General features: G+C 34.8%; 76 protein-coding genes and 3 tRNA genes. 44 read left to right on the top strand and 35 right to left on the bottom strand.

The genetic code is table 11. The features are described from left to right. Positions 1-4 precede the first annotated feature (4 nt). The gene (locus ACR1PN_RS05255; RefSeq protein WP_433979164.1) at positions 5-109 is read left to right on the top strand and encodes an IS3 family transposase; all 105 of its coding nucleotides are present in this window, start codon (positions 5-7) and stop codon (positions 107-109) included. 48 nt (positions 110-157) lie between these two features. Here the strand turns inward: ACR1PN_RS05255 and ACR1PN_RS05250 are convergent, their stop codons facing one another. Continuing rightward, a complete protein-coding gene (locus tag ACR1PN_RS05250; RefSeq protein ID WP_433979157.1) occupies positions 158-655 on the bottom strand; it encodes a DinB family protein in 498 nt (165 codons plus the stop codon). A gap of 127 nt (positions 656-782) precedes the next feature. On the opposite strand from ACR1PN_RS05250, the gene ACR1PN_RS05245 reads away from it, so the two are divergent. The 9 genes from ACR1PN_RS05245 to ACR1PN_RS05205 all read left to right on the top strand — a co-directional run bounded on the left by ACR1PN_RS05245 (position 783) and on the right by ACR1PN_RS05205 (position 9,827). Continuing rightward, on the top strand, positions 783-1,673 hold the full coding sequence (locus tag ACR1PN_RS05245; RefSeq protein WP_433979156.1) for a GLPGLI family protein: 891 nt from the start codon (positions 783-785) through the stop codon (positions 1,671-1,673). A 172-nt stretch (positions 1,674-1,845) separates the two neighbouring features. Beyond that, positions 1,846-2,112: a FeoA family protein gene (locus ACR1PN_RS05240; RefSeq protein WP_433979155.1), complete on the top strand. Its 267-nt coding sequence runs from the start codon at positions 1,846-1,848 to the stop codon at positions 2,110-2,112. Beyond that, a complete protein-coding gene (feoB, locus tag ACR1PN_RS05235) occupies positions 2,099-4,084 on the top strand; it encodes a ferrous iron transport protein B (RefSeq protein ID WP_433979154.1) in 1,986 nt (661 codons plus the stop codon). The genes ACR1PN_RS05240 and feoB overlap by 14 nt, the downstream gene beginning before the upstream one ends. Before the next feature lie 224 nt (positions 4,085-4,308). Continuing rightward, positions 4,309-5,145: a DNA damage-inducible protein D gene (gene dinD / locus ACR1PN_RS05230; protein WP_433979153.1), complete on the top strand. Its 837-nt coding sequence runs from the start codon at positions 4,309-4,311 to the stop codon at positions 5,143-5,145. A gap of 74 nt (positions 5,146-5,219) precedes the next feature. Further along, positions 5,220-6,245, top strand: coding sequence for a DUF4421 family protein (locus ACR1PN_RS05225; RefSeq protein WP_433979152.1), 1,026 nt, complete (start codon positions 5,220-5,222; stop codon positions 6,243-6,245). 130 nt (positions 6,246-6,375) lie between these two features. Continuing rightward, positions 6,376-7,758: a phosphoglucosamine mutase gene (glmM, locus tag ACR1PN_RS05220; RefSeq protein WP_433979151.1), complete on the top strand. Its 1,383-nt coding sequence runs from the start codon at positions 6,376-6,378 to the stop codon at positions 7,756-7,758. 35 nt (positions 7,759-7,793) lie between these two features. Further along, positions 7,794-8,024 carry a hypothetical protein gene (locus ACR1PN_RS05215; RefSeq protein ID WP_378182822.1) on the top strand — a complete coding sequence of 77 codons (231 nt, stop codon included), beginning with the start codon at positions 7,794-7,796 and terminating at the stop codon, positions 8,022-8,024. Then, entirely contained in the window at positions 8,021-8,308 is a 288-nt protein-coding gene (locus ACR1PN_RS05210; protein WP_433979150.1) for a type II toxin-antitoxin system RelE/ParE family toxin, read from the top strand. The genes ACR1PN_RS05215 and ACR1PN_RS05210 overlap by 4 nt, the downstream gene beginning before the upstream one ends. Positions 8,309-8,444: 136 nt before the next feature. Then, complete coding sequence (locus ACR1PN_RS05205) at positions 8,445-9,827, top strand: tetratricopeptide repeat protein (protein ID WP_433979149.1); 1,383 nt, start codon at positions 8,445-8,447, stop codon at positions 9,825-9,827. Positions 9,828-10,033: 206 nt separating this feature from the next. Here ACR1PN_RS05205 and ACR1PN_RS05200 read toward each other — a convergent pair whose 3' ends face one another. The 3 genes from ACR1PN_RS05200 to ACR1PN_RS05190 are packed head-to-tail and all read right to left on the bottom strand — an operon-like array spanning position 10,034 to position 11,995. Further along, a complete protein-coding gene (locus tag ACR1PN_RS05200) occupies positions 10,034-10,918 on the bottom strand; it encodes a DMT family transporter (RefSeq protein ID WP_378179781.1) in 885 nt (294 codons plus the stop codon). Next, complete coding sequence (gene aat, locus ACR1PN_RS05195; RefSeq protein WP_433979148.1) at positions 10,905-11,558, bottom strand: leucyl/phenylalanyl-tRNA--protein transferase; 654 nt, start codon at positions 11,556-11,558, stop codon at positions 10,905-10,907. The genes ACR1PN_RS05200 and aat overlap by 14 nt, the downstream gene beginning before the upstream one ends. Before the next feature lie 59 nt (positions 11,559-11,617). Beyond that, positions 11,618-11,995 carry a DUF3127 domain-containing protein gene (locus tag ACR1PN_RS05190; RefSeq protein WP_378179778.1) on the bottom strand — a complete coding sequence of 126 codons (378 nt, stop codon included), beginning with the start codon at positions 11,993-11,995 and terminating at the stop codon, positions 11,618-11,620. Between the two features lie 173 nt (positions 11,996-12,168). Here ACR1PN_RS05190 and ACR1PN_RS05185 point away from each other — a divergent pair. From ACR1PN_RS05185 to ACR1PN_RS05125, 13 genes are all read left to right on the top strand, one after another. Then, positions 12,169-12,250, top strand: a tRNA-Leu gene (locus tag ACR1PN_RS05185). Between the two features lie 6 nt (positions 12,251-12,256). Further along, positions 12,257-12,332 (top strand) — tRNA-Gly (locus tag ACR1PN_RS05180). A 5-nt stretch (positions 12,333-12,337) separates the two neighbouring features. Then, positions 12,338-12,421: transfer RNA gene (locus tag ACR1PN_RS05175), tRNA-Leu, on the top strand. Between the two features lie 740 nt (positions 12,422-13,161). Continuing rightward, positions 13,162-14,676, top strand: coding sequence for a retron St85 family RNA-directed DNA polymerase (locus ACR1PN_RS05170; RefSeq protein WP_433979147.1), 1,515 nt, complete (start codon positions 13,162-13,164; stop codon positions 14,674-14,676). A 44-nt stretch (positions 14,677-14,720) separates the two neighbouring features. After that, on the top strand, positions 14,721-18,065 hold the full coding sequence (locus ACR1PN_RS05165; RefSeq protein ID WP_433979146.1) for a WGR domain-containing protein: 3,345 nt from the start codon (positions 14,721-14,723) through the stop codon (positions 18,063-18,065). Between the two features lie 3 nt (positions 18,066-18,068). After that, positions 18,069-19,706: an SWIM zinc finger family protein gene (locus tag ACR1PN_RS05160; protein ID WP_433979145.1), complete on the top strand. Its 1,638-nt coding sequence runs from the start codon at positions 18,069-18,071 to the stop codon at positions 19,704-19,706. 152 nt (positions 19,707-19,858) lie between these two features. Next, positions 19,859-20,224 (top strand): hypothetical protein, encoded by a 366-nt coding sequence (locus ACR1PN_RS05155; RefSeq protein ID WP_433979144.1) that lies wholly within the window; start codon positions 19,859-19,861, stop codon positions 20,222-20,224. 43 nt (positions 20,225-20,267) lie between these two features. Then, complete coding sequence (locus tag ACR1PN_RS05150) at positions 20,268-21,683, top strand: PLP-dependent aminotransferase family protein (RefSeq protein WP_433979143.1); 1,416 nt, start codon at positions 20,268-20,270, stop codon at positions 21,681-21,683. Between the two features lie 16 nt (positions 21,684-21,699). Next, positions 21,700-22,185, top strand: coding sequence for a GNAT family N-acetyltransferase (locus tag ACR1PN_RS05145; RefSeq protein WP_433979142.1), 486 nt, complete (start codon positions 21,700-21,702; stop codon positions 22,183-22,185). A gap of 285 nt (positions 22,186-22,470) precedes the next feature. After that, positions 22,471-23,040: a hypothetical protein gene (locus tag ACR1PN_RS05140; RefSeq protein WP_433979141.1), complete on the top strand. Its 570-nt coding sequence runs from the start codon at positions 22,471-22,473 to the stop codon at positions 23,038-23,040. 12 nt (positions 23,041-23,052) lie between these two features. Further along, complete coding sequence (locus ACR1PN_RS05135) at positions 23,053-23,691, top strand: hypothetical protein (protein ID WP_433979140.1); 639 nt, start codon at positions 23,053-23,055, stop codon at positions 23,689-23,691. 18 nt (positions 23,692-23,709) lie between these two features. Beyond that, positions 23,710-24,480 carry a sensor histidine kinase gene (locus tag ACR1PN_RS05130; protein ID WP_433979139.1) on the top strand — a complete coding sequence of 257 codons (771 nt, stop codon included), beginning with the start codon at positions 23,710-23,712 and terminating at the stop codon, positions 24,478-24,480. Then, the gene (locus ACR1PN_RS05125) at positions 24,477-25,121 is read left to right on the top strand and encodes a response regulator transcription factor (RefSeq protein ID WP_433979138.1); all 645 of its coding nucleotides are present in this window, start codon (positions 24,477-24,479) and stop codon (positions 25,119-25,121) included. Before ACR1PN_RS05130 ends, ACR1PN_RS05125 begins: the two co-directional genes overlap by 4 nt. 39 nt (positions 25,122-25,160) lie before the next feature. On the opposite strand, the gene ACR1PN_RS05120 is transcribed toward ACR1PN_RS05125, so the two are convergent. Genes ACR1PN_RS05120 through ACR1PN_RS05110 form a run of 3 tightly spaced genes read right to left on the bottom strand, consistent with a single transcriptional unit; the run spans position 25,161 to position 27,046 of the window. Beyond that, the gene (locus ACR1PN_RS05120) at positions 25,161-25,610 is read right to left on the bottom strand and encodes a GNAT family N-acetyltransferase (protein ID WP_433979137.1); all 450 of its coding nucleotides are present in this window, start codon (positions 25,608-25,610) and stop codon (positions 25,161-25,163) included. Next, entirely contained in the window at positions 25,603-26,226 is a 624-nt protein-coding gene (yihA, locus tag ACR1PN_RS05115) for a ribosome biogenesis GTP-binding protein YihA/YsxC (protein ID WP_433979136.1), read from the bottom strand. Before yihA ends, ACR1PN_RS05120 begins: the two co-directional genes overlap by 8 nt. Positions 26,227-26,284: 58 nt before the next feature. Continuing rightward, positions 26,285-27,046: an alpha/beta fold hydrolase gene (locus ACR1PN_RS05110; protein WP_378179739.1), complete on the bottom strand. Its 762-nt coding sequence runs from the start codon at positions 27,044-27,046 to the stop codon at positions 26,285-26,287. 271 nt (positions 27,047-27,317) lie between these two features. On the opposite strand from ACR1PN_RS05110, the gene mraZ reads away from it, so the two are divergent. The 17 genes from mraZ (at position 27,318) to ACR1PN_RS05025 (ending at position 47,631) form a co-directional block, all read left to right on the top strand. Then, positions 27,318-27,776 carry a division/cell wall cluster transcriptional repressor MraZ gene (mraZ, locus tag ACR1PN_RS05105; protein WP_378179711.1) on the top strand — a complete coding sequence of 153 codons (459 nt, stop codon included), beginning with the start codon at positions 27,318-27,320 and terminating at the stop codon, positions 27,774-27,776. A gap of 20 nt (positions 27,777-27,796) precedes the next feature. After that, on the top strand, positions 27,797-28,690 hold the full coding sequence (rsmH, locus tag ACR1PN_RS05100; RefSeq protein WP_378179708.1) for a 16S rRNA (cytosine(1402)-N(4))-methyltransferase RsmH: 894 nt from the start codon (positions 27,797-27,799) through the stop codon (positions 28,688-28,690). Positions 28,691-28,778: 88 nt separating this feature from the next. After that, entirely contained in the window at positions 28,779-29,144 is a 366-nt protein-coding gene (locus ACR1PN_RS05095) for an FtsL-like putative cell division protein (RefSeq protein ID WP_034677529.1), read from the top strand. Further along, on the top strand, positions 29,128-31,119 hold the full coding sequence (locus ACR1PN_RS05090) for a penicillin-binding transpeptidase domain-containing protein (protein ID WP_433979135.1): 1,992 nt from the start codon (positions 29,128-29,130) through the stop codon (positions 31,117-31,119). The genes ACR1PN_RS05095 and ACR1PN_RS05090 overlap by 17 nt, the downstream gene beginning before the upstream one ends. 88 nt (positions 31,120-31,207) lie before the next feature. Next, on the top strand, positions 31,208-32,668 hold the full coding sequence (locus tag ACR1PN_RS05085; RefSeq protein WP_433979134.1) for a UDP-N-acetylmuramoyl-L-alanyl-D-glutamate--2,6-diaminopimelate ligase: 1,461 nt from the start codon (positions 31,208-31,210) through the stop codon (positions 32,666-32,668). 39 nt (positions 32,669-32,707) lie between these two features. Further along, positions 32,708-33,949 (top strand): phospho-N-acetylmuramoyl-pentapeptide-transferase, encoded by a 1,242-nt coding sequence (mraY, locus tag ACR1PN_RS05080; RefSeq protein WP_378179698.1) that lies wholly within the window; start codon positions 32,708-32,710, stop codon positions 33,947-33,949. 90 nt (positions 33,950-34,039) lie between these two features. Next, positions 34,040-35,377, top strand: coding sequence for a UDP-N-acetylmuramoyl-L-alanine--D-glutamate ligase (gene murD / locus ACR1PN_RS05075; RefSeq protein ID WP_433979133.1), 1,338 nt, complete (start codon positions 34,040-34,042; stop codon positions 35,375-35,377). A gap of 22 nt (positions 35,378-35,399) precedes the next feature. Further along, on the top strand, positions 35,400-36,641 hold the full coding sequence (locus tag ACR1PN_RS05070) for an FtsW/RodA/SpoVE family cell cycle protein (protein WP_378179804.1): 1,242 nt from the start codon (positions 35,400-35,402) through the stop codon (positions 36,639-36,641). Between the two features lie 75 nt (positions 36,642-36,716). Continuing rightward, positions 36,717-37,823: an undecaprenyldiphospho-muramoylpentapeptide beta-N-acetylglucosaminyltransferase gene (murG, locus tag ACR1PN_RS05065; RefSeq protein ID WP_433979132.1), complete on the top strand. Its 1,107-nt coding sequence runs from the start codon at positions 36,717-36,719 to the stop codon at positions 37,821-37,823. 156 nt (positions 37,824-37,979) lie between these two features. Continuing rightward, positions 37,980-39,335, top strand: coding sequence for a UDP-N-acetylmuramate--L-alanine ligase (murC, locus tag ACR1PN_RS05060; RefSeq protein WP_433979131.1), 1,356 nt, complete (start codon positions 37,980-37,982; stop codon positions 39,333-39,335). A 200-nt stretch (positions 39,336-39,535) separates the two neighbouring features. Beyond that, positions 39,536-39,919: a GxxExxY protein gene (locus tag ACR1PN_RS05055; RefSeq protein WP_433979130.1), complete on the top strand. Its 384-nt coding sequence runs from the start codon at positions 39,536-39,538 to the stop codon at positions 39,917-39,919. Between the two features lie 93 nt (positions 39,920-40,012). After that, on the top strand, positions 40,013-40,969 hold the full coding sequence (locus ACR1PN_RS05050; protein WP_433979129.1) for a cell division protein FtsQ/DivIB: 957 nt from the start codon (positions 40,013-40,015) through the stop codon (positions 40,967-40,969). A 99-nt stretch (positions 40,970-41,068) separates the two neighbouring features. After that, positions 41,069-42,460, top strand: coding sequence for a cell division protein FtsA (gene ftsA / locus ACR1PN_RS05045; RefSeq protein WP_378179679.1), 1,392 nt, complete (start codon positions 41,069-41,071; stop codon positions 42,458-42,460). Positions 42,461-42,543: 83 nt separating this feature from the next. Then, positions 42,544-44,448 carry a cell division protein FtsZ gene (ftsZ, locus tag ACR1PN_RS05040; protein WP_433979128.1) on the top strand — a complete coding sequence of 635 codons (1,905 nt, stop codon included), beginning with the start codon at positions 42,544-42,546 and terminating at the stop codon, positions 44,446-44,448. Positions 44,449-44,619: 171 nt separating this feature from the next. Then, on the top strand, positions 44,620-45,066 hold the full coding sequence (locus ACR1PN_RS05035; RefSeq protein WP_433979127.1) for a GatB/YqeY domain-containing protein: 447 nt from the start codon (positions 44,620-44,622) through the stop codon (positions 45,064-45,066). A gap of 535 nt (positions 45,067-45,601) precedes the next feature. Beyond that, positions 45,602-46,012, top strand: a complete 411-nt coding sequence (locus ACR1PN_RS05030; protein WP_378179670.1) for a BrxA/BrxB family bacilliredoxin — start codon at positions 45,602-45,604, stop codon at positions 46,010-46,012. A gap of 101 nt (positions 46,013-46,113) precedes the next feature. Further along, on the top strand, positions 46,114-47,631 hold the full coding sequence (locus tag ACR1PN_RS05025; RefSeq protein WP_433979126.1) for a GH3 auxin-responsive promoter family protein: 1,518 nt from the start codon (positions 46,114-46,116) through the stop codon (positions 47,629-47,631). A gap of 32 nt (positions 47,632-47,663) precedes the next feature. On the opposite strand, the gene ACR1PN_RS05020 is transcribed toward ACR1PN_RS05025, so the two are convergent. From ACR1PN_RS05020 to ACR1PN_RS04935, 18 genes are all read right to left on the bottom strand, one after another. Next, complete coding sequence (locus ACR1PN_RS05020) at positions 47,664-48,074, bottom strand: hypothetical protein (RefSeq protein ID WP_433979125.1); 411 nt, start codon at positions 48,072-48,074, stop codon at positions 47,664-47,666. Between the two features lie 27 nt (positions 48,075-48,101). Then, positions 48,102-48,440 (bottom strand): hypothetical protein, encoded by a 339-nt coding sequence (locus ACR1PN_RS05015; RefSeq protein ID WP_433979124.1) that lies wholly within the window; start codon positions 48,438-48,440, stop codon positions 48,102-48,104. Between the two features lie 4 nt (positions 48,441-48,444). Continuing rightward, positions 48,445-49,431: an endonuclease/exonuclease/phosphatase family protein gene (locus ACR1PN_RS05010; RefSeq protein WP_433979123.1), complete on the bottom strand. Its 987-nt coding sequence runs from the start codon at positions 49,429-49,431 to the stop codon at positions 48,445-48,447. 69 nt (positions 49,432-49,500) lie between these two features. Next, a complete protein-coding gene (locus tag ACR1PN_RS05005) occupies positions 49,501-50,439 on the bottom strand; it encodes an endonuclease/exonuclease/phosphatase family protein (protein ID WP_433979122.1) in 939 nt (312 codons plus the stop codon). A gap of 57 nt (positions 50,440-50,496) precedes the next feature. Continuing rightward, entirely contained in the window at positions 50,497-51,228 is a 732-nt protein-coding gene (locus tag ACR1PN_RS05000; protein ID WP_433979121.1) for a rhomboid family intramembrane serine protease, read from the bottom strand. A 4-nt stretch (positions 51,229-51,232) separates the two neighbouring features. Beyond that, positions 51,233-53,011 carry a DNA mismatch repair endonuclease MutL gene (mutL, locus tag ACR1PN_RS04995; RefSeq protein ID WP_433979120.1) on the bottom strand — a complete coding sequence of 593 codons (1,779 nt, stop codon included), beginning with the start codon at positions 53,009-53,011 and terminating at the stop codon, positions 51,233-51,235. Positions 53,012-53,201: 190 nt separating this feature from the next. After that, positions 53,202-54,056: a YoaK family protein gene (locus ACR1PN_RS04990; RefSeq protein ID WP_433979119.1), complete on the bottom strand. Its 855-nt coding sequence runs from the start codon at positions 54,054-54,056 to the stop codon at positions 53,202-53,204. 36 nt (positions 54,057-54,092) lie between these two features. Continuing rightward, the gene (locus ACR1PN_RS04985; protein ID WP_433979118.1) at positions 54,093-54,590 is read right to left on the bottom strand and encodes a hypothetical protein; all 498 of its coding nucleotides are present in this window, start codon (positions 54,588-54,590) and stop codon (positions 54,093-54,095) included. A 144-nt stretch (positions 54,591-54,734) separates the two neighbouring features. After that, complete coding sequence (locus ACR1PN_RS04980) at positions 54,735-56,144, bottom strand: sensor histidine kinase (protein ID WP_378179639.1); 1,410 nt, start codon at positions 56,142-56,144, stop codon at positions 54,735-54,737. A gap of 3 nt (positions 56,145-56,147) precedes the next feature. Beyond that, on the bottom strand, positions 56,148-56,855 hold the full coding sequence (locus ACR1PN_RS04975) for a response regulator transcription factor (protein WP_433979117.1): 708 nt from the start codon (positions 56,853-56,855) through the stop codon (positions 56,148-56,150). Positions 56,856-56,990: 135 nt separating this feature from the next. After that, positions 56,991-57,206, bottom strand: coding sequence for a TM2 domain-containing protein (locus tag ACR1PN_RS04970; protein WP_378179633.1), 216 nt, complete (start codon positions 57,204-57,206; stop codon positions 56,991-56,993). A gap of 5 nt (positions 57,207-57,211) precedes the next feature. Continuing rightward, positions 57,212-57,835 (bottom strand): PH domain-containing protein, encoded by a 624-nt coding sequence (locus ACR1PN_RS04965; protein WP_433979116.1) that lies wholly within the window; start codon positions 57,833-57,835, stop codon positions 57,212-57,214. Positions 57,836-57,848: 13 nt separating this feature from the next. Next, positions 57,849-58,322, bottom strand: coding sequence for an SH3 domain-containing protein (locus ACR1PN_RS04960; protein WP_433979115.1), 474 nt, complete (start codon positions 58,320-58,322; stop codon positions 57,849-57,851). Then, positions 58,323-59,393: a type I restriction endonuclease gene (locus ACR1PN_RS04955; protein WP_378179624.1), complete on the bottom strand. Its 1,071-nt coding sequence runs from the start codon at positions 59,391-59,393 to the stop codon at positions 58,323-58,325. Positions 59,394-59,405: 12 nt separating this feature from the next. Continuing rightward, positions 59,406-59,738, bottom strand: coding sequence for a YegP family protein (locus ACR1PN_RS04950; RefSeq protein WP_378179621.1), 333 nt, complete (start codon positions 59,736-59,738; stop codon positions 59,406-59,408). Between the two features lie 119 nt (positions 59,739-59,857). Beyond that, a complete protein-coding gene (locus tag ACR1PN_RS04945) occupies positions 59,858-60,523 on the bottom strand; it encodes a response regulator (protein WP_433979114.1) in 666 nt (221 codons plus the stop codon). Positions 60,524-60,534: 11 nt separating this feature from the next. Further along, a complete protein-coding gene (locus tag ACR1PN_RS04940) occupies positions 60,535-62,166 on the bottom strand; it encodes a tetratricopeptide repeat-containing sensor histidine kinase (protein WP_433979113.1) in 1,632 nt (543 codons plus the stop codon). Positions 62,167-62,235: 69 nt separating this feature from the next. After that, positions 62,236-62,448, bottom strand: coding sequence for a hypothetical protein (locus ACR1PN_RS04935; protein ID WP_433979112.1), 213 nt, complete (start codon positions 62,446-62,448; stop codon positions 62,236-62,238). A gap of 374 nt (positions 62,449-62,822) precedes the next feature. On the opposite strand from ACR1PN_RS04935, the gene ACR1PN_RS04930 reads away from it, so the two are divergent. Beyond that, positions 62,823-63,614: a hypothetical protein gene (locus ACR1PN_RS04930; protein ID WP_433979111.1), complete on the top strand. Its 792-nt coding sequence runs from the start codon at positions 62,823-62,825 to the stop codon at positions 63,612-63,614. 30 nt (positions 63,615-63,644) lie between these two features. On the opposite strand, the gene msrA is transcribed toward ACR1PN_RS04930, so the two are convergent. From msrA to ACR1PN_RS04885, 9 genes are all read right to left on the bottom strand, one after another. Then, entirely contained in the window at positions 63,645-64,205 is a 561-nt protein-coding gene (msrA, locus tag ACR1PN_RS04925; RefSeq protein ID WP_433979110.1) for a peptide-methionine (S)-S-oxide reductase MsrA, read from the bottom strand. Positions 64,206-64,382: 177 nt separating this feature from the next. Next, positions 64,383-65,360, bottom strand: a complete 978-nt coding sequence (locus ACR1PN_RS04920; protein WP_433979109.1) for an ROK family protein — start codon at positions 65,358-65,360, stop codon at positions 64,383-64,385. An 80-nt stretch (positions 65,361-65,440) separates the two neighbouring features. Then, a complete protein-coding gene (locus ACR1PN_RS04915; RefSeq protein WP_433979108.1) occupies positions 65,441-66,649 on the bottom strand; it encodes a PepSY-associated TM helix domain-containing protein in 1,209 nt (402 codons plus the stop codon). A 229-nt stretch (positions 66,650-66,878) separates the two neighbouring features. Continuing rightward, on the bottom strand, positions 66,879-68,996 hold the full coding sequence (locus ACR1PN_RS04910) for a TonB-dependent receptor (protein ID WP_433979107.1): 2,118 nt from the start codon (positions 68,994-68,996) through the stop codon (positions 66,879-66,881). After that, on the bottom strand, positions 68,996-70,198 hold the full coding sequence (locus ACR1PN_RS04905) for a PepSY-associated TM helix domain-containing protein (RefSeq protein WP_433979106.1): 1,203 nt from the start codon (positions 70,196-70,198) through the stop codon (positions 68,996-68,998). The genes ACR1PN_RS04910 and ACR1PN_RS04905 overlap by 1 nt, the downstream gene beginning before the upstream one ends. Positions 70,199-70,242: 44 nt before the next feature. Further along, complete coding sequence (locus ACR1PN_RS04900; protein ID WP_433979105.1) at positions 70,243-72,396, bottom strand: TonB-dependent siderophore receptor; 2,154 nt, start codon at positions 72,394-72,396, stop codon at positions 70,243-70,245. A gap of 147 nt (positions 72,397-72,543) precedes the next feature. Further along, on the bottom strand, positions 72,544-75,618 hold the full coding sequence (gene secA / locus ACR1PN_RS04895; protein ID WP_433979104.1) for a preprotein translocase subunit SecA: 3,075 nt from the start codon (positions 75,616-75,618) through the stop codon (positions 72,544-72,546). A gap of 111 nt (positions 75,619-75,729) precedes the next feature. After that, positions 75,730-75,951 carry a DUF2795 domain-containing protein gene (locus ACR1PN_RS04890; protein WP_027382805.1) on the bottom strand — a complete coding sequence of 74 codons (222 nt, stop codon included), beginning with the start codon at positions 75,949-75,951 and terminating at the stop codon, positions 75,730-75,732. 139 nt (positions 75,952-76,090) lie between these two features. Beyond that, positions 76,091-77,113: a GDP-mannose 4,6-dehydratase gene (locus ACR1PN_RS04885; RefSeq protein ID WP_433979103.1), complete on the bottom strand. Its 1,023-nt coding sequence runs from the start codon at positions 77,111-77,113 to the stop codon at positions 76,091-76,093. Positions 77,114-77,277: 164 nt separating this feature from the next. Here ACR1PN_RS04885 and ACR1PN_RS04880 point away from each other — a divergent pair, with 164 nt between their 5' ends. Both ACR1PN_RS04880 and ACR1PN_RS04875 read left to right on the top strand, forming a co-directional pair. After that, a complete protein-coding gene (locus ACR1PN_RS04880; protein ID WP_433979102.1) occupies positions 77,278-78,075 on the top strand; it encodes a DUF2797 domain-containing protein in 798 nt (265 codons plus the stop codon). A gap of 105 nt (positions 78,076-78,180) precedes the next feature. Next, entirely contained in the window at positions 78,181-80,883 is a 2,703-nt protein-coding gene (locus ACR1PN_RS04875; RefSeq protein WP_433979101.1) for a hypothetical protein, read from the top strand. 28 nt (positions 80,884-80,911) lie between these two features. Here ACR1PN_RS04875 and ACR1PN_RS04870 read toward each other — a convergent pair whose 3' ends face one another. Then, entirely contained in the window at positions 80,912-81,256 is a 345-nt protein-coding gene (locus tag ACR1PN_RS04870; RefSeq protein ID WP_433979100.1) for a hypothetical protein, read from the bottom strand. 163 nt (positions 81,257-81,419) lie between these two features. Here ACR1PN_RS04870 and ACR1PN_RS04865 point away from each other — a divergent pair, with 163 nt between their 5' ends. Then, a complete protein-coding gene (locus ACR1PN_RS04865; protein ID WP_378179574.1) occupies positions 81,420-81,611 on the top strand; it encodes a hypothetical protein in 192 nt (63 codons plus the stop codon). Positions 81,612-81,630: the final 19 nt, after the last annotated feature.

Below are 81,630 nucleotides of genomic sequence, written 5' to 3'. Positions count from 1 at the left end.
AGAAATAAAACAATACATCACTTATTACAACAACGACAGAATACGATTAAATCTAAATGGAAAGAGCCCGGTACAGTACCGAACTCTTTTCTTTAATAATTTTGTCTAAACTTTTGGGTGCAGTCTAAATTGCTTCGGGGTTTTTTAGTGTTTACATTTAAAAATTCGGGTTATCCGCAGTCGGACCATAACTTCCCGGAAGTTCAATATCATTCAGCCTGTAATAAACACCCAGTTGTGCTCTATGGTGGCTGATCTGGCTTAAGCTATGACGGATTGCCGCATATTTTGTCCATGAAGCCAACTCATGACCGTCATTTTTTAATGCCCAATTTGGTTCTAAATCTTGTTCGGATGCTTTTTCCAGTGCTTCTGTACTGTTCTTATAATTTTCATCTAAAACCTGAAGCAATTCCGTTTTTGTAGTTAAAAACTTGGGCTGCATTCCGCTTTTGGCAAAATCAAGTTCAGAGGAGTTCAGCATAAACCCTGCCCAGCCAAAAACTTCCGCAATATGGTTTGCAAGGTGCATCATTTTCATACTTTTGGGATGCGGAGTGTAGTCATTTTTATCATCAGGATAAATTTCCAGAAACCGTTTCGTCGTCTGATACTCAGCTTCGAGCTCTTCTCTTAATTGTTTTAAAGTGTCCATAAATATTTGTTTAGGTAAGCTTAAATTTAAAAATTTTAAAAAAGCCAAAAACTTTTTATTTAAAAAATTGAAAAAAACTGTAACAAAAAACAACTAATGCAAACTAATAGAATAAACCTTTTATACAATGAAAAATATATTCTCAATATTATTTATCGTCGTTTTTGCTATTGCAAATGCACAGGAAACTGCAAACCGTTTTTTTTATGAGTTAACATATGCACCCAACAAAGATTCTTTAGAAAAAAAGAATAAAGAGATGATGATTCTTGATATTACAAAAGATAAATCTATTTACAGAGATTATCTTGCTGTATCTCAGGATTCAATTTTAAAAGTTGAAGTTGAGGCAATGCAAAAAGCAGGAGCTTTTAAAGATATTTCAAAATCAATAAAGCAGCCTAAATTTTCACATATCATTACAAAAACATATCCGGCAATGGATGTTTCTTATACCGATTATATTCTTCAGGACAAAGTAAGCTATAAAGATGAAAAACCTTTTGAATGGAAGATTTTAGGCGATAAAGCTAAAATTGGTGAATACAATGCACAAAAGGCAACAGCGACATTTGGCGGAAGAAACTGGATTGCTTGGTTTACTACAGATGTTCCGTTTCAGGATGGACCTTATAAATTCAGAGGATTACCGGGGTTAATCGTAAAGGTGGAAGATGATGCCAAAAATTATTCCTGGGAATTGAAAGGAAACAAGAAAATTGCAGACTATAATCCTGAAAGCTATTCAGAAAAACTAATGAAACAGTTCGGACAGGGAAAAAATAATCTTGAAGTAAGCAGAGATAAATTTGAGACAATGTATGCTGCGTACAAAAAAGATCCTTTTGGAAGTATCAGATCTCAGCTGGCCATGATTCCTGCTGATGCAAAAATGCCGGATGGAACTTCAATGTCACAAATGATGAGAGATGCAGAAGATAAGCTTAAAAAGCACCTTAAAGAAAACAGTAATGCAATTGAGATTAATGCTGTTACAGATACTAAAAAGAAAAAATAACATTCATTTCAACTAAACTATATTTAATGTAAACCCAAATGCAGTAATGTGTTTGGGTTTATTTTATCAAATAATTGAAGATTTTGTAAATCTAACTTCCTTTAAATATGAAAACTAACGTTATTTAGATTAAATTTAAATAACTATATTTGCAGTCACAAAAATCAAGGCCTTGAAGGATATTCAATCAAATACATTAAGCAGCTTCCCGAAAAATAAAGCCGGAAAAATTGTGGGCTACGAAAATGACGGTTTGAAAATGCCTGCCAAAATTATAGAAATGGGGCTTCTTCCGGATACTTTTTTTAAAATTTTGTATCAGGCGCCGTTTGGCGGACCACTTTATGTGGAATTTGGCGAAGAAAAAAGCCGTATTGCTTTGCGTAAAGAAGAAGGAGATTTTATCATTGTAGAAGATTTGATTAATGCAGGAAAATAATAACAAACAGATACTTTTAGTCGGAAATCCGAATGTAGGAAAATCAACCGTTTTTAATGCTCTTTCAAATAAAAAGCAGAAAACGGGAAATTATGCAGGAGTTACAGTATCAAGTCATTCAGGGAATTATTCTTATAAAAATGAGGAGGTAGAAATCGTAGATCTTCCTGGTTCCTACAGCATATATCCGAGTTCTGAAGATGAAGCGATTTTTTCTAAATTTTTAATTGACGGACAAAAAAAATATGCCGGAGTGGTTTACATTCTGGAAGCATTAAGTCTGAAAAGAGGCCTTTTGCTGTTTCAGCAGATTCAGGATTTGGGAATTCCAATGATTTTGGTTTTAAATCAAATCGACCAGTCAGAAAGAAGAGGAATTCATATTGATGTTGAAAAACTTTCGCAGTCATTGAATATCAAGGTTATTCAGACGAATGCAAAAGAACAGATAGGAATAGAGGCTATTAAAGAAGCCGTTTTCAATAATGATTTTGTGACTTCGGAAAAAGCAAGCTTTGAAATTCCTGCCGAACATAAAAATCTTCTTAAAGCCGGTTCAGAAAAAGACTATCATGCATGGGTAAATCTTACACTGGGTAAAAATTCAGGTTCAGAATCAAAAAATATAGTTCCGAAAAGACTTCAGGTGCAGGAAACAGTAAGACGTTATCAATATGCAGACAAAATTTTGGCGAATGTTATTACTAAAAAAGCACAGTTTAAAGAACTTTTAACGGAGAAATTAGATAAGATTCTTGTTCACAAATTCTGGGGGTATATTGTTTTTCTTTTTGTGTTACTGATGATTTTCCAGTGCGTTTATTTTTTAGCAGAATATCCGATGAACTGGATTGACGAATCCTTTGCATGGCTTTCCGAGTTTTCATCAACGCATCTTCCTGAAGGACCAATAAATTCATTGATTTCACAAGGAATTATTCCGGGCTTAGGTGGAATTATCATTTTCGCACCTCAAATCGGAATCCTTCTCTATTTCCTTTACTTACTGGAAGATTCAGGGTATATGGCAAGAGTTGTTTTCCTGATGGACCGAATTTTAAGACCATTCGGATTAAACGGAAAAAGTATTGTTCCTTTAGTTTCAGGTACAGCTTGTGCGATTCCTGCGGTCATTTCAACAAGAAATATTGAAAATTTAAAGGAAAGATTACTCACAATTCTTGTAACACCATTCATGACTTGTGCAGCAAGACTACCTGTTTACAGTATTATTATTGGTTTAATTATTTCTGATAAAACAATTTTTGGAATTCAGTATAAAGCTTTGGTGCTTTTGGGAATGTATCTTTTAGGATTTTTCGTAGCTTTATTATCTGCGTCAATTCTTAAAAATTTCATTAAAGAAGATGGTAAAACGTATCTTGTTATGGATTTACCAACATATAAAAAACCTCTTTTTGGATATGATTTTAAGCTGGTTTTAGGAAAAGTATGGGATTTCATCACAGGGGCCGGAAAGATTATTTTTATTGTAAGTATCATTATTTGGGTACTGAGTTATTTCGGTCCTAAACGAAATCAGGATGAGGTTGTCGCAACTGATGTTGAATTAGACCACTCTTATTTGGCAAGAATGGGCAAATTTATAGAGCCGGCTATCGAACCTCTTGGTTACGACTGGAAAATGGGAGTCGGAATTCTGACGAGTTTCGTGGCGAGAGAAGTTTTCGTAGGAACAATGTCTACTTTGTACAGTTTGGATGACGATGCCCCGGAAGGAAAAGTAATCGATAAAATGAGACATGATGTAAAACCGAACGGCGAAAAAGTCTTCAGTTTTGCAACAGGAGTTTCTGTACTGCTATTCTACGCTTTTGCTATGCAGTGTATTTCTACATTGGCGGTAGTTTACAGAGAAACAAAAAGTTGGAAATGGACTGGTTTTCAGGTTGCCATGATGACCGGGTTGGCATATTTTGTGTCGATGTTTATTTATCAAATTTTAAAATAGTAATGAGTACTTCATTAATTTTTCAATACGTAATTATCGCAGTTGTGGTGGCTTTTGCCTGCTATTCACTGTTTAAGATTCTCAGAAAAAATTTTGCGCCCAAGAAATTCAGTTCTAAAAGATCTGCCTGCGATAAAGATTGTGGATGTTCATAATTTTTAATTTTTTCACATATTAAGCTGGTTAAGATTTATTTATTTTTGTAAATAAAAATGCAGTTATATATGAAAAAAGAATTAATTGAACATTTATTTCAAAAATTCGAAAATGCATCACATTTATATAAAAATATTGAATGTTGGAGTGCAAGAGATTTACAAGAAATTCTAAATTATACAAAGTGGGATAACTTTTTAAAAGTTATTGAGAAAGCTAAAAAATCTTGTGAGAATGCAGGAGAAGAAGTTAAAAACCATTTTGCCGACATCGGGAAAATGGTAGCCTTAGGTAGTGGTTCTGAAAGAGAAATTCCAGATTTAGCTTTAACTCGTTACGGATGCTATCTTATTGCACAAAATGGAGATAGCTCTAAAAGTGAAATAGCATTTGCCCAGACTTATTTTGCAGTTCAAACTCGAAAGCAGGAAATCATTGAAAAAAGACTTATTGATGTTGAAAGAGTAACAGCAAGAGAAAAATTATCAAAAACAGAAAAGAAACTGTCTGGAATTATTTACGAAAGAGGTGTCGACGAAAAAAGGTTTTCAATAATTAGATCTAAAGGAGATCAGGCATTATTTGGTGGATTTACGACCAACGATATGAAAAAGAAGCTTGATATTCCGCAAACGAGACCTCTTGCAGATTTTCTTCCTACCCTAACAATCAAAGCAAAAGACTTTGCAACCGAGTTAAAGAGTCATAATGTAGTTGAAAAAGATTTAAATGGCGATATGCAAATAACCAACGAACACATTGAAAATAATTTAGCTGTCAGAAAAATGTTAGGAGAAAGAGGTATAAAACCCGAAAACCTTCCTGCATTAGAAGACGTTAAAAAAGTTCAGCGAAAATTAGAAAGCGATGAAAAGAGAATATTAAAACAAACAAAGAAAAAATAATTACATCATCAATTGGTTATTTTAGAATTAAATAATTTGTAGTAATTTCAACCTTGAAATTAAACAAATTTTGCTTGATTAAACGCTTCGTCCTTTTTTGCACAAGTCTTTCTTTTCTGAGTGTCAAAGCACAGAATACATCAGATTCTGCAAGAATAAAATCTTATGCTGATCAGGTAATGATTCGTGCAAACTTTGACACGAACATAGAAAATTATACTTTTTCAGAGGGCGATGAAGAAAATTTAAACGAAACAGTACTTTCTATTAATAATAAAACAAAAGCTTCTTTATCGATTGATTACAGGATTATAAGTGCAACATTGTCTTTTACCCCTCGGTTTTTTCCGGGAAACAACGACAATGAAAGAAAAGGGAACAGTTCTTATACCAATTTTACTTTTAGACTTTTTCCTGGCCGATTCATTCAGACTGCTTATTATAAGAATGTAAAAGGTTTTTATATTGAAAATATGCAGGATCTTATTCCTGGCTGGCAAAAAGACAGAGACCCCTATATTAGATTTCCTGACTTAAGAGTTCAGACTTTTGGAGGTTCGACAGCTTATGTTTTAAAGAAAGATTTTTCATTGAAAAGCCTTTATACACAGGGAGAATGGCAAAAAAACAGCAAGGGAAGCTGGGTTCCGTTTTTAGACTATGATGTTACCATTTTCAGGAATACGATTGACGGTTTGAAAAACAAAGAATATCAATACAATTTCGGTGCAAACATCGGATATTTTTACAATTGGGTAATCGCCGAAAAATTTAATATTGCACCATACTTAACGGTGGGTTTGGGTGGAAAATTTACAAGCTTCAAAGAAACATTAGAAAACGGAACAAAAGGACCAAAACAAAATGAGCAGTATCTGACAGTAAAAGGATCCGGAGGTTTACATATAGGATATAACTCTGACCGCTTTTTGTTTGGAGGAAAACTTAATTTTAATGCTACAGCTTATGACGAGAAAGAAAACTCTACGGTCGAAAATAACAACACTTATGGACTTTTGTACGTAGGGTATCGTTTTCCGCCTCCAAAAGTTGTTGAAAGAAATTACAATAAAATTCAGAAAAAGATTCCGATTTTATAAGTTAGTCTTCTTTTGAGTATCTTTGCAAAGGGAAAATTTAAACTAAAAATAATCTACACTTTTTGAATTATTAAAAATAAAGATGCACTTTGCTTCCTATTAATAATCAGAAAAATAAAACTTAAACTAAATGTCATTAATAAAAAGTATTTCGGGAATCCGCGGGACAATTGGTGGGAAAGTAGGCGATAATTTAACTCCGCTTGATGTGGTGAAATTTGCTTCCGCTTTCGGCACTTGGCTTCAGAATAATAAAAATAAAAAAGATTTAACTTTAATTATCGGTCGTGATGCAAGAATCTCAGGTTCGATGGTTAATTCATTGGTTACTGCAACGTTACAGGGATTGGGGATCAATGTGATTGATTTGGGACTTTCTACTACTCCGACGGTAGAAGTGATGGTTCCTGAATTAAATGCCGATGGTGGAATTATCTTAACCGCTTCTCACAATCCAAAACAATGGAATGCTTTAAAATTATTAAATGAAAAGGGAGAATTCATCAGTGGAGAAAATGGTGCTGAAGTTTTAGCTTTGGCTGAAAGCGAAGATTTCAACTATGCTGATGTGGATGATTTAGGTAAATACGAAACAAGAGATGATGCTTTTGATATTCATATTCAACAGATTCTTGATTTACCAATGGTGGATGTTGAAGCCATTAAAGCTAAAAAATACAAAATCGTTCTGGACGCTGTAAATTCTACAGGCGGAATTGCAATTCCGCTGCTTTTAGATAAACTTGGTTGTGAAACTGTAAAATTATACTGCGAACCAAACGGACAATTTCCACACAATCCTGAACCATTGAAGGAACATTTGGGAGATATTTGTGAATTGGTAAAAAAAGAAAATGCAGATTTTGGCGTTGTAGTAGATCCGGATGTTGACAGATTGGCTTTAATTGATGAAAAAGGTGAAATGTTTGGTGAAGAATACACTTTGGTTGCCGTTGCTGATTATTTATTGAAAAATAAAAATGGTGTGGTGATTTCAAATCTTTCTTCGAGCCGTGCTTTGAGAGATGTCGCAAAAACTCACAATTCAGAATATTTTGCAAGTGCTGTAGGAGAAGTGAATGTGGTGAATTTAATGAAAGAAAAAGATGCTGTAATCGGAGGAGAAGGAAATGGTGGAATCATCTATCCTGATCTTCATTACGGAAGAGATTCTTTGGTAGGAGTTGCTTTGTTTTTAACGCATTTGGCAAAAGAAAACAAAACAGTTTCTGAACTGAGAGCTGGCTATCCAAGCTATTTTATGGGTAAAAAGAAAATTGAGCTGACTCCGGAAATCGATGTAGACTCTCTTTTAACTAAAATGGAAAAAGAGTATCAAAATGAAGAAGTTTCTACCGTAGACGGCGTAAAAATAGATTTTGAAAATAATTGGGTTCACTTGAGAAAATCGAATACAGAACCGATTATCAGAATTTATACAGAGGCTAAATCTCAGGAAGAGGCCGACAAATTGGGTGATGATATGATTACAAAAATCAGAAGTTTGATTTAAAATAAATTATATAACTTTAAATAAAAGATTGCAAGATGGACATTAATTTAGAACTTCAAACTAAAAAGTTAGAACTCATACATTGGCTTTCTTCCATCGATGATTTAAGGATAATTGATAAGATTTCGAAAATCAGAAAAGAAGAAAAATCGTGGTGGAACGATATCGCCGATGCCGAAAAAAAAATGATTGAAGAAGGTTTAAAAGATGTAAAAGAAGGAAATGTAGTTTCTCATGAAGATTTTTTGAAATCTTATGGTAAATGATTAAGATAGAATGGACGAAAAAAGCATTACGAGAATTTGATTTAGTTTATAATTTTTGGATAGATCACAATAAGTCAAACCGCTATTCTGAAAAAATATTGGATGAAACATTGAGGAAAATTAATGTTCTTCGAGATAATCCAAAAGCTGCAAAAGAATATACCGTTTTAGGATTAAGAAGAATAATGGTTTTAGAAAACTTCTCTATTACTTATAAATCAGGCAAAAATAAAATTCAAATAATTTCTTTTTTTGATAATAGAAGAAATCAAAATGAAATTTAATTTCATTAACTTTAATAAAAATTAATGACACTTTAATTAAACAAATTAAAGAGAATTGTTTTTTAGTAATTAATAAAAATTGTTTTACGATGTTGATAAGGAATTTTTAACATCGTAAATACAGAGGAAAAGTATATTGGAAGAATATTTTGGAAATGAACTTGTAAAAAAGTTCGAGGAAATGATGGAAAATAATGATGAATTCTACTTTGATACAGAAGAGTTGGAAGACATTATTGTTTATTATCTGGAGCTTGGAGATTTTAATTACGCCGATATGGCAGTCAATTACGGTCTGAAGCTTCATCCCAGCTCTTTAGACATCAAAATAAAAAAATTGGAAGTTCTATTGGAATGGGAAGATTATAATATGGCGAAGGAATTAATCGATGAGTTAAAAGGTTCTTCTATGGAGAATACAGACTTTTTGGTTTGCTACGCCAAATATTATTCGAATCTTGGAAATCCTAAAAAATCTATTGAAATCTGCAAGAAAGCCCTGGAATTGCAGGAAGAAGAAAACTTCCTCAATAATTTTATTGCAGACGAGTATGTAAACTTAGGGGATCCGTTTAACGCTCTTAAACATTATCAGCAAGCGCTAAAACACGATCCAATGGATGAATATTCTTTGGAAAATGCAATGATCTGCTTTAATGATTTAAATAAGGGTGAAGAGGCAATTGCTTTTCTGAACGATTATCTTGATGATTTTCCGTATTCAGAAATTGCATGGAGCGAGTATGGACAATATTATTTCAACAGAAAAAATTACGAAGAAGCCATCAAAGGTTTCGATTATATGTTGGCCATAAATTCCAGCTCAGTTGGAGTTTATGCGAGCAAAGCAGCGTGTTACGAAGCTTTAAACCAGTATCAGAAAGCCATTGAAGTGTATGAGGAAATGCTTGAGCTGGAATACACAAAAGCATTTACTTATTATAAAATCGGGTTGTGCTATAAAGCATTAAAGCAGCCCATTGTAGCTTTAAATTCCTTCCAAAAATCATTGAGAGAAGACCCACAGTTTTATCTTGCGATGATGGAGCAGTCTTATCTTTATGAAGAAATGGGCGGAATGCCGGAAGCTTTACACTTTGCAAGAGAAGCAACTTTGCTGAATGACAGCAATCTTGATTATCAGAAAAGACTGGCATTTTTGTTCATCGATTCTGGTAAGTTTGAGGAAAGTCTTTCTTGCCTTAAAAAATTGGTCGATGCTGAACCATCAAGATTCTACAATTGGTACGCTTATTCTGAAGTGTTGATGTTGGTTGGCGAATATGAAGAAGCAGTTACTGTTCTAAATTTAGCTCTACAGCATCATAAAAGAGCAGAATTATTCTATCAGCTTAGCAACTGCTACTTTAATCTGAGAAACCAGGAAAAAGGAAGTGAATCTTTGGAAAAAGCGTTAGAGCTTGACCCTTCATTAATTACCGATATGCAGAAAAAATATCCGTACATCAAAGATGAGGTGAAGAAAGCCAAGGCGAAGGTTAGAAAGAAAAATTTGTAACTCTTGAAGTCGGATGTATTTTAAATCATCCTAAAAATTAATCAACATTTAATTAAAATAAGAAAATCCTGCAGAGATGCAGGATTTTTTTCTTGGCTGCGTAAAATCGAAGATTCGAAGAAGTCGAAAAAACTCTTGCGAGCAAAAGATATTTTCAAAATGATTAGTATACTTTGCGTTCGTTGCGTTTAAATAATGATTTTTATTTACTTTTTAACTGCTGTTTTAGACCTTAAAAAGATTAAACCTGCAATAATGATACTTGCTCCTACAAATTGTAAAGTAGTCAGTTTTTCACCATCTAAAATGCCCCATATTATTGCAACAATTGGCATTAGCAAAGTAACGGTAGAAGCAAACAGTGGAGTAGAAACTTTTAATAGTCGATAATTCATCATCATCGCCAATCCGGTTCCGAAAATAGAAAGCAGGCTTACAAATCCTAATCCAATCATGTTTTCTTTGTTAAAGCTAAATGTTGAAACAAAACCAGTCGATACTAATGAAATAACTGAAGGCAAAAACAACACAAATGAAAACACAAATGCTGATAAAACGGTCGATGAGACTTCCATTAGCTTTGATTTTACGGTCGTTGTACTCACAGCATAACACAAAGTTGCCAAAAGCAATAAAAGTATAGGGAATAGTTTAAATTTTGCGCCATCATCGCCTCCGAAAGCCAACAAACAAACTCCTGTAAAGCTTATAATAACTCCGGTAATCTGTCTTTGTGTTGTTTCAAATTTCCAGACTAAAGCACCCACAATAATTACAAAAATCGGCATCATCGAATTGATAATTCCTGCGATACTGCTGCTGATTTCGGTTTCCGCAATAGGAAAAAGGAACATTGGAATGAAATTTCCTGTAAATGCTGCTAAAATAAGCCATTTCAAATGCTTCTTAGGGAAAAGTTTATATTTGGAAATAGCAACAGGCATTAATATTAATCCTGCGATTAAAACCCTTAGAGCTCCTACCTGGTAAGGGGTGAAATGTTCTAAAGATTTTTTAATTAAAATAAATGAAGAACCCCAAATTATACTCAGTAAAATAAGAAGAAGCCATTTTTCTTTATCTGCGTTCATTGTTTTCGTGTAAAATTTTCAAAAATTCTCGTTTAGGAATCATTCTCGCTCCTAAACTTTCCAAATGATCAGTATGAGATTGACAGTCAACAAGTTTTAGGTCGTTTTTATGAGTCTCCATAAAATGAATAAATCCTGCTTTGGAAGCATTGCTAACTTTGGAAAACATACTTTCGCCACAGAAAACTTTTCCGATTTGTAATCCGTAAAGCCCGCCGACCAGTTCATCATTCAGCCAGACTTCAACACTTCTTGCCACACCGTAGCTATGAAGGGTAATAAAAGTTTTCATTAATTCATCAGAAAGCCATGTTCCTTCCTGTCCTTTTCGGTTGATTTCGCGGCAGTTTTTAATAACGTCACTGAAATTTTGGTTTTCGGTAATGGTAAAAATGTTTTTATTTAAAATTTTTCGCATCGATTTTGAAACCTTCAGCTCATCGGGGAATAGCACAAATCTCGGATCAGGACACCACCATAAAATTTCATCGCCCGGATCAAACCAAGGGAAAATCCCATTTTGATAAGCAAACCAGATTCTTTCCAAAGACAAATCACCGCCAAAAGCAATGATGCCTTCATGACCGTCATATTGTGCAGGATCGGGAAATGAAATTTCGTTTTCGTCTAATCGAACCATAGAGAGGAAAAAAAATCCCACTTTCAGAAAGCAGGATTGTTATTTGACTTTATTTTTAATTAAAATGGCAAATCGTCATCATCGTCACCTGCAAAAGGATTCTCGTTGGATACCGGAGAAGCAGATTGAGACGGAGCAGCCTGTGTAGGCTCTGATGCATTATCAAAAACTTTTTCTACTCTCCATCCTGTAATAGAGTTAAAATATTTAGTTTCTCCCTGTGGCGAAACCCATTCTCTACCTCTGATGTTGATTCCTACTTTTACATTTTCTCCTTCTTTTAAAGAATCCAGCAAATTTATTTTATCCTGTAAAAATTCGATGTTGATTGGCTGTGGATACTGCTCTTGGGTAAGAATAACCATTTCTCTTTTTTGGAAACCACTCGCAAATGTTTGAACATCAGTGATTTTCTTTACTGTTCCTTGTAATTCCATATCGTAAATATTATCGGTGTAAAAGTAGTAAAATGAAATTAAAAAAGAATGGGTTCAAATAAATTTTGCAAAAATTTAATTTTTTTTTCGAAAAGGTTTGGAAGTAAAGAAAATTGCCCTATATTTGCACTCACAAAAACGAAACAAGTTCTTTAAAATAACTCAATAATAATGCGGATGTGGTGTAATTGGTAGCCACGCCAGACTTAGGATCTGGTGCCGAGAGGCGTGGGGGTTCGAGTCCCTTCATCCGCACAGTATGCGAAAATAGCTCAGCTGGTAGAGCACAACCTTGCCAAGGTTGGGGTCGCGGGTTCGAATCCCGTTTTTCGCTCCACGCCTGCCCTGGTGGTGGAACTGGTAGACACGCAGGACTTAAAATCCTGTGCCTCTTTTGGCGTGCGGGTTCAAGTCCCGCCTGGGGTACAAGACCCTCTGTAATTTATTACGGAGGGTTTTTTGTTTTACATATTTACAAAACGATTCTTCAAATTTCTTTTTTGCATGGAATAAAATCAAAGATTGGGAAAGCTGGAGATTGAATAAAAAGATAAAGATCAATTTATTTTGAACACTAAGTCCACAACTTTTTTTAAGTCTCATCAAGCTATTTTATTTATAAGATGCCACTCAATACAACGGTAGAGATAAATTAAAACATCAAGATCCTTCAAAATTTGGGTATTCGTGGCTATAAAAATTGACATCATCACTGTGAAAATCTTCGCAATCTGGTGGAAATAAAAATGAACTCAATATTTTTTAATACTTCTCCATATGTTAGCCAATTAATCTCTCTTAAAAAATCAACATTGCTTTAAACACCGAATAAATCGAACAAAATCAGATAAATAATTCAATTCATATTTGGTGGAATTATAATTTTTTATATATTTGAAAAAGATAGATCCTTGCTTTTCTTTTTAAAGAAATGATGATGTTTCGTCATCACTGTGAAATTGCTTAGCATACGTCACTACATACTATCTTGATGGGGAAAATGGTACTAGTAGGTACCTTTTCAGTTCATTTTCCGAGAAAATAAAGGTACCCACTAGTACCATTTTCTGGAGTTGATAGATATAGTCCTTAGAAAATACGAAGGTTTATCCCAGACAAAGCCCTATTAAGTGTAGGGCTTTTTATTTATAAAAAAACACATCTAAATGTCACAAAATCTCAGCAGACAACAGATTTACGACCGTATAAAAGCATCTTCCAAGGATAGTTATATTCTGGAAGAAATGAAAAGACTTGGTTTTTGGCAGGAAACTTCTACGCCCTCTCTACCGGAACAACTTATTCAAAAGGAAGTTGTTTTACAGAAGGAGTTGCAAGAGCTATTGGCAAAAGACCGAAAATACGGAAATCAGGAGGCAATGCTTCGTGAGATGCGCAAAAAGCGTATGCAGGAGGCAAAAGCCAAAAGAGAAGTAACCAAACAAAAAAACGAACAGAAACGCAAGGATAAAGCAGATCATTGGAAAAAGCTTCAGCAAGAGCAGATTATTTATGTTGGAGAAGGTGTTTCTAAAGGGCTTCACTGCACCGATTCGGATGTAGAAAAACTGTTGGAGTTTTCACTTCCTGTTTTTAAAAGTGTATCGGATTTCAGTCAGAAATCTGGTTTTGGTCTTCCGCTAATAAAATATCTTGCTTTTCACAGGAAAGTTTCTAAGAAAACGCATTATCATATTTTTGAAATTCCAAAAAAATCGGGAGGAAAAAGAAGGATTTCGGCACCTAAACCGCAATTGAGATATTTTCAGCAATGGATTCTGGAAAATATCCTGAATAAAATTTCGGTGGGAGAAGTTGTACATGGCTTTACAGCAAAAAAATCAATTGTCACCAATGCAGAGCCACATCTTGGGAAAGATATTATTATCAATATCGATTTACAGGATTTTTTCCCCTCGATCAGGTACAGAAGAGTAAAAGGATTGTTTTCAAAATTTGGATATTCGGAACAGCTTTCGACTATTTTTGCATTGGTCTGCACTCAGGCTCATACGGAAGAGATTTTACTGGATGATGTTAAATATTTCGTTCATAAAGGAGAACGGTTTTTACCGCAGGGTTCGCCGACAAGTCCTGCCATCAGTAATATTATCGCTTATAAATTAGATAAAAGATTAAAAGGTTTGGCTCAAAAATTAGGATTTACCTATACCCGTTATGCGGATGATCTTACTTTTTCTGCTAATCAGGATAATGAACAGAATATCAATAAGCTTTTATATTTTGTAAAACAGATTATCAGCGACGAAAATTTCACGATTCATCCCGATAAGCTTCACATCATGAGAGGCAAGCATCAACAAAAAGTGACGGGAATTGTAGTTAATGAAAAACTGAATGTTGAGAGGAAGAAACTCAGAAAATTCAGGGCACTTCTACATAATATCGAAGTGAATGGATGGCAAAACCAAACTTGGGGAAAGGCGTTTCATTTAATTAATGCAGTTGAAGGGTATATCAATTTCGTTAATATGGTAAATCCGGTCAAAGCATTAGCTTTCAGAGAGCAATTGAATGTAATTATCGCAAAGCACGGTAAACCGATCGTAGAATTAAAAGAAGTTGTTCATGAAATTGTAGAAACAGTTGCAGTTCCTGAAATCCAAGAAGAAATACTTGCGCCAAAAGAAGAAAGAACAGACTGGTGGAATATTTTTTAGCCCGAACCAAACACATAATATCAACATCTTAATCCATAAGATAGATGAAAATCATTAAACAAACCAAACTCTTTTTCCACGAAGGAAAATCGGATAAAGTTTACGAAATAGATCTTTGTGAAATAAATCCAGATGCTTTTGCCGTTAATTTCCGTTACGGAAGACGCGGTGCAGCATTGAAAGAAGGCAGTAAGACTCCTGCTTTCGTATCCAAGGATAAAGCCGAGAGTATTTTTGATCAGCTCGAAAAAGAAAAAAGAAATAAAGGATATCAGTCTGAAGTAGAAGTTTTTGTAGAGCTTCCTTCATTGGATTCCGTCAATATGAATTCTATAGAAGGAGTGATCTTAAAACGTCTGGAAGGCGCTACACAGGGAATCAATTCATTCAAAACAGAATGGAAAACTTCCCGTGTGATCTGGAAAGCGGTTCAAATGAAAATTGAAGAAGCCATTCCTTATATTTTGAAATTGGCAACAAAAGGCGACGACATGCAGCTGTATGCTTCTATTTTTGCGATCAGAACATTCAGAATGACTCAGGCGTCCGAGCTTTTACGCGGCATTGCACAAAGTACAAGACATAAGCAGTATATCAGAAATGTTGCTTTTGATGCACTCTTGACAATTAATGAAAATTCAGAACTAGAAAAAACGGTTTCTGATTTATTGGAAAGTCTTCCTTCTGAAATAAAATATGCTATTGATAAAGGAGATTATGATGGCTTAAAGCAACAATACCTTGAAAAATTCGAGAAAAAAGAGAAAGCGGACGAACTCGTTTACCTTTATCTTTTATCGAAAGCATATCCTTCTTTGACTAAATTAATTGAAGAAATTATAGTAAAAATTCCGTTTGCATCGCCTTACTTTAAAAATATTCGTGCGATTTATAAATTGGCTCGTTTTCGGGATGATGCACAGATTTTGGGACTGTTATCCTTTTTATTCGAAAAAAAGGCGCCCATGTTCAAAAGAACGGCGAGCCTGGATAAAGAAGCGTGGAATCAGCATCAGTATTTTTACCAGTTTGGAAATTCCGTCAATGTAAGAAAAGAGCTTTCCAGCCCTGAAAGCAGGCTTGCATTTTCAAATTTTACGAAACTTTATTTTCAAAAGAACAGCTTTCATTATCTGAAAGAATTGGGAGAGCAAAATAAAGCGAAAGAATATCTAAGATTTGCGGTCAATGCATTGGTACAATATTCTGAGGACGATTATGTTCCTGCCAAAAAAGGGCCGTTAAGCCATTATGGAACTTACAATTGGGAAACCCGGAGATATTATTATACGGTGGTCGATTTCCCGGAATGTTACCGATCTCCGCTTCTTAACATTATCCTTTTCGGAAATGATAAAAACCGTAAGATGGATTCAAATCTTGAATTCTACAGTAAAAAGGAACAGTTCTGGAGCTCAGATTATTACTATTCTGCCAATGAAATGAAGAAGGTGGAATCGGAAAATAACAACAATTCAAATGTGTCAGAAGCGTCTTCTCATCAAAATCAACAGCATGGCGCTTTAGACAATATTATAGGAGCATTCAAGAATATTTTTGGCTCGAATAAAGAAAAACCGACTGTTTCTCAACATAAAAAAGAAGAATCTGCAATAATTTCTGAGTCAAATCCTTCAAGGCTTGAACTTTATCCTGAATTTTGGGATGAAACACCACAAGCTTATATCCAGCTTTTGATGCAGGCGAGAATGGATCTGGTGATGAAATTTGCTTATGAAAATCTTTCCAATCATTCTCTATATAAAGATTTATTACAAAAAATTGAGCCTCAAATGATGATTCAGCTGTTGAATAAATCTTCAAAATATCCGCAAAATTTAGGTTTTGAGGCATTAAACGAAAAGAAGGAAGAATTAAAGCAGATTCAAACTTTTGTAGCACAAATTTTAGTTTGCGAAAACGAACAGGCAAGAAGCTGGGCAAAAGAAGCTATTGAAAACAATACTCAATATTTTCTGGAATCTACAGATTTTATCATGCATTTAATCATGCATTCACGGAAAGAATCTAATGAATTTATCAATAACTTACTTCAAAAAGCATCTTTATCTGAGGAAAGGCAACAATCTGTGCTTGGAAAAGTAATCATTGAGTTGCTTTCTCTGGAAAATAACGACAAAAACAATAAAATCGCTGAATCTGCTACTAAGAAGCTCAAAATAACAGCTTTCTCTAATTTTTCTGAGATCAGCTGGGAAATTGTCGCCCAATTACTGACTTCTCCGTTGAATAACAACAGGTTTTTGGCAAGTGAAATTCTGCTTTCCAAATCTCAAAAATATCCGGTAACAGAAATTCCTCTTTCAATTATTGAATTATTATTGAATAACGAAAATGAATCTGTAAGACAAAACGGAGTCAGTCTTTTAAATCAATATCCTAAAGAAGAAATCGGGAGAAACTGGTCACAGATTCTTGCGTTACTTTCTTCAAATTATAAGGAAGTTGCGGAGAATGTATTTACATTAAACGATCATTTGGGAGTTCAGTCTGAAAATCAATTACAGATTGTTGAAAAGTTATTTGAAATGTTGATGAGAGAACAGCAATTTGAAGATTCTCATCAGTTGTTTAGAGATTATCTTGAAAAAACGGCTCCGAAATACATTGACAATATTCCTGTAAAATGGATTCTCAGGATATTGTTTGCAGACAGCGTGAAAAACCAGCTTTTCGGCTTAGAATTGCTTAAAAAAGTAGATGATAACGACAAATTCACGTTAAAACAGGTAATTTCTCTTGCAAATCACGAGTTTTTAGCGGTAAGACAATGGTCGTGGAATTTCTATAAAAATAATATTGAGAGAATTAAATCAGATCGTAATCATGCGTTGGGAATTCTGGATGCAAAATGGGATGACAGCAGGGAGTTTGCGTTTCATTTCTTCCAAAATGAATTCAAAGATGAAGATTGGGATACGGACTGCTTAGTCGGAATTGCAGATTCCGTGCGTTCTGATGTCGAAAATTTTGGTAAAAATCTGATCATGAAGTTCTTCAAAAAAGAACACGGGTTGGAGTATCTTACGAAACTGAGCCAGCATCCGAGCCAGAATATTCAGCTTTTCGTAACCTCATATCTTGAAGAATATGCAAGTAATCAGCCTGAAAAATTGAAAGAACTGGAGTTTTATTTCCGTTCTGTACTTTCGAGGGTGAATAAGGCGAGAACTGCTAAAAACAGAATTTTCATTTTCTTAGAAAAAGAAGGAAGAAAAAATATAGAATCTGCAGAAACAGTCAGCAGGATTTTAGATGATCTTTCGGCAACGACCGCTATTCAGGATAAAGCAAAATGCATTGATATTATTTCTGAACTGAAAATGATCTATCCTCAACTGAATGTTCATCTTCAATTAATTTCTTAAGCTATGTTATTCGATTATAAATTTCATAAAGATACTGCCATTACGAACTCTGCAACGAGTACGCAGATGAGCTTTTCCCCCGATCTGCAAAGAGATCCGACGTTTTTTGTAGGCAAGCTGAATAAAAAAATTCCGTTTCGTGAAGCAATTTCCGCGTTGCATGATGTGGTGGTTTCCGATCTTCGCTTTAAGCCGAAAGATAAAACGGAATACAAGGAATGGGCTGCAGAGCAGGAAAAACTTTGGCTGAGTGATTACATGGCTGAATTTCAAATCGAAGAAGTCAAAAAAAGATTGGCGGAAGTAAGAGGGGAGCTTGATCAGGTGTACAAAGAAAAAAACAGGGTTTTAGGTCCTTTCAATACGGCTAAGAAAGCATATTTTGATTATCTGTATCAAAAAGATAAAGACGCTTGGTTTGTTCTGGATCCGGTAATTACGGTTCATCCCGATGAAGTTTTCTTTGAATGTTTCAGTCAGGACGAATCTACCTATGGAAAGCTAAGCAGCAGTTATAATGTTTTCACAGAAATCAATGAATTTAAATGTGGAACGACGAATATCGATTATTCGGCGGCACTTTATAATGAATTCCAGAAAATAAGGGATTATAAAGACACGGAATTTAAGATCGATCCTTCCGGTTTTGAAGCACTTACTACAAACGAGGAAGTGTATAAAGAAGAAAAAATCGACTTGCCGGATTCCTGGGTGCGTGGATTTTTACAGGTAAGCTCTGCAATGACTTTGCCTGCTACTACTTTTGATCTTCATCCGATGGATATTTTCAGTATTTGTCAGTTTTTAAGAAGATTCAAAGAGAAAAAAGGACCGAGAGCACTACGTTTTATTTTGGAACCCGGAAAACCGATTCAGGCAGTTTTTGAACCTTGGTACGAAACGCTTACTTTTCACCGCTCAATTTATACAGGGTCGGAAAGCAAGACGATCAGAATTTGGGGGAGAAGAAGATTGTTGATCTTAGAAAGATTAATTCCGATTGCTAAAAATTTCAGAGTGGTTTTATTAGGAAACGGTTTGCCTTCATTCTACATTGCAGATTTAGGCGATATGGCTTTCACTTTAGGACTTTCAGGATGGACAACCAATGACTGGAGCAGAGCGGGTAATTTTGACCTGATGGCTCCGAGAGGTCAAGTAGATTTAATGACTCAGGAAAAAGTATTCAGTACTTTGAAAGAAACATGGTTTGGAACTACAGCTGAACTTTCGAAAAAACTGAATCTTGATACGGCTACCATTTCGGCTTCATTAACGTCTTACACGCAGGCTGGAAGAGTAATTTATGATCTCAATATGGGATTGTACAGAGTTCGTGAACTGACTCAGGATCCTTTGGATACGAAACAATTGCGTTTCTCAAGCCCGCAAGAAGAAAAAGCGGATAAGCTGATTTCTGAAGATAAAGTGAAGATCAGATACGACGTAAAAAATGATATTCTCAACATTCAGGGAACCATAAAAGAAAGCAATTTTACCTACAAAACGGAAGCTTCTATTGATAAAGACCAGCGATTGATTGGCGGAAATTGCCAATGTGGTTTTTATCAGTCCAACGGTTTAAGACAAGGACCTTGCGAACATATTCTGGCAACAAGAATGATGATCAACAGGAAATAATACAACTGATTTTCTATACTAATTTACAAGGAAAGGTTTTGCCTTTCCTTTTTCTATTTCTGAATAAAATTCTGTACCCATAAAAATACCAACTTCTGTATCTGTACCTAAATAATAATACGCTGTACATTTGTTGAAGTAAAGCGGGTAATATGGAAACACATCTTCTACAAAACAATCGGCTTCACTATGCTGAGGTCTACGCATCGGATATTTTTGAACTGAAAAATCTTTTTCTTCAAAAATTTAATGTACATAAAATCAATGAAAACTTCGGGATTCCTTTTCTCTTGGCTAAAAATAAAAATACGGTCTTCGCTTTTGCAAGCCTTATTCTGAATCCGAAAAATGAAACCGATTTTTTAATTCACACTGATCAGGCTTTTAATCATGAAGAAAGAAAGCAGTTTATGATGACGGCTAAAGAATATTTCAGCAGGAATAATTCTGAAAATTTTCGAAATCCTTTGCAGCTGAAAAGTAATATTGAACGGATGATTAATTGGCTGAATGATTAAAAAAGGTCTTTTAAAATCGTAAATTTACTTAAAACAGATCCTGATGTCTAAAGATGTTCTTTACCTCAAAATTGCAAAATCTGTCACAGAACAGATTAAAAGCGAAACCTTACAATTCGGAGATAAATTGCCTTCACTGAGAAGTGCTCAAAAATTGTACAATGTAAGTTTAAACACTGTAAAACAGGCTTACATGGAGCTGGAAAGCCATTCTCTGGTAGAATCTCGCCCAAAATACGGATATTTTGTGAGCCAGACTTCACAAAGAAAGCTGGCACTTCCGTCGATTGCAAAAATGAAGGTTTCTGAAACAAAAAATTCTCCCGAAGATCTTATTGATAAAGTTTTCGGAACGATTGCGGGAAAAGATATGACACAGTTTGCATTGGGAATTCCCGGTGAAAGTTTTCTCCCGCTACCAAAGCTGAAGAAATCCATGATTAATGTGATTAAAAGCAAAAATGACAGCGGAACAGATTACGAACCGGTTCAGGGAAATGAGCATCTACGTCGTGAAATCGCAAAATGGGCAATGGTTTTGGAAGGAAAAATCACGGAAAATGATCTGGTGATCACCTCCGGTGCGATGAATGCGGTTTACAACTGTTTGATGGCAGTCACCAAACCCGGAGACTGGGTGGCGGTGGAAAGCCCGGTTTATTTTGGAGTTTTGCAGGCTATTCAGTTATTAGGTTTAAAAGCGGTGGAAATTCCAACGCATCCGATTAACGGAGTAGATTTAGACGAATTAAAAAAAGTTCTTCCCAAGTTATCTGCATGCTGTTTTGTAACGAATTTTAATAACCCGCTCGGTTTTCAGATGCCGGATGAAAGCAAGAAAGAATTGGTAAGATTAATTACGGAATATAATGTTCCATTGATTGAAGATGATATTTACGGAAACGTCTATTTCGGGGCAGAAAGACCAAAGCCGTGCAAGTTTTACGATGAAGCGGGATTGGTGATGTGGATCGGTTCTGTGACGAAAGTTCTGGCACCTGGATATCGTGTCGGTTGGGTGGCTCCCGGGAAATTTAAGGATAAAATTATTCGTCAGAAATTGGTGCAGACCGTTTGCAGTCCGTCGTTGTATTCGGATGTGATTGCGGATTTTCTGGAGCATGAGCGTTACGATCATCACTTGAGGATGTTCAGGAAAAAGCTGTATGCCAATTACCTTCAGATTCAAAAATCGGTGGCGGCATATTTTCCTGATAATACGAAGGTTTCCGAACCGAAAGGAGGGTTTATGTTGTGGTTGGAATTAGATAAGAGGATTTGTACGGAAGATCTTTATGATGAAGCTTTTAGTCAGAAAATCAATTTTGCACCGGGAAGAATGTTTTCTCAGTATAATCAGTATCAGAATTGTTTACGGTTAAATTATGCTTTGGAATGGACGGATCGTGTAGAAAGCGACCTCGAAAAATTAGGAAAAATGATTAAAAACAGATTTTAAATTAAATATAAAAAGGATGAGTGATAATAATAATGAAGTGAAAATTGTTGATTACGAATCTCAATTTCAACAGAATTTCAGGGATTTAAATGAAGAGTGGATCAGTAAATTTTTTAAAATGGAAGCGAGCGACTATAAAATGCTCGACAATCCTGAAGATTATATCATCAACAAAGGAGGACACATTGTTTTTGCACTTCTGAATAATGAAGTAGTAGGAACCTGTGCTCTTATAAAAACTTCCGAAGATCCGTTGGTTTTCGAACTGGCAAAAATGGCGGTAAGCCCTAAAGCACAAGGAAAAAAGATTGGTTATCTCATCGGTCAGAAATTGATTAATAAAGCAAAAGAATTAAAGGCAAAAGAAGTTTTTCTGGAAACAAATTCTGTCTTAGTTCCTGCCATTAAACTTTACGAAAAGTTAGGCTTTCAGCACATTCCCGTAATCGATTCTCCTTACGAGAGAGCAGACACTAAAATGATTTTAGATCTAAGTATTTAGATACTTTTTATTTTGTTAAAGAGGAAGCACACAGATTTTCGGTGTGCTTTTTTTGTTTTTAAAAAGGATTCGTATTGAAAAAATCATAATGATGTTTATTATAAAGATGTCACAAATCAGACCCAAACAATGGTGTTTTTAATGTTGAATTGTGACAGTCTATTATGTACAACAAAATCATTATACCTTCTCACTAAAAACAAACAAACAAAAAATAGTGTTTTTCCTCTTTTTTATAATTGTCTTATAACTAACTTTGTTACAAAACCTTATAAAATTAAAAAAATGAAAACTCCAATTTTGTTTAAGAATTTACTTTCGTATTTCGGTGCGCTTATTTTAGCTGTTTTTTCACTGTGTGTTATTCGTTGCACGCCGCCACCGCCAACTCCGCCGCCTCCTGCAAGTGATACCTATAAAAGCAAACTGATTACAAAAGAAGAAGCACGTGTTCTTTTTGACGAATACTCCAGAACCAACAACATGGTCCTTACCAAAGCCCGAAACGGAAATCCCGATTCGCGTTGGTATTGGTTTTCTCTGGAAGAGATGGAAGGCTACATTCAATATGTAAAAGAAAATGCAGACAAGCAAAACCTGAAAGATGTGGGAATAAGAATTTATTTGGGTAAATATCCTGAAAATCAACCGAAAGAAAGAATGGCAAAGCCTGAGTTTGCGGGTTACCAAACGGTATTTTTAATGCCTACATCAAAAATGACCCAGGATTCTATCAGTAGTCGACAAAGAAGAGGTGTTATTACGGATGAGAATCAGGATGTGGAAAATATTCAGCCTATGAATATGATGAATCTTTCGCCACCACCGAACTCGATGACAAGCACAATGAATTAAAATAAAATAACCATGACTTGGAATGTAGAATTAGAAAAACAAATCTGGATGGTAATTTTGGTTATCATGATGATTTTAGTAGCAATCCGCTCCAGAAAAATAGATAAAGTAAATTACTTTTTTTTTGCAGGATACATTCTTTTATCTGTGACAGATTTCTTTTTCTATTTCTACGCCAAGTTTACCAAATCATTTACAGAAAAGTTTTTCAGTGTTTTTATTATAGCCGTCTTTTTTCTGTATCTGCTGTATTATTTTAAATTATTGTATGTCATTGTTTTAAAAAAAATACAGATTGTCATTCTCACTTGTTTTGTTTTAACGATTGTGGTAATGCTTTATCTTGATAATGGATTATTTGAGCATCTTTCTTTTAATATGTTTTACATTAATATTCTTTTATTAACGTTTTCAATCATATTATTTCTGTATCAAACCTTTAATTCGGATAAAATATTTGAGATTAAAAGTTATCTTCCTTTTTGGATTTCTGTAGGCTTGCTGATTTTTTATATTGGAATTATTCCGATTTTTTATTTCAGGACATCTGTTGAGTCCGACATATACTTTTTTATTTTATTTTTATTAAACCTTATCAGTAGTGCAGTTATTGCTGCTGGACTATTTTGGAGCAAGCAGGATAAAACTTAACAAGTCGAATTTAAAAGTATGGAAAAAAATAATTTGATTATTATTTTCACGATTACACTATTTATAATTGTCTTAACGATGATTTTCGTTTACGTAATTTTCATTCAGAAAAAAACGACTTTGCTCATAAAACAGAAAGAAAAAGATATGCGGTTTGAAAAAGAATTGGCAACTTCTCAAATCGAAATGAAAGAACAAACACTTAATTATATCGGTCAGGAATTACACGATGATTTGGGACAAAAGCTTTCTGTCGTACGATTGCGGCAAAACCAATTGATTGCTAAAATGAAAGATTCAGAAAAGGAAGAATTGGTAGAATTAAACCAATTATTAGGCGAATGCATTCAGGATATTCGAGCTTTGTCTAAAACTTTAATTACAGAACAGATAATTCATTTCGGTTTGATTGAATCTTTAGAAAGAGAAATAAATAAAATCCGTAAGCTGAGATTGCTGAAAATTGAACTGATTACCCAAAAGCATGATGTTGATATTTCGCCAAAACACGGTCTTATTCTTTTCAGGATTATTCAGGAAAGCATCAACAATATTCTGAAGCATTCCAAAGCTAAAAATGTGTCGATAGAAATTGAGGAGAATTATCAGAAACTAAGCATTAAAATTAATGACAACGGGAAAGGTTTTAATACGCAAACCGTAAAAGACGGATCCGGACTGAAAAATATGGAGCTGAGAGCGAAAATCATTCATGCAGAATTTTCAATCATTTCCGAGATCAATAAAGGTACACAGACATCTATTATTTATTACAAAAATCAGCCATGAAAACAATCCCTATCGCAATTGTTGACGACCATACACTAATGTCGAAAGCATTGGAAAATATGATTGCCGAAAACCCACAATACAAGGTCGTGATGAATCATCCCAATGGTGAAGATTTTATCGAAGCATTAGAAAAGACGGCCGATTTGCCTGCTGTCGTTTTAATGGACATCAACATGCCCTTTAAAAACGGAATAGAAACCACAGAATGGCTTTCTGGACATTATCCGGACATCAAAGTAATCGCTCTTACGATGGAAGATGACGAGAAAGTCTTAATTAAAATGCTGAAAGCTGGTGCAAAAGGATATTTACTGAAAGATATGCAACCTTCAATATTGTTTCAGGCAATCGATACGGTTTTTGAAAAAGGAAGTTTTTATACCGATTTTGTTGCCCAGAAATTATTAAAAGTAAAAACTGAGGATTTAAAAAACCAATCTCTTCTTTCGGAACTTAAAGAAAGAGAAATTGAGTTTATAAAATTGGCCTGCAGCGAACTTACCTATAAAGAAATTGCTGACAAAATGTGTCTGAGCCCCAAAACTATTGATGGTTACAGAGATTCTGTTTTTATCAAGCTGGATATCAAAAACAGGGTCGGTCTTGTACTTTTTGCAATGAAACACAATCTATGCTGATTTCAAAAAAGAAAGAGTTTCAATTTCTAAAACTCTTTCTTATTTTCTGAACATTTCCGTATGCGGAATATTGTCTTCCAGGTATTTTTTTCCGGTATCTTCAAAACCGAAATAAGAATAAAATTTCAACAGATAATCCTGAGCAGAAATTCTTACTTCAGAAGTTTTAAATCTGTTTTCTATCGTTTCAACGGCGTATTGGATTAATTGTTTGCCTAAATTTTTTCCTCTTCCTTTTTCTGAGGTTAAAACTCTTCCAATCGATGTTTCGCTGTACTTAATTCCTTTATCAAAAATCCTGCAGTACGCTAAAACCATATTATCCTGTTCTGCCCAAAGATGAATCGCTTTTTCATCATAACCATCCAGATCATGATAGGGGCAATTTTGTTCAACCACAAAAACGTCAATTCTCGCTTTGATGATTTCGTGAAACTCAGGAACAGTTAATTCATCAAAACTTTTTATTTTCCAGATTATATTACTCATCGAAACTTACGCTGTTATTTTCTAAAAACTCATTGGTGGCCTGTATGAAGTTTAAAATTTCTTCACAACCTTCCTTCTTTTCTGCTGATGTTAAATAAGTTTCAGGAAGATCTTCCCAGGTTTTTAAAAGCTCATTTTTATAGGCTTCTACATTTTGAATGGCAACATTCGGCTTCAGTTTGTCGGCTTTTGTAAAGACAATCGAAAATGGAACCCCGCTTTCTCCGCACCATTGGATAAATTCCAGATCAATTTTCTGCGGACTGTGTCTTGAATCTACCAAAACAAAAAGATTCACCAGATTTCTTCGGTTAAGAATATAATTGGTAATCAGCTTTTCGAAATCTTTTCGCTGAACTTTTGAAACTTTTGCGTATCCGTAACCCGGCAAATCGGTAAGATACCAGTTTTCATTAACTAAAAAATGATTGATGAGCTGCGTTTTTCCCGGCGTACCCGATGTTTTTGCTAAATCTTTGTGATTCATCATCGCATTGATCAGCGAAGATTTTCCTACGTTTGATCTTCCGATGAATGCGTATTCCGGCATATTCGGTTCGGGGCATTCCTGCCATTTTCCGCTGCTTTTTACAAACGTTGCTGTTTTAATAATCATTTTCTTGAATTTTATTTAGAAAAATAAACCATTAAGAAAGTCTTAATGGTTTGTCTTTTTATACTTTATCTTTTATCCAGTTGTAAAGAATTTCATTGAATTCATCTGGCTTTTCCATCATTGCAGCATGCCCGCATTTATCGATCCAGAATAAATCTGAATTGGGTATAAATTTGTGCATATCTTCTGCAACTTCAGGCGGTGTTACATTATCCTGTTTTCCCCAGATCAGACACGTAGGTCTTAAAATTTTAGGAAGATCGTTCAGCATATTGTGTTTGATGGCGCTTCTTGCCAACATTACCGTTTTAATTCCTTTCATACGGTCATTTACAACACTGAAAACTTCATCTACCAAATCTTCGGTTGCTACAGCGGGATCATAGAAAACCTCCTCAGCTTTCTTCCTTATATATGAACGGTCGTTTTTTCTGGGAAAACTGTCACCAAAAGCTCTTTCGTATAAGCCGGAACTGCCTGTAAGAACAAGATTCTGAACAAGATCAGGTCTTGCCAGAGTTAATATTAAACCAACATGACCGCCCATAGAGTTTCCTACAATGGTAACCGGTTTGCCAATATTGGTTTCGATAAATTTAATGACATACTTTGCAATTGTGGTGAGATTGGTATTGAGTACGGGCAAATCGTAGATCGGCAATTGAGGTACATAAACCTTAAAACCTTTTTCTGAAAAAAAATTCACCATTTTATCAAAATTACTCAACCCACCCATTAACCCGTGCAAAAGCACAAGCGGGTGACCTTCTCCAGCTTCTATAAAGTTGTATTTCTTTTCTTTTTTTGTACTAAATCTCATAAGTTGCCTGTGTAAGCCTTGCAAAAATACAAATTAAACACCAAAAACATTTTGATATATCTAATTTAAACTAAAAATAATATAATAAAACTATTGTGGTATGAAAATTTAAAAATCTTTTTGCTATGCGATGAATAAATAGATCTTCTTTTATTTTGCCTTAAAGTTTTTATGTTGTTGATTATCAGTTAAAATCAAAACTTATTAACATTAAGTCAAAAAGTGGGAAAAAGTGGGAAGTTTTGGAAAAATATTTCTAATTTTGTCCCAAATGAGAAATTTCATTGGAACATATGAGTGCAAAATAGACGACAAAGGTCGCCTTAAAGTACCTTCATCGCTGATAAAGCAGATGGAGGATTTTGAGGATAAAACCTTTGTGGTAAAGCGTTCTGTGTTTCAACCGTGTCTTGAAGTTTATCCGATGAAAGCATGGGATAAGCTAATGGATAAGATTAATAAATTGAACAGATTCATCAAGAAAAATGCTGATTTTATCAGAATGTTTACAGCCGGGGTGAAAACTGTGGAGCTGGATGGAGCAGGAAGACTTCAGATTTCAAAAGATCTTACCCATTTTGCCAATCTTCATAAAGATATTGTAGTGACAAGTGCGGGAGAACTTTTTGAGATTTGGGATAAAGAAGCATACGAAAAAGTAATTGCGACCAACGAAAACGATTTTGCAGACCTTGCAGAAGATGTGATGGGCGCTTTTGATGAAGAATAATTAAAATAAGCACAAATAGCATGTATCACAACCCCGTTTTATTGAAGCAAAGTGTGGATGATTTGGTGACGAATCCGGACGGTATTTATGTGGACTGCACATTTGGTGGCGGTGGACATTCCCGCGAAATTGTAAGCAGGCTTTCCGAAAAAGGGAAATTATACGCATTTGATCAGGATTTGGATGCGCTCGAAAATAAGCTTGATGACCCTAAATTTACTTTAATCAACCAAAATTTCAGATTTCTTGAAAACTCTTTACTGATGTATGGCGTTTCTCAGGTCGACGGAATTTTAGCTGATCTTGGCGTTTCTTCTCATCAGTTTGACGAAGCAGACAGAGGTTTTTCTACAAGAAGCAATGCGCCGCTTGATATGAGAATGAATGTCATGCAGAGTCTTGATGCCAAAAAAGTCATCAACGAATATGACGAAGAAGCTTTAGCAGATATTTTCTACTACTATGGTGAATTAAGAGAAGCTAGAAAATTGGCCCGGGATATTGTTCATCACAGAAAAACCAAAAAAATAGAGACTACCGAAGATTTGAAAAAGCTCTTCAGTTATCTTCCGCCACATAAAGTGAATAAATTTTATGCGCAGTTGTTTCAGGCAATAAGAATTGAAGTCAATCAGGAGCTTGAAGTTCTGAAAGAAATGCTGGTTCAGTCTTATAATATTTTAAAACCGGGGGGAAGATTGGTGATTATATCTTATCACTCTCTTGAAGACCGTCTGGTAAAAAGATTTTTGAAAAACGGAATGTTTGAAGGCGAGCCTGAAAGAGATATTTACGGAAATTATAAAAAAGCATTTGAGCTGGTAAAAAGTAAAGCGATTATCCCTGATGATAAGGAAATTGAAGAAAACTCAAGAGCAAGAAGCGCTAAAATGAGAACAGGAATAAAAATATAAAAGTGAATGAGTGAATTGTTAATGGTGAATTTTAAAAATTGACAATTGACCACGAAGTGAATTCACTGCAAAGCAAATTGACGTTAAATTGGCAAAAAGAACAACATACAAACCTCAAAAGAAACTCACTTTTATAGACATTATAAAAGGGAATTTCCTTAATAGGGATGAGATCAAGCTGTATTACAAATACTTCCTGTTGTTGTTTGTTTTGATGATGGCGATGATTTATAGTAATCATTTGGTCAACAAAAAAATAAAAATTGTTAATGCTTTAAAAGAAGAAACCGAAGAATACAAATCAAGAAATGCTTACGCACAAAGTAAACTGATCAAAGTAAAAATGGAATCTGAATTAGGGAAAGAAGTTGCCTCAGATTCGCTTATGACTTTGGAGAGTCACCCGCACAAATTGTTAATAAAATTGGACAGTACCGATGCAAAAACAAAATGATTACGATAACAAAAGAAAGAAGACATTGCGATGGGGTTACCTTTTCGCAACTGTTGCTTTATGCGTATTTGTAATGTTTTTAGCGAGAATAGTTATTCTTCAGAATACCAATGTACAGGAAATTAAAGATGATTATATCAACAATAATTATCGTACCGCAACTTTAAAAGCTGCCAGAGGAAATCTATATGCTTCAGACGGATCTATTTTGGCAACAACCGTGATGCGCTATGACATTTATCTTGATTTTAAAACGATAAAGGATACGGTTTACAGCAATAACATCGGTGCACTTACCGATTCTTTGAGCAAAATGTTCGGAAAATCGCGAGCAGATTTCAGAAAAAGATTTGATGAACAGAAAAAGAATAAAAACCAATATTATTCTTTGGTGAAAGGGCTTGATTTTGATCAGTACGACAGAATCCGAAAGTTCCCGATTTTTAAAAGAGGTAAAAATAAAGGAGGATTTATTGTTGACAGAAACTACAAACGTGAACTGGCTACTTCAGAAATTGGTTCAGGAACAATAGGAATTGATAATGGTGTTGCAAAAGCTGGTCTTGAAGGAGCATTTTCAAAATATCTTACAGGAATTGACGGAAGCAGACTAGAACAAAGAGTAAATTCTTCTCAATGGAAACCGATTGATTATTGGAAAGTAAACGAGCCGGTTGATGGACAGGATGTTTACACGACTTTAGATCTTAGAATTCAGGATATTGCACATTCGGCATTGCAGAAACAGCTTATCAATTTCGAAGCAAAACACGGAACGGTTATCGTGATGGAAGTTGAAACCGGGAAAGTTCGTGCCATGGTTAATCTTAGAAGAGATGACGAAGGAAATTATGTTGATGCCTACAATTATGCAATAAAAGATAACATCGAGCCGGGATCAACATTCAAAGTTGTTTCGCTTTTAGCCGCAATGGATGACGGTTTTATTGATGAAAATACAACGGTAGATGTAGGAAACGGAATTTGGGTGTATGCAAAACAGAGAATTACAGACGGTCATGGAGGCGGAACTTATGATATTTCTGATGTTTTAGCAAAATCAAGTAACGTTGGTACGGCTAAGTTGATTACAAAATATTATGCCGACAAACCTGAAATTTTCTTAGATCACTTAAGAAGATGGAAGTTATTCGATAAAATGGATATTGAACTTCCGGGAATTACTAAGCCGAAAGTTTTAACCCCAAAACATAAAAGATGGAATGCCGCAACTTTAGCATCAATCGGTTACGGATATTCTACCAATATCAATCTGCTTCAGCTAGCCACTTTTTATAATGGTGTTGCCAATAAAGGTAAAATGGTGAAGCCTCTTTTCATCGACAAAATCATGCAAAACGGAAAAGTTACTTTTGAAGCCCAGACTCAGGTAATGGTTAAAAAAATGGCTTCCGAAAAAGCATTGAAAATGATGACCGATGCGCTGACAAAAGCTGTTGAGAAAGGAACCGGAAGAAGTATTTTCACTCCCAATTTAAAAATGGCTGGAAAGACAGGAACCGCAAGATTTGAATACTGGCTTCCTGGACCAATGAAATATAGGGCTTCATTTGCAGGTTTTTATCCGGCAGATAGTCCGAAATATACTTGCTATGTAATGATTAGTGAACCTAATACAGCAAAAGGTTTTTATGGAGGAACGGTTTCAGCACCGGTATTTAAAGAAATTGCAGGTAAAACATTCTTAAAAACACCTCAAAATGTTGAAAAAGAAATGTTGGTCGATAAAAAAGTCAATCTGAATAAAATGGTTGAACCAAATGTAAAAGTAGCAGTAAACAATAAGCAAATGCCAAACGTGGTTGGATTAATCGGTAAAAACGTGATTCCGCAATTGGAAAATTTAGGATATCGTGTTGATTATAAAGGAGTAGGGAGAATTACAGAACAATTCCCGCTAGAAGGCACAACCATCAGTAAAAACCAGAGAATTTATTTGTCTCTGCAGAATTAAAAGAGAGTCTTGAAAGGACCACTTAATAAAGTATAGGATGAAATCCTATTAAACAAATAAGGAAGATTTAAAATAAAAGCATCAGAAAATGCAATTAGTTGAATTATTAAACAGAATTCCGGTTTTAGAAAGTCATGGTGAAAACAACCGTGATATTTCTGCATTGGTTTTCGACAGCAGAAAAGTTTCGGAAAATTCACTGTATATCGCAGTGAAAGGAACAGTTGCGGACGGACATTCATTTATTGCATCGTCGATTGAGAAAGGCGCAAAAACAATTGTTTGTGAAGATTTACCGGAGAGTTTGGATGAAAACATTACCTACATCAAAGTAAAAGATTCATCAAAAACTTTGGCCCATTTGGCTTCTAATTTTTTTGGAAATCCTTCTGAAAAATTAAAATTAATTGGTGTTACAGGAACAAATGGTAAGACTTCTGTTTCTACGTTGTTGTTTGATGTTTTTAAAAATTTAGGCTATAATTCGGCGCTGCTTTCTACAGTAGAAATCAGAATCGGAGAAGAAATAATTCCTGCAACACATACTACGCCGGATGTGATTACGATTAATCAGATTTTGGCTAAAGCGGTTGAATCAGGATGCGAATTTGCCTTCATGGAAGTAAGTTCACACGGAATTTCTCAAAACAGAATCGAAGGTTTACACTTCAAAATTGCCGGTTTTACGAATCTTACACATGATCATTTAGATTATCATAAAACGTTTGACGATTATTTAAAAACGAAAAAAAGATTTTTTGATGAACTAAATGACGAAGCTGTGGCTATCACAAATTTGGATGATAAAAACGGAAATGTGATGCTTCAAAATACCAAGGCTACGAAAAGATCTTACGCTTTGAAAACGATGGCAGATTATCACGGAAGACTTTTGGAAGTTGATTTTAATGGAATGCTGCTCAATTTCAACGGAAAAGAATTCTGGACAACTTTGACGGGTAAATTCAATGTTTACAATTTGTTATTGGTTTTTGGAATTGCTGCGGAATTAGGTTTTGAGCAGGAGGAAATTCTTCAGGCAATCAGCAAATTAAAAAGAGTTTCCGGAAGATTTGAAACCTTTAAATCCGATGGCGGAATTTTCTTCATCGTCGATTATGCACACACTCCGGATGCGCTTGAAAATGTTTTAGATAGCATTAACGACATCAGAACGAAAAACGAAAGATTAATCACGGTTTTCGGTTGTGGAGGAGACAGAGATCATGCAAAAAGACCTGAAATGGGGAATATTGCTACAAAGAAATCAACTTTGGCGATCATCACTTCAGACAATCCAAGAACGGAAGATCCTGCTGTGATTATAAAAGAGATTGAAGCTGGTGTTGAACCTCAGAATTTCAGCAAATACACTTCAATTCCCGACAGAAGAGAAGCGATAAAAATGGCGATAAAATTTGCCGAACCGAAAGACATCGTTCTCGTTGCCGGAAAAGGCCACGAAAATTATCAGGAAATCAATGGTGTAAAACATCATTTTGATGACAAGGAAGTGATCAATGAGCTTTGGAAGCTTATGAGCAAATAAATTTAAGCATTAAACCTTAAACCATAAACTTTGAACTAAATGTTATACTATCTATACGAATATCTAACGAGTCAAGGCATCCACATTCCGGGAATGGGAATGTTGAGGTATATTTCGTTCCGTGCGGGAATGGCGGTTTTGCTTTCATTAACGATTGCTTTGGTTTACGGTAAAACCATCATCAATTACCTGAGAGGAAAACAAATGGGTGAATTGGTGCGTGATTTGGGATTAGACGGCCAAAAACAAAAAGAAGGAACTCCTACAATGGGAGGACTTATCATTATTTTGGCAACCATTATTCCGGTTTTGCTGTTTACGAGAATTACCAATATTTACATTGTTCTCCTGATCGTTACGGTGATTTGGATGGGAGCAATTGGTTTTCTGGATGATTATTTAAAGAAGATCAAAAAAAATAAAGACGGACTTAGCGGAAAATTCAAAATTGTAGGTCAGGTCGGTTTAGGGCTAATTATCGGAGTTACAATGTATTTCCATCCTGAAGTGACGGTTAAAAGAAAGTATGCTGATGCAAAAGTAGTCAATAGAAATAATGTTGAACAAAACTTTATGCCAACAGAAAAGATTACGGTTTCTACAGTTCCATTTACCAAAAATAATGAGTTCGATTACAGCGGAATTTTGTTTTGGATGGATGACGCGGAAGCTCACGAATGGGCATGGATTGTTTTCATTCCTATTGTAATTTTTATTGTAACAGCGGTTTCCAACGGAGCCAATATTACAGACGGAATTGATGGGCTCGCCGCAGGAACAAGTACAATTATTCTTCTGGCTCTTGCATTTTTTGCCTACGTTTCCGGAAACATCATTTTTGCGGATTATCTCAACATTATGTTCCTTCCGAATATGGGGGAAACCACCATTTTTGCGGTCGCCATGGTCGGTGCAGTGATTGGTTTCTTCTGGTATAATACATATCCTGCTCAGGTTTTCATGGGTGATACAGGAAGTTTAATGTTGGGTGGTGTCATTGCTGTTTTGGCCATTATTTTAAGAAAAGAACTGATGATTCCTGTGCTTTGCGGAATTTTCTTGATTGAAAATGTTTCGGTAATGCTTCAGGTGGTTGTCTTTAAATACAGAAAAAGAAAATTCGGGTTAGAATATGCCCAAAATAACAGATTGTTTAAAATGTCTCCGCTTCATCATCATTATCAGAAAGAAGGATTTCACGAAAGTAAAATCGTTAACAGGATGATTATCATCGGAGTTATGTTGGCAATTGTGTGTCTAATTACGTTGAAGATGAGATAAAAAGGTTGTATTAAGTAAAAAGTATTAATGTAAAAGAAATTAAGAATACATTATACGTTTTACATTTTACATTTTACAAAAAGCAAGTTTATGAAAATAGTTGTTTTAGGAGGTGGAGAAAGCGGTTGTGGTGCTGCTTATTTGGCTAAAAAGAAAGGTTTGGAAGTATTTCTTTCAGACAAAGGAGCCATTAAGGATCACTATAAACAATTTTTAGCGGAAAATGACATTGAGTTTGAAGAGGAAAACCACGATGAGGAAAGAATACTCAATGCCGACTGGATTGTAAAAAGTCCGGGAATTCCGAAAAAGGCTGAAATGATTAATAAAATTCATGAGAGAGGAATCAGACTTTCTTCTGAAATTGAGTTTGCTTCGGAATTTACTGATGCAAAAATCATTGCCATCACAGGAAGTAACGGTAAAACAACAACAACGTCTTTGATTTATTATATCCTGAAAAATGATGGATTAAATGTAGGTTTGGGCGGAAACATCGGTTACAGTTTTGCAAAGCAGGTTGCTGATGAAAACCATGAATATTATGTTTTGGAGGTAAGTTCTTTCCAGTTGGATGATATTCAGAATTTCAGACCGTATATTTCTTTGTTGCTGAATTTGTCTAAAGATCATTTGGATCAGTACAACTACAACTATGAAGAATACGCATTGGCAAAATTCAGAATTGCTGAAAATCAGGAGAATGATAATTTTTTCATCTACAATAAAGATGATGAAATGAGTAAGCATATTCTTGAAAAACTTGAAATAAAAGCGAAAATGATTCCTTTTTCAACCAACGAAAAATTGTCTGAAGGAGGTTTTGTGGAAGGAGAAAATATCGAAGTAAACTTTAAAGATAAATTCTCAATGAAAATTGATGAGTTGTCTTTATTGGGAAATCATAATGTTGCCAACAGTTTAGCGGCTTCAATTGCGGGTAAAATATTGGAAATCAATAATGAAAGTATCAGAAATTCATTGATGACTTTTCAGGCAGTTGAACACAGACTGGAATTTGTCACTGAAATTGACGGAGTAAAATTCATCAACGACAGCAAAGCAACGAACGTCAACGCAGCATATTACGCTTTAGAAAGCATGAAAAATCCAACAGTTTGGATTGTCGGAGGTGTAGATAAAGGAAATGACTATACCGAAATTGAGGACTTAGTCAAAAGAAAGGTAAAAGCAATTGTTTGCTTAGGAATTGATAACCAAAAAATCATCGATTTCTTTAAAGACAAAAAAGAATTTATTTACAGCACTTCGAGTATGGAAGAAGCCGTAAAAACATCAAAATCTTTAGCCAAAAACGGAGATACGGTTTTATTGTCTCCTTGTTGTGCAAGCTTTGATCTTTTCAAAAGCTATGAAGACAGAGGTCGTCAGTTTAAAGAGCAAGTTTTAAAAGCCAATGGCAATTAGCCAAAAGCCAACAGCGAAAAATATGAACGAACAGAATATAGAAGAAAGCAGATTCGAATTTCTAAAGGGCGATAAAGTACTTTGGATGGTCATTCTTGTGATCTCCATTTTCTCTATTTTCCCGGTTTATTCTGCAAGTTCAAACCTTGAATATATTGTAAATAACGGAACCACAACCGGTCACGTCATGAAGCATATGTTCTTTGTGGTTTTAGGTTTGGCAATTATGAGAGTAGTTGGAACAGTGAAGTATGAATATATGGGAAAGCTCAGCAGTATTATGTTGGGTTTAATGATTATTCTGCTGATTGTCACGATGTTTACCGGACAGACAATCGACGGTGCGAGTGCTTCAAGGTGGCTGAAAATTCCGGGAACACCGATTTCGTTTCAGCCTTCATCTTTTGCTTTTTTAATGCTGATAATTTATCTGTGCAGATATTTAACCAAGAAAATAACGAGAGAAAGGCTTCCGATTGAGAACATCATGTATATTTTCGGACCGATTTTACTGGTTTTCGTATTGGTGGCAAAAGATAACGGTTCGACAGCTTTGATGATCTTAATGGTTTCTGTGATTGTTTTGGTTATCGGGCAGCTTCACTGGAAATACATTGCAGGATTTATTTCTGCTTCATTTATAGCGATTGTTTTGTTTTTATTGATTGCTTTAAATACCAATTTAATCGGCGGAAACCGTGTTCATACATGGATGAGCCGTATTGAAACCTTTACTTCAAGCAAAGCAAAAACTGCCGATGTTGATGATGAAAGTGTAAAAGCAAAAAATTATCAGGTCATGCAGGCAAAAGCTGCCATCGTTCACGGTGGAATTACCGGAATGGGACCAGGAAAGTCTGCTTTAAAGCAAATGCTTCCGCAATCTGCATCCGATTTTATTTTTGCGGTAATTGTTGAAGAATATGGTTTAATAGGAGCCGGATTTCTCATCAGTATGTATCTGATTATGATTGTCAGAATTGTCATGATTGCGAGTAAAATGCCCGCATTTTTCGGCTCGTTGCTCGTTCTCAGTCTCGGTGTGATGATTTTTATTCAGTTGGCTGTAAATATTGCCGTTGCTGTAAATCTGATTCCGGTTACAGGACAGCCGTTGCCGCTGATTAGTTATGGTGGAACGTCCATGTTGGTAACGTACATTCAGCTAGGAATTATTTTAAATATAAGCTCAAGAATCCAGATTTATGATGAAGAAGGAATGGGCAAAAAACAAAGCATTGCAGAAATAAATGACATTGCGTAAATATAAATGATGAATGATAATTTATAATTGATCTTCAAATCGCTTATCAATAATCATTTATCAATAATAAAAATTATGAACAAAAAACTAAAAGTATTGTTATCCGGAGGCGGAACAGGAGGACATATCTTCCCGGCAATCGCTATTGCAGATGAAATCAGAAAAAGATTTCCTGAAGCAGAGTTTTTGTTCATCGGAGCCAACGGAAAAATGGAAATGGAAAAAGTTCCGCAAGCTGGTTATAAAATAGAAGGATTAAATATCGCAGGTTTCGACAGAGGAAACTTGCTTAAAAATATTGGCTTGCCGTTCAAACTTATTTCGAGTTTGCTTAAAGCTAAAAAAATTATAAAAGAATTTAAACCAGATTTTGCTGTTGGAACGGGTGGTTTCGCAAGCGGACCGGCTCTGTTTATGGCTGCAAAAATGGGAATTCCGACTTTTATTCAGGAACAGAATTCTTTGCCTGGGAAAACCAATACGGCAAACGGTAAGAAAGCAACAGCAGTGTTTACGGCTTATCCGGATATGGAAAAATTCTTTCCACATTCAAAAGTTTTTTTCTTAGGAAATCCGATTCGTGAAAATATTGTTTCAGGAATGCAGGAAACTTCTCAGGCAAAAGAAAAGTTAGGTTTGGATAAAAATAAACTGACAATTCTTTCAGTGGGTGGGTCTTTAGGATCAAGAACATTGAATAACGGTTGGAAAGATAATTTAGATCAACTAAAAGAAAAAGGATATCAATTAATCTGGCAAACCGGAAAATTGGATTACAAAGAATTGAACAACGAATCTCAAATCTCGAATCTCGAATCTCAAATCCAATTAAAGGAATTCATCAAAGACATGGAAACCGCATATTCTGCAGCCGATGTTATTGTTTCAAGAGCGGGAGCGATTGCAATTTCAGAATTGGCAGTGGCACAGAAACCTGTTGTTTTGGTGCCTTTCCCTTTTGCAGCGGAAGATCATCAAACTAAAAATGCGATGAATCTGGTTGAAAAAAATGCAGCGAGAATGGTAAAAGACTCACAAATGAAAGAAAAATTCTGGACGACTTTATCAGAAATCTGCGAAAATGAAAATTTAAGAAGAGAAATGTCAGACAATCTGAAATATTTTGCTAAACCAAATGCAGCAAAAGAGATTGTGGATGAGATTTTTAAAATAATTAAGTAGGTGAAGGTTGTCATTCTGAATCTAGCGTAGCGAAATGAAGAATCTAAATCAAGATTCCTCGTTCCTCGGAATGACAAAATGATGTTTTAAATAATAAAATAGAGATAAAGATGATTGAGAGGATATATTCAAACTTCAAATCTCAAATAAAATAAAATGAACAATTTAGAAACATATCAAAATTTTTACTTCGTTGGAATCGGAGGTATCGGGATGAGTGCTTTGGCGCGCTATTTCCATGCTTCGGGCAAGAATGTTTCCGGCTATGATAAAACCAACACCAAACTCACTCAGACTTTGATGAATGAGGGAATTGATATTGTTTTTGAAGATGTTATTAATGAAAAAATAACTTCACTTCAGAAAGAAAAGACATTGGTCATCTATACTCCAGCAATTAAAAAATTGAAGATTTTAGATTATTTTAATGAAAATCAGTTTGAAGTTTTAAAAAGAGCCAAAGTTTTAGGTTTAATTACTGAAAATACAGATTGTATCGCAGTTGCAGGAACTCACGGGAAAACAACGACTTCCACTTTGGTTTCGCATTTATGCAAAGAAGCAGATTTGCCGTTTTCATGTTTTTTGGGTGGAATTTCTGAGAATTTTAAATCAAATTTCCTTTTTAATGGAAATCAATATTCTGTAGTTGAAGCTGACGAATACGACAGAAGTTTTTTAAATCTTTCTCCGGATTGGGCGGTAATTACTTCTACAGATGCCGATCATTTGGATATTTACGGAGATAAGAACACGATTGAGGAAGGTTTCAGACAATTTGCGGCTTTAGTTCCTGAAGACAAACAACTTTTTGTAAGAAAAGGAATCGAAATCGGAAGACCGCACCTTACGTATGCAGTCAACGAAAAAGCTGATTATTACTCAGATAACCTTCGTATGGATTATGATAAAATCTATTTTGATTTTCATACTCCAACTGAAACGATTAACGATTTTGTCTGGGAAATTCCGGGAATTCACAATGTGGAAAATGCAACAGTTGCAATAGCTATTCTTCACAATTTAGGAGTTGATTTTGAAACGTTAAAGAAAGGCATTGCCAATTTTAAAGGAATTAAAAGAAGATATACAAAGCATATTTATCCGAGTGGGAAAATTTATATTGACGATTATGCGCATCATCCAACGGAAATTAATGCAGTGGTTGGTTCGATAAAAACGTTTTACCCGGATAAAAAACTGTTGGTGGTTTTTCAGCCGCATTTATTCAGCAGAACAAGAGATTTCGCAGATGGATTTGCTGAAAGTTTAAGCAAAGGAGAAGAATTGATTTTACTGGATATTTATCCGGCAAGAGAGCTTCAGGAAAATTTTGAGGGCATTACTTCAAATTGGTTATTAGAAAAGGTGACTTTGGATAAAAAAGAAGTTTCAACCTTGAATGAAGCTTTCAATAAAATAAAAGAAAAAGAATTTGACATTTTGCTAACCGTAGGTGCAGGAAATATAGATACACTGTATGATCCTATTTGTGAGTGGTTAAGTACATAATTATTGAACACAGAGTGCCCAAGGATTTTTATAGTGCGAATGAGGTTTCACAAAGCCGCTTCGCTTATATAAGTATTACAGTGAAAGCTTTACAATATACTATTTCTCTTACAAGCGAAGCGGCTTTGTGAGACCAAGAATTAGCAGTATTAAAATAAAAACTTTGTGAACTTCGTGTTCAAAAAAAATAAAAAACGCAAATGAATGAAAACGAAATTTCAGCAATTGTAGTTGATGCAGGATTAAAAGTTCATAGAGCTCTTGGAGCAGGTTTATATGAGACAGTTTATGAGCAGTGTCTTGAATATGAATTGAAAAATAGAGGATTGTTAGTCGAAAGACAGAAGTTTCTTTCAATACAATATAAGGATTTAAAAGTGGAGAATGCTTTTAAAGTTGATTTAATTATTGAAAATAAAGTTGTTGTAGAGATTAAAGCTCAGGAAGCATTAGATAATTTTCACAATGCTCAATTATTAAATTATTTGAAATTAGAAAATTACAGATTAGGTTTATTGTTAAATTTTAATTCTAAACTTTTTAAAACCGGAATTCAAAGAGTAATAAACGGATATATAAAATAAATAAAAAATTGCTTTTATAAGCGAAGCGGCTTTGTGAAACTAAAGTAAGCGGTATTAATTAAAGAACTTGTGAACTTCGTGTTCAAAAAACAAATGAAAAACAAATACAGAATTTTAAAAATTGCCATCACAGTAATCATTCTTGGTTTCCTGTTGAGTTTCTCTTTAAAGAAATTCAGCGGTCAGAAGATTACGGACAATAAAATTTCTGTAAAAATGAATGAAAAAACTCCGGTTTATTTCATTGATGAAAAAGACATCCGTGAGATTGTGAATAAAGAAAACCCGTCGCGAAAAGTGGGAGATCTAAACATTCCTGAACTGGAAAAGAAAATTAATGCACTTCCGGCTGTAGACAGCGCTAATGTTTACCTGAATCTGAATGGTAAATTAAATTTAGATATCAAACAGAGAGTTCCGGTTTTCAGATTGAATAAGGATGGAAAAGATTTTTATGTGGACGAAAAAGGTACAGAATTTCCGATTTCCAGAACCTATTCTCATCCATGTATGTTGGTGACGGGCGATGTAAAGAAAGACGAATATGAAAAATTGGCTGAACTGGTGGAGAAAATCGATAAAGATGATTTCAGCAAAAAATATTTCATCGGAATTTCAAAATATAAAGACAATTACAGTCTTCTGACAAGTGAGGGAAATTACAGAGTTGAGATTGGAGACTTAGACAATATTGATTTTAAGGTAAAAGGTTTTAAAACTTTTGTTGAAAAATATCTGGTGTATCAGGATCCACAGAAATACAAAATGATTTCGGTAAAATATCAGAATCAGATTGTAACAACACTGAATCCGTATTTTAAAGAAAACGACAGTATTTTAAAAGCGAGTCATAAAGATTTAGCAAAAGCTCCGGTTGCAGCAGTTCCTGTTAAAAAAGCAGAAGTGAGTTCAAAACCGGAAGTAAAAAAGGCAAATTCGGCTTCTTTAAAACCTAAAGAAAACACGAAACCAAAAGCGGTTGTCAAACCCAAGGAAACCCAAAAGCCTTCGGCAAAACCGAAAAGCAAGGCAAAGGTTAAAATAGAATAAAGAAATTGTCCCGAAGGGACGACTTATTAAAGGATAGGATAAAATCCTATCAAAATTAAAAGAAATTAAATAGGAATTAAATCAAATCGATATAAAACAATGGAAAATCAAGAGTATTCAGTAGGTCTGGACATTGGGACAACCAAGATTGTCGCCATTGTAGGACGTAGGAATGCACACGGGAAAATAGAAATTCTCGGTGTTGGGAAAGCCAAAAGTCTTGGGGTTCATAAAGGTATTGTGAATAATATTTCCCAGACGATTAACTCAATTAAAGCGGCGGTATCTGAAGCGCAGTCGAGCGCAGGAGTGCCGATCCGTAAAGTGACGGTAGGAATTGCGGGAAAACATATTCGTTCTTTGCAGCATTCAGATTACATTATGCGTGAACATCCGGACAAATTTATTACCGATGACGACATTGAGGCACTGAAAGATCAGGTAAAAAAGTTGGTGATGCTTCCTGGAGAAGAAATTATCCACGTACTTCCGCAGGAATATAAGGTTGATTCTGAAGGAGAAATTCAGGAGCCTGTCGGAATGCACGGAAAACGTCTGGAAGCTAATTTCCACGTTGTCGTTGGACAAATGGGAAGCATCAGAAACATCGCAAGATGTGTAAGAGAAGCGGGTTTGGAGATGGAAGCACTTACTTTAGAGCCTTTGGCATCTTCGGAAGCTGTTCTTACCAAAGAGGAGAAAGAAGCAGGAGTAGCAATCGTAGATATCGGTGGTGGAACTACAGATATTGCTATTTTTAAAGATAATATCATCCGTCATACTTGCGTCATCCCTTACGGAGGCGGAATTATTACGGAAGACATCAAAGAAGGCTGTTCAATTATTGAAAAGCATGCCGAGCAATTAAAGGTTAAGTTCGGTTCTGCAGTTCCTGAATTGGAAAAAGACAGCACATTTGTGACCATTCCCGGACTTCACGGAAGACCAGATAAAGAGATTTCTCTGAAAACTTTAGCGCAGATTATCAATGCGAGAGTAGAGGAGATTCTTGAAATGGTAAATACAGAATTAAAAGCGTATGGAGCTTTTGAACAAAAGAAAAAATTGATTGCAGGAATTGTTCTGACGGGTGGTGGTTCAAATCTGAAACATCTTCGTCAGTTGGCAAATTATACAACAGGTTTCGATAGCAGAATTGGTTTTGCGAATGAATATATTGCGAACGATAAAAATCAGTATCTTAAAGGACCGGAATTTGCTACTTCTATCGGTTTATTGATGGAAAGTTTAAAAATTAGAGACAAAAAAACGACTGCGGTAGAAGAAGAAATTGAAATCGAGGTTCAGGCTAAATCAGAACAAAAAGAACAACAGGCAGTTACAAACGTAGAAACTCAAACTGTTGTATCTCATCAACCGGTTCAGGAAACAGAATTCGTTCCGGAACCTGAAACAAATAAAAAGGTGAGACTAACTTTTGGGCAGTCTTTGATGGAAAAAGTAAAAAAATTCTTTGAAGAAGTAGAGTAAAAATATAAATGATGAATGGTAAGCGATGAACGATTTTCTCATCAACTATCATAGTCGGTTATCAATTGTATAAAAAAATAGATATGGAAAATATAGGTACACAAGGATTTTCATTTGATTTGCCAAAAGGAAATTCATCGATCATTAAAGTAATCGGTGTTGGAGGCGGTGGAAACAACGCACTGAAACACATGTACGAGAAAGGAATTCACGGGGTAGATTTCGTGATTTGTAATACAGATGCGCAGACTTTAGATAATAATCCGGTTTCAAATAAAGTACAGTTGGGAACAACGATTACTGAAGGTCTTGGTGCAGGAGCAGACCCTGAAGTGGGAGAAAAATCTGCTATCGAAAGTATTGAAGACATCAAAGCTGCAATGGGACAAAATACCAAAATGGTATTTATCACTGCCGGAATGGGTGGTGGAACAGGAACCGGAGCGGCTCCCGTGATTGCTAAAGTAGCAAAAGATATGGGCATTCTTACCGTAGGTATTGTAACCGTTCCTTTCAGTTTTGAAGGTAAAAGAAGATTAGAACAGGCTGAAAGCGGTCTTGAAAAACTAAGAAATAATGTTGATTCTTTAATTGTCATCAACAACGATAAATTAAGACAACAGTTCGGAAACCTTGGCTTCAAGCAGGGATTCTCAAAAGCCGATGAAGTTTTAACCAACGCTGCGAAAGGGATGGCAGAAGTTATTACAGGTTATTTCGATGTAAACATTGACTTTAGAGATGCTAAATCGGTACTTCAGAATTCTGGTACAGCATTGATGTCTACAGGAACGGCATCGGGTGAAAATAAAGCTGAAGAAGCGGTTAAAAAAGCATTAGACTCTCCATTATTGAATGATAACAAAATTACTGGCGCAAGAAACGTATTGTTATTAATCAGAAGTGGTGCAGAAGAAGCTACCATGGACGAAATCGGTATCATCATGGATTATATCCAGAAAGAAGCCGGTCATACAGCAGATATCATTTTCGGAGTCGGTGCGGATGAAGAATTGGGTGATGCAGTAAGCGTACTGGTTATTGCTACAGGATTTTCTAATGAAAACAAAAAATTTGCAGGACCTACTGAGAAAATCAGAATCGGTTTAAATGATGCTTTGGATACTCCGAAAGCTTCTCCTTTTAAAACCAAAGAAGAAAGAGAAATTCCTGAACAGGGCTATGATTTCGGAGGTAAAAACCTTTTCAGATTGGATGATGAAGATCAGGATGCGCCACAGTTTAAGATGACGTCGACTGAAAAAAAAATGACTATCGAGGATGAAGAGGTAAAAACTGAAATAAAGTTCTCTGATAGAGAGCAAGATACGTTAGATAACCCTGCTCAGAGCTGGAGAAATGAAGAAGAAGCTCAGGATGAAGCGTACAATTTGTTCTCTTTTGATGAAGATAATGACGCTAATGATTTAGAGATTCAGTCGTTCTCATTTGACTTTGAAAATAAAAAAGAGGAGCCTAAAAGTGATTCTTTCACTTCAAATTATTCAGATGAAAAACCAGTAGAATTTAGCTTTACCGTAAATGAGCCGATCAATGAGCCAAAATCTGATTTTACGCAGCCGAAAAATGAGGTTGAAACTTTTACACAAACAGTAGAAGCAGCAGCTCCAAAGATTGAGAATTTTTATCAGGCTAAAGAAGAAACAAAAGCAGAAGAACAACCGGTTTATCAAAACAAAACTGAAGTTGAAACTCCAAAACAGGCGGAAAGTGAATTCACATTCGTTACAAAACCGGCAGATCAGGAAAGAGTAATGGAAAGAAGAAATAAGTTAAAAGAATTCAATTCCCGTTATCAGAATTTTGATAATGTGAATGAGTTTGAATCTGTTCCTGCCTTCAAAAGAAAAAATATTTCAATTGACGGAAGCAACGCATCAGACCAGAATATCAACAGCTATTTGTCTGATAACAACGGGAATATGCAGATTAGAGAAAACAGATTTTTAAATAAAGATGTAGATTAAACAATTTGAAAATGGAATAATTTGAGAATTTGAAAATTAGCGAGTTTATCAATAGAGAACATAGTTATGCTAAAAATTATAGCAGTGTTGGTAATTAACTTGTAATCAAATGCAAGAGACTGATCAATCATTTTCAAATTAATCCATTTCCAAATTTTCAAATTAATTACTATGAGCTTAGAAAATACAATAAACGAAGCTATAAAAACAGCGATGAGAGCTAAAGACAAAGTCGCTTTAGATTCTCTTCGTGCTGTAAAAGCACAGATACAGTTGCTGAAAACAGAATCATTGGGAGCTGAAGTTTCTCCTGAGCAGGAAATTGCTATTCTTCAGAGAATGGTAAAACAACGTAAAGATTCTTTCGATCAGTTTTCTGCGCAGGGAAGAAATGACTTGGCGGAAGTAGAAGAAGCTCAGATGAAAATAATCGAGCAGTTTTTACCAAAACAGCTTTCTGCAGAAGAATTGGAAGCAGAAATGAAACAAATTATCGCTGAAACTGGCGCTGAATCTGTAAAAGATTTAGGAAAGGTAATGGGAGTAGCATCAAAAAATTTAGCCGGAAAATCTGACGGAAAAAGTATTTCCGAAATGGCGAAGAAGCTCCTTTCGTAAACATGATTGATAGATGATATTCGATGTGATATCATTCATCATTCATAAATCATCAATTATTTTTTTGGATATTCAACCTTTGCATATCGATTTGATTAAAGAAGCCCGAAACTGTATGTTTTGGGCTTCATTTGTACATGAAATGTTTATGTAGTTAAAAAATAAAGTCCGAATAAAAATTTCGGACTTCATTTATTTGTAAACCTTTATCAGCATGCCTTTAAAATTCTAAAAACTCGTGAAAAAATAAACAGCGATAAAAGTGAGGGAATTACAATTGCCACTAGATCTTACTCTAATGTTGAAAAATCAATTTAATAAAGTTTTTCATGGTAAACGTTTTTAAAATTGTTTTCAAAATTAGTAAAAAAAAATTAATATAAATGAATTTAATTTAAACTTATTGTAAATGTTTTGTGACATTCTTATATTCTCAATCTGATTCATTTGGTTTACCAAAACGATTGATAGTTTTTATAAATTGTAAATACCAATAGAAATATTGTAAATTTGTAAACACTTAAAAAAAATTAGAATGTATCCAACAGATTTAGTAATGCCTATGAAGGCTGAACTTACAGATAAAGGTTTCGAAGATTTGGCAACTCCTGCTCAGGTAGAGGAAGCTTTAAAGCAATCAGGAACTACACTTTTAGTAATCAATTCGGTATGCGGTTGTGCAGCAGGAGCAGCAAGACCAGGAGTTGTTTATTCCTTGACAGGAGACAAAAAACCGGATCACCTGGCTACGGTTTTTGCCGGTTATGATAAAGAAGCTGTTGAAACGGCAAGACAACATTTGGCTCCATTTCCGCCAAGCTCACCTTGTGTAGCTCTTTTCAAAGACGGAGAATTGGTTCACATGCTTGAAAGACACCATATCGAAGGAAATCCTGCAGGAGCAATTGCTGCAAACCTACAGGCTGCTTACGACGAGTATTGCTAATTTAAGTATTAAAAAATTGATAAAGAAACCATCGCAAATTTGTGATGGTTTTTTGTTTTAAATCATTCGCTGAAAATTCAAATATTATTATATTTGTCTTAATGGCAACTAAGGCACTTTTCAATACCGTGGTCAATTGGTTTATCAAACAGAGGATAGACCAGATTCAGAATTTTATGTCTCATCCTGTAGAAACGCAAAACGGAATCCTGTTTTCGCAGTTATTTCATGCTGAAGATACGGAATATGGTAAAAAGTTCGGGTTCAATTCGATTTCGAGCTATCAAGATTTTAAAAATAAAGTTCCGGTTGTGACGTATGAAGACTTTGAACCTTATGTTGAAAGAGCAAGACAGGGGCATAAAGACGTAAGTTGGCCTGGTTATATTAAGCATTTTGCCAAATCTTCGGGAACTACAAATGCAAAAAGCAAATTTATTCCCATTTCCGCTGAAAGTCTGGAATATTGTCACATGAAGGCGGGAAAAGATATGGTTTCTATTTATGCCAATAATCATCCCGAAAATCAGCTTTTTACCAATAAAAACCTACGTCTCGGAGGAAGCTCTGAGCTTTATGCAGATTTTAATACCAAATTTGGAGATCTCTCAGCTATTTTAATTGATAATCTTCCTTTTTGGGTTGAAATTACCACTACCCCAAGTAAAAAGGTTTCTTTAATGGGAGAATGGGAAAGCAAGCTTAAAGCGATTGTTTCTGAGGTTAAAAATGAAGATGTAGGAAGTATTTTAGGTGTGCCGAGCTGGATGATGGTGCTTTTGCAGAGGGTTTTAAAAGAAACGGACGTAAAAAGCGTTTCTGAACTCTGGCCGAATCTTGAGGTGTTTTTCCATGGCGGAATCAGTTTTAAGCCTTATCGTGAACAATACAAATCAATTATTGGTAAAAATATCAATTATTACGAAATTTATAATGCTTCGGAAGGGTTTTTCGGAATTCAGGACCGTTCAAACAGTGATGAGATGCTTCTGATGCTCGATTACGGAATTTTCTATGAATTCATTCCGATGGATCAGTTTCATCATTCGAATCCTAAGGTTGTAAGTTTGGAAAATGTAGAATTAGGAAAGAACTACGCAATGGTGATCACTACCAATGGCGGGCTTTGGCGATATTTAATTGGTGATACGGTGGTTTTTACTTCAATTGACCCTTTCAGAATTAAAATTACAGGTCGTACAAAACATTATATCAATGCTTTTGGGGAAGAACTCATGATTACGAATGTAGAGTCGGCTCTGGCAAAAGCTTGTGAAGAAACAAAATCTTCTGTAAAAGATTTCACGGGAGCTCCGATTTTCATGAAAGAAAATGAAAGTGGTGCACATGAGTGGATTTTTGAATTCAGTGAACATCCGGAAAATTTAGAACAGTTTACCGATATTTTTGACCGTCATCTGAAAACCATCAATTCCGACTATGAAGCCAAAAGGTATAATAATATAACCCTGAAAAAACCTGTTGTACATATTGCGAAACCCAATCTTTTCTATTGCTGGCTTGAATCTAAAGGCAAACTAGGGGGGCAAAACAAAGTTCCGAGATTAAGTAACGACAGAGAATACATTGATCCTTTACTGGAACTGAATAAAGCATAAAAAACCGCAATCAAATTGCGGTTTTGTTTTTATTATTTCTTTAAATCTTCTTTCAGCTTTTTTGCAGCATTTTCTACTTTCTGAGCTCCTGTTGCAGCGGTATTTTTAACATCCTTGCTTACATCCTGAGCGCCTTTTTTAATGTCCTGCCCGACTTTATGAGCTTCTTCTTTGATGTCTTTTCCGGTTTTATTGATGTCTTCTTTCGCTTTTTGAGCCGTATTTTCTATTTTATCACCTGCATTTTCAGCGGTATTTTTAATGTCACTTTTAGTCTGATTTACTTTTGCTGAATCAAGCCCCAAACCTGTAGTTGTTTCCGTAGTGGTGGTTGTCGTTACAGAACCATCAGGATTTTCTACCTGTTCTGTTTTTGTAGTTGATTTTGTGCAAGCCACGAAAAGTGTGGATACTGCAATCGCAGCTAAGATTTGTTTTTTCATTTTGTATATTTTTTAAGTTGAAATAAATTATTCTTGTTTGGTATCGGCTGGCTGATTTTGTGTTGCCTTTTCTTTTTTCTCTGTTTCAGCCTTCTTTTTGTTTTCTTTTTCTACTTCTTCTTTAATGCGTTTTTCTTCTTCCTGCAATTTTAGGACCTCTTTTATAGAATCCTGATATTTTTGTGAAGACATCCGGATTTGTCTTGCAATATCTACTGAGGTGGCACCGGGAGAAAAAGAATCTATTGCTGTGGTATCGTAATGTAATTTCAATTCCTGAGCATTATTGTCAGCGACCGGTTCTCTTTTTGAACACGAAATAACAGCAGCAGATAAAACGATAGCGGAGAAAAACAGATTTTTCATTCGACTAATTTAAAAGAAATTCAGCAATTACAGGATAATGATCTGATAATTTTACAGAATAGTCTACTTTATAGCTTTTGGGTATAATATTTTTTGAAGTGAAAATATAATCTATTCTTAACGGAAATTTAAAATCATGAAAACTTGTAGAGCTTCCGTTTCCGGCTTTTACAAAGGCGTCGTCTAAATTTTTACCTAAATTATAATATTCCCAGGAGTTCGGAACCGAATTAAAATCACCAGCAAGAATTACAGGATAAGGTGAATTGTCTACCACCTTTCTTATCTTTCTTACCTGTTCTTCATGTGTTCTGAATGTGGGAATTAGTTTGGAAAAAATTGTTTTAATTTTATTGTTTTCATTTTTTTGCAAATTTTCGTCTTCCATTCCGAGCAAATTTTTATTCAGTCTGAAAGGTTCAAGATAGACATTGATTACTCTTACAATTTTACCATTAATATCGATATCTGCATAGAATGAGTTTCCTTTAGATCTGTCATTGATCAAATCACATTGTCTTACAATTTTATGCTTGGTTTTTAATATGACAGAAGGGTATTTTACAAGATCAGACCGTAATGCCTGATTGGTATCTTTTTCCTGAACAAGAATAATATCGGCATTTTGTTTTTTAATATAATTTTTTACATTATCCCAGCCTGAGCTTCCGTATTTTACGTTATACGTCAAAACCTTAATATCTGTTTTGGATTGGTTGATATCTACATCCTGAGGTGAAAAATTGATCCATCTTCTTATAGGATTGTAAAAAATAAAAGTGGAGATCAAAAAAACAAATGCTATTTTTTTCTTTTTAAGAACCCAGATGAGTGTAAATAAAAGATGTATTAAAATTAAATACGGAAAACCAAGAGAAAGAAGATTGAGTTTGCTGAAGTAAGTTGGTGCAATCCAGGCATTGGCAAAAGTGCAGATCAAAAGAAATAGAATGCCTACATGTAGAATAAGAAAAATGTGCAACCGCTTCATAAGAACTCAAATATGCATTTTGCAACAAAAATTCTGCCAATTGTGGTTTTAAATGCGCATAAATGGGTTTTAATCAATTTTGAAAGTGGCAGTCACTGGGAAATGATCTGAGAGATGTACGGAATGATCAACTTTATAACTTACCGGCTTTATAGATTCTGAAGCAAAAATATAGTCGATTCTTAAAGGATATTTATAATCGTGGAAGGTTGTTCCACTGCCTTTGCCTACTTCATAGAAAGCGTCTTTTAAACCTTTTGATGTCTCATAATATTCGTAAGAATTCGGAACTGCATTGAAATCTCCGGCAACAATTACGGGATAAGGTGAATTTTCAATATGCTCCCGGATAATCTGTACTTGTTCCTGATGTGCTTTGAAAGTAGGAATTAATCTTTTAACCAAATCTTTTACCTTTTTCTCATCCTCATCGCCGTTACCATTAAGCTTTACCATGCTTTTTACAAATCCGAAAGACTCTAAATGTACATTGAAAACACGGTAAACTTTTCCTCTGATTTCGATATCTATCTCTTCGCATTGTGCGGTATTATTTGCTTCCGGAAGATTTTCAAAAAGATTTTTGCGTCTTACAACTTTATATTTCGAATAAAAATAGATGACAGGAACTGAATATACTCCTTTAAGATTTTTTAGGTTAAACTCCGATCCGTATTCCTGAACAAAAACAATATCTGCATTTTTACTGTTAATATACTTTTTAATTTCATCAAGACCTAATTTACCGCCTTTGATATTAAAAGTAACAAATTTTAGATTTGCTGTTTCTTTGCTATCAGAAGAATAGTTAATCCATCTTTTAACAGGATTTAGAAAAAAAAGACCTACAAACATAAAAACAAATGCTCTTTTTTTCCAGCTGAAAATCCAGAAAAAAGTGAGTGCGATATATGCGATTACCAAAACAGGAAATCCTAAAGACAATAAATTAAACCAAGGAAAAATTTTCGGGGGAATATAAGCGTTTAGCAAAATTCCTGCTAACATAAACAGCAGCGCTAAATGCAAAATGAAAAGTATAATCCGGAAAACCTTCACAGTAAATTAATTAAATCTATATAAATGTTTTTTCCAGATTTTAGCTAGAATAAACCCTACAATTGCTCCGCCAACATGTGCTAAATGAGCGATTCCGCCGACATTTCCCGTTACCCCTAATCCTATTGAAACAATAATTACTATTGGAAGTACATATTTTACCTTTACAGGAACGGGAATGAACATAATTCCGATTTTAGCTTCGGGATATAAAGTTGCAAATGCAGCGATAACACCAAAAATTGCTCCAGATGCGCCAACCATTGGCACGGCAATGATACTTTTTAAATTTTCAACCAAAGTTTTTTGTTCAAGAATAGCCTCCGAATTGCCTTTAAATTGAACGGAATCTCCTGCTAAATAACCATTAATATCAAAACCAAAAGCATCCAGACTTGATTTTATCTGCTCAACCTCAATAAAATTCCATAGATTGAACAAGAAAAAAGCACCAAACCCACTTAAAAAATAGAGAATTAAATATTTTTTATCACCCAAACTTTGTTCTAATATCGGACCGAAACTAAATAAAGTCAGCATATTGAATAAAATGTGCATAATACTTCCATGCATAAACATATGCGTAATAATTTGCCACGAATGAAAAAATGGTGAAAACGGGTAGAATCCCGCTAAATAAGCATTAACCTGATTGTTATTGAGGATATTTACGATAATAAATACAACAACATTAATTAGTAAAATGTTTCTCGTAAGCGGCGGTATATTGTTAAACATCTACTTAAAATTTATTTTTAAAATCATTAAACGGAACTTCATAAAAACATCTTTTTCCGTTGGGCAAAAATTCCGGGAAGCCTAATGCGGTGAAGTCTTTAATAAGTTGTTCTGCATCTGCTTTATAAATAAAATCGAAACGGGATTTCGACTGCATTTTGTTCCATTGGTTTTGGTAAAACTGCAAAAATTCTTCCTCAGTTTTATATTCTAAAATCTCAAAAAGATTCTCCAGAAATTTCATGACCTGAGATTCTTTCAAACCCTCGGGAACAGCATCGATTCTCAATACATTTTCGTGAGCAACGGTCATTTCAAATCCCAATTCGGGAAGATATTTCTTGATTGATTTGTATTTTGTTTTTTCAATCTCATTCATGTGGTACTCGAGAGAGAACAAAAGAGACTGACTGTTCGTATTGGTTTTCTTTGCCGATTTATTATTTTCACTTACCAGAAGACGGTGCATTCTGCCTAAGTCGAGCATCAAAGTGTTGTCTCCCTTATTGAAGAGCCAATATCCATTGGGGAGTCGCATTAAATCTTCATCAAAATCTTCATCTTCAAAAAGATTGATTTTAGATGGTTCCGCAGAAATATTCTGATGATACATTTCGGCTAAATTCTGAATCTCAGCTTTCGAAGTTTGTCTTTCTTCCAGAAAAGGATTGTAATCGCGATCTACAATAATTTCGGGCATTTTTATACTGGCCGTATTGCTTTTGCTCGGGAAGCTTTTCTGCATGATTTCATCCAATTGCGGATCTCTTTCAAAATCCAGACTTGGTGCAACATTGTAAATTCCCAAAGAGCGTTTGATTGTAGAACGAAGCAAAGCAAAAATAAGATGTTCATCTTCAAATTTTACTTCCGTTTTTTGTGGATGAATATTTACGTCAATTTTCTCAGGATCCAATTCAAGAAAAAGAAAAAATGTAGGAATATACCCCGGTAAAAGCAACCCTTCAAAGGCTTCCTGAACGGCTTTATTAAAATACGGACTTTTAAAAAACCTTCCGTTTACAAAAAGGAATTGCTCGCCACGCGTTTTTTTCGCTCCTTCAGGTTTTGCAACAAAGCCATGAAGCTGACACCAGAGGATATCTTCTTTAATAGGGATCAACTGGGGTTGTAGTTTTCTGCCGAAAATATCTACAATTCTCTGCATCTGAGTCCCTTTTCTCAGTTTGAAAACCGGATCGTCATCATGGAAAAGAGAAAACTCCAGATTTTCATGAGCCAGTGCAACACGCTGGAATTCATCAATCACATGACGAAATTCAATATTATTGTTTTTCAGAAATTTTCTTCTTGCCGGAACGTTGTAAAAAAGATTTTTGACTAAAAAATTAGAGCCTTCAGAAGTCTGTACCGGTTCCTGAAACTGAAAAACTCCGCCTTCAATATAAATATTGGTTCCTAAAGCATTGTCTTTAAGCTTTGTTTTTAGTTCTACCTGGGAAACTGCGGCAATAGAAGCCAAAGCTTCGCCGCGGAAACCTTTTGTCGCAATTTTAAATATGTCTTCAGTTCCTCTTATTTTTGAGGTGGCATGTCTTTCAAAAGCCATTCTTGCATCGGTTTCGGACATACCCTTCCCGTCATCAACCACCTGAATAAGGTTTTTTCCTGCGTCTCTTATAATCAGCTCTATTTTTGAAGCTCCCGCATCGATAGAGTTCTCCAAAAGTTCTTTTACAATGGATGCAGGCCGCTGCACCACTTCACCTGCTGCGATTTGGTTGGCTACATGATCGGGTAAAAGCTGAATAATATCTGACATAAATGAATAATGAACTTACAAAAATAGGTAAAGCAAATAAGATTTAAAACAGTAAAACAATGATTTAAGATTAAGTTATCCCTAACTTTTGCACAATCCTGTTAATAAAAAGCCCCTAATTGTATAACAATCAGGGACCCCAAACTAAGTATATACAAATTTGTGCTGTCCAAATTTCATAAAATGATTATTACATCATTTTTTCTTCTAAAACCAGTTTAGATTTTTCAGATTTTTTCTGTTTTCCCAAAGCTTCAGAATTGCCGTGAACTTTATCATAGATCACAGAAAGCAGGTTGGGTTTCTGGTAAATCTTGGTATATCTGTAATTGGTATAAAAGTGTCTCAGATGAATCTTGTAGAAATCATATCCGATAACGACTACCAAACATACACTGATGACGTAAAATACACTGAATTCCAAATAATAATAGGTTAATCCTGAAAATACAGCCCCTAAAACATAAGCAAACATGATGCTAATCAGCAGTTTGCCTCTTGCTATTAATTCTGGGTTTTTTCTGTATTTCTTATGTGTAAACATCGATGCCAAAATTCCTAAGTCGGTTGTTGTTCCCGTAAGGTGGGTTGTTTTAACCAAAAAGTTGGAAATACTTGCCGTCAAACCATTTTGTAGACCTGTTGCAAAAAGCATTAACCCTACAAGAACCTCAGCTTCTTCAAGAGTTTTCTGATAATAATGATGTCCGTAAAAGCCAACGCTTAACAAACACAAAATTTCTAAAACCAAAGGCATGGCGTGCGCAAAATATTTACTTTTCCGGTTAAAATTAATCACGAAAAAGTTGGCGGTAAAACTTCCGAAAAAGAAAAGGAAGATCCATGCTCCGACTACGGCAACCTGTCCCCAGTTTCCTTTACTGATTTCTGCAGCGAAAACAGCGTAATGTCCTGTTACGTTTGAGGTAAAGGAGAGAAATATTAATAGAGATGCTATATTTATAGTTCCTGCCGTAAAGGCAGTCAGCGTCCCCAGTCTTATGTTGTCTCCCAACGTTCTGCTGTTACTATAATTTCTTAACATTTTTTAAATTTTTAAACAGTTTATCTTTAATTGTCATTAAATTTCCACGAAAACTTCCGCCAATCTGCCTTTTTCCGGCATAAATTCGGGAGTCCCCAAAACCACTTCGTAGGAAGCGAGGTCTTTGCATTTCCTGATGTACGGAGCAAGGTCAAATTTTCCTTTCGTATTTTTATTTTTCAGAGAAGAAGAGTAGTAAGCTTCTGTAATTTCTTCAGCTTTTACATAATTATTAAAAGCTCTCTGAAGACTTCCGGTGAAAATATCGCAAACAATTTTATCAACTAAATGCGGATATTTATTAACGATAATTCCGTAAGCATCACAGAATTCTTTAGTTCTGATTTTACTAAATACATTGGATTTCGTAGTGAAAAGAAGATCTCTGATAGAATCTCCCATATCATAGCCCGATACAAGTAAGATTTTGTACTGAGTGTCATTTTCTTCTGCGTTTTTCTCTTTTAAAACTCTTTTTAAGATGTTCAGAGACTCAAGAGAATAATCTGTTGCTATTAAAATGGTTTTGATCATATCTTTAGATTTAGTTATGTAGCATATTTTGATGATACAAAACTATATCGGTAAGATTAGAAGATCTTTTGAACGGAATTAAAATGTAATTAAAGAGATTAAAATGAGATTAGAATTTCATTTTAAAAATGCTTCTTTTTGAAACTAAGGTTGGTTTTCTTCCCGTTGAGTACCGTAAATAGTAGGAAAACGCATCTGAACGGTTGTCCCCTGATTTTCGTGTGAACTCACCAACAATTCACCATTGTGCATTCTTACAATATTTCTCGCAAGTGGAAGACCTATTCCGTAGCCTTCATAATTTCTGGTGTTGGAAGCACGGAAAAAAGGGTCGTAGATTTTATTCATTTCAGATTCAGGAATGCCGATTCCGTTGTCTTTTATAATGATGTAAAGGTCGGTATCTGTGGCACCGATGGAAACTTTTACCTGTTGGTGATTAGAATATTTACAGCCATTGTTGATAATATTGGCAACCGCTAAATGAAGAAGCTGCTCATTACCCTGAACTTTGAGTTTTTTAGGGTTATCCGGAAGCATGCTGATGTCGAGATAAATATTGTTTCTCGAATCAATTCTTCTTAAAGTTTCAATCACATCCCATAAAAGCTGGTCGATTCTTACTTTATCGATTTTCTGAATTCTGCCGTCAAATCCTGTTTGCGCAATTAATAAAAGCGCTTTTATTTTTTTATCAAGCTTTTCGGCTTCATCAAGAATAATTTCAAGCGTTTCTTTATATTCCTCCGCGGTCCGGTTGATGGAGAGGGCAACATCTGCTTCTCCCATAATTGAAGTAAGCGGAGTTCTGAGCTCGTGAGAGACATTTCCGATAAGGTGATTCTGGGTTTCGAATGAGGTTTCGATTCTTGTCAACATAGTGTTGAACGTTTCGATCAATTCATTCAGTTCTTTATTATCCGGTTGAGGTTCAAGTCTTAAATGAAGGTTTTCAGAGCTGATCTCTTTTACTTTGCCAGTGATTTTAAGAATCGGTTTGAACAAAGTTTTAGACAGATAAAAAGAAAAAATCATACTGAAAAAGATCGAAAGAATCATGCAGGTGATCAATGTTCTCTTCAAAAATCCAAGATAATGAACCACATAATGGTTTTTTGCCGAAGCAATGGCAATATAATCTTTGTTTTGATATTTAAAAGATTGCCCGATATAATAAAATTCCGAATCGTTGAAATTGGCTTCGCCGGTTTTGATGATATTTTTAAAAAAAGTATCAGGAATATGAACTTCGTGCGAAATCTTTTTAAAATTAGAATCTTCGGGAACGGCAAAAACGTAGTCTCTTTCCATCGGAAGTTCTTCGTCGTTTCTGCTGTTGAGAATATAATTTTCAGGAAGATCGAGATGCTCTTTCCCTTTTTCGATCTGCACAATCGTTGTTGTACGTATTTTTAGCAATTCATAAAACCTCTGATGCGAAAAATTAACAATAGAAAAATATACCGACGCTCCAAAAATCAGGATAACGGTTGTGAAAACAACCATCAGAAGCACCATTGTTTTGGTTTGATTGGTAATTACTCTATTGAACATTTTCTAAGGTCTTTTTAAAACGTATCCCATTCCTATTACAGTGTGAATGAGTTTGTTGTCTTCTTGGTTGTCTAATTTTTTTCTTAAATAATTCACGTAAACATCTACAACGTTTGTTCCCAGGTCGTAGTTCACTCCCCAAACTGCATCCAGAATTTCAGCTCTGGAAATCACTTTTTCAGGATTATTCAGAAAATACATCAGAAGTTTATATTCGGTTGAGGTTAAAGAAACTTCTTCTCCCGCACGGCTCACCTTTTTGGTGTAATCGTTAACCATAAGATCTGAAAATTGGAAAACATGCTCGCTGTCTGAATTGTTTTCTGGTACTTCGGGTGTTGCAATCGGGCTGCTTCTTCTTAAAAGAGATTTTATTCTTGCTACCAGTTCAATGAATTTGAACGGTTTTACAAGATAGTCATCACCCCCGTTTTCCAATCCTAAAACAATATTTTCTGAGGTTCCTAAAGCTGTTAAAAATAAAACAGGAACATTTTTATTGGTTTTCCGGATTTCTTTGCAGACATCAAGTCCGTTCATTCCGGGCAGCATAATATCCAGGATGACGAGATCAAAATCATTTTCCTGTACCAGACTGACACCGGTAGGCCCGTCAAAAGCAACAGAGACTTCATATCCTTTTTCCTGTAGTCCTTTTTTAATAAAAGAAACGACGCTGGTTTCATCCTCAATCAGAACAATTTTTTTCATAAAAAATAGTGAGCTTCACAAAAATAGGAAAAAGATTGGAAACCGGAGATTTTGTATTTAAACGCAAAAAAGACGAATACAAGATTCGCCTTTTAAGTTATATATGGAGTGTGTTTTTTATAATGTACATTTGTTTTAGAATCCTGATTTGAGATTATATTTATAATTGAAATTATCTTCTGACATAAAAATGAAAGTAAAGAAGTCAATTAATGCAATAAAAGCAGGGATGAGTGTCCAACAAAATATCAGATAAAATATACCTTTGCCACTTTGACCTAAGTAAAATCTGTGAATGCCTAATCCTCCTAGGAAAAAAGCAAGAAGTACGGTAGTAGATTTTGATTTCATAATTTTTAAACTCGGGATAATATTTCGTTCTTTTTATTTTCAAATTCTTCAGGAGAGATAATTCCGCTTTCCATTAAACTTTTTAGTTTTTGCAGAAGAGCAAAAGGATCTTCATTTTCAATTAGTGATGGCTTTTGTTGTTGAAAATGTTGAGGTTGGGTGATAATTGGAGTTGCATTGTTTACTGTAACACCTCCTGCAGATGCTCTTTTAGTTTCCAGCTCTTTTTCACGTCTTACATTTCTCATTTGTTCTTCAATTTCTTGGGCAAATTGATATAATTTTCGGGCTTGCGTTTTAGGCAAATAATCCATCATATTGCTGAAGTTTTTTGTAGTTCGCATCATAAAAGTAGCTCCCAAAATTCCTTCTTTAATATGACAATCTGCAATATCTACCCAACTGTAATCTTGAAAATCCATAGACAATCCAAAATTTTTAGGTCTACAGAAAATAATTCTTCTGTTTGTAAGTGCAATACAATCCGGAGATAAATTTAAAGCCGGCTTTTTTTGTACTGCAATATATTCTACGGTTTCTTGTGAGGTAAGAAGCCCTTTGATTCTCTCCAATAGTTTTTCAACAGCTTTTGGATCTTGTTCTTCATTTAAAAAACTCTTTAAATTCATGTAATTTGTTTTATTATTTAACGTCTTTATAATAAATATATCCTGTTGTTCCTGTTTTTTTAATCTGAACTTTAACCCAATTATTCTTTTTTTCAATGACAGTTACATTAGAGTTCTGCTTTATCTTTTCGATAATATTAAAATGAAAACCAGGACCTTTTCTAACATTAATTGTTTCTGTTTTTGTATACCTTGATGTGCTATAAGAAGATGGAGGATTATTTGAGTTTGAATATGATTTTTTTGAATTTTTACTTTTTTTATTTGTAGATGTATTGTTGAAATTTCTTCCTGAAGAACTTCCGCTACAAACACCACAAGTTCCCCCAGCTCCACAATGACCACATCTGGAACAATTGGAACAAGCCGTACAATAAGCCGAACCGGTGCATCTTCCACCATGCCCGCTCATTTCATTTTTTGAAAAATAAAATGAAGTGAGAGTAATTAGGATAATTCCAAAGAAGAGCAATAGAATTTTTTTCATTTAGTTGTAATTTTCTAATGTTTTAAAAAGCTCCGCTTTGTAATTATAAATTTCATCCAAATTATTCAGAAGGATTTTTTCTCCAGCATCTTTTCCATTGTGAAATGTTTCCAGATATTTATTGGTAGTATTAAAATGTAATCTGCAAAGAGGTTTCCGATTGTTGTCATCCAGTAAAATCCCGAAATAGGATAAGGTGTCTCTGTAAGCAATTCTTGAAGAAGGAATTTTCTCTCTCAAAATAGCTTTCACAATCTGAAAACCTTCCAGTTCTTCTTCGGTGGTTACGATTTTAGAATCGTTATTATCATTTATGGAAGCAGAATTTGCTATGTTTTCTCCCTGTTTTTCAATCTGTTCATTGATGCTTAAAGCAGACTTTAACCTGAAACTAATAGACTCATTAATTGAAGTTGTCAAAGCTTTCTTGGTATATTCTTTAAAGGCAATCATTCTGTTGGCTGTTAAAGGTTTTTCGAAAAATCGCCCAACTAAAAGACGGACCATCTCATCAGAAGGATTTTCTATTTCTTTTTCAAATTCTTTTCTGATGGCTTTTATATATTTTAAAGCTTCGGCGGAATCTAAGATGCTCTCAAGATTATAACCTTTTTTTGTAAAGCTTTCCAGAATTTTTATAGAGCTGTCTTTAATGTCTTCAATATTGATAGTGAAAAAAGGTTTTTCATCCATAATATTGGGCTTTTCCAGATCTGTATAAAAATTATAAACAATACCATTGGTAAGTACTCCAAATCTTGACTTTGAAACATGGTAATATCGGTGAAGCTGAGAGTTGTGTGCATCTGCGCTTTCCTTCCAGTGCTTGCATTCAATGATAAGAATAGGCTCATCATCTTTTCTGATCACATAATCTATTTTTTCACCTTTTTTTGTGCCGATATCACAAATATGTTCCGGGATCACCTCTGTAGGATTGAAAATGTCGTATCCTAAAATCTGGATAAAAGGCATTACAAAAGCATTTTTTGTGGCTTCTTCAGTTCCGATCTGATCTTTTAAGCCTACGACTTTTTGGTGAAGTTGCTCCAGTTTAATTTTTAAGTCCATAGTTTTTAACTTTTAGATGGTTTGGTCAATTATTTCTGCTGTTGGGGCATTCAATTTTACAGAAGTAATTCCGCTTTCCATACCTGATTTTGAACTGTAGAACTGGCTTTTACCAATGATTTCTCCGTTTCTTGCTTTCAATACGAAATAATCTTTTCCGTTTACAGCAATTCTTCTATCATATCTGGAATCATCCTGAGAGTTGATCCTTACAGATTCTATCCCTTTATGGCAGCTTGCTTTTGTTGTGTAGCCTTCGCTTGTTAAAATAATTTCGCCATTTTCGGCTTTTAGATTAAATTGGTTTTCACCGTTTACTCTTTTGGTAATAATAAATTTTCCCATGATTGAATTTTTTTATTACTCCAAAAGTATAACCCTTTGAAAAGCAATCCTTACGGTTTCCCGTAAACAAAAAAACCTTTCAATAATTTGAAAGGCTTCGAAGAGTTAATTAAGAGAAGTTATATAATTCCTAAGTCTTTGCAGAAAGCGACCAACTGTTCGTTATTGCTGATTCCCAAATCTTCTTTTAAAGTGTTGAGTTTTTTTTCAATACTGCTTAAGCTATTGGGTTTTATATTGTTGTTTTGCAGAAATACGGGGATGTTTTTCTGTAAAACTCCCTGCGAAAGCAGAGAAACCAACGTAATATCATAGCTGGTGAATTCGTAATTGTTCAGCTTCTTTATATCTTGTTTTAAATCAAGTGAAAGATAATTTTCATTATTGTAAACAGAGTTGATTGCTTTTTTTAATTCTTTAGAGTCATGTCTTGCTTTTCGTACGTAACCGTTTATTCCGTAATCTGAAAAAAGAGAGTCTATAATTCCGGATTTGTGCTCTGCTGAAAAAACAATTATTTTTAAATCAGGTTGCTCTTGTCGGATTGCTGAAATTAATTCTTTGCCATCTTTCAGTTTTTGAGGATGGTGATCTTCTTCATAATAAAGATCAGTGATGAGCAAATCATAAGGCTGTTTTTCACGAATGGCTTTCTGTGTTTTTGCTAAAGCATCATCGCAATAATATACATAATCAAAGCTTTTGATATGGAGTTCTTCTAACGTTTTTTGGACTGAAATATTGATGCTTTCGTGATCTTCGGAAATTAAAATTTTTTTAAACATTTTTTATTTTTTTAAGAAACAGGAAATGAAATATTAATTTTCAGTCCTTTTTCGGTTTTGGTGTCAAAAATAATTTTTCCGTTGATGTTGTCTATACGGGAAACCGTATTCGACAGACCGTTTTTGAAAATTAGCTCATTAGAAATACCAATTCCGTTATCTGTATAATGAATGTTAATGTTATTATTTATTTTTTCAAATCTTAAAGCAACATTGCTCGCATTACTATGTTTTTTCATATTCACCATAAGTTCACGAATGACTTGGTAAACCTCTGTTTGAGTAGATTTTGAAGCGTTTTCCCATAATTTCTCATCATTTCCGGCAGTGAACGTATTGACTTCCTCGTTTTTAAAAGATGCGATGAGATTTGAAATTTTTTCTTTAAAGTCCTGATCAGAAGAATCTGGTTTGTCATAAGAAATATCTCTGGATTTTTCGTAAACAAATTCTAATTCATCAAGCGCCTGTTCTTTATTGAAATTGTCTTGATTTTCAATTTTTGTCATCACCTGATAAATACCGTTGGCAACAACATCGTGTACTTTTTTAGATGTCTTAAGCTGTTGCTCTTTTAATTTGTTTTCGGATTCTAGTAGAAGTCTTTGCTTTCTTTTTCTATAGTAAAATATTCCACTAGCTAAAACGATTAACAAAGTTGCGATCCCAATATTTCGTTGTAAAACTTCAAACTCTTTTTCAGCTTTATCAGCCTTTAGTTTTTCTACATCATATCTTATAACGGCAAATTGATTTTTTGCTTTGCTTTTTGCAATTTGCATACTGTCATTTAGCGTTTGAAATCTCAAAAAATATTTAGAATAATTTTCCTTATCTAAGGTTATAATTTTTTGTAACGCTTGTATCTGATCTTCTTTACTATTATTTTTAGTTGAAACATCTAACATTTTTTTAGCATAGTAAAGAGCTTGCTTAGAATCTTTTCTTAAGAAATAATTAGACAATGTAGCGTAACTTGAATTCTCTTCGTAAAGATTATTTTCTGCCTTTCGGATTTCTAAAGCTTTATAAAGTTCAGGTAAAGCATTGTAATTAGAGTTTTCATTGAATTTTGCTCTTGCTAAGTTATTTAGAGCACGAGCATAACTAATTTTGTTTTTGGTATCAAGAGCTTGATTTAAATTTTTTTTGGCTTCTGGATATCTTTTGATGGTTGTTAATACGTTTCCTAAATTATTGTAATAAGTATATTTATTTTCGGGATCATTTGAATATTTAAGAGCTTCTTTATAAAACTTTACGGAATTATCAAATTCATAAAGATATGAAGAACAAATCCCCATATTGTTATAGCTTGACGCTAATATAAGCCTTGTAATACTATCTTGGGTGTTTTTAAGGAATTTATTTGCTTCAAGAGAAGTTTCTATACTACCATAATAATCACCTTCATCATGTTGTATAATTGCCATATTAACTAAGGATTTCCCGACGCCTACAGAATCAGATATTTCTGAAAAAGAGATTTTTGCCAAATTAAAATAGTAAAATGCAGAATCTTGTTCTGTTGCTTTTGCTTTTTTATAATAAATGTCTGCGATATTCTCTTTATGATTTAAAGAGCCTTTTTTATTACAAAAAAATAATAATGTTATTAAAATAAGGAAAAAATACTTTTTCATATGGTATCTTAGTTTACAGTACAAATTAATAAAAAAGAGCAGATTAAAACAATCTGCTCTAAAATATTATTAAGGTCTAGGACTTGGTGGTGGAGTTTGTCCAGTATTACCTCCTGTGTTGCCTCCACTACCTGGTGGATCTCCCGGATCGGTTCCCGTCCCAGGACTAATTCCTGTTCCGCCGCTTTGGATTATTACTGTATTTCCGTTGTCACAATTTGTAGTATTTGCATTATTATTTCCGAATGCTAAACCTAATAGCATTAATATTAATTGGATCATTTCCGTTAAATTTTTGAAGTTGAAATTGTTTTTCTTCCTCTCGCAGATACTTTGATCTCGAGCTGTACACGTTAAATTTCGAAGCGCTTCTAAATTTTTGGGAAGTAAACCTTCAAAAACGGAAGAGAAACATCTGCTTCCCAACCCGGAGTTTTCTTCCGTTTTATCAGGTGTTTTTAGAAATCAGTTTTGTAAATTTGTTTTTGTAATGTTTTGTTTATCACTAATCTCTGATGCAAAGATGCAGCGGAAATGAAAGTAGGGGTTAGAAAGTTTTTGGAAAGAATTTGGAAAGTTTTCCAGAGATAGCTTACGGAAAACCGTAAGGTGCTTGATCTTAATTTTCTTAATTTTCGCAATAATAATCTATGAGTATGTCCAAATTTTTACCTGAGAGAAAAAAATTACTGGAGGATGTTTTTGAAAAAGTTTCAAATGAAACCCCTGAAACATCGTTTAGTGGTATTACAAAATATCTTGAAAGAACTTTATTTGATGATTATCGAATTACTTTGAGTTATAAATCTTTTGAGACCTATTATAAAGCAATCGTTGAAAGAGAGGAGGATTATAATATTAAACCAATTATATTAGATGATTTAAGTAGGTATTTAGGGTTTGAGAGCTTTAATGATTATTGCTCTGGTTGGAAAAGTTTTGAATATAAAATACATCAGGCATTATCAAATTTGGTGATAACTGTTATAAATAAGCCGATTCTAAAAATGCCTGAGTTTCTCATCAAGCAAAGTAGTTTGGGAATTGGAGGTTTTATTATTGTAGCACTCTTTCTGACGGGGAATGTCTACTTGTCGAATAAAAAAAATAATCAAGAAGGCTCTACTTCTTTTGGATTTTTAAGCTCTGCGCCCGAAAAGAAAAAAGAATGTATGTATTGGGATAAAAGCCAATATAGATTAGCTTATTGCGACGATAAAGATCCTCATAAAGAGTTAAAACCTCTTGATACTGTTGTCTTAAAGTATTTTAAAATGATTACCAGAAAAGATACCTTGACGGTCGATAAAGCTTTCGGAAAAGTTTGGTATTCTAAATACAACGGAAATGTTGAATTTTTTACAATGGATGGAATTAATCCTGAAAATGGAAAAGATTTGAGATTTGCTACAGAGTATATGATAGATACTTATGGTGGTGGGCAATAAAAAAAGCGAAGAAAATCTCCGCTTTAATTTTTATTGTGAATCAGCATTTAGCATTCCTAACTCTCCAAAATGCTTTTTGAATTTCTGAATTTTTGGCCCAACAACTGCACTGCAATAAGGTTGCGTCGGGTTTTCATTGTAATATCCCTGATGATACTGTTCTGCAGGCCAGAATTTTTCAAACTGTGTTAATTCTGTAACGTAAGTTCCCGGCCATCTTCCAGATTCCTGTGAAGCTTTGATGGCTTCTTCGGCTTTTGCTTTCTCTGCTTCATCTTTATAATAATTAACAGAACGGTATTGCGTTCCGATATCATTTCCCTGTCTGTTTAATTGAGTTGGATCGTGAAGAAAGAAAAACACATCCATCAGTTGCTCATAAGAAATAACTGAAGAATCATAGGTGATCTGAACAACTTCTGCATGACCGGTTTCTCCAGTGCAGACTTCTTCGTATGTCGGATTGTCTTTATGCCCTCCCGAATAACCTGAAATTGCAGATTCTACACCTTTCAGCATATTAAAACAGCTTTCCACACACCAGAAACATCCACCACCAAAAGTGATTTGCTGTAAATTATTTTTATCCATTCTTAAGTTGAGTGATTGTTAAAACGTTTTCTTTTTTATGGCAGAAAACGAACTCAAAATTATGAAAAAGTTTTTCATTTGAGAATGCTTTAACTGTTTTAGAATAAATTGCAATAATAGATTTCACAAATGATAAAATGTGCATTAAAAAAAGCACCCTGCTGGATGCTTTTACTATTAAAATTTCTGATTGTTTTCCCAAACCAGGGCGCTTGCACCAAGAATGGCAGCATCTGCCTCATCAAGTTCGCTGAAAACCAAACGTACTTTATTTCTGAAGATAGGAAGAAGATTTCTCTCCATATGAAGTTTTGCGGGTTTTAAAATGAAATCTCCGGCTTTAATAACTCCTCCGAATAATAAAATGGCTTCGGGGGACGAGAACATCACGAAATTCGCCAATGCTTCTCCTAATTTCTGACCAGTATATCTAAATACCTCAATCGCTACAGGATCTCCTTTTAAAGCACATTCGTGGACGGTTTTAGAATTAATGGCATCTTCAGGAAACTGATTCAGCATAGAATCCGGAAATTCTGCCCTCATTTTTTTTGCGGTAATGGCAATTCCTGTTGCAGAAGCATAGGCTTCAAGACTTCCTTCGGAACCTGTGCTCCAGTGCTTTCTTCCGCCTGGTTTTACAATTGTGTGACCTAATTCTCCCGCAAAACCATCATGTCCGTACGTTAAATGTCCGCCTGAAACAATTCCGCTACCTACACCGGTTCCTAAAGTAATCATAATGAAATCTTTCATGCCTCTTGCTGCACCGTACATCATTTCGCCTAAAGCTGCTGCATTCGCATCATTGGTCATTTTACAAGGACTGTTGAACTTTGCTTTCATTATATCAGCAAAATTAATAACGCCTTTCCAAGGAAGATTGGGAGCAAGTTCAATTGTTCCTCTATAGTAGTTTGCGTTGGGAGCACCTACACCGATCCCTTCAATTCCCCCTTCACAATGCTTATCGATTAAAGGCTGTATCTGCTCAAAAAGTGCATCTACAAATGCTTCAGGTGTATTATATTGGTCTGTTGGCAAAGAACCTTTCGTTAAAATTTCTCCTCTGTGATTTACGAGGCCAAATTTGGTATTGGTTCCACCGATATCGATACCTAATGCAACCTGTTTTGACAAATCTACTACTGACATTTTCTTATTGTATAATTTCGAGGCAATAAATTTATAAAAAAGATTGTATTAATAATGTGCAATCGGGATTTATTTAAAAATCAGACTGCTTTTTTGGTCTTTTTTCTTCTTCCCCACCAGATTAAAAATCCTGTTACAGGAAGTGACGCACAGATTAAGCTTACCATAAAGGCAATTATCTTTGTGGGCAAACCTAAAATGGATCCTACGTGGATGTCATAATTGGCTCCGACCGTTTTTTCACCAAAATTTTTATCTTTCATATCGTGGGTGTGCAATAGTTCTCCCGAGTTTTCGTCAAAAATCAAACTGCTGCTTTTGTGATAAGAATAGGATAAATGCTTTACATACACTTCAAAATTAGGATGTTCATGATCATCCATATGCGGATGTCCTAAATCAACAGAAAATCCGTATGAATCAGGATATTTTGCCTGAACTGTAGAGATTACTTTGTCTAAAGTAGTGTCTGTTCTCATTTCAGCCGGAGCTTTTGTCTTGATATGAGAAAAGTCAGGATACACTGTGCTTCCGCCCGAAAAAACGAAGTAAATCATTGCCTGAACCACAAAAAAGGCATAAAAAAGTCCTGTAATTGAGAAAATTAGAGCGAAAATCGAGGCATAGAATCCTAAGACATTGTGCAGATCGTAGTTTTTTCTTTTCCAGCTTTTAACATTCTGCCATTTGAAAGAGAAGCGCTGCTTTCTGGCTGCCTTATTTTTCGGCCACCAAAGAATAATTCCGGAAATCAACATGATCACAAAAATAATAACCGGAATTCCGACCACATATTTTCCCCAATCCTGCTTCAGTAAGAAGCTCCAGTGAATCGATTTTACAATATTGAAAAAACCATTCTTTTCATCGTAAACCTTTAATACTTTTCCGTTGTAAGGGTTTACATAAGCCGATTTATAAATTGGAAATTCATCAAAATAATTCCATGTTTTCACATCATGTTCGTACCAATAAAAAATATAAGACATCTTTTTGTCGATCGGAACATTTGCCCAATGGATTTTGTACTTTTCTTTCACCTGTTGGTCGACCATTTTTTCTAATGTGCGAATCGGAAGTACCTGTTTTTGGGCAATATTTTGTTCTTTATGATAGATGACTTCTTTTCTTGTGAAATTTTCTACTTCATCTTTAAATACGAACAGCGTTCCTGTGATAGAAACAATAAAAATAATCAGACCGACAGATAATCCTAACCATAAATGCAGCTTTCCTGTCCATTTTTTAAAAGGGCTGATTTTCTTTTTATGATGATGCTTTTTCTTCATTCTTTTCTAAACTTCGGCAAAGATAATATTTTAAATTTATTTAGAATATTTATAAATTATTGGCTTTATGATTATTTTAAACATGATTGAGTTGAAAATTCTATTGCAAAACAGAATTGATGAGTCAAATTATTTGAGTTTTGTCCTCAATAAAAACTACTTTGATTTTTTTATTAATCATTTTTAACAATTTCAACTTCTTACTTTTTGAAATAAAAGTTTCAATACATTAAAATTTATATTCAACCATAAAAGTTCCCCTCATCCCTAAAGAATTGGTGAAGTCTGCATCTCTTGCAGCCCACCAGGCAATTGCAGGCTGGTACATTTTATTGAAAAGGTTTTCAATACCTAAAGAGACCTTCCAGTTGCTGTTGACTTCGTAGCCTGATTTAAAATTGAAAACTGTGTATTCCGGTACTTTTCCTTCCCCATAAACATACAATCCTGTTTTTGAATTCGGAGAAAACCTGTTTTGTCCAAAGACATGAAGCATATCCAATCCGACTGACAGTTTTTGGATTGGCCTTGCCTGAATATAAGCGAGAACTTTCGGCGCAGAAATTCTGCTGTTGTTGATTTTTGTGGAATAATCTCCATCGTCTTTTGGCGAAGTAATTCCTTCGATCCAGCTGTAGCTTCCTCCGAAGTTGATCCATTTTGTCGGATTGAAATGAAGAAATCCTTCCACACCATACACTACTTCAGGTGCTCTCTGAATGGTCAAGGCTCTGTCCGGGCTTTGAATGAAAGAAGCTCCCAGTTTTGATGTACTTACATAAGATGTTATTTCATAATTGATCCATTTTGTAAGCTGTCCCGTTGCTCCCAATTCGTAATTATTGACGATGATCGGTTTTGTTTCAAGGTTTGTAATGGTATCAGACGTTGAAGTTCTTAGTATTCTTCCCAACTCATTAATCGAGTAAGACTGTGAAAAACTCCCGAAAAGATTGATCATGGAGTTGATATTGTAGCGAACTCCAATATTTCCTACCAAAGCATTATACTCAAGATCGCCACCTTTTACGAAGATGCTTTGAGTAAATGTTCCGTCGTTTTTAATGCTGGAAAGCGTGTTGAAGTCTCCTACTTTCACTTGCATATTTTCGTATCGGAGACCTCCTTTAATGGTAATTTTCTTTAATAAGTCAATTTTAACCAACATGAAAGGAGCAATATTTGTCATATTCATATCGGGAGTCCAATAACGGCCGTCTTCAAGTTTCTGAACAGTTTGATCATTTAAAACATCAACTCCGTAAATCACTTCTCCCTGAGAATTTTGAGAATTCCAAAGCTGCGTATCAAAGTTGGCTCTCGCTCCGTATTTTTTAGAAATTACGTTGGATTGCCCTCCGCCAAAGAATGTGTCGCTGTAGCCATAAACCGTTCTGAAATCCTGCATATAAAGGTTCACATTTAATGACGTTCCTTTCCATATATTTTTGTTGTCGTAGCTGAGTTTTAAATTGTGATTTCTCGGAGTTCCCTGCGGTGTGGTTTCAAGGTTTTTACCTTCACCTTCTCCAATTGTCGGAGTCATGCCGTATTTTCCTGTTATTAAACCTAAATTAAGATCAGATCTCGAGGCATAGCCAATGTAAGATGCTTCAATTCGCTGATCGTCATTAATGTTATAGCCTAATTTCAACATTCCGTTGTAATTATCCATTTTCGCGGGGCTGTAGGTAGGGCTTAAATTTACCCCATCCGCATCTTTCATATAGCCCGTTCTTTCGTACGCCAATGAAGCAACGTAGTCAAACTTTTTAGCAAAACTTCCGGAAAGCATTTGGCTTGCCCTAAACCCTAATGTTTCGCCGTAAGGCTGTCCTGTAATACCAATCTGAGAAATTCCTGAAATTTTTTTGTCGGAATTGTTTTTCCGTGTAATATAATTAATGATACCTCCATCGGCGCCATTTCCATAAATGGATGAGGCGCCTTTAATGACTTCAATTCTTTCAATGACAGAAGGATCAATGGATCTTAAATCTCTGGCTCCGTTTCGCAAAGGTGTTGATTGCGGAATTCCGTCAATTAAAACCAAAACCTGGCGTCCTCTTAAGGTTTGCCCTGTATTTGAAGTCTGTCCTGAGCTTGTTGCCAAACTCGGAACGGTATACTGTAGAATACTTGTAATATCTGAATTTACTGTCAGCTGTGACTGAACCTGCTTTTCACCGACAATTGTTACGGAACTGGGAATTTCTTTTATGCTTTCTTTTTTTCTGGAAGCAGTGAGTACAACTTCGTCTACATTTTTTATTTTTAAACTGTCTTTTTTCTGTGCAAATGCAGTAACGGTTGCGAGACAAGATGCTGATAATAGTGCCTTTTTCATTATATTTTCTTTCCTTTTTTATTCTTTTTTCCCCACCATACTAAAAATCCGGTAATCGGCAATGATGTACAGATGAGTCCTGCAATAAACCAGATAATTTTTCCAATCAATCCGAAATAAGATCCGGTATGAATATCGTAATTGGCATTAGCATATTTTTCTGCGCTGTTGAGCTGCTGATGTGGTTTATTGAATAGTACTTTCCCTGAATATTTGTCGAAGGCAACCTGGCTTCTGATGGCAAATTTTCCGTCTTCATCATAGATTGTGACCGGAATGTTTTGTAATTCTTTCCCTTTTTTATTTTTTCCGTTGAGCGGTATTCTAAAACTGGAAGAGACCGGGTATAGTATTCTTGTTTCCTGAGCGGCAAGATCAAATACTGAATTGTTTTTTGACAAAAGAGAATCCGGAGACTTTATTTCTTTTTCTTTCGGAAGTTCTAAAGACCCTGACAATGTATAATTAAAAATATTTTTTACCCAGGGATAAGAAAAGTAAATACCCGATATGCCCATAAGTAAAGCAATGAACGAAGCATAAAAGCCTAAGATTTGATGTAGATCGTAGTTTTTGCGTTTCCAGGTTTTTACATTTTCCCATTTGAACCAGAACCGTCCTTTTGCTGATTTTTTATTTTTTGGCCACCAAAGAATAATTCCTGTAATCAGCATAATAATGAACAAAACAACTGGAATTCCCACCACATATTTTCCCCAGTCTGATTTTAATAATAAACTCCAATGAATGGATTTGAGAATAGGGAAGAGGTCATACTTCTCGTTGTAAACTCCAAGAATTTCGCCTGTATATTGATTGACGTAAATAAGTTTATTGATTTTTACTTCATCAAAATAATTCCATGCTTTTTTATCTTTTTCGTAGTATAAAAATTCGTACGATTTGTTTTTGTCTAAAGGAATTTCAACGGAACTGATCGGATATTTTTCATTTAGTTCTAACGAAACTTTTTCCTTTAAAACTTCAATTGATAGTGGTTTTTGCGTAACCGTTTCAGCTTTTATATAAATAGCATCTTTTCTAAGCTGGTTTTGAATTTCATCTTTAAAAACATACATTGTCCCCGTCAAAGAAACGATAAACACAACAATCCCAACAGACAAACCTAACCACAAATGCAGTTTGGCAGACCATTTTTTTGTGAAAGAGGGTTTCTTTTTGTGGCGATGTTTTTTTTTCATAGTAAAAAAAAGCTAACCAGAGAGATTAGCTTTTATTTATTTAATTAAAATTTATAAGCAATTGTTCCTAAGAAGTTTGCTAAAATTTGCGGATTAGCGGTCGAGTAACCTGTCCAGTAATGTTCATTGGTAAAGTTGTCAACTTTAACCCCGATTCTGAATTTCTTGGCATCGTAAAATGCATTGGCATTCAAAACAAAATATTTTGGTAAAATGAAATCTCCTGTTACATTATTGTCACTTGCATAATTTCCACCAAATCCGAATCCGAGACCTTTTATTTTTCCATCAACAAACTGATAAGCAAGGTTGAAATTTGCGTTCCAGAAAGAACCAGCTGTTGTTGGTCTTAAATCTGTTGATTCATCTACTGTATCGTTGTAAGCCAAACCTCCTACTAATGAGAAACCTTTAACAAGATATGCATTAACTTCCAGCTCAAATCCTTTGCTGAGTGTAGAAGCAATTTGTTGTTGAACTGAAACAAAATTTGGAGCATACTCTCCCGTGTACAGCAACTGGTTTTTCACTTTAATATTGTAATAAGAAAGGGTAGCATTGAATCTGTTGTTAAATAAACTTGCTTTGAAACCACCTTCAAACTGATTTCCTCTTTCCGGCTCTGATAAAGTTGTATTTCCTGCTGTATCAGAAGTATAGTATCCTTTGGAACTAAAAGAGTTTTGGTAGTTACCAAAAACCGAGAATGTACCTTTCACGATTTCATAAACAATTCCTGCTTTTGGTGAAAACGCAGATTGATTGTATGCTTCCTCTGTATTTGGCCCGGATGTCCCGCCTAAATAATCGTTGTTTTCATAACGAAGTCCAGCCATGATGTGCAAGTTTGCAATCGGAGTGAATAAATTGGAAATATATCCTGAATAAGTATTCAAATCTCTTAAATAATCCCAAGTTGAGAAATTATTTGTGTCAGCATAAAGAGCTTCTAAAGCAGAAGCGTTCATTCCTGAATAATCTGCGCCTGAAGCAGCTACCGTATCAAAATTAAAGTTTAGATACTTGTAACGTAATCTTTCTGTAGTTCTCATATAATCAAAACCGACAACTGTTTTATTTTTCATTCCATTAGAGAAATTATAATCGAAGTTGAAGTTTTGCTGAATCTGAAACCAGGATTTTTTACTTCCATTTGTTGACTGGTCTGCTCTTGCAACCAAATATGAAGAAGAAGTGTTATCGTAAGCAACAGAAAAATAGGGATTATAGCCGTCAGAATAAGAATCGGAATTATTGATGTAAGTACTTGACGTGATATTATTGTTGATCTTCCATTTTACATTTCCAAAAATATTGGAGTTTCTTGCGGTCATATACAAATCGTTTCCGGTGAAAGATTCTTTATAATCCAGGCCTGCCGCTTTTTCCAAATCTTTCATGTTATCAATTCCATTCAAAGTTTTTGGTGAAAGATAAAAGAAATAAGGATTTGCGGTTACTCGATTGTTGAACAATTCATAATCTACATTCAACTGAACTTTATCGGAAACATTCCAAGTCAAGCTAGGAGCAAAGGTTGAATATTGATTCTTAGCATCGGGTTTTGTGAAATTTCCTTCGTTTGTATAGGCTGTATTTACACGGAAAAGTAAGTCTTTTGTAATTGGCGCATTAATATCTGCAGTTGCTCTGTAAATATTATAACTTCCTGCAGAAGCCGAAACAGCACCAAAGAAGTTTTGCTGAGGTTTTTTGGTTACTCTATTAATAAGACCACCGTAAGAAGCTACTGTACTTCCGTAAAGTGTTCCCACCGGACCTTTTAAAAATTCTAATGTTTCAACATTAATTGCATCAATTGTTGAAGTAACTGGAGCAACCATACCATTTCTTGTGGAAGCCTGTGAAGGGAAACCTCTCAAAACAAAAAATGATCCACCGTCGCCGGCTCTTCCTGTCGGATTCCACATTTTTTGCAAACCGGTTACATTTCTGTAGGCATCATCCACTGTGAAAATATTCTGATTTTCCAAAATTCCTCTATCAATAGAAGAATAGACTTGTGGATTTTCTATAAAGCTTACCTGCATCTTGTTGGAAGATTCTGTATCAAGTTTTTTCACCAATTTATTGATGATAACTTCTTCTATATTTTTAGAGGCTGTAGAATCTTTTTTCTCTTGCGCATAAGTTACTAAAGAACCTAATATTGAAATACCAACTAATACTTTTTTCATGAAAGTCAAATTTCCTGCAAATATATTGTTTTTAATTATTCTAAATTAGCAATGTGTGTGATTTTTGTCAGTTTATTAAGATTTATTCCAAATAAAAAAGTCCTGTTGAATTTTTCAACAGGACTTTTTTATATAAATATTCTTTTTTTATGCGGGAATTTCTCCTTTGTATAAGAAACTGATGATTTCTTTATTCATCTTATCAACCATTTCGCTGAATAAGTGGAACGATTCCTGCTTGTAAATTACCAAAGGATCTTTCTGTTCGTAAACAGCACCCTGAGAAGATCTTCTCAAATCATCCATTTCACGGAGGTGAAGCTTCCAGTTTTCATCAATGATAGATAGCGTAATATTTTTTTCAAAATCATTAATAAGGCTTTCGCACTGAGTTTCATATGCTTCTTTCAGATCCGTAACAATTGTTGTTGTTTTATGGCCGTCTGTGAAAGGAACCTGAATCATTTTAAACATAGAACCCTGATTCTGATATACATTCTCAATAATAGGGAACGATTTTTCTTTCAGTAAGTTTAATTTCATCTGATAATCTTCCTGAGCTGCTTTGAACACAATGTTGGTAAGCTCTGCAACTTGCTTAGATTTGAAATCGTTTTCAGAAACTGGAGACTGCATAGTGAAATTCTTGATGATTTCGAATTCAAAATCTTTGTAGTTTCCGGAAGCTTTTCCTTTAGCTACAATAGAGTTTGCCACATCGAAAATCATGTTGGTAATATCATATTTCAGGTGATCTCCGAACAATGCATTCTTTCTTCTTTTATAGATTACGTCACGTTGTTTGTTCATTACGTCATCATATTCAAGAAGTCTCTTTCTTACCCCGAAGTTGTTTTCTTCTACTTTTTTCTGCGCTCTTTCGATCGATTTAGAAATCATAGAATGTTGAATAACTTCACCTTCCTTGTGACCCATTCTATCCATCATTTTAGCGATTCTTTCAGAACCGAATAAACGCATCAGGTTATCTTCCAAAGAAACATAGAACTGTGAACTTCCCGGATCTCCCTGACGTCCTGCTCTACCTCTCAACTGTCTGTCAACACGTCTGGAATCATGTCTTTCAGTTCCGATAATAGCTAAACCTCCTGCTTCTTTTACCTCTTTCGTTAGTTTAATATCGGTACCACGACCTGCCATGTTGGTTGCAATGGTTACAACTCCCGGTTGACCGGCTCCTGCAACGATCTCTGCTTCCTTCTTGTGAAGTTTAGCATTCAAAACCTGGTGCTGAATTTTTCTTAAACTTAGTGCTTTTGAAAGCAATTGCGAAATTTCAACAGAAGTTGTACCCACCAAAACAGGTCTTCCTGCTGCTGTTAATTTTTCAATTTCTTCAATTACAGCGTTATATTTTTCTCTGTTGGTTTTATAAACCAAATCTTGTTTGTCGTGTCTTTGAATCGGACGGTTGGTTGGAATCACCACAACGTCTAATTTATAAATCTGCCAAAGTTCACCAGCTTCAGTTTCAGCAGTACCCGTCATCCCCGCAAGTTTATTGTACATACGGAAATAGTTCTGAAGGGTAACTGTTGCAAATGTCTGAGTTGCTGCCTCAATTTTTACATTTTCTTTAGCTTCAATCGCCTGGTGAAGACCGTCTGAATAACGTCTTCCTTCCATGATACGACCTGTTTGTTCGTCAACGATTTTTACTTCACCGTCGATTACCACATACTCATCATCTTTTTCGAACAATGTATAAGCTTTAAGCAACTGGCTCATGGTATGAACGCGCTCAGACTTTTCGGCAAAATCAGAGAACAGTCTTTCTTTAGCTTCAAATTCTTCTTCTTTAGATAAATTTTTAGCTTCCACTTCAGCGATTTCAGTTCCGATATCCGGAAGAACGAAGAAGTTGGGATCAGAGTTTCCTTGAGACATATATTCAACACCTTTGTCTGTAAGGTCTACCTGATTGTTCTTTTCTTCGATGACGAAATATAGATCTTTATCTACGATCGGCATATCACGGTTGTTATCCTGCATATATTGAGCCTCAACTTTTTGAAGCAATGCACGGTTTCCGCTTTCCGATAAGAATTTAATTAGTTGTCTGTTTTTAGGAAGACCTCTGTACGCCTGAAGCAATTTGAATCCTCCTTCTTTTGTGTTTCCTGCAGCAATTAATTTTTTAGCTTCATTAAAAATTGCAGAAACCGTTTTTTTCTGAACTTCAACGATTCTGTCGATAGAAGGCTTTAGAACATCAAATTCCTGTCTGTCTCCCTGTGGAACCGGCCCGGAAATAATTAATGGGGTTCTCGCATCATCTACCAATACAGAGTCAACCTCATCCACAATGGCAAAGTTTAGTTCTCTCTGTACAAGCTCTGAAGGTGAAGTTACCATGTTGTCTCTCAGGTAATCGAAACCAAATTCGTTATTTGTTCCGTACGTAATATCTGAGTTGTACGCCTGTCTTCTTCCGTCTGAGTTGGGTTGGTGGTTGTCAATACAGTCGATCGACATTCCGTGGAATTGATACAATGGTCCCATCCAAGCCGAGTCTCTTTTGGCAAGATAGTCGTTTACGGTTACCACGTGAACTCCTCTTTCAGGAAGTGCATTTAAATAAATAGGAAGAGTTCCTACTAATGTCTTACCTTCTCCCGTTGCCATCTCAGCAATTTTTCCGCTGTGAAGAATGACACCACCGATGAACTGTACATCATAGTGTACCATATCCCATACAACCTGCGTTCCTGCAGCATTCCATGAATTTTTCCATACAGCCTGATCGCCTTGTATTTCAACAAAATCTTTTCCTGCTGCTGCCAATTGACGATCCCAGTCTGTAGCAGTTACACGGATTTCTCCGTTTTGTGCCCATCTTCTTGACGTTTCTTTAATTAAAGCAAATGCTTCAGGAAGAACCTGCCCCAAAACTTTTTCTTCGATTTCGTAAGAATCTTTCTTTAAAGCTTCGATCTTAGAGAACAGAGCTTCTTTCTCATCAACATTGGTGGAGTTTTTTATTTGCTCTTTAATTTGTTCTATCTGCGCTGTGATACTTGCTGTCGCTTCTTTAATTTTAGATTTAAACTCGGCAGTTTTCTCTCGCAAGCCATCATCGGATAATTGTCCGATTGACGGTTCAACAGCTTTGATTTTTGTTACAACTTTTTTTACTTCCTTTAGGTCCTGCGCTTTTTTGTCTCCCAAAAACCCTTTAAGAACTTTATTTAAAAAACTCATAGAATTTGATTTAAGCTTAAAGTTTAAGACTTTAAGCATATTAAAATTACACGCTCAGTGTGTATGTTATATTTAAAAAGCTTTAAGTATTGTACTTAAAGCTTATGCTTCTTAATATTCGTCTTCGTTCCACAGATAATCTTCATCTGTAGGATAGTCGCTCCATATTTCGTCGATTGCATCATAGATTTCTCCTTCATCTTCGATGGCCTGAAGGTTTTCTACTACTTCCATTGGTGCACCAGTTCTAATCGCGTAATCGATAAGTTCTGCCTTTGTCATTGGCCAAGGTGCGTCGCTTAAATATGAGGCTAATTCTAATGTCCAGTACATAATTTTTATTTTTTTTGCAAAAGTATAAAAATAGGTTATATTATAAACTTTTTTTACAACTTGATTTTCAATTCTTTTATTAAATTTTATCTATACTTGCTACAAATGCTTCGTTGAGCACGATTGCGGCAGATTGATGTCATTTTCTCAAAAACCATTCCACAAATTTTTTTGTGCCATTTTGGAAGTTTGTGACAGGATTATAGCCAATTAAAGTCTTTGCTTTTGCAATATCTGCATTGGTTTTTATGACATCTCCGGGTTGCATTGGCAGATTTTTCTTAATGGCAGATTTTCCCAAATGTGTTTCAAGGGTTGAAAGCATTTCGTTTAAATTGATAACCTGATTTTCTCCTAAGTTAATAATTTCATAAACTTTAGAGTTGTTTTCGAGATATTGGGAAGACTTAATGATCCCGTCGATAATATCATCAATATAAGTGTAGTCTCTCGCTGTTGTCCCGTCTCCATAGAAAGGTATTTCCTTGTTTTCTGAAATGAGTTTGGTGAATTTATGAATAGCTAAATCGGGTCTTTGCCGCGGTCCGTAGACGGTAAAAAACCTCAGCTGAAACATATCAATTCCATAAAGACTGTGATAAACATGGCCTAGAACTTCGCCGCTTTTTTTGGTCGCCGCATAAGGAGAAATGGGATTGTCAACATTATCGGTTTCAGAAAAAGGAGTTTTCTCATTATTGCCGTAAACGCTTGATGAGGATGCACAAATAAATTTGTTGATGCCAAATTCTTTGCAGAGTTCCCAAAGATTCATCGTCCCGCGAACATTTACTTCTTCGTATTCTAATGGACGTTCAATAGATGGTCTTACTCCCGCAAGCGCAGCGAGATGAATGATCTGATTGATTTTATGGGCAGAAAAAATATTTTCAAGACCTTTTTTATCTCTTATATCCTGAAAATATAAAGTGTAATTTTCTGATTTTGAGATATGAATTAAATTTTGAATGTCATTTTCTTTTTGCGAAAACTCAAATTCAGTTTTTTTACCTAAAGATTCTAAAGTGTTTTCAATTTTTACTTTATAATCATAAAAATCATCGAAGTTGTCAATATTTATGACAGAATGTCCTTCTTTCAGTAATTTTTCAATCAAGTGAGAACCAATAAATCCGCTTCCTCCTGTTACGAGATATGTCATCTTAGTGTTTTAGTTGCACAAAAGTATAAATTTAAGAATTTCTTTTGTTTAATAAATTGATAATATTCAAAATGTACAGACATTGTTTTAATAGGTGAATTTGTTTTGAAAACTATTGATGATGATAGTTCCTGTTTTTGTACTTTTACTTCAAATTATTTATTATGCAGTTTAAGGGGCAAATTTTAAAAATGACGAGCTTTAATGATCAGCCGATTCAGTACTATCTTAACCTTTCAGGAGATCTTATTCACATGAATGAATTGTTTGGAAAAGAACTGACGATAAAGCATGCAGGATTTCAGTGCGTTAATTGTGGTTTAGATAAAACGATTTACAGAATGGGTTTTTGTAAAAGCTGTTTCTTTGAAAGTCCTTATGCAAGCGATACTATTATCCGTCCCGAACTTTCTACGGCGCATTTGGGAATTGGTGAGAGAGATCTTGACGTAGAAAAAGAAATCCAATTGCAGCCGCATACCGTATATTTAGCGTATACAGGAGATGTGAAAGTTGGCGTGACCCGAAATACGCAAATTCCGACAAGGTGGATCGATCAGGGAGCAACATTTGCTTTACCCATTGCGAGAACCGAAAACCGCTACGAAGCAGGAATGATAGAAGTTGCCTTGAAAGAACATCTACCGGATAAAACCAACTGGAGAAAGATGCTTCAGGATGACTTTGAAGATGAAGTTGATCTAGCAGATTTTCAGCAGAAAATAAAAGAATATTTTCCTGAAGATTTTCAGAAATTTTATTCTGAAGGTGAAAATATGTGGAAATTCGATTATCCTTTCGGGAAACCAGAAAAAGTAAGTTCGTTTACACTCGATAAAAACCCTGAATTTACAGGAAGGCTGACCGGAATTAAAGGACAGTATTTAGGATTTGAAGGCGGAAATTTTATAAATGTAAGAGGACATGAAGGTTATGTGATCAAGCTGGAAATAAAGAACTAACAGATTTTCAAATTTCAGGATGGTCTGATTTTCGCAATCCAAATATTTTGTACCACGTTAATGTTGTACTCACTATTTTTTTGTTTAAAATAAAAACGTACCACCATGAAAAAAAACTGGGTTAAAAAGCTTCTGATAGGTTTCGGAATCTTATTTGGAATCGTTTTGATTGCCAATTTCGGACTTAATATCTGGCTTAAAACCCAGCTTCCGGATTACATTAAGAAAAATACAGATTATAAAGTTTCCTACCAATCTCTCGATGTCGATTTGGGAACCGGTAATATTTTCGCTACCGGAATCACCGTCAACAATAAAAATCCACAGAATGTAAATGTTATAGGTTTGCAGGGAACGATTGATACTTTAAAAATTAGTCGTTTCGGGATTTATGATGCAATATTCAATAAAGTCATAAGTTCTTCGGATCTGTTATTGGCAAAACCTAATCTCAACATTATTCTTGCGAAACCTGTCGATAAAAAAACCGGGAAAAAAAGAAATCCGGTGATGTTCGAGAACATCAGAATCAATAAAGGAACAATCAATGTTTTTAAACATACAAAACAAAAATTTATAGGAGTCGATCAACTTGATTTATATGTTGATAACCTTCAGATGACTGAAGAATCAGTAGAAAATAAGCTTCCGGTAATTTTTGACAAATATAATATTCGCGGTAAAGATTTTTTCTTTCAGCCGGATGATATTTATACCTTAAAAATTTCCCAGATTACAACAACTAACGGGCAAATGTCTGTGGAAAATTTTCAGTTGATGCCGTTAATATCTTTTGAGCAGTTTAAAAAAGCTTATCCCCGAAAAACTCAAATGTTTGAGTTTGATATTCCTAAAATGAACTTTAAAGATGTTGTATTGAAAAAAAATAAAGTTTCGCTTGCAAATGCAGATTTTCAGAATCCTTACCTCAAAGTTTATAAAACAGGTATTTCGGCAATAAAAAAAGCCGGGAAAAAGCAAAATTTCGAACTGAATTTAGATGATATTAAACTGAATAATGCGAAAGTTCAGATCTTAAAACCTGATGAAACCGATTTGTTTTTTGCTGAAAATCTAAATGTAAATGTTAACAAGCTGGAGTTTACCAAAGAAAGCTCCAAAGAAGTAATACCTGTTTTGTATAAAGATTTTAAGATTGCAGGAAAAGGAATTCACTACAACGATGCACAGAATATTTTAATTGAAAAGTTCAGCTTAAATCCTAAAGGCGGACAAATAAGAAATATTATTGCAAAACCAACCCATTCGACGGGAATGGGAATGGATTTTAAAACAAACCTGGTTCAGTTTAATATCAATGAATTTAAATTTATTGATAAGAAATTAAACCTCGATGTAAAAGATGTTCTGGTTGATGGAATTAACGGGAAAATTGTAGCAGGAAAAGCGGTTCCGAAAAAGAAAACGGCAGTACGAGGAATTCAGTTTCCGATGGTGGTAAGGAAAATCTCGCTTAAGAATTCAAATTTAACCTACGAAAGTCAAAATCAGCCATTAACTTTTAACGATCTGAATGCAACTATCAATCAGTTTGAGTTGATTGAGAACAAAGCAAAAAACGGAATAGCAGTAAAAATAAAAGATTATGCTGTTACAACGAAAAATTTCGTTTATAAAACCAGATTCTATAAAATGAATGCGGGAAATCTTGCTTTAAATAAAAATAAAATTGAAATCAATCAGTTTGCGATGTCTCCTCTGGTTTCCAGAGCACAGTTTATCCGTATGATTCCTGTAGAAAGAGATTTGTATGATATTAAAGTTAATCAGATTTCTGCACAGGGAAATTGGGACTTGTTTTCGGAAAATAAATCGATCAATGCGACAAATGTTACCATTCATTCAGTAAATGCCAATATTTTCAGATCTAAAATTCCCGCCGATGATCCCAAGATTAAACCTTTATACTCACGTATGCTGAGATCAATTAAAATCCCGATGTATATTAGTAATTTAAATCTGAAAAACTCGGTTTTAGAATATGAAGAAGATACACCGAAAAGCAGCGGGCCAGGAAAACTAACCTTCAGTAATTTTAATATGAATGTTAAAAATCTGAATTCCGCTAAGATGAAAGGAAAGCCTACCTATGTTCAGATCAAAATTGACTGTATGTTTATGAAATCATCACCTTTGTCGGTAAACTGGGGCTTCAACACAGCAGACCAAAGCGATCATTTTACAATTGCCGGAAACCTGGATAATATTTCTGCCACGGCATTGAATACGTTTATCGTACCCTACCTAAGTGTTTCTGCGACTGGAACAATTCAAAAAATGCTTTTCAGTTTTAAAGGAAATCCGAAAGGAATTGGCGGAACATTCAATATTAAACATAAAGATCTAAAAATTTCTATTTTAGATAAAAAAAGTAAGGAGAAAAAAGGTGTCTTAAGTGCGGTGGCAAATATCTTTATTAAGTCGGATTCAGATAAATTTCCTGAGTCTGTTGTAGTGGAAGGTGTTGAAAGAGACCCCACCAAGTCCTTTTTTAATATGTTCTGGAAAGGGATTGAAGATGGTTTGAAAAAGACTCTGATCGGGATAAATGTTGATAAGACTAAAAAGACTTTTGATGGTGCGGTCAATACAGTGAAAGATGTAAAAGGTGGTGTTCAGGATGCTAAAAAATCTTTAAATAATGCTAAAAAAGATATTTCTGAAGCATTTTCAGATCCAAATTCTGCAGAAAAACCTAAACAGAATCCCGATAAAGAACAACCAAAAGAAAAGAAAGGCTTGTTCAAAAAAATATTTAAGAAAAAAGAAAATCCCGAGACTGAATAGTTTCGGGATTTATATGTTTAATTAGCTATTAATATTCATCACTCTCTTCAATAGGAATATCCCTAAGAAACGCATCAAATTCCTGACCGGGATAATTGCTGTCTGCTCCATAAGAATCTAAAATAATTCCTAAATTTTTTTCATTATCCTGTACAACATATAAAACGGCATTGTCATCAGGATTGCTTGGTCCCTCAAATCTGTATGTTTTTACAATTTTAAGATCTTCTGGTCTGTAATTTCTGCCGGAACCTTCGTATTTCATCTCGCATGCCTCATTCATTCTGAATTCTCTGTGAATTCCTCTTTGCCTCAAGGTTTCCATAACACTGGTAAGGGTGGTCATTCTGTCAATGTTTTCTGAACTTTCCATAATAATATTTTTACTTATCAGTACAATTATTAAACCATAAAGCAATAATTAGGAGTAATAATTTCTCTGCAAATAAAATGGAAGTGTATTAACAAAAATTGTTATGAAAATTTTTTAAAAAGGTACACTATTTGCTTGACCACAATACAAAATTGTAAAAAACATGAAAAAAGAAGTAGGAGTTTTGCTTGCCAGCGGAGTTGGTCTTTTGGCAGTGCTGAGTTTTTTAAGTGTAAAGAAAATTTTAAGCAAAAAGCATAAAAAGTATAACGAATACTATTCGGATCATCACAGACATTTTGATAAAAGAGGTGATGAAGAGGATCATGGTATTGAGTTCTATGCATTCAAATAAGAAGTAAGTAAGAGATATA

The organism is Chryseobacterium sp. RLHN22 (assembly GCF_051011795.1).
Taxonomy (GTDB): domain Bacteria; phylum Bacteroidota; class Bacteroidia; order Flavobacteriales; family Weeksellaceae; genus Chryseobacterium; species Chryseobacterium zhengzhouense.
The sequence above is the reverse complement of the archived record's forward strand: the minus strand, read 5'-3'. Positions and strand labels throughout refer to the sequence as shown.

Excerpts from the sequence above, each read along its gene's own strand:
- ACR1PN_RS05250 (WP_433979157.1), bottom strand. The coding sequence starts at position 655 with ATGGACACTTTAAAACAATTAAGAGAAGAGCTCGAAGCTGAGTATCAG.
- ACR1PN_RS05245 (WP_433979156.1), top strand. The coding sequence starts at position 783 with ATGAAAAATATATTCTCAATATTATTTATCGTCGTTTTTGCTATTGCA.
- feoB (WP_433979154.1), top strand. The coding sequence starts at position 2,099 with ATGCAGGAAAATAATAACAAACAGATACTTTTAGTCGGAAATCCGAAT.
- dinD (WP_433979153.1), top strand. The coding sequence starts at position 4,309 with ATGAAAAAAGAATTAATTGAACATTTATTTCAAAAATTCGAAAATGCA.
- glmM (WP_433979151.1), top strand. The coding sequence starts at position 6,376 with ATGTCATTAATAAAAAGTATTTCGGGAATCCGCGGGACAATTGGTGGG.
- ACR1PN_RS05215 (WP_378182822.1), top strand. The coding sequence starts at position 7,794 with ATGGACATTAATTTAGAACTTCAAACTAAAAAGTTAGAACTCATACAT.
- ACR1PN_RS05210 (WP_433979150.1), top strand. The coding sequence starts at position 8,021 with ATGATTAAGATAGAATGGACGAAAAAAGCATTACGAGAATTTGATTTA.
- ACR1PN_RS05200 (WP_378179781.1), bottom strand. The coding sequence starts at position 10,918 with ATGAACGCAGATAAAGAAAAATGGCTTCTTCTTATTTTACTGAGTATA.
- aat (WP_433979148.1), bottom strand. The coding sequence starts at position 11,558 with ATGGTTCGATTAGACGAAAACGAAATTTCATTTCCCGATCCTGCACAA.
- ACR1PN_RS05190 (WP_378179778.1), bottom strand. The coding sequence starts at position 11,995 with ATGGAATTACAAGGAACAGTAAAGAAAATCACTGATGTTCAAACATTT.
- ACR1PN_RS05170 (WP_433979147.1), top strand. The coding sequence starts at position 13,162 with ATGTCACAAAATCTCAGCAGACAACAGATTTACGACCGTATAAAAGCA.
- ACR1PN_RS05165 (WP_433979146.1), top strand. The coding sequence starts at position 14,721 with ATGAAAATCATTAAACAAACCAAACTCTTTTTCCACGAAGGAAAATCG.
- ACR1PN_RS05160 (WP_433979145.1), top strand. The coding sequence starts at position 18,069 with ATGTTATTCGATTATAAATTTCATAAAGATACTGCCATTACGAACTCT.
- ACR1PN_RS05155 (WP_433979144.1), top strand. The coding sequence starts at position 19,859 with ATGGAAACACATCTTCTACAAAACAATCGGCTTCACTATGCTGAGGTC.
- ACR1PN_RS05150 (WP_433979143.1), top strand. The coding sequence starts at position 20,268 with ATGTCTAAAGATGTTCTTTACCTCAAAATTGCAAAATCTGTCACAGAA.
- ACR1PN_RS05145 (WP_433979142.1), top strand. The coding sequence starts at position 21,700 with ATGAGTGATAATAATAATGAAGTGAAAATTGTTGATTACGAATCTCAA.
- ACR1PN_RS05140 (WP_433979141.1), top strand. The coding sequence starts at position 22,471 with ATGAAAACTCCAATTTTGTTTAAGAATTTACTTTCGTATTTCGGTGCG.
- ACR1PN_RS05135 (WP_433979140.1), top strand. The coding sequence starts at position 23,053 with ATGACTTGGAATGTAGAATTAGAAAAACAAATCTGGATGGTAATTTTG.
- ACR1PN_RS05130 (WP_433979139.1), top strand. The coding sequence starts at position 23,710 with ATGGAAAAAAATAATTTGATTATTATTTTCACGATTACACTATTTATA.
- ACR1PN_RS05125 (WP_433979138.1), top strand. The coding sequence starts at position 24,477 with ATGAAAACAATCCCTATCGCAATTGTTGACGACCATACACTAATGTCG.
- ACR1PN_RS05120 (WP_433979137.1), bottom strand. The coding sequence starts at position 25,610 with ATGAGTAATATAATCTGGAAAATAAAAAGTTTTGATGAATTAACTGTT.
- yihA (WP_433979136.1), bottom strand. The coding sequence starts at position 26,226 with ATGATTATTAAAACAGCAACGTTTGTAAAAAGCAGCGGAAAATGGCAG.
- ACR1PN_RS05110 (WP_378179739.1), bottom strand. The coding sequence starts at position 27,046 with ATGAGATTTAGTACAAAAAAAGAAAAGAAATACAACTTTATAGAAGCT.
- mraZ (WP_378179711.1), top strand. The coding sequence starts at position 27,318 with ATGAGAAATTTCATTGGAACATATGAGTGCAAAATAGACGACAAAGGT.
- rsmH (WP_378179708.1), top strand. The coding sequence starts at position 27,797 with ATGTATCACAACCCCGTTTTATTGAAGCAAAGTGTGGATGATTTGGTG.
- ACR1PN_RS05090 (WP_433979135.1), top strand. The coding sequence starts at position 29,128 with ATGCAAAAACAAAATGATTACGATAACAAAAGAAAGAAGACATTGCGA.
- ACR1PN_RS05085 (WP_433979134.1), top strand. The coding sequence starts at position 31,208 with ATGCAATTAGTTGAATTATTAAACAGAATTCCGGTTTTAGAAAGTCAT.
- mraY (WP_378179698.1), top strand. The coding sequence starts at position 32,708 with ATGTTATACTATCTATACGAATATCTAACGAGTCAAGGCATCCACATT.
- murD (WP_433979133.1), top strand. The coding sequence starts at position 34,040 with ATGAAAATAGTTGTTTTAGGAGGTGGAGAAAGCGGTTGTGGTGCTGCT.
- ACR1PN_RS05070 (WP_378179804.1), top strand. The coding sequence starts at position 35,400 with ATGAACGAACAGAATATAGAAGAAAGCAGATTCGAATTTCTAAAGGGC.
- murG (WP_433979132.1), top strand. The coding sequence starts at position 36,717 with ATGAACAAAAAACTAAAAGTATTGTTATCCGGAGGCGGAACAGGAGGA.
- murC (WP_433979131.1), top strand. The coding sequence starts at position 37,980 with ATGAACAATTTAGAAACATATCAAAATTTTTACTTCGTTGGAATCGGA.
- ACR1PN_RS05055 (WP_433979130.1), top strand. The coding sequence starts at position 39,536 with ATGAATGAAAACGAAATTTCAGCAATTGTAGTTGATGCAGGATTAAAA.
- ACR1PN_RS05050 (WP_433979129.1), top strand. The coding sequence starts at position 40,013 with ATGAAAAACAAATACAGAATTTTAAAAATTGCCATCACAGTAATCATT.
- ftsA (WP_378179679.1), top strand. The coding sequence starts at position 41,069 with ATGGAAAATCAAGAGTATTCAGTAGGTCTGGACATTGGGACAACCAAG.
- ftsZ (WP_433979128.1), top strand. The coding sequence starts at position 42,544 with ATGGAAAATATAGGTACACAAGGATTTTCATTTGATTTGCCAAAAGGA.
- ACR1PN_RS05035 (WP_433979127.1), top strand. The coding sequence starts at position 44,620 with ATGAGCTTAGAAAATACAATAAACGAAGCTATAAAAACAGCGATGAGA.
- ACR1PN_RS05030 (WP_378179670.1), top strand. The coding sequence starts at position 45,602 with ATGTATCCAACAGATTTAGTAATGCCTATGAAGGCTGAACTTACAGAT.
- ACR1PN_RS05025 (WP_433979126.1), top strand. The coding sequence starts at position 46,114 with ATGGCAACTAAGGCACTTTTCAATACCGTGGTCAATTGGTTTATCAAA.
- ACR1PN_RS05020 (WP_433979125.1), bottom strand. The coding sequence starts at position 48,074 with ATGAAAAAACAAATCTTAGCTGCGATTGCAGTATCCACACTTTTCGTG.
- ACR1PN_RS05015 (WP_433979124.1), bottom strand. The coding sequence starts at position 48,440 with ATGAAAAATCTGTTTTTCTCCGCTATCGTTTTATCTGCTGCTGTTATT.
- ACR1PN_RS05010 (WP_433979123.1), bottom strand. The coding sequence starts at position 49,431 with ATGAAGCGGTTGCACATTTTTCTTATTCTACATGTAGGCATTCTATTT.
- ACR1PN_RS05005 (WP_433979122.1), bottom strand. The coding sequence starts at position 50,439 with ATGTTAGCAGGAATTTTGCTAAACGCTTATATTCCCCCGAAAATTTTT.
- ACR1PN_RS05000 (WP_433979121.1), bottom strand. The coding sequence starts at position 51,228 with ATGTTTAACAATATACCGCCGCTTACGAGAAACATTTTACTAATTAAT.
- mutL (WP_433979120.1), bottom strand. The coding sequence starts at position 53,011 with ATGTCAGATATTATTCAGCTTTTACCCGATCATGTAGCCAACCAAATC.
- ACR1PN_RS04990 (WP_433979119.1), bottom strand. The coding sequence starts at position 54,056 with ATGTTAAGAAATTATAGTAACAGCAGAACGTTGGGAGACAACATAAGA.
- ACR1PN_RS04985 (WP_433979118.1), bottom strand. The coding sequence starts at position 54,590 with ATGATCAAAACCATTTTAATAGCAACAGATTATTCTCTTGAGTCTCTG.
- ACR1PN_RS04980 (WP_378179639.1), bottom strand. The coding sequence starts at position 56,144 with ATGTTCAATAGAGTAATTACCAATCAAACCAAAACAATGGTGCTTCTG.
- ACR1PN_RS04975 (WP_433979117.1), bottom strand. The coding sequence starts at position 56,855 with ATGAAAAAAATTGTTCTGATTGAGGATGAAACCAGCGTCGTTTCTTTT.
- ACR1PN_RS04970 (WP_378179633.1), bottom strand. The coding sequence starts at position 57,206 with ATGAAATCAAAATCTACTACCGTACTTCTTGCTTTTTTCCTAGGAGGA.
- ACR1PN_RS04965 (WP_433979116.1), bottom strand. The coding sequence starts at position 57,835 with ATGAATTTAAAGAGTTTTTTAAATGAAGAACAAGATCCAAAAGCTGTT.
- ACR1PN_RS04960 (WP_433979115.1), bottom strand. The coding sequence starts at position 58,322 with ATGAAAAAAATTCTATTGCTCTTCTTTGGAATTATCCTAATTACTCTC.
- ACR1PN_RS04955 (WP_378179624.1), bottom strand. The coding sequence starts at position 59,393 with ATGGACTTAAAAATTAAACTGGAGCAACTTCACCAAAAAGTCGTAGGC.
- ACR1PN_RS04950 (WP_378179621.1), bottom strand. The coding sequence starts at position 59,738 with ATGGGAAAATTTATTATTACCAAAAGAGTAAACGGTGAAAACCAATTT.
- ACR1PN_RS04945 (WP_433979114.1), bottom strand. The coding sequence starts at position 60,523 with ATGTTTAAAAAAATTTTAATTTCCGAAGATCACGAAAGCATCAATATT.
- ACR1PN_RS04940 (WP_433979113.1), bottom strand. The coding sequence starts at position 62,166 with ATGAAAAAGTATTTTTTCCTTATTTTAATAACATTATTATTTTTTTGT.
- ACR1PN_RS04935 (WP_433979112.1), bottom strand. The coding sequence starts at position 62,448 with ATGATCCAATTAATATTAATGCTATTAGGTTTAGCATTCGGAAATAAT.
- ACR1PN_RS04930 (WP_433979111.1), top strand. The coding sequence starts at position 62,823 with ATGTCCAAATTTTTACCTGAGAGAAAAAAATTACTGGAGGATGTTTTT.
- msrA (WP_433979110.1), bottom strand. The coding sequence starts at position 64,205 with ATGGATAAAAATAATTTACAGCAAATCACTTTTGGTGGTGGATGTTTC.
- ACR1PN_RS04920 (WP_433979109.1), bottom strand. The coding sequence starts at position 65,360 with ATGTCAGTAGTAGATTTGTCAAAACAGGTTGCATTAGGTATCGATATC.
- ACR1PN_RS04915 (WP_433979108.1), bottom strand. The coding sequence starts at position 66,649 with ATGAAGAAAAAGCATCATCATAAAAAGAAAATCAGCCCTTTTAAAAAA.
- ACR1PN_RS04910 (WP_433979107.1), bottom strand. The coding sequence starts at position 68,996 with ATGAAAAAGGCACTATTATCAGCATCTTGTCTCGCAACCGTTACTGCA.
- ACR1PN_RS04905 (WP_433979106.1), bottom strand. The coding sequence starts at position 70,198 with ATGAAAAAAAAACATCGCCACAAAAAGAAACCCTCTTTCACAAAAAAA.
- ACR1PN_RS04900 (WP_433979105.1), bottom strand. The coding sequence starts at position 72,396 with ATGAAAAAAGTATTAGTTGGTATTTCAATATTAGGTTCTTTAGTAACT.
- secA (WP_433979104.1), bottom strand. The coding sequence starts at position 75,618 with ATGAGTTTTTTAAATAAAGTTCTTAAAGGGTTTTTGGGAGACAAAAAA.
- ACR1PN_RS04890 (WP_027382805.1), bottom strand. The coding sequence starts at position 75,951 with ATGTACTGGACATTAGAATTAGCCTCATATTTAAGCGACGCACCTTGG.
- ACR1PN_RS04885 (WP_433979103.1), bottom strand. The coding sequence starts at position 77,113 with ATGACATATCTCGTAACAGGAGGAAGCGGATTTATTGGTTCTCACTTG.
- ACR1PN_RS04880 (WP_433979102.1), top strand. The coding sequence starts at position 77,278 with ATGCAGTTTAAGGGGCAAATTTTAAAAATGACGAGCTTTAATGATCAG.
- ACR1PN_RS04875 (WP_433979101.1), top strand. The coding sequence starts at position 78,181 with ATGAAAAAAAACTGGGTTAAAAAGCTTCTGATAGGTTTCGGAATCTTA.
- ACR1PN_RS04870 (WP_433979100.1), bottom strand. The coding sequence starts at position 81,256 with ATGGAAAGTTCAGAAAACATTGACAGAATGACCACCCTTACCAGTGTT.
- ACR1PN_RS04865 (WP_378179574.1), top strand. The coding sequence starts at position 81,420 with ATGAAAAAAGAAGTAGGAGTTTTGCTTGCCAGCGGAGTTGGTCTTTTG.